78 protein-coding genes and 2 pseudogenes are annotated in these 85,506 nt (G+C 67.6%); 33 read left to right on the plus strand and 47 right to left on the minus strand.

Translation table 11 applies throughout. The features are described 5' to 3' along the window. From ACPEH8_RS11740 to ACPEH8_RS11775, 8 genes and pseudogenes are all read left to right on the plus strand, one after another. Positions 1-396: pseudogene (locus ACPEH8_RS11740) on the plus strand (type VI secretion system tip protein VgrG); the annotation flags it as partial. Then, entirely contained in the window at positions 389-2,026 is a 1,638-nt protein-coding gene (locus tag ACPEH8_RS11745) for a hypothetical protein (RefSeq protein WP_166472466.1), read from the plus strand. The pseudogene ACPEH8_RS11740 and the gene ACPEH8_RS11745, both read left to right, overlap by 8 nt. Positions 2,027-2,031: 5 nt before the next feature. Next, positions 2,032-3,144, plus strand: coding sequence for a hypothetical protein (locus ACPEH8_RS11750; protein ID WP_262071505.1), 1,113 nt, complete (start codon positions 2,032-2,034; stop codon positions 3,142-3,144). Further along, the gene (locus tag ACPEH8_RS11755; protein WP_166472464.1) at positions 3,141-4,274 is read left to right on the plus strand and encodes a hypothetical protein; all 1,134 of its coding nucleotides are present in this window, start codon (positions 3,141-3,143) and stop codon (positions 4,272-4,274) included. The genes ACPEH8_RS11750 and ACPEH8_RS11755 overlap by 4 nt, the downstream gene beginning before the upstream one ends. 381 nt (positions 4,275-4,655) lie before the next feature. After that, positions 4,656-5,489 (plus strand): hypothetical protein, encoded by an 834-nt coding sequence (locus ACPEH8_RS11760; protein ID WP_262071506.1) that lies wholly within the window; start codon positions 4,656-4,658, stop codon positions 5,487-5,489. A 45-nt stretch (positions 5,490-5,534) separates the two neighbouring features. Continuing rightward, a complete protein-coding gene (locus ACPEH8_RS11765; RefSeq protein WP_423666853.1) occupies positions 5,535-5,963 on the plus strand; it encodes a hypothetical protein in 429 nt (142 codons plus the stop codon). A gap of 84 nt (positions 5,964-6,047) precedes the next feature. Next, on the plus strand, positions 6,048-6,905 hold the full coding sequence (locus ACPEH8_RS11770; protein WP_423666856.1) for a hypothetical protein: 858 nt from the start codon (positions 6,048-6,050) through the stop codon (positions 6,903-6,905). 331 nt (positions 6,906-7,236) lie between these two features. Further along, positions 7,237-7,398 (plus strand): hypothetical protein, encoded by a 162-nt coding sequence (locus tag ACPEH8_RS11775; protein ID WP_168355658.1) that lies wholly within the window; start codon positions 7,237-7,239, stop codon positions 7,396-7,398. Between the two features lie 94 nt (positions 7,399-7,492). Here the strand turns inward: ACPEH8_RS11775 and aceA are convergent, their stop codons facing one another. Further along, positions 7,493-8,785, minus strand: coding sequence for an isocitrate lyase (gene aceA, locus ACPEH8_RS11780; protein WP_017357430.1), 1,293 nt, complete (start codon positions 8,783-8,785; stop codon positions 7,493-7,495). Between the two features lie 160 nt (positions 8,786-8,945). Continuing rightward, positions 8,946-10,577, minus strand: coding sequence for a malate synthase A (gene aceB, locus ACPEH8_RS11785; RefSeq protein ID WP_017357431.1), 1,632 nt, complete (start codon positions 10,575-10,577; stop codon positions 8,946-8,948). A gap of 108 nt (positions 10,578-10,685) precedes the next feature. On the opposite strand from aceB, the gene ACPEH8_RS11790 reads away from it, so the two are divergent. Beyond that, the gene (locus tag ACPEH8_RS11790) at positions 10,686-11,654 is read left to right on the plus strand and encodes a LysR family transcriptional regulator (protein ID WP_423666859.1); all 969 of its coding nucleotides are present in this window, start codon (positions 10,686-10,688) and stop codon (positions 11,652-11,654) included. 10 nt (positions 11,655-11,664) lie between these two features. Further along, positions 11,665-12,567 (plus strand): LysR substrate-binding domain-containing protein, encoded by a 903-nt coding sequence (locus ACPEH8_RS11795; protein ID WP_017357433.1) that lies wholly within the window; start codon positions 11,665-11,667, stop codon positions 12,565-12,567. Here the strand turns inward: ACPEH8_RS11795 and ACPEH8_RS11800 are convergent. Together ACPEH8_RS11800 and lepB are read right to left on the minus strand one after the other, a co-directional pair. Further along, positions 12,557-13,798, minus strand: a complete 1,242-nt coding sequence (locus ACPEH8_RS11800) for an MFS transporter (protein ID WP_262071509.1) — start codon at positions 13,796-13,798, stop codon at positions 12,557-12,559. The genes ACPEH8_RS11795 and ACPEH8_RS11800 overlap by 11 nt on opposite strands. A 172-nt stretch (positions 13,799-13,970) precedes the next feature. Then, positions 13,971-14,603 (minus strand): signal peptidase I, encoded by a 633-nt coding sequence (gene lepB, locus ACPEH8_RS11805; protein ID WP_017357435.1) that lies wholly within the window; start codon positions 14,601-14,603, stop codon positions 13,971-13,973. A 177-nt stretch (positions 14,604-14,780) separates the two neighbouring features. Here lepB and ACPEH8_RS11810 point away from each other — a divergent pair, with 177 nt between their 5' ends. After that, positions 14,781-15,197, plus strand: a complete 417-nt coding sequence (locus ACPEH8_RS11810; protein WP_136006694.1) for a hypothetical protein — start codon at positions 14,781-14,783, stop codon at positions 15,195-15,197. A gap of 3 nt (positions 15,198-15,200) precedes the next feature. Further along, the gene (locus ACPEH8_RS11815; protein WP_136006697.1) at positions 15,201-15,650 is read left to right on the plus strand and encodes a 3-dehydroquinate dehydratase; all 450 of its coding nucleotides are present in this window, start codon (positions 15,201-15,203) and stop codon (positions 15,648-15,650) included. A 72-nt stretch (positions 15,651-15,722) separates the two neighbouring features. Here the strand turns inward: ACPEH8_RS11815 and dcp are convergent, their stop codons facing one another. From dcp to arfB, 3 genes are all read right to left on the minus strand, one after another. Then, positions 15,723-17,879 carry a peptidyl-dipeptidase Dcp gene (gene dcp, locus ACPEH8_RS11820; RefSeq protein WP_136006699.1) on the minus strand — a complete coding sequence of 719 codons (2,157 nt, stop codon included), beginning with the start codon at positions 17,877-17,879 and terminating at the stop codon, positions 15,723-15,725. A 142-nt stretch (positions 17,880-18,021) separates the two neighbouring features. Further along, positions 18,022-18,582: a lysophospholipid acyltransferase family protein gene (locus tag ACPEH8_RS11825; RefSeq protein ID WP_229296590.1), complete on the minus strand. Its 561-nt coding sequence runs from the start codon at positions 18,580-18,582 to the stop codon at positions 18,022-18,024. 46 nt (positions 18,583-18,628) lie between these two features. Further along, positions 18,629-19,060 (minus strand): alternative ribosome rescue aminoacyl-tRNA hydrolase ArfB, encoded by a 432-nt coding sequence (arfB, locus tag ACPEH8_RS11830; protein WP_026070967.1) that lies wholly within the window; start codon positions 19,058-19,060, stop codon positions 18,629-18,631. A gap of 138 nt (positions 19,061-19,198) precedes the next feature. Between arfB and ACPEH8_RS11835 the strand changes: the two genes are divergently transcribed. Then, entirely contained in the window at positions 19,199-19,741 is a 543-nt protein-coding gene (locus ACPEH8_RS11835; protein ID WP_026070966.1) for a DUF2059 domain-containing protein, read from the plus strand. Between the two features lie 67 nt (positions 19,742-19,808). Here the strand turns inward: ACPEH8_RS11835 and ACPEH8_RS11840 are convergent, their stop codons facing one another. Genes ACPEH8_RS11840 through ACPEH8_RS11850 form a run of 3 tightly spaced genes read right to left on the minus strand, consistent with a single transcriptional unit; the run spans position 19,809 to position 22,906 of the window. Then, a complete protein-coding gene (locus ACPEH8_RS11840) occupies positions 19,809-20,570 on the minus strand; it encodes a pseudouridine synthase (protein ID WP_051008654.1) in 762 nt (253 codons plus the stop codon). 33 nt (positions 20,571-20,603) lie between these two features. Further along, on the minus strand, positions 20,604-22,262 hold the full coding sequence (gene ubiB, locus ACPEH8_RS11845; protein WP_136006701.1) for a ubiquinone biosynthesis regulatory protein kinase UbiB: 1,659 nt from the start codon (positions 22,260-22,262) through the stop codon (positions 20,604-20,606). Continuing rightward, positions 22,259-22,906 (minus strand): ubiquinone biosynthesis accessory factor UbiJ, encoded by a 648-nt coding sequence (locus ACPEH8_RS11850; protein ID WP_423666862.1) that lies wholly within the window; start codon positions 22,904-22,906, stop codon positions 22,259-22,261. The genes ubiB and ACPEH8_RS11850 overlap by 4 nt, the downstream gene beginning before the upstream one ends. 124 nt (positions 22,907-23,030) lie before the next feature. Between ACPEH8_RS11850 and ddlA the strand changes: the two genes are divergently transcribed. After that, positions 23,031-24,137 carry a D-alanine--D-alanine ligase gene (ddlA, locus tag ACPEH8_RS11855; protein ID WP_423666865.1) on the plus strand — a complete coding sequence of 369 codons (1,107 nt, stop codon included), beginning with the start codon at positions 23,031-23,033 and terminating at the stop codon, positions 24,135-24,137. Between the two features lie 94 nt (positions 24,138-24,231). Here ddlA and ACPEH8_RS11860 read toward each other — a convergent pair whose 3' ends face one another. The 3 genes from ACPEH8_RS11860 to oleC form a co-directional block, all read right to left on the minus strand. After that, positions 24,232-24,387 (minus strand): DUF1328 domain-containing protein, encoded by a 156-nt coding sequence (locus ACPEH8_RS11860; protein WP_136006707.1) that lies wholly within the window; start codon positions 24,385-24,387, stop codon positions 24,232-24,234. A gap of 61 nt (positions 24,388-24,448) precedes the next feature. Beyond that, on the minus strand, positions 24,449-25,459 hold the full coding sequence (gene oleD / locus ACPEH8_RS11865) for a 2-alkyl-3-oxoalkanoate reductase (protein WP_136006709.1): 1,011 nt from the start codon (positions 25,457-25,459) through the stop codon (positions 24,449-24,451). Beyond that, positions 25,456-27,111, minus strand: coding sequence for an olefin beta-lactone synthetase (gene oleC / locus ACPEH8_RS11870; RefSeq protein ID WP_136006711.1), 1,656 nt, complete (start codon positions 27,109-27,111; stop codon positions 25,456-25,458). The genes oleD and oleC overlap by 4 nt, the downstream gene beginning before the upstream one ends. A 102-nt stretch (positions 27,112-27,213) precedes the next feature. On the opposite strand from oleC, the gene ACPEH8_RS11875 reads away from it, so the two are divergent. Beyond that, complete coding sequence (locus ACPEH8_RS11875) at positions 27,214-27,639, plus strand: YkgJ family cysteine cluster protein (protein ID WP_017355517.1); 426 nt, start codon at positions 27,214-27,216, stop codon at positions 27,637-27,639. Between the two features lie 49 nt (positions 27,640-27,688). On the opposite strand, the gene ACPEH8_RS11880 is transcribed toward ACPEH8_RS11875, so the two are convergent. The 4 genes from ACPEH8_RS11880 to ACPEH8_RS11895 all read right to left on the minus strand — a co-directional run bounded on the left by ACPEH8_RS11880 (position 27,689) and on the right by ACPEH8_RS11895 (position 33,073). After that, positions 27,689-28,579: an alpha/beta fold hydrolase gene (locus tag ACPEH8_RS11880; RefSeq protein ID WP_017355518.1), complete on the minus strand. Its 891-nt coding sequence runs from the start codon at positions 28,577-28,579 to the stop codon at positions 27,689-27,691. Positions 28,580-28,640: 61 nt separating this feature from the next. Then, complete coding sequence (locus ACPEH8_RS11885; protein WP_017355519.1) at positions 28,641-29,657, minus strand: 3-oxoacyl-ACP synthase III; 1,017 nt, start codon at positions 29,655-29,657, stop codon at positions 28,641-28,643. Positions 29,658-29,769: 112 nt separating this feature from the next. Continuing rightward, positions 29,770-30,087 carry a DUF4156 domain-containing protein gene (locus tag ACPEH8_RS11890; protein ID WP_136006713.1) on the minus strand — a complete coding sequence of 106 codons (318 nt, stop codon included), beginning with the start codon at positions 30,085-30,087 and terminating at the stop codon, positions 29,770-29,772. 100 nt (positions 30,088-30,187) lie between these two features. Then, positions 30,188-33,073: a M16 family metallopeptidase gene (locus ACPEH8_RS11895; protein WP_017355521.1), complete on the minus strand. Its 2,886-nt coding sequence runs from the start codon at positions 33,071-33,073 to the stop codon at positions 30,188-30,190. A gap of 372 nt (positions 33,074-33,445) precedes the next feature. Here ACPEH8_RS11895 and ACPEH8_RS11900 point away from each other — a divergent pair, with 372 nt between their 5' ends. Next, positions 33,446-33,913 carry a hypothetical protein gene (locus tag ACPEH8_RS11900; protein ID WP_136006716.1) on the plus strand — a complete coding sequence of 156 codons (468 nt, stop codon included), beginning with the start codon at positions 33,446-33,448 and terminating at the stop codon, positions 33,911-33,913. 43 nt (positions 33,914-33,956) lie between these two features. Next, positions 33,957-34,436 carry a tRNA (uridine(34)/cytosine(34)/5-carboxymethylaminomethyluridine(34)-2'-O)-methyltransferase TrmL gene (gene trmL, locus ACPEH8_RS11905; protein ID WP_017355523.1) on the plus strand — a complete coding sequence of 160 codons (480 nt, stop codon included), beginning with the start codon at positions 33,957-33,959 and terminating at the stop codon, positions 34,434-34,436. Positions 34,437-34,469: 33 nt separating this feature from the next. Here trmL and ACPEH8_RS11910 read toward each other — a convergent pair whose 3' ends face one another. Beyond that, on the minus strand, positions 34,470-35,633 hold the full coding sequence (locus ACPEH8_RS11910; protein ID WP_136006718.1) for an acyl-CoA dehydrogenase family protein: 1,164 nt from the start codon (positions 35,631-35,633) through the stop codon (positions 34,470-34,472). A 119-nt stretch (positions 35,634-35,752) separates the two neighbouring features. Between ACPEH8_RS11910 and ACPEH8_RS11915 the strand changes: the two genes are divergently transcribed. From ACPEH8_RS11915 to ACPEH8_RS11925, 3 genes are all read left to right on the plus strand, one after another. Beyond that, positions 35,753-36,253, plus strand: a complete 501-nt coding sequence (locus ACPEH8_RS11915) for a GNAT family N-acetyltransferase (RefSeq protein ID WP_017355525.1) — start codon at positions 35,753-35,755, stop codon at positions 36,251-36,253. A gap of 229 nt (positions 36,254-36,482) precedes the next feature. Then, positions 36,483-38,159 carry an electron transfer flavoprotein-ubiquinone oxidoreductase gene (locus ACPEH8_RS11920; RefSeq protein ID WP_262071513.1) on the plus strand — a complete coding sequence of 559 codons (1,677 nt, stop codon included), beginning with the start codon at positions 36,483-36,485 and terminating at the stop codon, positions 38,157-38,159. A gap of 7 nt (positions 38,160-38,166) precedes the next feature. Next, positions 38,167-38,553, plus strand: coding sequence for a c-type cytochrome (locus ACPEH8_RS11925; RefSeq protein WP_051008582.1), 387 nt, complete (start codon positions 38,167-38,169; stop codon positions 38,551-38,553). A 10-nt stretch (positions 38,554-38,563) separates the two neighbouring features. Here the strand turns inward: ACPEH8_RS11925 and ACPEH8_RS11930 are convergent, their stop codons facing one another. Further along, on the minus strand, positions 38,564-42,163 hold the full coding sequence (locus tag ACPEH8_RS11930) for an ATP-binding protein (protein ID WP_423666868.1): 3,600 nt from the start codon (positions 42,161-42,163) through the stop codon (positions 38,564-38,566). Between the two features lie 78 nt (positions 42,164-42,241). Between ACPEH8_RS11930 and ACPEH8_RS11935 the strand changes: the two genes are divergently transcribed. From ACPEH8_RS11935 to ACPEH8_RS11945, 3 genes are all read left to right on the plus strand, one after another. Next, positions 42,242-42,880: a response regulator transcription factor gene (locus ACPEH8_RS11935; protein ID WP_017355529.1), complete on the plus strand. Its 639-nt coding sequence runs from the start codon at positions 42,242-42,244 to the stop codon at positions 42,878-42,880. Between the two features lie 151 nt (positions 42,881-43,031). Then, positions 43,032-43,700 carry a hypothetical protein gene (locus tag ACPEH8_RS11940; protein ID WP_423666871.1) on the plus strand — a complete coding sequence of 223 codons (669 nt, stop codon included), beginning with the start codon at positions 43,032-43,034 and terminating at the stop codon, positions 43,698-43,700. Positions 43,701-43,949: 249 nt separating this feature from the next. Further along, entirely contained in the window at positions 43,950-44,522 is a 573-nt protein-coding gene (locus ACPEH8_RS11945) for an Ax21 family protein (RefSeq protein ID WP_026070692.1), read from the plus strand. 228 nt (positions 44,523-44,750) lie between these two features. Here the strand turns inward: ACPEH8_RS11945 and ACPEH8_RS11950 are convergent, their stop codons facing one another. The 5 genes from ACPEH8_RS11950 to ACPEH8_RS11970 form a co-directional block, all read right to left on the minus strand. Next, positions 44,751-45,776 carry an NAD(P)H-dependent glycerol-3-phosphate dehydrogenase gene (locus ACPEH8_RS11950; RefSeq protein WP_017355554.1) on the minus strand — a complete coding sequence of 342 codons (1,026 nt, stop codon included), beginning with the start codon at positions 45,774-45,776 and terminating at the stop codon, positions 44,751-44,753. Positions 45,777-45,796: 20 nt separating this feature from the next. Continuing rightward, complete coding sequence (secB, locus tag ACPEH8_RS11955) at positions 45,797-46,312, minus strand: protein-export chaperone SecB (protein WP_017355555.1); 516 nt, start codon at positions 46,310-46,312, stop codon at positions 45,797-45,799. Positions 46,313-46,416: 104 nt separating this feature from the next. Further along, on the minus strand, positions 46,417-46,854 hold the full coding sequence (locus ACPEH8_RS11960; RefSeq protein ID WP_017355556.1) for a rhodanese-like domain-containing protein: 438 nt from the start codon (positions 46,852-46,854) through the stop codon (positions 46,417-46,419). A gap of 79 nt (positions 46,855-46,933) precedes the next feature. Beyond that, entirely contained in the window at positions 46,934-47,365 is a 432-nt protein-coding gene (locus ACPEH8_RS11965; RefSeq protein ID WP_017355557.1) for a hypothetical protein, read from the minus strand. Positions 47,366-47,395: 30 nt separating this feature from the next. Next, complete coding sequence (locus ACPEH8_RS11970) at positions 47,396-47,866, minus strand: YiiD C-terminal domain-containing protein (RefSeq protein WP_017355558.1); 471 nt, start codon at positions 47,864-47,866, stop codon at positions 47,396-47,398. Between the two features lie 40 nt (positions 47,867-47,906). Between ACPEH8_RS11970 and ACPEH8_RS11975 the strand changes: the two genes are divergently transcribed. From ACPEH8_RS11975 to ACPEH8_RS11985, 3 genes are all read left to right on the plus strand, one after another. Further along, complete coding sequence (locus ACPEH8_RS11975; RefSeq protein ID WP_423666873.1) at positions 47,907-48,683, plus strand: uroporphyrinogen-III synthase; 777 nt, start codon at positions 47,907-47,909, stop codon at positions 48,681-48,683. Positions 48,684-48,791: 108 nt separating this feature from the next. Continuing rightward, positions 48,792-49,766, plus strand: a complete 975-nt coding sequence (locus tag ACPEH8_RS11980; protein WP_136006730.1) for a uroporphyrinogen-III C-methyltransferase — start codon at positions 48,792-48,794, stop codon at positions 49,764-49,766. 3 nt (positions 49,767-49,769) lie between these two features. Further along, positions 49,770-51,098: a heme biosynthesis protein HemY gene (locus tag ACPEH8_RS11985; protein WP_153165543.1), complete on the plus strand. Its 1,329-nt coding sequence runs from the start codon at positions 49,770-49,772 to the stop codon at positions 51,096-51,098. 97 nt (positions 51,099-51,195) lie between these two features. Here the strand turns inward: ACPEH8_RS11985 and ACPEH8_RS11990 are convergent, their stop codons facing one another. Then, the gene (locus ACPEH8_RS11990) at positions 51,196-52,491 is read right to left on the minus strand and encodes an acetyl-CoA C-acetyltransferase (RefSeq protein ID WP_026070665.1); all 1,296 of its coding nucleotides are present in this window, start codon (positions 52,489-52,491) and stop codon (positions 51,196-51,198) included. A 92-nt stretch (positions 52,492-52,583) separates the two neighbouring features. Here ACPEH8_RS11990 and ACPEH8_RS11995 point away from each other — a divergent pair, with 92 nt between their 5' ends. Next, on the plus strand, positions 52,584-53,471 hold the full coding sequence (locus tag ACPEH8_RS11995) for a hypothetical protein (protein WP_017355377.1): 888 nt from the start codon (positions 52,584-52,586) through the stop codon (positions 53,469-53,471). Between the two features lie 76 nt (positions 53,472-53,547). Here ACPEH8_RS11995 and ACPEH8_RS12000 read toward each other — a convergent pair whose 3' ends face one another. The 4 genes from ACPEH8_RS12000 to ACPEH8_RS12015 all read right to left on the minus strand — a co-directional run bounded on the left by ACPEH8_RS12000 (position 53,548) and on the right by ACPEH8_RS12015 (position 57,398). Beyond that, entirely contained in the window at positions 53,548-54,186 is a 639-nt protein-coding gene (locus ACPEH8_RS12000) for a superoxide dismutase family protein (protein ID WP_136006734.1), read from the minus strand. Between the two features lie 53 nt (positions 54,187-54,239). After that, positions 54,240-54,806, minus strand: a complete 567-nt coding sequence (locus ACPEH8_RS12005; RefSeq protein WP_017355375.1) for a superoxide dismutase family protein — start codon at positions 54,804-54,806, stop codon at positions 54,240-54,242. A gap of 92 nt (positions 54,807-54,898) precedes the next feature. Beyond that, positions 54,899-56,347, minus strand: a complete 1,449-nt coding sequence (ntrC, locus tag ACPEH8_RS12010) for a nitrogen regulation protein NR(I) (RefSeq protein WP_136006736.1) — start codon at positions 56,345-56,347, stop codon at positions 54,899-54,901. Continuing rightward, positions 56,340-57,398 (minus strand): two-component system sensor histidine kinase NtrB, encoded by a 1,059-nt coding sequence (locus tag ACPEH8_RS12015; RefSeq protein ID WP_017356770.1) that lies wholly within the window; start codon positions 57,396-57,398, stop codon positions 56,340-56,342. Before ACPEH8_RS12015 ends, ntrC begins: the two co-directional genes overlap by 8 nt. A gap of 558 nt (positions 57,399-57,956) precedes the next feature. Between ACPEH8_RS12015 and ACPEH8_RS12020 the strand changes: the two genes are divergently transcribed. Both ACPEH8_RS12020 and ACPEH8_RS12025 read left to right on the plus strand, forming a co-directional pair. After that, entirely contained in the window at positions 57,957-60,068 is a 2,112-nt protein-coding gene (locus ACPEH8_RS12020) for a DUF4357 domain-containing protein (RefSeq protein ID WP_017356769.1), read from the plus strand. A 355-nt stretch (positions 60,069-60,423) separates the two neighbouring features. Then, positions 60,424-60,531, plus strand: a pseudogene (locus tag ACPEH8_RS12025) (tetratricopeptide repeat protein); the annotation flags it as partial. Positions 60,532-60,618: 87 nt separating this feature from the next. Here ACPEH8_RS12025 and ACPEH8_RS12030 read toward each other — a convergent pair. From ACPEH8_RS12030 to glnA, 7 genes are all read right to left on the minus strand, one after another. After that, on the minus strand, positions 60,619-60,969 hold the full coding sequence (locus tag ACPEH8_RS12030) for a VOC family protein (protein ID WP_017356768.1): 351 nt from the start codon (positions 60,967-60,969) through the stop codon (positions 60,619-60,621). Next, positions 60,966-61,514 (minus strand): hypothetical protein, encoded by a 549-nt coding sequence (locus tag ACPEH8_RS12035; RefSeq protein ID WP_166472437.1) that lies wholly within the window; start codon positions 61,512-61,514, stop codon positions 60,966-60,968. The genes ACPEH8_RS12030 and ACPEH8_RS12035 overlap by 4 nt, the downstream gene beginning before the upstream one ends. Positions 61,515-61,579: 65 nt before the next feature. Next, positions 61,580-62,740 carry a murein transglycosylase A gene (locus ACPEH8_RS12040; protein ID WP_166472436.1) on the minus strand — a complete coding sequence of 387 codons (1,161 nt, stop codon included), beginning with the start codon at positions 62,738-62,740 and terminating at the stop codon, positions 61,580-61,582. A gap of 59 nt (positions 62,741-62,799) precedes the next feature. After that, on the minus strand, positions 62,800-63,546 hold the full coding sequence (locus tag ACPEH8_RS12045) for an N-acetylmuramoyl-L-alanine amidase (RefSeq protein WP_423666876.1): 747 nt from the start codon (positions 63,544-63,546) through the stop codon (positions 62,800-62,802). Positions 63,547-63,742: 196 nt separating this feature from the next. Further along, positions 63,743-65,173 carry an ammonium transporter gene (locus ACPEH8_RS12050; RefSeq protein ID WP_136006745.1) on the minus strand — a complete coding sequence of 477 codons (1,431 nt, stop codon included), beginning with the start codon at positions 65,171-65,173 and terminating at the stop codon, positions 63,743-63,745. A gap of 18 nt (positions 65,174-65,191) precedes the next feature. Then, on the minus strand, positions 65,192-65,530 hold the full coding sequence (locus ACPEH8_RS12055) for a P-II family nitrogen regulator (protein WP_026070924.1): 339 nt from the start codon (positions 65,528-65,530) through the stop codon (positions 65,192-65,194). A gap of 308 nt (positions 65,531-65,838) precedes the next feature. Beyond that, positions 65,839-67,248, minus strand: a complete 1,410-nt coding sequence (gene glnA / locus ACPEH8_RS12060; protein ID WP_136006747.1) for a type I glutamate--ammonia ligase — start codon at positions 67,246-67,248, stop codon at positions 65,839-65,841. Positions 67,249-67,469: 221 nt separating this feature from the next. Between glnA and ACPEH8_RS12065 the strand changes: the two genes are divergently transcribed. Beyond that, a complete protein-coding gene (locus tag ACPEH8_RS12065) occupies positions 67,470-68,264 on the plus strand; it encodes an undecaprenyl-diphosphate phosphatase (RefSeq protein WP_017357051.1) in 795 nt (264 codons plus the stop codon). 65 nt (positions 68,265-68,329) lie between these two features. Continuing rightward, entirely contained in the window at positions 68,330-69,175 is an 846-nt protein-coding gene (locus tag ACPEH8_RS12070; protein WP_017357052.1) for an META and DUF4377 domain-containing protein, read from the plus strand. A gap of 48 nt (positions 69,176-69,223) precedes the next feature. Here the strand turns inward: ACPEH8_RS12070 and ACPEH8_RS12075 are convergent, their stop codons facing one another. The 9 genes from ACPEH8_RS12075 to ACPEH8_RS12115 all read right to left on the minus strand — a co-directional run bounded on the left by ACPEH8_RS12075 (position 69,224) and on the right by ACPEH8_RS12115 (position 78,245). Beyond that, the gene (locus tag ACPEH8_RS12075) at positions 69,224-69,835 is read right to left on the minus strand and encodes a YbhB/YbcL family Raf kinase inhibitor-like protein (RefSeq protein WP_136006749.1); all 612 of its coding nucleotides are present in this window, start codon (positions 69,833-69,835) and stop codon (positions 69,224-69,226) included. A gap of 10 nt (positions 69,836-69,845) precedes the next feature. After that, positions 69,846-71,915 carry a tetratricopeptide repeat protein gene (locus ACPEH8_RS12080; protein WP_136006751.1) on the minus strand — a complete coding sequence of 690 codons (2,070 nt, stop codon included), beginning with the start codon at positions 71,913-71,915 and terminating at the stop codon, positions 69,846-69,848. A gap of 85 nt (positions 71,916-72,000) precedes the next feature. Beyond that, entirely contained in the window at positions 72,001-72,993 is a 993-nt protein-coding gene (locus ACPEH8_RS12085) for a YheT family hydrolase (protein ID WP_026070676.1), read from the minus strand. A 57-nt stretch (positions 72,994-73,050) separates the two neighbouring features. Further along, complete coding sequence (locus ACPEH8_RS12090; protein ID WP_017355484.1) at positions 73,051-73,842, minus strand: lysophospholipid acyltransferase family protein; 792 nt, start codon at positions 73,840-73,842, stop codon at positions 73,051-73,053. Positions 73,843-74,023: 181 nt separating this feature from the next. Beyond that, the gene (locus tag ACPEH8_RS12095) at positions 74,024-74,461 is read right to left on the minus strand and encodes a hotdog fold thioesterase (RefSeq protein WP_166472434.1); all 438 of its coding nucleotides are present in this window, start codon (positions 74,459-74,461) and stop codon (positions 74,024-74,026) included. 26 nt (positions 74,462-74,487) lie between these two features. Continuing rightward, positions 74,488-76,527 (minus strand): phospholipase D family protein, encoded by a 2,040-nt coding sequence (locus tag ACPEH8_RS12100; RefSeq protein WP_262071519.1) that lies wholly within the window; start codon positions 76,525-76,527, stop codon positions 74,488-74,490. After that, entirely contained in the window at positions 76,524-77,078 is a 555-nt protein-coding gene (locus ACPEH8_RS12105) for a YceI family protein (protein WP_051008581.1), read from the minus strand. The genes ACPEH8_RS12100 and ACPEH8_RS12105 overlap by 4 nt, the downstream gene beginning before the upstream one ends. 42 nt (positions 77,079-77,120) lie before the next feature. Then, positions 77,121-77,597 carry a SixA phosphatase family protein gene (locus tag ACPEH8_RS12110; protein WP_017355480.1) on the minus strand — a complete coding sequence of 159 codons (477 nt, stop codon included), beginning with the start codon at positions 77,595-77,597 and terminating at the stop codon, positions 77,121-77,123. Positions 77,598-77,612: 15 nt separating this feature from the next. Further along, the gene (locus ACPEH8_RS12115; RefSeq protein WP_166472431.1) at positions 77,613-78,245 is read right to left on the minus strand and encodes a ParA family protein; all 633 of its coding nucleotides are present in this window, start codon (positions 78,243-78,245) and stop codon (positions 77,613-77,615) included. 131 nt (positions 78,246-78,376) lie between these two features. On the opposite strand from ACPEH8_RS12115, the gene ACPEH8_RS12120 reads away from it, so the two are divergent. Then, positions 78,377-79,861 carry an AAA family ATPase gene (locus ACPEH8_RS12120; protein WP_017355478.1) on the plus strand — a complete coding sequence of 495 codons (1,485 nt, stop codon included), beginning with the start codon at positions 78,377-78,379 and terminating at the stop codon, positions 79,859-79,861. An 11-nt stretch (positions 79,862-79,872) separates the two neighbouring features. On the opposite strand, the gene ACPEH8_RS12125 is transcribed toward ACPEH8_RS12120, so the two are convergent. Both ACPEH8_RS12125 and ACPEH8_RS12130 read right to left on the minus strand, forming a co-directional pair. Continuing rightward, positions 79,873-80,787, minus strand: a complete 915-nt coding sequence (locus ACPEH8_RS12125; RefSeq protein WP_017355477.1) for an AEC family transporter — start codon at positions 80,785-80,787, stop codon at positions 79,873-79,875. A gap of 83 nt (positions 80,788-80,870) precedes the next feature. After that, a complete protein-coding gene (locus ACPEH8_RS12130) occupies positions 80,871-81,509 on the minus strand; it encodes a hypothetical protein (protein ID WP_017355476.1) in 639 nt (212 codons plus the stop codon). Between the two features lie 158 nt (positions 81,510-81,667). On the opposite strand from ACPEH8_RS12130, the gene ACPEH8_RS12135 reads away from it, so the two are divergent. Continuing rightward, positions 81,668-85,360, plus strand: coding sequence for an indolepyruvate ferredoxin oxidoreductase family protein (locus tag ACPEH8_RS12135; protein WP_017355475.1), 3,693 nt, complete (start codon positions 81,668-81,670; stop codon positions 85,358-85,360). The last annotated feature ends 146 nt before the right edge of the window (positions 85,361-85,506 follow it).

Consider the following 85,506-nt stretch of genomic DNA (forward strand, 5'->3'; position numbering starts at 1 on the left):
AACAGCGCGATCACGCTGGAAGGCGGCAACATCACTTTCAGCTGCCCGGGCACGTTTACCGTCAAGGCCGGGCAGCATCCGTTCATGGGCGGGGAGAAGAACGAAGCCTTCCTGCCGCCGCTACCGGACGGCACACAGCAACTCACTCATTGGATAGCACTGAACTACATGGACGTAGACACGCAGCAGGCTATGGCCGGTACGCCATACGAAATTCACTTCGACAACGGCGCCACCATTACCGGCAGGCTCGACGCGGATGGCAAGGCGCACCACGGTCCCATCCCTAACAGGAAGGTCGCCAAGGTGATCTATCAGGCGCGCGAACCGAACAAGGACAACGCCTGGCCCGCGCTTGAGCTGATCGCCGCTGCCAAGGAAGGTGGTCATGGCTGACGGCGGGGTTGACCGCCCCAACCAGGCCGCACCGGTCACGCTGCAGCAGCTCCGCGAAGCCCTCGCATTCGTCACCGATCAGTACAGCGCTGTAGCTGACGGAACCAAGAACGTCTTTGTCTGGCTGTGGGAGGCCATCCAGGGCGACTTCAACGAGCAGCGCACCACCGGTCAGATTGCCTTCGACACCGCCGTCTCGATGATTCCCGGCGTGGACCAGGTCTGCGACGTACGCGACATCATCGCAAGCTGCAAACAGATCAACAAAGACAGCAGCGACACCTGGGCCTGGGTCGGGCTGGTGCTGTGCCTGATCGGGTTGATCCCTACCGTCGGCTCCCTGCTGAAGGGCGTGCTGAAGATCTTCTTCCTCTACGTCCGCCGCTTCGGCCTCAATCACGTCGCCCGCGCCGTGGACGAAGCGATGGACTGGGTCATCACCTTCCTCCGCCGTCGCGAGGTGATGAAGTACTGGAAGTCGCTCAAGTGGGATCGTCTGTTCCACGAACTGGCGAATCAGACCCGTATCGTACGTGCCCTGGTCAGCCCCAAGATCCTGCTGGACGCCTTTGATCGCGCCATCAGCCTGATGGACAACCTGCTCGGCTTCGTCAAGAACATCCCCTTCATTGGACCCGCCGCGCAGGACACCATCAAGCTGGTGAAAGACGTCAAGGCCCTGGCGACAAAGAAGATCAGCGCCCATACGGCCCCCGCGCTGAAAATCCTGGACGAGATCATTCGTCGCCTTGAGATCGAGGATCTGGTACAGCGCCGCGGCGTTCTTGACGCGGGGAATGTGCATTTCACGGGAACGCTGCCGGAAGCGCGTGCGGTTACATTGATGCGGCAAGCAAGTCCGCCGCCCCGCTGGCTAAGCACAGGAAACATCTCAAGGAATACGCCCATAGCTCCTAAAGATGTGCGTGCACAAGTCGATCAAGCATCCAATGATCATGACTATCTGAAACTCACCAACTCTCAGATTCGGAGCTTCTCCACTTTAGAAGCAGTAGAACTCAACGGCCCGCTCAAACTGTATCGAGTCGTTTCTCCAAGTAACTTTGCTGCCAGTGCCGACTGGATGTCAGAAGACGTTTTCAAGAAAATCATGCGATCTGACGACCCGAAATCAGACTGGCGCAAGTTTCATGCCGTATGGCCCGACTGGAATCCAAACGGTCAGTTCGTCATCTATGAGCTCAAACGCGGCGAAAAGTTAAAGGTTTGGCGCGGGAAATCTGCGGCTCAAGAGAAGGATGAGCTACCCGGACATCACCTTGAAGGAGGTTACGAACAGATCAAGTTCGATAGCAGTGCTCTGTTCGACGAGGAAGGACGTTCTCTGCGAAGTTCAACTGATACCATAAAAACTGCAAAGGACAGCAGCATTTACTACGAAGCGCATCCGCGGACTGGGGCTCTCACCCCCAGCCCTATGACTTATGACGCGTGGAAGGACCTTCCGGCACATGAACAGGCCAGATACCAAAGCCTGCGCACAGAGATCAATCATCCGAAGATCGTGGGTCCGTTCGACACGAACTGGGGAACCAAGGATTTTGACTCGCAGTCGAATGACGTCAGACTTGGCCTACCCTATCTTCCCGGCCAGATAACCAGGAGTTGAACGAAATGTCCAAGAGCCAGCCTGAGCTCAACCCTTGGCACAAGCGTCAGGCGGCACTCTTGTACCACTTCGCCTCAGCAGGTTACCTGAAGGGACTCCTCCCCAAGATCGATGCGCTCATCAGCTTCGCTGACGAAATCGTTGATCAACGAAGTCCTCTCGATGTCGCGGGAGCCGCGCTTGCAGGCTGGAGTTCCGTCAGTACAGCAACTCACTTCTCCACGTTTGCCTACCCTGCACTTGTTGAGTTTCGTGAGAGTGCCATTCACGCGTTGGCAGCACGCGCCTTCCAACGCTACTTTGCCGTTGGTGATAATCAGTGCGCCCGAATGCTCGATGAGTACGCGTATCAGATGACTTGGGCAACCACCGAGCAGGAGAGCGAATTCAGAGCCCGATCTGAGGCGGCCTTCAGGCATGCGGAGAACATCAGCGACATCATCCGCCGACCATTTTCATACACCGATTTCACCTTCTGGATAACGTGGGAACAGGAGAAGGTGGCATTCCCCTCCATTCCCAGCTTCAGAGTCCACACAGATATCCAGGCCCGATCGGGCCATATGCCGCCCAGGACCGGCGTGTACATGCCGGCAGATGATCCATTTGGAGCCCTTCAGTTCGCTTGGACTGGCGGACACGGAGAGTTGGGAGACGCACGTACGCTCAACTCTTTTGGGAGATACGTATTGGATCGAGTGGGTAGGGGGGGGCTGTGGTCCAACGCTGCGCTGCTCCATCAGATCATCAACGAACGCAAGCACAAGAATCTTGTGAGCGAGATGGAACGGTCCAGCGTGTCGCTCGGGCCCTCGACTGTCGCTCGCCACTCCTTTGAAGCGCGCCCGTGTAGATGGTACTTCGTCGAGATGCTGGACGACGAATACGAAGAGATCGACGGCACCTACGCAGGCACAGCGAACGTCGCGACTTCCACTCTCCCTCACAGAGTCGAAGCGGGCCAAGTCGTCCCACAAAGCGGCTGGTGGTACACCCCGGCAAAAATGGGATCACGCCGCTACTTCAAGAAGGATGACCGCTTCCCCGAGTTGAAGGGCAGCGACTACGGCAATGTGCTTTGGATCTGGTCACCCGATCAGTCCGATCCGAAGCTATGAATGAGACTGTAAGTTCATCAAGATATTTGGAGCTCAATTCCTGGCAAAAGCGTCAAGCCACGCTGCTCTACCACTTCTCGTCACTGGCGTATGTGGAAGGCCTTCTAAACAGAATTGATCTGCTCGTCTCTTTCGCTGAATCACTTTTGGAAGAACGCTCCAATCTAGATCCGGCAGGAAGAATGCTCGCGAACTGGCAGCCGATCGACACTGCTGGACACTTCTCAACGTACGCTTACCCTGCTCTGATGGAATTCAGGGAGGGTGTTATCAAGGACATCGCCGCGCGCGCGCATCAGGTTTTTGACATCGCCGGCGAGCGCCAGTGCTCACGCATGCTGGACGAGTATGCGTACCAGATGCCTTGGGCGACTCAGGACCAGGAGGAGCAGTTCAAACATCGTGCCCAGGCTGTCTTTCACTATGCGAGCAAGATCAGCGAAATGATGAGTAGGCCGAGCTTGTGGGACGATTTCGTATTCTGGTCACTATGGCAGGAGGACGGGAAAGGGTTTTCGCACATCCCGAGATTCCGTGTTCGCTCAGACCTTTGTTGCTTCAGCGGCGACACGCCCCCGCGCACGGGCGCGTATGTCCCAGCAGATGATCCTTATGGCTCCTTGCAGTTCGGCTGGACGGGTGGACATGGTGAACTTGGCAATACCTACACGCTTAACCAATTCGGCAAGCTCGCATTGGAGCGTGTTGGCAGGGAAGGACTTTGGGAAGATGTCGACGGACTTCATCGACTGATCAGTGGCCCGGAGGGCCTCCTCCTTCGAAACATCCAACAGCGCGAAAGGTCGCGCCCCCACCTGGCACCCGCAGCTGCATCCCGGGAAAGCTTTGAGGATCGACCTTGCCGTTGGTTCTTTGTTGAGCTGATCGACGATGAGTATGAGGAGATCGACGGCACCTACGCAGGCACGTCGAGCGTCGCGACCGCCACTCGCCCACACAGAGTCGAAGCGGGCCAACAGGTGCCACAGAACGGCTGGTGGTACACCCCGGCCCAAATGGGATCCCGCCGCTACTTCAAGAAGGATGACCGCTTCCCCGAGTTGAAGGGCAGCGACTACGGCAATGTGCTTTGGATCTGGTCGCCCGATCAGTCCGACCCCAAGCTCTGAGCGCGATCATGGGTTCAGGCGCAAATCTGGTGCTCAATCTGTGACACAGGCGTCAGGCCACGCTGCTCTGTCGCTTCGCCTCCCTCCCTTGCCTCAAGGGTCTGCTGGAGCAGATCAATCAGCTGATCGGGTTCGCCGGCAGCACAGCATCCTTGTAGATCGAGGCGATAGTGGACTTCAGAGGTGATTGTGACGATCTCTCCTTGCAGCCTTGAGGCTACGAGGCGCCGAGGTACTTACCACGAACTACTGCGCTGGTTGTCGGACTTGTTGGATGCAGCAGCGTGACCTCGCCCATCCGATTCCCGCGATCACGGAGGTGTTGGCCACCAATGACACGCACATCCACCACATACATATCAGCATGGGCACCGATCAGCCATGAGCCTGCTTTTTCCTTTCGTCCTCGCTGCCGCAGCACTTTCACACGGCCCCTTCGAGATGCTCCCGGAACCGACCGGCCCGATCAACTGCCCCAAGCCGCCTGCAACGATCCGTACGGTGGAGGGCCGCATCTATGAATGTCATCCACAAGAGGGAGAAGATGCTTACCGGGATGTCACCCCACCTGACGAGCAGACGCACTGGAGGATGAGGTTCGGTTCGACACGACTGCCACCGCAGGGAACAGGCAGCTATCACCCGCCCGAAGATTGGCCGTTCCGGGCAATCGTCTCATCAAGCAATCCCGCAGCAATGGCGGCGGAGTACTTCTATGTTTTTGATCGCCGCGGCGTAGTGATCGACTCCAACGATGCGTCGGCTATTGGAGAGCAGTTGATGGAAGTGCGCATCTCCGGCATCCGCCTCTGGCCGCGTGCGAATGTGTTCTACCTCATGCCGCCACCAGACGACAAGGAAAAGCTCAAGTGGACGAGCCCAACCGATCGGATGCGGGATGTGGGCTTCTACGGATTGGTGGTCGATGGAAAGATGCTGTGTCCCGTGCTGGATGAAAGCCTGGTCAGCAGTTGGCCTGGACCAGACATCCCCAACCACCCAGCAGGCACGTACATCAATGGTCACTGCGGCGAGGCCTACCGGATCGAGTCTACCCTCCCGAACGATCCGGACGACAACTTCCGCTACTACGCCTATCCCGGCTTCCGCGCCGGCGGCGCTGCGCTGCGGTGGAGCTTCCAGCGGCATGACGAGCCGGTGCGACCGCTACTTAATCGTCTCGGTGTGTGTGTGGCCTTCTGTCCGCCGAAATAGGCGGGAACCTTTCTCCCACCCCAACGTCCAGTACACCGATCAGCCATGAGCTTTCTCTATCCCTTCGCCCTAGCCGCCGCGTCGATTTCACCGGGTCTATTCGAGACTCTGCCGGGAGAGCAAATGGGCCCGATCAACTGCCCCAAGCCCCCCTCCACCATCCGTACGGTGGAGGGCCGCATCTATGAATGCCATCCGGAAGAGGGAGAGGATGCGTACCGAGATGTCACCCCACCTGACGAGCAGACACACTGGAGGGTGAACTTCGGTTCGACACGACTGCCGCCCCAGGGAACGGGAAGCTATCACCCGCCCGAGGATTGGCCGTTCCGGGCGATCATTTCTTCCCGCAACCCTGCCGCGATGGCCGCGCAGTACTTCTTCGTTTTCGATCGCCACGGCGTGGTGATCGACTCCAACGATGCGTCGGCTATCGGAGAACAGATGATGGAAGTGCGTATCTCCGGCAGTTGACCAAGAACGAGGTAACACCGAGGCGTTCGCTACGGACAACACGCATATCCACCACATCCATATCAGCATGGGCACCGACCAGCCATGAGCTTGCTTCTACCTTTCCTCTTCGCTGCCGCGGGACTCTCTCAGGCTCCCTTTGAGACTCTTCCGTCTGCAGCAATGGGGCCGATCAACTGCCCCAAGCCCCCGGCCACTATCCGCACGGTGGAAGGCCGGATCTATGAGTGCCATCCGCAAGAGGGGGAGAGTGCCTACCGGGATGTCACCCCACCTGACGAGCAGACGCACTGGAGGGTGAACTTCGGTTCGACAAGACTGCCACCCCAGGGGACAGGCAGCTACCACCCGCCCGAGGATTGGCCGTTCCGGGCGATAGTTTCATCCCGCAACCCTGCCGCGATGGCCGCACAGTACTTCTATATTTTCGATCGCCACGGCATGGTGATCGACTCCAACGATGCGTCGGCTATCGGAGAACAGATGATGGAAGTGCGCATCTCCGGCATCCGCCTCTGGCCGCGTGCGAATGTGTTCTACCGCATGCCGCCGCCGGACGACAAGGAGAAGCTCAAGTGGACGAGCCCAACCGATCGGATGCGGAGTGTAGGCTTCTACGGATTGGTGGTCGATGGAAAGATGCTGTGTCCCGTACTGGACGAAAGCCAGGTCAGCAATTGGCCCGGGCCGGACATTCCCCATCACCCAGCAGGCACGTACATCAACGGTCATTGCGGTGAGGCCTACTTGATGACGTCGTATTTAAAGGATGATCCCGATGGCAACTTTCGCAACTACACCTATCCCGGCTTCAGCGCTGGCGGCCTTGAGCTGAGGTGGAGCTTTCAGCGGCATGACGAGCCGGTGCGGCCACTGCTCAACCGCCGCGGTGTTTGTGTGGCCTTCTGTCCGCCCAACGTCCAGCACACCGATCAGCCATGAGCCTGCTTCCATCTTTCTTGTTCGCTGCAGCAGCACTTTCACACGGCCCCTTCGAGACGCTCCCGGAACCGACCGGCCCGATCAACTGCCCCAAGTCGCCGGCAACGATCCGTACGGTGGAAGGCCGCATCCATGAATGTCATCCGCAAGAGGGAGAGGACCTTCGACACCGCCGTCTCGATGATTCCCAGTGTGGACCACGTCTGCGACGTACGCGACATCATCGCAAGCTGCAAACAGATCAACAACGACAGCAGCGACGCCTTGGCCTGGATGGAGCTGGTGCTGTGCCTGATCGGGTTGCCCTACCGTCGGCTCCCTGCTGAAGGGCGTGCTGAAGATCTTCTTCCTCTACGTCCGCCGCTTCGGCCTCAATCACGTCGCCCGCGCCGTGGACGAAGCGATGGACTGGGTCATCACCTTCCTGCGCCGTCGCGAGGTGATGAAGTACTGGAAGTCGATCAAGTGGGATCGCCTGTTCCACGAACGATAGTCCCAATCACCGGACCGCTCCCCCACACAGACAGCGGCGACGGCCCCTCCGACCGACCGCCGCTCCGGCCTTCCCTGGCCGCCCGTGATGCTCCTCAGGCCGCGCGCCCGGCGCTGAACTGCTCTTCTTCCGTCGAACCGCTCAGGGCGGTCGTCGAGGACTGGCCCTGCTGGATCGCCTGGGTGACGGCATCGAAGTAGCCGGTACCAACCTCGCGCTGGTGCTTGACCGCCGTGAAGCCGCGGTCGGCGGCGGCGAACTCGGCTTCCTGCAGTTCCACGAAGGCGCTCATCTGGCGGCGGGCGTAGCCGTGCGCCAGGTTGAACATGGAGTAGTTCAGGGCGTGGAAGCCGGCCAGGGTGATGAACTGGAACTTGTAGCCGTAGGTCGCGATCTCCTTCTGGAAGCTCGCGATGGTGGCGTCGTCCAGATTCTTCTTCCAGTTGAAGCTGGGCGAGCAGTTGTAGGCCAGCAGCTTGCCGGGGAACTTTGCGTGGATCGCCTCGGCGAAGCGGCGCGCGAATTCCAGGTCCGGTTTGCCGGTTTCGCACCAGATCAGGTCGGCGTACGGGGCGTAGGCGAGGCCGCGGCTGATCGCCTGGTCCAGGCCGTTGCGGGTCTTGTAGAAGCCTTCCACGGTGCGCTCGCCGGTGGCGAACGGCTGGTCGTTGGCGTCGATGTCGCTGGTCAGCAGGTCGGCCGCCTCGGCGTCGGTGCGCGCCACCAGCAGGGTGGGCACGCCGAGCACGTCAGCCGCCAGGCGCGCGGCGTTCAATTTCTCGATCGCCTCGCGGGTCGGCACCAGCACCTTGCCGCCCATGTGGCCGCACTTCTTCACCGAGGCCAGCTGGTCCTCGAAATGCACGCCGGCGGCGCCGGCTTCGATCATCGCCTTCATCAGTTCGAAGGCGTTGAGCACACCGCCGAAGCCGGCCTCGGCGTCGGCCACGATCGGCTGCAGGAAGTCGATCTCGTCCTTGCCTTCGGCGTGGTGCAGCTGGTCGGCGCGCAGCAGGGTGTTGTTGATGCGCTTGACCACTGCCGGCACCGAATCGGCCGGGTACAGCGACTGGTCCGGGTACATCTGGCCGGCCAGGTTGGCGTCGGCGGCCACCTGCCAGCCGGACAGGTAGATCGCGTTGAGCCCGGCCTTGACCTGCTGCATGGCCTGGTTGCCGGTCAGCGCGCCGAGCGCGTTGACGAAGTCCTTTTCATGCAGGTACTTCCACAGCTTCTCAGCGCCCAGCCGGGCCAGCGAGTGCTCCACGTGCACGGTGCCGCGCAGGCGGACCACGTCGGCGGCGCTGTAGTTGCGCTGGATGCCGGCCCAGCGCGGGTCGGTGTTCCATTCGTGCTGGATCTGTTCGGCGGTGGGCAGCTTGCTCATGTCGGTTCTCCAGGGGGCATTGGGGCAGCGGGGCAGAGCCCTGCTCTACGGGTATGTGGCAGCGGGGCAGAGCCCCGCTCTACGGGTATGTGGCGGCGGGGCAGAGCCCCGCTCTACGGGTATGTGGCGGCGGGGCAGAGCCCCGCTCTACGGGGATGGGTCAATCGATGCGGTCGTAGGCGGGCAGGGTCAGGAAGTCGGTGAGTTCGTCGCGGCGGCTGAGGTCGGCCAGCAGGGCGATGGCTTCTTCGATGCGCGATGCGCCGGGCAGCGCGCTGCGGTCGCCAAGGCGCGCGGGCAGCTGGGCCAGTGCGGCGTCGAGCAGCGCCAGGTCGATGGCGGTACCGTCGTCCAAGTGCTGTCCGCCGGTATGCAGCCACTGCCACAACTGGCTGCGGCTGATCTCGGCAGTGGCCGCGTCCTCCATAAGGTGGTGGATCGGCACGCAGCCGTTGCCATCCAGCCAGGCCGCCAGGTAGCGCACACACACGTCCACGTTGCCCTCGAAGCCGGCGCGGGTGATGGTGCCGGTCGGGGTGGCGATCAAAGCGTCGCGATCCACCTGCACATCGCGGCGCAGCACCTGGTGCTGGTTTGGCCCGGGCATGTGCGCATCGAAGATCGCCTGGGCCACCGGAATCAGCGCCGGATGCGCGACCCAGGTGCCGTCGTGGCCAGCGCTCACTTCGCGCAGCTTGTCCGCGCGCACCCGTGCCATCGCCTGCTCGTTGGCGGCCGGATCGTGATTGATCGGAATCTGCGCGGCCATGCCGCCCATCGCGTGTGCGCCACGGCGATGGCAGGTCTGGATCAGCAGTTCCGAGTACGCCTTCAGGAACGGCTGGGTCATGGTCACCTGGCCGCGCTCGGGCAGCACCTTGTCGCGATGGCGGCGGAAGGTCTTGATGTAGGAAAAGATGTAGTCCCAACGCCCGCAGTTCAGGCCGACGATGCGGTCGCGCAGCGCATGCAGGATCTCGTCCATCTCGAACACTGCCGGCAGCGTCTCAATCAGCACGGTCACCTTGATCTGGCCGTGCGGCAGGCCGAGCATGCCCTCGATGTGCGACAGCGCGGTTTCCCACAGCGCGGCCTCTTCCATGCTCTGCAGCTTGGGCAGGTAGAAGTACGGGCCGCGCTGGCGGCACATAAGGGTGCGGGCGTTGTGGTACGCGAACACGGCCGCATCGAACAGGCCACCGGCCAGCGGCTGGCCGTCGATGCGCACGTGCTTTTCGTCCAGGTGCCAGCCGCGCGGGCGCACGATCAGCACGGCCTGCTCGTTCAACGGGCGCAGCGCGTACTGCTTGCCGTTGGGCGCGGTATGGGTGAGGTCGCCCCGCACGGCGCCGATCAGCGCCTGCTGGCCCGCCAGCAGGTTGCGCCAGGCCGGGGCGGTGGAATCCTCGAAGTCGGCCATGAACACCTTGGCGCCGGAGTTCAGCGCGTTGATGACCATCTTCGGGTCGGTCGGGCCGGTGATCTCGACGCGACGGTCCTGCAGGGCATCCGGAATGGGCGCCACGGTCCAGTCGTCGGCGCGGATGGCGGCGGTATCCGTCCGGAAGTCGGGCAACCCACCGCCGTCGAAGAAGGCCTGGCGCGCCTGGCGTGCCTGCAGCCTGCGCTGGCGCTCGGGCTCGACCGCACGGTGCAGCGACACCAGCAGCGCCAGTACCCCCGCCGGCAGCAGCGCGGACTGGCCGGCAAGCTGGGTGGTGAGGGCGATGCCCGGCGTGGCCGGGGCGTCGGCAGGGGTGGGCTGGGCGGTGGCGTAAGCGACGGCGGACATGGACGACTCCTGCGGTGCGGTAGGGCTACACCGTGCGCCGACGTATCGATATTTGACAAAACAGTTATTGCAATGCTTTACATAAGTTGTGCTTATACTCGTTACGCCATGCCCACACAGCGCCCCCCAAGTCCCCGGTTTTCCTACAAATCCGATCGGCTGAAACCGCTTCGGGCGTTCTGCCAGACGGTCCGTCTCGGCTCGGTCTCACGGGCAGCCGAGGCGCTGTTTGTGAGCCAGCCGGCCATCAGCCAGCAGTTGCAGGCGCTGGAACGGGAACTGGGGGTGGGTCTGTTCGAGCGCAGCGGGCGCCGGCTGGTGCCCAGCCGTGAAGGCCAGCTGCTGTATGAAATGGCCCAGCCGCTGGTGGAGAACCTGGATGGGCTGGAGGCCAGCTTCCGCGACAAGGTGAAGGGGCTGGACGCCGGCGAGCTCAACATCGCCGCCAACAGTTCGACCATCCTGTACCTGCTGCCGCGCATCGTGGAGCGCTTCCGCCAGCGCCATCCGGATGTGCGGCTGACCCTGCACAACGCGATCAGCGCCGACGGCACCGACCTGCTGCGTAGCGACGCGGCCGACCTGGCGGTGGGCTCGATGACCGACGTGCCGGCCGACCTGAGCTACGCCCCGGCCTACCGCTTCGAGCAGGTGCTGATCACCCCACCCGCGCATCCGCTGGCCACCCTGCCCGAGCTGACCCTGGCCGCGATCTCGGCCTACCCGCTGGTGCTGCCGCCGAAGCGCCAGATCACCTACCGCCTGGTGGACCAGGTGTTCCAGCGGCAGCGCGTTCCCTATACGGTGGCGCTGGAAGTGGGCGGCTGGGAGGTGATCAAGCAGTACGTGGCGATGGGCATGGGCATCTCGATCGTACCGGCGCTGTGCCTCAACGATGCCGACCGCGACCGCCTGGCCACCCGCTCAATGAGCGCCTGGTTCCCCGAGCGCAGCTACGGGGTGATCGTGCGCCGCGGGCGGTTCCTGTCGCCGCAGGCGCGCGCCTTCATCGAGCTGATCCAGCCGGACCTGTTCAGTCCGCGCAGCTATGATGAAAGCGGTCACTCCGAACGCTGACGCGCCTGCCATGTCGATCGAACTGCGCCACCTGCGCTATTTTCTGGCGGTGGCCGATACCCTTCACTTCGGCCGCGCCGCCGAGCGGCTGGGGATGTCGCAACCACCGCTCAGCCAGCAGATCCGTCAGTTGGAAACGCTGCTGGGCGCGCGCCTGTTCCTGCGCACCAACCGCCGCGTGGAACTCACCGATGCCGGGCGCGTGCTGCAGGAGCAGGCCGGCGCGGTGCTGGCGCGGATGGACAAGGCAGTCGACCTCACCCAGCGCGCGCAGCGCGGCGAAACCGGCGAACTGCGCATCGGGCTGACCCGCGCCACGCCGCTGTCCACGCAGATTCCACGGGCGATCTTCGCTTACCGCCAGCAGTTTCCGCAGGTGCAGTTGAAGCTGCGCGAGATGAATACCCTCCAGCAGATCGATGCGCTGATGGCCGGCGAGCTGGATGTCGGGCTGATCCGCAAACGTGCGCTGCCGGCGCCGTTGATGTCGCGCCGGTTGTTCAGCGATCCACTGGCGCTGGTGGTGCACGACCAGCACCCGCTGGTGCGCGGTCTGCCCGCCGATGCGGCAGTGGCGTTGCGGCTGTTCGCGCATGAGCCGTTCGTGGGCTTCCTGCGCGAGGTCGGTGCCGGCATCCATGATCATGTCATCGCGCTGTGCCGCAGCGCCGGGTTCACGCCGCGCATCGTGCAGGAGGCCGGCGAGGCCTCGACGCTGATCAGCCTGGCCGCGTCGGGACTGGGCGTTACGGTGTTGCCGGCCTCGTGCAGTCACATTCAGGTGGACGGTGCGCGCTTCGTCGCGCTCAGCGATCGCGCGGCGAGTTCGGAAGTCCACGTGGCCTGCCGGCGCGGTACGGCATCACCGTTGATCGCGCACTTCACCCGGCTGCTGCAGGACGTCAGCGGCTGAGCGCGAGCACGCCGGTGGCCGGTTGCGTACGGCGTCCCAGGCGCCAGGCGACGGCAGCGCCGGCCACGGTCAGCAGGCCGACGAAGCCGCACACGCCGAGCCAGTCCCAGTGCGTGTAGAACACCCCGCCGAGTACGCCGGCCACGCTGGAGCCGAGGTAGTAGGCGAACAGGTACAGCGCCGATGCGTCGGCGCGCATCGCACCGGCGCGGCTGCCGACCCAGCTGCTGGCCACCGAGTGCCCGCCGAAGAAACCGAAGGTCACCAGCGCGATGCCGGCGGCCATGCAGCCCAGCCACGGCAGCGCCAGCAGCGCGATGCCCAGCGCGATCAGGCCATAGCAGATGCCCAGGACGCGGCTGCGCCCGTAGCGGTTGGCCTGCTGCCCCATCCATGCCGAGCTGAAGGTGCCCACCAGGTAGACGCTGAAGATCAGGCCGACCACGGTCTGGCTGAGGCCATACGGGGGCGCCATCAGGTGGTAGCCGAGGTAGTTGTAGAGGGTGACGAACACACCCATCAGCACGAAGGCGGTGGCGAACAGCAACGGCAGGCCGGGGTCGGCAAACAGGCTGCGCCAGCGCGCCGGCAGTTCACGCAGGCCGCTGCGGCGGCTCTGGAAATGGCGCGACGGCGGCAGTTGGACCCACAGCAGCAGCGTGCTCGCCACCGCGATCAACGAGACCACGCCGATGCCCCAGCGCCAGCCCCAGTGGTCGGCGACGATGCCGGCGATGAGGCGCCCGCTCATGCCGCCGATGGCGTTGCCGCCGATGTACAGGCCCATCGCCAGGCCGAGCGCGCGGCTGTCCATTTCTTCGGCGAGGTAGGTCATGCCCACCGCCGGTACGCCGCTCAGCGCGATGCCGAGCAGCGTGCGCAGCACCAGGAGGGTGGACCAGTCATCCACCATCGCCGTGGCAACGGACAACACGCTGGACGCCAGCAGCGCGGCAACCATCACACTGCGCCGGCCGATGCGGTCGGAGATCAACCCGGCAATCAGCATCGACACCGCCAGCAGGCCGGTGCTGAGCGACAGCGCCAGCGCGCTGCTGGCCGCCGACACGCCGAAGTGGCGGCTGAACTCGGGCAGCAGCGGCTGCACGGTGTAGAGCAGACCGAAGGTGGAGAAGCCCGCCAGGAACAGGGCGGCAGCCGTGCGCCGGAACGCCGGCGTGCCCTGCACGATGTGGGAGGTGGGCGTCAGGGCTGCGGTGTCGCCGTTCATTGCGTCAGGGCCCAGGGGCGGGCCGGTGCGTAAGGGTCAGCGGTCAGGATAGGCAGCCGTTACAGGACGATCCATAACCTGGAATGTCTGGATTGAGACGTTTCGGATATCAATACAGATACCGGTCGGGTCACCACCGGCGAGGGTGACCCGCGCCGGTGCAATGCGCCGCTTACAGCGCCTGCCAGGTGAACCCGTCGCCGCGCCGCCAGTACACGTGCGAGGCCTTGCCGTACAGCGCCGAGGCCTCGACCAGGCCGAAGAAGCGGCCATCCAGGCTGTTGCCGCGGTGGTCGCCCAGCATCAGCACCTTGCCGGCCGGCACGGTCAGCCCGGCGATGTCGGGGCCGCCGCCCTGGCCAAGATCGAGCTGGGCCAGATGGGTACCGAAGTCCTCGACCTCGCCCTGGCTGGCGTCGGCCAGCGGGCGGCCGTTGATGGTCAGATGGCCATCGCGCAGGTCGACCCGGTCGCCGCCCACGGCAGCGATGCGCTTGATCAGACGGACGCCATCGCGCGGCGAATCGAACACGGCCACATCGCCGCGCTGCGGGGTGCCGGTGGCCATCAGCTCCAGTCCGGTGAAGGGCAGGCGCAGGCCATAGGCGCGCATGTCCACCACCACGCGATCGCCGGGCATCAGCGTGTGCTGCATCGAACCGCTGGGCACCTGATAGTGGTTGGCCAGGGTGTCGCGCGCAGCGGCGAGCAGGCCCAGCATCACCAGCAGCGGCAGCGCTTCCTTCTTCAGCCAATGCAGTACGCGGTTGTGTCCTGCGGCGGGGCGGGCAGCGTGGGTATCCATGTCAGCGCTCGGTGAGGGGTGGCGGTGTGACCGTGGTGGCGGCCGGCAAGTTCCCGGGCGCCCGACGGAAAGCTACGCGGTATTTACGCCGCCGCTGCGGCCGTGGCATGGCGGTTTTACGGCCTGCGGCCGCATCGTGACCCCACCGCGCCGCAGGGCGCTCCAACGAGGTGTTCCATGACCATCCTGCTGATCCGGCACACGCCGCCGAGCGCGGCGCCGGATGCCGCGCCGCTGCCTGCCCGGGTCGCCGGGCACCGCCTGGCCTGCCATGACTGCGACTCGCTGCCGGCGCTGGTGCGCTGCCTGCAGGCCGCACGACGCAGCCGCCCGGCCTGGGTGCTGATCGCAACCACCGCCGTGGCGGCTCCGCAGTGGGCCCGGTACGGCGCAGCGGTGCGCGCGGCGCTGGACGCGCTGCCGGCGCCGTACATCGAGATGGCCAGCAACGACGATGACGCGCTTGATGACCGCCTGCATCCGCAGCATGCGCCGGCTGCACGGGTGGTGTGTGGCCGCAGCCGCGAGGAAGCCTGCCGGCTGTCACTGGCGATCGCCGCACGACGCCTGCAGCCCGCCGTGGGGAGTGCCTGAGCCATGTCGATTTTCATCATCCGTGGCCCGGAAGCCAGTGGCGCGCTGATCCGCACGGCGGTGCCGCTGCCGGCGCCGGTGCTCAAATCGCTGGTGCACCGCGCGATCGACGCCGGTACCACCGTGGCGATCCGCGCCTGCGGGTCGGAACAGGAACTGCTGGACGCCCTGCGCGTGGCCGACCACAGCCGGGGCGAGGTCACGCTGCTCGATCCGGGTGCGTGCGTGGGCAGCGTGCGCCTGCAGCGGCTGCTGCCGCACCTGCGCAACCCGTACGTGGAAGTCCATGACGATGACGCCCGCACGCCGGAAGCCTGCCTGCCGGCCGATGCCGGCCAGCGTATCGGCGTGGCGCACGGCTACTGCGCGCAGAGCTACGTGCACGCACTGGAGATCGCGCTGGATCACCTGGGCTGCAGCGAGCTGCGCGAAGGCGTGCACGTGGGAACGTGATTGCGCGATGGTGATGCCGGATGTACGAACGGCAGGGTTTCCCCTGCCGTTCGACGTGCGCTGCCTACCGGATCACTTCAGGCCGCGGTTGACCAGCAGCGGTTCCACCGACGGGTCCTTGCCGCGGAACTCGCGGTAGAGGTCGGCCAGTTCGACGCTGTTGCCGCGCGAGAGGATCTTGTCGCGGAACACCTGGCCGTTTTCCGGGGTCAGGCCGCCATGTTCCTTGAACCACTCGAAGGTGTCATGGTCGAGCACTTCGGCCCAGAAGTAGGCGTAGTAGCCGGCCGAATAGCCGCCGCCCCAGATGTGGTCGAAGTAGGTGGTGCGGTAGCGCGGCGGCACCTGCGCCAGGTCGACCTTGTACTTCTTCAGCGCGGCCGCTTCAAACGGCGCCACGTCCTGCAGCGGCGCGTCGGCCGGCTGGGTGTGCCAGGCCAGGTCGAGCAGCGCGGCCGAGAGGTACTCGGTGGTCGCGTAGCCCTGGTTGAAGGTGCGTGCCTTGAGGATCTTGTCGACCAGGGCCTGCGGCATCGGTTCGCCGGTCTTGTAGTTCTTGGCGTAGTTGGCGAACACCTTGGGGTCCAGCGCCCAGTGCTCGTTGAACTGCGAGGGGAACTCGACGAAGTCGCGCGAGGTGCTGGTGCCGGCAATGGACGGGTACTTCACCTTCGAGAACATGCCGTGCAGCGCATGGCCGAACTCGTGGAACATCGTGGTCACGTCATCGAAGCTGAGCAGCGCGGGCTGACCGGCGGCGGGCTTGGTGAAGTTGCACACGTTGTAGACCACCGGCTTGGCGCCGGTCAGACCGTCCTGCTCGACGAACACGTCCATCCAGGCGCCACCGGACTTGCTGTCGCGCTTGAAGTAATCGGTGTAGAACAGCGCCAGCGAGGTGCCGTCCTTGTCGAACACCTCATAGACCTTCATGTCCGGGTGGTAGGTCGGGATGTCGGTGCGCGGCTTGAAGGTGATGCCGTAGAGCTGGGTGGCGGCGTAGAAGACGCCGTTCTGCAGCACGTTGTCCATTTCGAAGTACGGCTTGATCTGCGACTCGTCCAGATCGTACTGGGCCTTGCGTACCTGTTCGGCGTAGAAGTCCCAGTCCGAGGCGGCGAGTTTGAACCCGCCCTTCTGTGCGTCGATGACCTTCTGCATTTCGGCGATTTCGCCGCGTGCCTTGGCGGTGGCGGCCGGCACGGTGTCAGTCAGCAGCTTGAGCGCGGCGGCCGGGGTCTTGGCCATCTGGTCGGCCAGGCTGTAGGCGGCGTAGTTGTCAAAGCCAAGCAGCTTGGCCTTCTGCGCACGCAGCTGGGCCAGGCGCTGCACGGTCTGCCGGGTGTCGTTGGCATCGCCCTTCTCGGCGCGGGTTTCCGACGCCTTGAGCACGGCGGCGCGCTGGTCGCGGTCGCTCAGCGAGGCCAGCACCGGCTGCTGGGTGGTGTTCTGCAGCGGCAGCACGTACTTGCCGTCCAGCTTGCGGTCCTTGGCGTCGGCGGCGGCGGTGTTGATCGCATCCTCGTCCAGGCCGGCCAGCTTGGCCTTGTCATCGACGACCACGGCACCGGCGGCGGTCGCGGCGACCAGTCGGGTGTGGAACTGCGTGGCCAGCGTGGTTTCTTCCACGTTGAGCTTGCGCAGGGAGGCCTTGTCGGCATCGTTGAGCTGCGCGCCGGCGCGGACGAATTCCTGGTAATCACGCTCGACCAGGCGCTTCTGCACCGGGTCCAGGCCAAGGGCGTCGCGCTGGTCGTACACAGTCTTGATGCGGGCAAACAGCTTCGGGTCGAGGTTGATCTCGTCCTGGTGCTCGGCCAGCCTGGGCGCCACTTCTTCCTGGATCTTCTGGCGCGCGTCGTTGGTATCGGCCTGGACCAGGCCGAAGAAGATGCGCGACACGCGGTTCAGGGTTTCGCCGCTGCGCTCCAGCGCTTCGATGGTGTTGTCGAAGGTGGCCGGCTCGGGGTTGTCGGCGATCCTGCGGACCTCGGCCAGGTGCTGCTTCATGCCTTCATTGAAGGCCGGCAGGTAGTCGCTGTCCTTGATCCTGTCGAATGGCGGCGCCTGGAACGGCAGCGTGCTGGCGCTCAACAGGGGATTGGTGGAGGCCTCGGCCGGCGGCTGCGCGGCGGGGCTCTGGGTATCGGTCACGGGGGTGGACTCCTTGCCGGAACAAGCCGCCAGCGCCAGGCTGATGGCAGCGGCCAAAACTACGGTACGCGACATGAAACGGGCTCCTTGGAAGGGGGTGCGGCGGCGGACAACCACAGCCGATCACCCTACTCCGATTGCCCGTGGGCAGCATGTGCCGGACGTGGCGTCTGGCTGTGCACGCCCCGGCACCCGCGCGGGCGGGGCCGGGCGGCGCTCAGACGGTGCCGCGGTTCTTGCCCTGCCAGGGGCGGTAGTACTCACGGATGGCCGCCATGTCGGCGGCATCGTCGCCGCTGGAGTAGAACAGCGGGCCGATCCCGATGGTCTTCTCGGGGTAGTGGAAGTACGCGGCCAGCACCGGCACGTCGGCCATCCGCGCGATCTTCAGGAAGCCGGCCTTCCAGTGGGTCACCGCCTTGCGGGTGCCTTCGGGGGTGATGGCGTACCACATGCGCTCGGAGCCCTTGATCAGGCTGACGGCCTGCTCGACAGTACCCTGCGGCGAACTGCGGTCCAGCGGAATCACGCCAAGGGCACGCAGCAGCGGTGACAGCGGCCACCAGAACAGCGAGGCCTTGCCGAGCACTTTGACCTGCATGCCCAGCGCGATCTTGGCGGCCATGCCCCAGAACCCGTCCCAGTTGGAGGAATGCGGGGCCACGATGAAGACCAGCTTGGGCAGGTCCGGGAAGGTGCCGACCACTTTCCAGCCGCCCAGGCGCAGCGTGCAGCGGGCCAGCCAGCGCAGGAAGCGGTTGGGTTTGACCTGCGGCATGTTGGGCGGAACGGCCGGCAACAGCGGACTTCGGTTGTTCAAGCGATCACTCCCAATTGCGTGTGGTGCGCCCGCGCTTGATCTGCGCGCGGCCCTTTTTTTCATCCAGGCGACGCAGCTTCGCGCCATACGAGGGCTTGGTGGCCACCCGTGGCTTGGGCACGCTGAGGCTGGCCTGGATGAAAGCGGCCAGGCGCTCGCGCGCGTCCTCGCGGTTGCGGTCCTGGGTGCGGAAACGCTGGGCGTCGATGACCAGCACGCCCTCGCCGGTCATGCGCCGGTCACGCCGGGCCAGCAGGCGCGTGCGCAGCGGTTCGGGCAGGGACGGCGAGTTGGCCACGTCGAAGCGCAGTTCCACCGCGGTGGAGACCTTGTTGACGTTCTGCCCACCGGCCCCGCTGGCGCGCACGAAACGCTCGACGATCTCCGTATCCGGAATCGACAAGTGCGCGCTGACGGTGATCGGCCCGGTTCCCATGCGCCGCATTGTAAGGGGGGCACCGCCTGCGGGGCGACTGCAACATCTCCGATGAGGCCGATAACGTCCTCAAACTACCGCCTGATGACGGCCTGGGAGGTATGCTCCGGGTTCCATGCACTGCAGGATGCCCCGCACATGCTTTCGATCCATCCGCCGGCCCGTCGTGGCCTGACCCGTTTCGCCCTGGCCGTGGTGCTGGGGCTGGCTGCGATTGGCCCGGCCATCGCCGCGCCCCCGTCGGACGCCGACATCAACCGCCTGCTGGCCGCCTCGCGCGCGCAGAGCATGCTCGACACCATGTTGCCGCAGATCGAGGCGATGCAGCGCCAGCAGTTCGTCCAGGTGGCCTCGCAGCGCCAGCTCGACGAAGCGCAGCAGGCGCAGCTGCGGCGGATCGAACAGCGCACCAACCAGACCATCCGCCAGGCGCTGTCGTGGCAGCAGCTGCGGCCGATGTACGTGGACCTGTACAAGAAGACCTTCAGCAAGGAAGACGTGCTGGCGATGGCCGAGTTCTACGAGAGCTCGGCTGGGCAGAGCCTGCTCGACAAGACGCCGGCGCTGATGCAGAACGTGATGGTCGCCGTCCAGGACAAGATGCAGCCGCTGTTCGTGGACCTGCAGAAGGACCTGGAAGCGATCGTCAACGAAGAGACGGCCGCACCGAAGTCGCGGTAACGCGGTGGTGGGGCAGCCGGGCAGAGCCCGGCTTTACGGGCGAGACGCAGCCGGGCAGAGCCCGGCTCTACGGGGCGGTGTGCCAGCCGAACAGGTCCATTGCCTTGCGGAATTCGCCATCGACCGGGGCGCTGACGTCCATTGCGGTGCCATCCAGATGCGGAAAGCGCAGGCGCTCGGCGTGCAGCAGCATCCGGTGGATGCCCTGCATGCGGAAGCTGCGGTTGTGGCGACCATCCCCGTGGCTGGTGTCGCCGATCAGGTGATGCGACAGGTGCTTGAGATGCCGGCGGATCTGGCGGAAGCGCCCGGTCTGCGGCTGGCAGCGCAGCAGCGCATAGCGTGAGGTCTCGAACTCGCCGACCGGCACCGCGATCTCGCCCACGGCCACACGCTGGAAATGGGTGATGGCCTGCTTTTTGACCGGTTTGCCCGGGCCGCCGTCCAGGTCGTGGTCGACCGTGAAGGCGTCCTCGGCCGGCCAGCCGCGGCAGATCGCCAGGTAGTCCTTGTCCACGTCGCCGCCCATCAGCGACTTGCCGAGCGCACTGGCGCTCTCGCGGTCGAAGGCGAGCAGCAGGCAGCCGCTGGTGGCACGGTCGAGGCGGTGCACGAGGAAGATCGGCTTGCCGAGCTGCTCACGCAGGCGGTCGGCGAGAAAATCGTCTTCGCCGCGGGCCAGCTTGCTGTCATGGACCATGAGCCCGGCAGGCTTGTTGACCACCGCAAGGCGGTCGTCCAGATGCAGCAGCTGCAGGGGGGCGGTATCGAGGGCGGTATCGGTGTCGTTCACCGACCGATTATCCCCGTCGCGCGCCTGAATCGCCATCAACGGCGATTCAGGCGGTGCGCTGCGCGCCGGTCAGCGCCGCCACCAGGCACTGGCCAGCGAGAACAGGCCCGCCGCGCCGCTCACCCAGCTCCATACCGGTGCATCGCCGAAATACCAGCCACCAGGCTGCATGCCATACAGCACGGCAGCGACGATCAGCAGGCCGACGCCGGCAATCGCAGCCACCGCACGCTTCTGCAGCTTCTGCAGGTTGCTGTTCAAGGCCACCAGGTCCTGCGAACGCATCGACAGTTCGTGCCCGCCTTCGACCTGCTGCTTCAGCCAGGCATGCACCAGACGCGGCATGTCCGGGGTGTGGGTCATGATTTCCGGCAGGCGCTTGCGCAGTTCCTTCATCACCCGGCGCGGGCTGTAGCGCTCGCGCAGGATGCGTTCGAGCACGGGTCGCGCCACTGCCCAGATGTCCAGCTGCGGGTCGAGCTGGCGGCCCACGCCTTCGATGTTGAGCAGGGTTTTCTGCAGCAGGATCAGCTGCGGCTGCAGGGTGAGCTGGTAGCGCTGGGCGACGCGGAACAGCTTCATCAGCACTTCGGCCAGCGAGATCTGCGACAGCGGGCGGGTGAAGTACGGCTCGCATACCGAGCGCGCGGCCGCTTCCAGCTCGTCGATGCGCACGTTGTTGGGCATCCAGCCGGCTTCGACGTGAAGCTCGGCCATGCGCCGGTAGTCCTTGTTGAAGATGGCCATGAAGTTCTCGGCCAGGTAGTACTGATCTTCCTGCGAGAGCTGTCCCATGATGCCGAAGTCCAGCGCGATGAAGCGCGGGTTGTCGCGGCGTGCCGGATCCAGGTCGACCCAGATGTTGCCGGCATGCGCATCGGCGTGGAAGAAGTTGTCGCGGAACACCTGGGTGTAGAACACCCGCACGCCCTTGGCGGCCAGCGCCCTGCGGTCGATGCCGGCCTTGTCCAGCGCAGCGATGTCGTCGGACGGAATGCCCCAGACGCGCTCCAGGGTCAGCGCGCGCTCGGCGGTGTGGCTCCAGATGACCTCGGGCACGTACAGGTCGTCCGAGTCGATCCAGTTGCGGCGCAGGACGCTGGCGTTGGCGCCTTCGCGCTGCAGGTCCAGCTCGGCGGCCAGGGTGTTCTCCACCTCGGCCACCACTTCGCGCGGGCGGATCCTGTCGGCGCGCGGGTGGGTGCGCTCGACCAGCGCGGCGGCCGATTTCAGCAGCGCGATGTCGGCGTCGATCTGCTTTTCGATGTCCGGGCGCAGCACCTTGACCACCACCTGGCGGCCATCGGCCAGCGTGGCTGCGTGCACCTGCGCGATCGAGGCCGAGGCCAGCGGCTGCAGATCGAAGCTGGCGAACGCCTCGCTGACCGGACGGCCAAGCGCCGCCTCCACGATGCGCTGGGCGGTATCGCCGTCGAAGGGTTTGACCCGGTCCTGCAGCAGGGTCAGTTCGTTGGCCACGTCGGCCGGGATCAGGTCGCGGCGGGTGGACAGGATCTGCCCGAACTTGACGAAGATCGGCCCCAGGTCCTGCAGCGCCAGGCGCAGCCGCGCACCGCGCGACTGTGCGGCGATGTCGGCCGAGGCGCGCGGCACGAACGGCTTGGCCAGGCGCAGCCAGCGCTCGGCCGGGGTGCCGTCGAGCAGGTCGTCGAGGCGGTAGCGCAGCAGCACCCGGCCGATCCGGCTGGCGCGGAACATCGCCTTCATGCGCGCACCTGGCGCTGGCGTATGCGCTGCACGCGCACGGTCAAACGTTCCACATCGTCGCGCAGCACATCCACGTCGTCGTGGAAGGCCTCCAGCTCAGCACGCGCTACCACGTCGCGGGACTCCTCGGTGACAAATTCAGCGGCGCTGTGCGCCAGGTCGGACGCGCCACGGCGCGCATGCTGCAGGGCCGAGCGCAGCGCCAGGGCGATCTGCACGCCGAGTACCTCGCCAAACACCCGCACGAACGGCAGCTGCCAGTCCGGGTCGTAGCGGCTGGCAAGCTGCTGCAGGCGGCGCGCCAGTTCGGCATCGCCGGCCACCTTGACCCGCCCTGCCGGGGCATCGCCGCCGCGCCGCGCGTTGGCCAGGAACGGCAACTGCGCCAGCACCCCGCCCAGCGAACTGCGTACCGCCAGATCCGGTTCCTGGGTCGGATCCACCGGCCCCACCGTCAGGCGCTGCCCGGCCACGCCGATGCGCATCGCCAGCGCAGGCGCCTCCAGGGTCAGGGCGATGTGGCGGCCGTCGAGCGCGCCCAGCGCGCTGCCGGTGTCCGGGTCCAGCGCCACGGCGCGGTTGAGTGCCACTTCCAGCGCGTGGCCGGCCAGGGGCTTGAGGGAAGAGAGCAGGGAACGGGCCATCGCCGCATTCTACCGCGCCCCCTTGAACGGCGGGCGTCCGCACGGCGGGTGCACCTGCCTTTTTGCCAAGCACCGTGCGCGGGTCCATGCTTGCTTTTTTCAGCACGCCAGGAGCGGTACTACGATGGGCAAGACCCGGGTCGGGATCATTTTCGGCGGGCGCTCGGCCGAGCACGAAGTCTCGCTGCAGTCGGCGAAGAACATCGTCGATGCGCTGGACAAGGAACGCTTCGACGTGACCCTGATCGGCATCGACAAGCAGGGCCGGTGGCACGTCAGCGACCCGCAGCAGTTCCTGCTGAACGCCGATGACCCGTCGCGCATCGCGCTGCACGCCTCCGGCCACGCCGTGGCGGTGCTGCCCGGCCAGTCGCAGCGGCAACTGGTGCCGACCACGCCGACGGCCGTGCTGGAGCAGATCGACGTGGTATTCCCGATCGTGCACGGCACGCTGGGCGAGGACGGGTCGCTGCAGGGCCTGCTGCGCATGGCCAACCTGCCCTTCGTCGGCTCCGGCGTGCTGGGCTCGGCCGTGGCGATGGACAAGGACATGGCCAAGCGCCTGCTCCGCGATGCCGGCCTGGCAGTGGCACCGTTCGCCTGCATCACCCGCGCCGGCGCGGCCGCCGCCGACTACGCCGCGCTGGTGGCGACACTGGGCCTGCCGTTGTTCGTGAAGCCGGCCAATCAGGGCTCGTCGGTGGGGGTGAGCAAGGTGCGCAGCGAGAGCGAATTCCATGCCGCGCTGGCACTGGCGTTGTCGTTCGACCACAAGGTGCTGGTGGAATCGGCCGTGAGCGGCCGGGAGATCGAGTGCGCGGTGCTGGGCAACGAAGTACCCGAGGCAAGCGTGTGCGGAGAGGTGGTGGTGCACGATGATTTCTACTCGTACGACACCAAGTACATCAGCGAGACCGGCGCGGACATCGTGGTGCCCGCCGACATCGACGCGGATACGCAGGCGCGCATCCAGGACATCGCCGTGCGCGCCTACCAGGCGCTGGACTGCGCCGGTCTGGCGCGGGTGGATGTGTTCCTCACTGCCGGGGGCGAGGTGGTGATCAACGAAATCAACACCCTGCCCGGCTTCACCCGCATCAGCATGTATCCCAAGCTGTGGGCGGCCAGTGGGCTGGGCTACACCGCGTTGATTACCCGCCTGCTGGAGCTGGCAATGGCCCGGCATGCCGCCGAGCGCGGGCTGCAGCACGCCGTTGCGACGACGGCCTGAATCCTTCGCAGGATCCAGGCCGTCGCGGTCACGCGCGGCAACGCGCGTTGCCCGGGTACCGCGCCGGAGAGAAGGCGCGGGCCGGGGGGGCGCACTATCCGCGCTTGCGGAACATCGACACCACGGCCAGGATCAGGAACACGACGAACAGGACCCAGGCGATGCTGCTGGCGGTGCCGGCGATGCCGGAGAAGCCCAGCACTGCAGCGATGATGGCGATGACGAAAAAGATTACGGCGTAGTGCAGCATGTCTATCCTCGCGTGATGCGTGCCGGATTGGCGTGCTGCCATCGTTACCGACCGGCGGTGTTCAGCAAGTGACGGGAAGTTCGCCGCGCGATGAAGCCTTCAGCCTCGTGAGCCCTTCGTCAATGCTCACGACAGGCACGTAACCGAAGTCGCGCCGCGCCGGTTCCATGCTGTACCAGTGCGGCGTGCACAGCTGTTCGGCGAGGAAGCGCGTCATCGGCGGCTCGCCGCGCAGCCGCAGCAGCGGCCACAGCCGCTCGGCCACCGCACCGATGCGGTAGGCGGTCTTGAAGCTGATCGACTTCTCCACGGCCGGTGCACCGACTGCCGCCAGCAGCTTGTTGAGCAGCTCACGCATCGGCAGCGGCTCGCCGTTGGAAATGAAGTACGCCTTGCCGGCACACGCCGCGCCGGGCGCCAACGCGTCGAAGGCGAGGAAGTGGGCGAGCGCGGCGTTGTCGATGTAGGTGGTATCGACCTTGTTGAGGCCATCGCCGACGAAACGCAGGCGGCCGGCGCGCGCGCGTTCGGCCAGGCGCGGTACCAGCTGCTGGTCGCCCGGCCCCCAGATCAGGCGCGGTCGCAGCGCCACGGTGGCCAGGGAGGCATCGTTGGCGGCGAGCACGCGCTGTTCGGCGATGGTTTTGGTGGCCGCGTACGGCGCCTGGAAGTCTTCGCCGTACGGCACCTCGTCCGCGCCGAGCCCTTCCACCGGATGCGTGGCGCGGTGGGTCACGCTGGGCGTGGACGTGTAGACCAGGCGGCCGACGCTGTGCGCACGGCACGCCGCGATCACGTTGTCGGTGCCCACCACGTTGGCCTGGAAATAGCTGTCGTAGCTGCCCCACGCACCGGCTTTGGCGCCGTTGTGGAACACCGCATCGACGCCGGCCACGGCGTGCCGCACGGCATCAGGGTCGGCGAGGTCGCCGCGGATCTGGCCGACCCCCAGCGCCTGCAGCGCCGGGTAGTGGCTGCGGTTGAAGGCGAGTACCTGGTGGCCGCGCTCGACCAGGCCGCGGCACAAGGCCTGGCCGAGGAAACCACCGCCGCCGGTGACGAGGATCTTCATGCGTGCTGTTCCATTCGGGTGGCGGCCCAGATCGCCAGCTTTTCGCGGCCGATCTTGGCGTTGTGGCGGATATCGACCGGGAAGGCCGGATGCGGCAGGAACACCTCGATGCGTGCGGTGTGCGCGTGCGCGGCCGCTTCGACCCGCAGCTGCTCGCGCAGCGCAGGCGAATCGGCGACGCCGGGCTGCAGTTCATAGCACAGCACCGGGCGTTGCCGTCCGGCCGCACCGACACCCACCAGCGCGGTTCGCGCGATACCCGGCAGCGCATTGAACACCGGCTCCACCTGCTCGGTGTAGAGCGGCCCCTGCACGGTCTCCACGCGCTGGGTCTTGCGCCCGCAGAACCACAACCGGCCCTGCGCATCGAAGTAGCCGACATCGCCCATGCGGTGCACCACGCGCGTGCCACCCCCGGGCAGGGGTTCGACGATCTTGGCCGCGGCGGTGGCCTGCGGCCGGTTGAAGTAGCTGTCGGTCGCGGTGGGGCCGGCCACCGTGATCTCGCCGACGCTGCCCGCGGGCAGCACGCGCGCCTGCGACCACTCGGCCAGCGGGGCGTCGTCAATGGCGATGATGCGCACCTCGTTGGGCGCCACCACTGCACCCACGCAGGTACCTGCGCCGGTCTCGGTGGCCGCGCGCGTGCTTTCCAGCTCGCGGCCCTCGATCACCGCCACGGGCAGGCACTCGGTGGCGCCGTAGGGCGTCCAGAACTGCGCCTCGGGCGGCAGCAGGCGCCGGATCCGCGCCACCACGTCCGGCGGCACCGGCGCGCCGGCCGAGGTCACCCGGCGCACGGTGGGCAGCGGCTGGCCGTGGTCGGCCAGTACCCGCATCAGCGCCGGCGAGCCGAACAACTGGGTGACGCCGAACCGGGCGATCGCGTCATGCAGCTTGCGCGGATCAGCCTTGGCCGGACGCGTGGGGTCCATATCCGGAATCACCGAGGTCAACCCCAGCGCCGGATCGAACAGCGCGAACGGCGGGAAGGTGGGCAGGTCCACGCCGCCAGGCTCCATGCCGAACGCGGCGCGCAGCAGGTCGACCTGGCCGACGAAATGGCGGTGGCGGTAGACCACGCCCTTGGGAACGCCGGTGGAGCCGGAGGTGAACAGGATCGCGGCCACGTCCTCGCCGTCGGTGTCGGCCATCGGCTGCGGCGCGCGCGCGCCGGCCGCCTCCAGGCGTGCCAGGGTGGTGCCGCCCCAGCCCCAGCGCCGGCCAACAGTGACCTGGATCGTCGCCGAGGGGCACCAGCGCAGCACCTTGCGCGCCACGTGGGCCAGGCCGATGCCGATGAAGGCCTGCGGCTGCGCTTCGTCCAGGCACTGGCGCAGCGCGCGCCTGTCGATGCCCGGGTCGACCAGCACCGGCACCGCGCCGTTCCTGAACAGCGCGAACATCAGCAGGAAGAACTCGGGCGACGGCCGCACCATGACCACCGCGCGCACGCCGCGGCCAATGCCGTAGGCGGCCAGCCCGGCAGCCATCGCATGGCTGCGGGCATCCAGGGTGCGGTAATCCAGGGTCACGTCGTAACGGGCCATGCCGCCGGGGCCGGGCTTTCCCGGGCAGCGGATGGCGATCTGGTCGGGGCGCTCGCGGGCCAGCTCGGGCAGGCGGGCGGCGATGTTGGTGGCGCTGTTCATCCGTTCATTGTCGCCGCTGCAGAAAATTCTTGCGCGCCGGGCGGCAGCGTGGAAAATTCGCGCCCTTCCCTCCTGCTTCCTGCCGCCCAAGGCCGGCGCCCCATGCCCCATCCCTGCCTGACCTGCGGCGCCTGCTGCACCCAGTACCGCGTGGCCTTCCACTGGATGGAGTCCGACGAGGTCACCCCCGGCGGCGTTCCCCACGCGCTGACCCAGGTCCTGGACCCGCACCGGCTGTGCATGCGCGGCACCCTGTCCAAGCCGGTCTACTGCGTGGCGCTGGACGCGGAGATCGGGGTGTACTCGCGCTGCAGCATCCATCCCAACCGGCCCAGCGTGTGCCGCGAGGTGGATGCGTCATGGGAATACGGCAAGGCCAGCCCACAGTGCGACAAGGCGCGCATCGCGCACGGCATGCCGGCACTGACGCTGGCGGACTGGCGGTGGCGCGATGACGCGGGCAACGACGACGACCACCCGGACGACAACGGCAATTCGCCGGCACCCCAGGCACCGATCGCGGCGTGAAGCGGGGCGCTGGGGGCGCCGGCCCGCGGCCGGCACTGCCTGGCGTGCCTTACAGCGGGTTGGCGTCCAGGAACGCGCGGATCTCCGGCACCAGCACCTCGTGCTTGTCTTCCAGCACGTAGTGCCCGGCATCCTCGAAGGCATGCACCTGCGCCTGCGGCAGCGCGGCCTGGAACCCGGCCAGGAAATGGTGGTCGAACACGAAATCGCGCAGGCCCCAGCCGATGAACGCCGGGCGGTCGGCGAACGACGGCAGCGCCTTGCCGGCACGCTCGAGCAGCGACCAGGCCTTGTCGGCCGGGCCCAGCGGAATGTCCTGCATGAAGCGGATGGTGCTGATCCGGTTGGCGTAGCTGTTGTACGGCGACACGTACGCACGACGCACATCGGCCGGCATCTTCCGCTCCACGCCGAACCACGACGCGCCGGCGGAGAACGCGTTGAAGGTGCGGATGATCCACTCGCCGATCGACCAGTGCCGGCCCAGCGCGATCTGCCAAGGCATCTGCTTGGCGGCGGGCATCGGGAAGGCGGCGGTGTTGAGCACCACCAGGCGCTTGACCTGGTCGTGGTGCGACAGCGCCCAGCCGAAGCCGATCATGCCGCCCCAGTCGTGCACGGCCAGGGTCACCGGGCCGGTGATGCCCAGGTGGCGGAGCAGCGCGTCCAGATCGTCCACCCGCGATTGCAGCGTGTAGTCGTAGTGCGCGTCATCGGGCTTGTCCGACAGGCCCATGCCGATGTGGTCCGGCACGATGCAGCGGTACCGGTCCGACAGCCCGGCCACCAGCGTGCGCCAGTAGTAGCTCCACGACGGATTGCCGTGGACCATCACCACCACCTCGCCGTCGCGCGGGCCTTCGTCGAGATAGTTCATCGACAGGCCGGGGCGCACCTCGACGCGATGCGGATGGGCGGGGTAACCGGGAAGCTTGGACATCGGGTCGCACCTGTAAAAAGGGCCGGAAGTACCGGCCCTTGGAGTCAACGCAGGGGTCTGTTTACCAGACCACTTCGGCCATCGAGCAGTTCAGGCCCGAGCCGATGCCGAGCAGGGCGATGCGGTCGCCCTTCTTCAGCTTGCCGAGCTGCTTGAGCTTGCTCAGCACGATCGGGACCGAGGCCGGGCCGATGTTGCCGTGCTCGCCGAAGATGGTCATGACCTTCTTCGGGTCGATGCCGAAGTTCTTGATGAACGCGGCGGTGTGCGGCTGGCTGACCTGGTGGATGACGAACTGGTCCAGCTCGTCCACCGCCCAGCCCAGCGCTTCGCGCGCGGCGCCAAAGGTCTTCTGCGCCAGCTTGATGCCTTCGATCAGCAGCATGCGGGTGTCGGTGACCATGCGGTCCAGGTTGCCGCGGCACAGCTGGTTCCACTCGGTGGCCGAACGCGTCACGCCACCGCGGTAACGCGGCGCATCGGGCACCAGTTCGGTGCGTGCCATCACCATCGCGGCGGCACCGCAGCCCAGGGTCAGGGCGGCCATCTCGTTGCGGAAGTCATCGGCGGTGACGCCCGGCAGGGCCATGCGCTCGAGGGTCTTCTCGTACACCAGGTTGGCGGTTTCGCCATCGACGATCAGCGCGTAGTCGATCTCGCCGCGCTCGAGCATGCGCGCCGCGATGTCCATGCCGTTGATGAAGGCCAGGCAGGCGTTGGCGACGTCGAAGGTCATGCACTCATCGCCGACGCCCAGGTTGCCCGAGACGATGCTGGCGGTGGACGGCTCCAGGTAGTCGCGGCTGACCGAGGTGTTGACCAGCAGGCCGATCTTGTCGGCACCGATCCCGGCATCTTCCAGCGCCTTGCGCGCCGCCAGGGTGGCCGCGTCGGAGGCCAGCATGTCCGCGTCCCACAGGCGACGGGCATGGATGCCGGCGATGTCGCCGAGCACGTCGGTACGGATACCCAGACGATCCAGCGTCGGCTGCAGACGTTCGTTGATTTCCTTGGACGTCAGCGTGTGCGGCGCGTCGATGTGCGCCAGGCCGGCGATAGAGACATTCTTGAAGAGCATCAGTTAGCGCCAAGGCTCAGGCAAAGGGGGCGCTATTGTAAGCCGGCGCCGCCTTCACCGCACCTTTACGAATTCACGCCCGGGCGTATGGTCCGCCCCGGGTGTGAAGGGTTCAGCGTGGCGGGCACTGGAAGGCCAGGAAACGCTGGCTGCCATCGGCCGGCAGGCCGGCCGCCTGAACGGCATTGGCCCCGGCACTGGGGGCCTCGTTGCGGGCCAGGGTTTCCAGCTCGTCCTGCACGCGCAGGGGGTTGCGGTTGTAGAAGCCGACCTTGCTCTTGACCGTCACCACCACCTCGCCCTTGCTCTGGCAGCCACTGGGCACTGCCCCGGCCGGGAGGACGCGGACGGTCTTGCCGACCGGTTCGATCGGCACCCAGGTGCAGGCGGTGACGCTGAGGATCAGGGTGGACAGGAGCAGATGGCGCATGCGGGAAGCCTTGCAGGACGACGAAGGGGATTGTGCGGGAAACGGCTGAATCGGCTGTGATCACCGCCCTGTCGCCAGGGCGGTGATCCTCCAGGCCGGCTTAGCGGGCCTTGGGCGTGGCCACCGGAGCGGCCGGCGCGGAGGCCTTCACGGGCTTGCCGTCGGCGTCGATCACGGTGACCTCGCCCAGGTTCAGCGCGCGGACCGGTGCCTCGGTCTGCTTCAGGTCACCGACCACGATCCAGGTCAGGGTCTTGGGATCGAGCGTGGCCGCGGCCTGCTGCACCTGCGCCGGGGTCATCGCCTCGATCTCGGCCTTGCGCTTGAACACGTAGTCGTCCGGGCGCTTGTAGCTGACGATGCCGCTGATGGTGCCCAGCACCGCGCTGGCGGTTTCATAGGCGCCCGGCAGGCTCAGGGTCTGGATGTTGCGGATGCGCTCGACCTCGGCCGCAGTGGCCGGCTTGGCCGCACTGGCGAACTCGGCGATTTCCTTCTGCATCTCGGCGATCGACGGGGCGGTCTTGTCGATCTGGACCGGGGCACGCGCCGTCCACGGGCGCTGGCCCAGGGTGTTGCTGGCGTTGCTGCCGGCACCATAGGACCAGTGCTTCTGCTCGCGCAGGTTCATGTTCAGGCGCGAGGTGAAGTCGCCGCCGAGCACGCCGTTGGCGATGTCGAAGCGGGTGGTGCCGGCGTCCATCGAGGACGGCACCACCTGGGCGGCGAACAGGTTGGCCTGCACGGCGCCCGGCTGGTCGATGAGGAACACGCGGGTTTGTGCCGGACGTGCCACATCCACCGGGGCCTTGATCTGCGGCGCGGCGCCGTCGGCCTTCCAGTCGCCGAACTGGCGTTCCAGCAGCGGCACGATTTCCTTCAGCGTGGTGTCACCCACAACAATCAGGGTGCCCTGTTCCGGACGCAGCCACTGGGCGTGGAAGTCCACCAGCTCGGCGCGGGTCAGGGCCTGGATGTCGGCCTCGTTGCCGCTGCCGGTGAAGGGAATGGCATACGGATGGCCGGCGCCGTACAGCAGCGTCGGCAGCACGCGCATCGCCGAGGCGCTCGGGTTGACCTTCTCCTGGCGGATGCCGGCGATCCAGCTGGCCTTGATGCGGTCGATCTCGGTCTGGTCGAAACGCGGCTGGCGCAGCATGTCGGCATAGAGCGCCAGCGACGGCGCCAGGTTTTCCTTCAGGGCCGACAGGTACACGCTGGTGTTGTCCAGCGAGGCCGACGCGTCCAGCTTGGCGCCCAGCGCATCGGCGGCATCGGCGAACGGCAGTGCGCCGCGCTCGCCGGCACCTTCGGTCAGCATGCCCATCGTGAAGTTGGCGGTGCCGGACTTGCGGCCCTGGTCGGCGGTGAAGCCACCGGGGAACTCATAGCTGAACTGCACCACCGGGATGTCGTGGCGCTCGGCCAGGATCACCTTGGTGCCGTTCTTCAGCGTGGCGCGGTGCAGCTGCGGGAACTTCAGTTCCGGGAAGGTCTTGGTCTGCGGCACGCCGGTGCTGCGGTCGACGCCCTTGGGCAGGGTGGTGTACCTGGCGTCCACGGCCGGCACGGTGAACGGCTGCGGCGTTGCCGACGGCAGTTCCGGCAGGGCCACGCGCGCGCCCGGCTCGACCACGATGGTGTGGTCGCCGGTGCCCAGCCACTTGGCGCCCACGGCGCGCACGTCGGCGGCGGTGGCCGCGTCGATGTTGGCCAGCGACTTGCGGAAGCAGCCCGGGTCGCCTTCGAACACGGTGCATTCGGCCAGCGCGTCGGCCTTGCCGCCGAAGCCACCGATGCGCTCGATGCCGCGGATGAAGCCGGCGCGGAAGGCCGTCTTGCCCCGGCTCAGTTCTTCGGCCGTCGGACCGTCCTTGAGCAGGCGCTTGATTTCCTCATCGATGATGGCCTCGACCTTGGCCGGGTCCACGCCCTGCTTGACGCTGGCGACGATCATGAAATTGGAGCCCAGCTGCGAGCTGTAGGCGCCGGCGCTGATGTTGTCCACCAGCTGGTCCTGGTGCACCAGGCGCTGGTCCAGACGCGAGGACTTGGCGCCGCCGAGCACCTGCGCCAGCAGCTGCAGCTGGTCGATGTCGGTGGTGCCGACCTGGGCCACGTTCCAGGCGCGGTAGATGCGCGCCTGCGGCACCTTGTCGGTCATCACTTCGCGGGTGGAAGCCGGGCGCTTGGCCACGTCCACCTTCGGCTGGGCCATGCTCGGACCCGCCGGGATGTCGCCGAAGTAACGGGCAACCTTTTCCTTGGCCGTGGCCACGTCGATGTCGCCGGCCAGCACCAGCACCGCGTTGTTCGGGCCGTACCAGGTACGGAACCAGGTCTTGACGTCATCCAGCGAGGCGGCGTTGAGATCGTTCATCGAGCCGATCACGCTGTGGTGATACGGGTGCCCTTCCGGATACAGCGCGCGGTTGAGCTTTTCCCACACCTGGCCATAGGGCTGGTTCTCGCCCTGGCGCTTCTCGTTCTGCACCACGCCGCGCTGTTCGTCGAGCGCGGCTTGGTCGATCGCGCCAAGCAGATGGCCCATGCGATCGGACTCCATCCACAGCGCCATGTCCAGCGCGGTGGTGGGCACGTTCTCGAAGTAGTTGGTGCGATCGGTGTTGGTGGTGCCGTTCTGGCCGGTCACGCCGACCTGCTTGAAGGGCTCGAAGTACTCGCCGGCGTGGTTCTCGCTGCCCTGGAACATCAGGTGTTCAAACAGGTGCGCGAAGCCGGTGCGGCCGGCCGGTTCGTCCTTGCTGCCGACGTGGTACCAGATGTTGACCGCGACGATCGGCGCCTTGCGGTCGGTGTGCACCACCACCCGCAGCCCGTTGGGCAGGGTGAACTCTTCGAACGGAATGTCGACCTTGGCCACCGCAGCCGGCTTGGCCAGCACCGGTGCCGGGGCAAGCGCGCCCAGCGCGGTGGAAAGGGCTACGGCCAGCAGCGCAGCGCGCGGGCGGAGTTGGACGGTCATTCCTGTTCCTTGGTCATGAAAGTGAAGGCCGATGCTAGCGCGAGCGCCCGTCTAAAGGCATCCGCCAACAGTCATTGCCGGTGTCTAGGGCTGCGATGCGGTGTCCGCGCCGGATGACGCGGACAGAACGGCGCGGCAACGGACAGGTGTCCGGACAGCGGACACTCACCTCGACCCAAAAATCCCTTTCAAATCAATACGTAAAAGTTGGCACGAAGCCTGCTTTGTCCTAAGTGCCCCTTGGGGAACCCAGCCTAAAGCTGACTGATGGCTGAACAAACAAAGAAAAATGCAGATTGTTCTTGCAAGCCCAGATTCGGTGTACTACCTTACTACCACACCACTGCTCACCAACACTAAACAGGACCCGCCATGAACACCAAGACCCTCGCCATTGCCATCGCCATCGCCGCCAGCACCGCCTTTGCCGGCAACCTGCAGGCCGCCTCGGCCATCACCACCCTGGACACCGTGCAGGTGCGTCCCTCCGCCGACCAGATCGCCCAGGCCAACGTCGAGCGCAACAGCACCATCCCCACCCTGGCCGTGGTCGAAGTCCGCCCGACCGCCGGCATGATCGCCGAGTACCGCGCCGAGCTGACCGCCAACCGCCGCGTCACCACCTTGGCCACCGTCGACGTCCGTCCGACCGCCGAGCAGTACCAGGCCCTGGCTGCCGAAGAAGCCGGCAACCGCGACTACGTGGCCGCCCTGACCGCTGCCGCCACTGCCGTTGCCCGCGACGTGATCGTCAACCTGCCGACCCTGCACGTGCGCCCGAGCCCGTCGGACCTGCAGGCCCTGGCCCTGGAAACCGCCGCCTCGGTGCTGGTCCGCTGATTTCCGGCTGCGAACCTTCGCAGCCGCGGCGTACACTGCGCCGATGACTGCCTCGCCTACGTTCCACGTCGTCCTGTTCCAACCCGAAATTCCGCCGAACACCGGCAATGTGATCCGCCTCTGCGCCAACACCGGCGCGCGGCTGCACCTGATCGAGCCGCTCGGTTTCGACCTGAGCGACAAGCAGCTCAAGCGCGCCGGCCTGGACTATCACGAATACGCTCGACTGCAGGTACATCCCGACCTGGATGCCGCCCTGCAGGCCATTGCCCCCAAGCGCCTGTTCGCCCTGAGCACCCGCGGCAGCGTGCGTTATGACACCCAGCCGTTTGAAGACGGCGATGCCTTCCTGTTCGGCCCGGAAACCCGCGGCCTGCCCCAGGACCTGCTCGATTCGCTGCCGCACGGCCGCCGGCTGCGCCTGCCGATGCAGCCGGGCAACCGCAGCCTCAATCTGTCCAACACCGTCGCGGTGGTGATGTACGAAGCCTGGCGCCAGAGCGGATTCGCCGGCGGCCAGTAGGCCTGTGCCAACCAACCGTCGGCCCGGTGGCCTTCAGAACGCGTTGATGCCGGTCAGCTCGCGCCCGATCACCAGCTGGTGCACGGTCTCGGTGCCCTCGTAGGTGATCACCGATTCCAGGTTCAGCGCATGCCGGATCGCCACGTGCTCGGTGGTGATGCCGGCGCCGCCGAGCAGGTCGCGGCATTCACGCGCGATGTCGATCGCCATCCGGCAGTTGTTCCACTTGGCCAGGCTGACCTGCTGCGGCTGCAGCTGCCCGGCATCCTTCAGGCGTCCCAGCTGCAGCGACAACAGCTGCGCGGTGGTGATCCGCCGCGCCATGTCGGCCAGCTTGATCTGTGCGCTCTGCGTGGCGGCCACCGGGCGGCCAAACAGCACGCGCTGCTTGGTGTAGTTCAGCGCTTCGTCCAGGCACGCCACCGCCGCACCGATCGGCCCCCAGCTGATGCCGTAACGCGCCTGGTTGAGGCAGCCCAGCGGACCCTTCAAGCCCTGCACATTGGGCAGGCGGTTGCGCTCGGGGACACGCACATTGTCGAAGAACAGCGCGCCGGTGAGCGACGCACGCAGGCTCATCTTGTGCTTGATTTCCTGGGTGCTGAAACCGGGCATGCCCTTTTCCAGCACGAACCCCTGGATGCCGTCCTCGGTGTGCGCCCAGACGATGGCGATATCGGCCACCGGCCCACTGGTGATCCACATCTTGCTGCCGTTCACCACCCAGTCGCCGCCATCGCGCACGGCCCGGGTCTTCATTGCCGCCGGGTCCGACCCGCCGTGCGCCTCGGTCAGCCCGAAGCAGCCGATCACCTTGCCGGCGGCCATGTCGGGCAGCCAGCGCAGGCGCTGTTCCTCGCTGCCGTAGGCGAAGATCGGGTACATGCACAGCGAGCTCTGCACCGACACGAAACTGCGCAGCCCGGAGTCGCCACGTTCCAGTTCCTGGCAGATCAGCCCGTAGCTGACCGCATTGAGGCCACCACCGCCGTACTGTTCGGGCAGGCTGGAGCCGAGCAGGCCCAACGCCGCGATCTCGGGGATCAGTTCGTCGGGGAAGCGCCCCTGGTCGAACGCGTCGCCGATGATCGGCAGGACCCGTTCATCGGTGAAGCGCGCCACCGTGGCCTGTACGGCACGTTCCTCCTCGGTGAGCAGGGAGCGGACATCAAACAGGTCGTACGGATTCAGTGACATGGCTACCCGGGGCATCGTGGCGGTGGAACACGGCGCCCATTGTGGTCCCTGCGCAGGGGCAGGCCAAGGCATGCCGCAGCACGGCCTACAATGCCCATGTCACAGCAGAGGAGCCGGACATGCAGATCCGCGCGGAACGCCCCGACGACATCGACGCCATCCATGCCCTCACCCGCGAGGCCTTCCAGGACGCGCCCCACAGCAGCCACACCGAGTCGTTCATCGTCGATGCGCTGCGCCGGTCCGGTGCGCTGTCGGTTTCGCTGGTTGCCGAAGAGGGCGCGGCGCTGCTGGGCCACGTCGCGCTGTCGCCGGTCGAACTGAGCGACGGCAGCACCGACTGGTATGGGCTCGGCCCGATCTCGGTGCTGCCCGCGCAGCAGGGCCGTGGCATCGGCAGCGCCCTGATGCAGGCCGCCATCGATGCGCTGCAGGCCCGCGGCGCTGCGGGCTGCGTGCTGCTCGGCGATCCGGCGTATTACGCGCGCTTCGGCTTCGAGGCCGATCCGCGCCTGCGGCTGCCCGGCATTCCCGCCGCGTACTTCCAGTCGCGGCGGCTGCGCGGTGACAGTCCCGATGCCGACGTGCGCTACCACGCCGGTTTCGATGCGACCGGCTGAGCCGCGCAGCGCCATACGCTGCCACCACCCGTTGAATTGATGCGGCGCACCATCCGACGTTGCGAGCTGCGGGGCCCACCGCGCCACCGGTGGCGACCTAGGCGGAATCGTCGCGTGCCGGTACCCTGACAGCTTGATCCAGCAGTTGCGCGGTGCAGCCTCGCGCGATTCCCAGGCAACCGCCGCCGGCCTTGGCCGGGTCGGCACTACCCAAGAGTTACGCACCCCGATGAGCGAAGAAACCACCGCCCTGCCCCCGCGTGAAGCCATGGAATTCGACGTGGTGATCGTCGGCGCCGGTCCCGCTGGCCTGGCCACCGCGATCCGGCTGCGCCAGCGTGCCATCGAGGCCGGGCGCGAGCTGTCCGTATGCGTGCTGGAGAAGGGCTCCGAACCCGGCGCGCACATTCTGTCCGGTGCGATCATGGATACCCGCGCGCTGACCGAACTGTTCCCCGACTGGGCCGAGCGCGGCGCACCGCTGAAGCAGAAGGTCACCCGCGACGAATTCCTGTTCCTCAGCCCGGACGGCGCGCGCAGCACGCCCAACGCGCTGCTGCCGGAGTGCTTCCACAACGAAGGCAACTACATCATCAGCCTGGGTGAAGTGACCCGTTGGCTGGCCCAGCAGGCCGAGGCGCTGGACGTGGCGATCTTCCCCGGCTTCGCCGCCGCCGAGGTGCTGTACGACGAGACCGGTGCGGTGATGGGCGTGGCCACCGGCGACATGGGCATCCGCAAGGATGGCACGCACGGTCCCAACTTCGAGCGTGGCATGGAACTGCATGCCCGCTACACGATCTTCGCCGAAGGCTCGCGCGGCCACCTTGGCCGCCAGCTGATCGCGCGCTACCAGCTCGATGCCGGCAAGGATCCGCAGGCCTACGGCATCGGCATCAAGGAACTGTGGCAGATCGACCCGGCCAAGCACGAACCGGGCCTGGTCGTGCACACCGCCGGCTGGCCGCTGGACAGCGACACCTACGGTGGCTCGTTCCTGTACCACGCCGACGGCGGCAAGGTCGCGGTCGGTTTTGTGGTCGGTCTGGACTACCGCAATCCGTGGATGAGCCCGTTCGAGGAGTTCCAGCGCTTCAAGACCCATCCGGCGATCCGCAAACACCTGGAGGGTGGCAAGCGCATCGCCTACGGCGCGCGTGCGATCACCGCCGGCGGCCTGCTGTCGCTGCCCAAGTCGGTCTTCCCCGGCGGCGCGCTGGTCGGCTGCGAAGCGGGTTACCTCAACGCGAGCCGCATCAAGGGCAGCCATGCGGCGATCAAGACCGGCATGCTGGCCGCTGATGCCGCGTTCGATGCGCTGACCGACGGCCGCCAGCGCGACGAACTCAGCGCCTACCCCGCCGCGTTCGAGAGCAGCTGGCTGCATGACGAACTCAAGCAGTCCAAGAACTTCAAGCAGTGGTTCAAGAAGGGCCGCACCGTGGCCACGCTGATGACCGGCATCGAGCAATGGCTGCTGCCCAAGCTGGGCATCCGCAACCCGCCGTGGACGCTGCGCCACAGCAAGGCCGACCACGAGTGCCTGGAACCGGCGTCGCAGCACACCCGGATCGTGTATCCCAAGCCGGACAACGTGCTCACCTTCGACCGCCTCAGTTCGGTGTTCCTGAGCAGCACCAATCACGAGGAAGACCAGCCCAGCCACCTGACGCTGAAAGACGCCAGCGTGCCGGTGCGGGTCAACCTCGCCGAGTACGCCGGGCCGGAAGCGCGCTACTGCCCGGCCGGCGTGTACGAGTTCGTCGGCGCCGAGGGCCAGGAGCAGCTGCAGATCAACGCGCAGAACTGCGTGCACTGCAAAACCTGCGACATCAAGGACCCCACCCAGAACATCGTGTGGGTGACCCCGCAAGGTGGCGGCGGCCCCAACTACCCGGCGATGTGATCCGGACGTGTACCGGAAGCGTCTTTCCTGCGTGATCGTGGCCAGCCTGTGGCTGGCCGCCTGCGCGCGCGCGCCGCAGACGCCCGAACAGGTGCACCAGCAGGCACTGCAGCGCGCGTTCGCGATCTGCGCCGGTTGCCACACTGTCAACGCCGGAGGCGTGCATCGCTTCGGGCCGAACCTGCACGGCGTGATCGGCCGCCGCGCCGGCAGTGTCGCCGGCTACCCGTATTCGCCGGCGATGCAGCAGGCCGGGCTGACCTGGAACGAGCAGACCCTGGATACGTTCCTGCGCTCGCCCACGCACGTGGTGCCCGGTACACGCATGGTCAACGCCACCGCCGATCCACAGCGGCGCCGCCAGGTGATCGAGTACCTGCAGCAGCAACGCTGAGACCCGCGCCTCACTGTGCCTGCAGCGCCTGCAGGTAGTCACGCAGCTGGCGTTCGAAGGCCGCCAGCGATGCCTCCACGGCCGGCGTTCCGACCTCTTTCACCTGCGCCATCAGGGCCTGCGCCTGCACTGCCAGGGCATCGGCGCCGAGCGTCCCCAGCCCACCGGCAATGCGATGCAGCACGTCGGTCAGCACCGCCGCATCCTGCGCCTGTACCGCCGAACGGCCGCGCAGCAGATCGGCCTCGGTCGCCTCGCGCATACTGTCGATCAATACCTGCGCCACGTGGCCGGAACCGAACCGGGCCTCGATGGCGGCGCGACCGGGCAGAGCACCCGGCAGCGCGGCCGGCACCGGTGCCGTCGCATCCACGCTGCCGTCGCTGCCGTCGCTGCCGCCTGGCAACCAGCGCAGCAGAATCTGCCGCAGCGTGGCCAGCGCCACCGGTTTGGCCAGCACATCGTCCATGCCGGCCTCACGGCAGCGTTGCACATCCGCGTCCAGGGTACTGGCCGTCAAGGCGATCACGGGCACCCGGGTGGCGCCGCTGTCGCGTTCGCGTTCGCGCAGGCGGCGGGTCATCTGGTACCCGTCCATCACCGGCATGCGGCAGTCAGTGATCACCAGGTGGTATCCGGTGGACGCCAGCTTCGCCAGCGCCTGTTCACCGTCCTCGGCCAGCTCGTGGGCCATGCCGAGCTGCTGCAGCCGCCACTGCATCAGCACCTGGTTGGTGGGGTGATCCTCCACCACCAGGATGCGGCGCTCCGCCAGCGCCGCCGGCAGCGGTTCGACCTCCGGTACCGGCATCCGCCCGATGTCGGCGTGGCCCTCGCCGGGCAGGCGCGGCAGCGTCAGCTCCACCGTCACCCGCGTACCCTCGCCGGGCACGCTGTGCATCTCCAGCTGGCCATGCATGAGCGCCACCAGCCGCTGGCAGATGCTCAGCCCGAGACCGGTGCCGCCGTACTTGCGGCTGGTGCCCACCTCAGCCTGTGCGAACGGTTTGAACAGCCGCTCGCGCTGTTCGGCGGAGATGCCGATACCGGTGTCGGTCACGACCAGGCGCAACCGCTGTGCGTCGTCCAGGTTCTCCACACAGTCCAGCGTGATGGCGACCTGTCCCTGCTCGGTGAACTTGATGGCATTGCTGAGCAGGTTGAACGCGATCTGGCGCAGGCGCACGCCGTCGGCCAGGTGCAGCGCGGCCACCGCGTCGTCCACCCGGAGCGACAACTGCAGCCCCTTGGCCGAGGCCTGTGGCGCCAGCAGCTGCTGCACATTGTCCAGCAGCGATGGCAGCGCCACCGGACGCGGCTCCAGCGGCAGCGCGCCTGCCTCGATGCGCGAGTACACCAGAATGTCATCGAGGATCTGCCGCAGCATCTGCGCCGAGTCCTCGATCACCTCGATCACCTTGCGCTGCTCGGCATCCAGCTGCGTGTGCGAGAGCATCTCCAGCATGCCCAGCACGCCGCTCATCGGCGTGCGTATCTCGTGGCTCATCGTTGCCAGGAAGTCCGCCTTGGCCGCCGTGGCGCGTTCGGCAGCGGCCTTGGCGTCGGCCAAAGCGTCGGCCTGCGCACGGGCTTCGGTGACATCCACCCAGTACCCGCTCCACAGCACCGCGCCATCCTCGGCGGCATACGGCAGCGCGCGGGCGCGGATCCAGTGCAGCACGCCGCGCGGGTAGGTGCGGAACTCCATATCCAGCCCGGTGAAGTCGAGCGCGGCGCGCTCCAGCACCTGCAGTACGCGCGGGCGGTCCTGCGCGTCGAGCTGGGCCATCACCCGGCTCTCGTCGGCCATCGCCTCGGCCGCGCTCAGGCCGAACATCGCTTCCATGTCACCCACGATGTAGGGCAGCGACAGGCGCCCGTCGGCACCGCGGCGGGCCTGGTAGACAATGGCGGGCAGGTTGTCGGTCACCTCGGCGAGCCGCTGCTCCACACGCCGGCGCGTGGCCACTTCGCGGCGCAGGCGCAGGTAGCCCCAGCCATGCACCAGCAGCGCGGTGAGCAGGATCAGCGCGATCGGCACCGCCCAGCGCACCGCGTCGCGCCAGTCGATGCCGCTGCGGTACTCGGCCGACAGCCAGTCGTTGCGGATGGCCTCGTGTTCGCGCGGGGTCATGTTCACCAGCACGCGGTCGAACGTGGTGGCCAGCGGGGCGTACTGGCGTTTGACCGCGAGCGAGAACTGATCGTTGAAGCCGGCGGGCGCGGCCACATGCAGCTGGGCGGGGTAGCGCTCGCGCACGATGCGGTCGACCAGCGCCAGGTTGCCGACGTAGGCATCGGCATCGCCATTGGCCAGCCGCGCCAGGGCCTGCTCGGCGCTGCGCGCCGGCACAATGCGGGCGTTGGGCGCGTGCTGCAGGATATAGCCGCGCAGCCGGTCCGGATCGGACAGCAGAATGCTGAGCCGGTCCAGGTCGGCCACGTCCAGCACCGACGCGCTGCCGGTGGCGGTCACGATCACGTTGGGCACCGTGATGAAGGGCTGGCTGAACACCCAGTCCGGCCCCAGGTAGGCCGAGTCGTTGGGCATCCCGAGCACCACATCGACATCGCCGCGGCGCGCCTGCTCACGGACCTCGAACCAGTCGTGCGCGGGCACCCGGATCAGGTGGGCGCCGACCATGCGCAGCTGCTTGAGGTAGTCGCCGGCCACGCCGCTGGCATGCCCGTTGGCATCGATGAATCCCAGCGGTGTCGCATTCGGCGCGAACCCCATCCGAAGCGGTGTCGCCAGCACGCGCCGTTCGGCGTTGCCCAGGATCAGCCGCGACTGGGTGGACCATTGCGGGGTACGCAGCCAGCGCCGCGCGATCGTGTCGCGTTCGGCCTGGCCGAGGCTGGCCAGTGCGGTGTCCAGCGCCTCGGCCAACGGCTGCTTGGCATGCGGCACGCCGAAGTGAAGGCGCTCCGGCGGCAGATCGCTGGGGCGCAGCACGCTGATGTCGGTCAGGTGTTCCTGCTCGATCACCGCCGCAGCGACATAGGCGTTTCCTATGTACACATCCGCCTCGCCCCGGGTCACCATCGTCAGCGCCCCGGCGGTGTTGGCCGCGCTCACCTGGCGGGCGGCCGGGAAGCGGGCACGCACCTGATCGCTGGTCACGAAGGCCTCTTCGGTCACCACGCGCAGGCCGCGCAGGTCCGGGTCGGTGGAGGTGCGGGTGTCATCCGGGCGCGCCACCAGCGCCAGCGGTGCATCCAGGTAGGCCCGGGTGTAGACCATGCAGCGGGTGCGGTCGGCCGTCAGCGCGACGTTCATCACCACGTCGACCTCGCCCCGGCATGCCGCATCCAGCACCTCGGTCCAATTGCGATACAGGCGGACCTGCACCGTCACGCCCAGGCGCTCGGCCACCGCCTGCAGGTAGTCGTAGCCCAGGCCGACCGGCTTGCCCTCCTCGATGGCCTCAAAGGGCGGCCAGCCGCTGTCGTACAGGCCAAGGATGATGGTAGGGTGCCGCTCAAGCCACTCGCTCTGGCGCGGCGGTACCGTCGGCGCCAGGGCCGGGTTGCCTGCAGCGGAGAGCGGCGCCGGCACGCCCAGCACGACGGCCAGCATCAGCACCCAGCGGGCGATCCGGGTACGCATGCGGCCTGATCTCCCTAGAATGAAGTTTCCACCCCAGCACGACCCCACGGGCGGCTGCCTTTGAGGCAATACTAGTCCATGACCCTGCGCATAATCATCGCCGACGACCACCCCGTCGTCCGGATCGGCACCAAGGCCGTGATCGAGACCAGCGGCGTCGGTCGCGTCGTTGCCGAGGCCAGTACCGTCGAAGAGCTGATGCGGGCATTGTCGTCTTTCCCCTGCGATGTGCTGGTCACCGACTACTCGATGCCCGGCGGGCAGCAGGCCGACGGCTTCGCCATGATCGGGATGATCCGCCGCCGCTTTCCGGACCTGCCGGTGCTGATGCTCAGCGTATCCAACAACCTGGCGATCCTGCGGATGGTGAAGTCCACCGGCGTGCTCGGCCTGGTCGACAAGGCGTCCTCGATGGAAGAGCTGCCGCTGGCGATCCAGACCGTGCAGCGCGGCACACCGTACGTCAGCCGCACGCTGAAGGAGCGCATTGACGCGATCGGCACGCAGAGCGTCGATGACGAGGGCCACAAAGAGCTTTCACCCCGCGAAGTGGAGGTACTGCGCCTGCTCGGCACCGGCCTCACCGTCAAGGAGATCGCTCTGCAGCTGCACAAGAGCGTGAGCACCATCAGCCGCCAGAAGGGCGATGCGATGCTGAAGCTTGGCCTGAAGGGCGACGCCGAACTGTTCGACTACCTGCGCGACGGCCACCTCTGAGCGACAGCGCCCCTGATCCGCGCTGCGCGCTTCTGCAATGCCGGACACCGTGCCGGCGTCGCCTGCCACCCCTGGTTACAATCAGCCTCCCCGCCGTGCGCTGCAGGGGCGATCACGGCAGGACATCCACCAGGACGCAACAGGACAGGGAATGAAGATGCGCTTCATGTCGGTATCACTGATCGTCGCCGTGCTGGCGGCCTGCGGGCAGACGCCGGAAACAGCCGATGCAACCGCACCTGCATCGGCACCTGCGGCAGAAGCGACGCCAGCGGCGTCCACGCTGGCCGAGGACGACAACGACATCGAGAAGGGCGTTGATCCGTCGGTATGGGACAACGAAGGCGAGCCGGCAGACGTCACCCCCGGCGACGACATCACGTGCGCCGACGCGCCGTTGGCGACCTACTTCTTCACTCTGGTCGGCGGCAACACGGTGGACGACTGCGGCCGCACAGACCCCAGGGTGCTGGCTGCATTCGATGCGCTGATGAAGGACGCCGCGCCCGCCGAATCCACCGATCCGGCGGTGCCGCCGCTGCGCGAGCGTCTGCTCAGTGGGCCCAGCGCACCGGGCAGGCCACTGCAGGTGCAGGACCAGACCTGGTGGTACTACTCGGCCTGCCAGGCGCATCAGTGCAGCACCACCGCGCTGGACATGCTGTACGCGCCGACGCAGGCGAAGCTGGTGGGCCGCCTGGTAACCGACTGCAAGGTGCGGTGGCTGGGCGATCCAAGCGGGGCGCAGCGTGCGCTGATCGAGACGACCCACCCGCTGGACGAGGCCTCGCTGCAGGGCGAAGACGGGTCCTGCAGCTGATACGGCTGCGCCCCGCAACGGTGTACGGAAAGGCCGCGCGGATGCGCGGCCTTTTCTGCTTTCTGCGGGCGCTAAAAAGCGGATCACTCAAGTTCCCTGAATGGCTCGTACATTTATGTACTGGTCAGTTTAATATTCAGGGGCGATTGGGGTGGCTAACGGATAATTCACACCTGTCGCCAGCAGCGCAGCTTCTCCCCTCCCCCGCGCTGCTGGCGATCAAACCAAAATAAAAAAGGTGTCCCGATGATGAAGTCTTCTCTGCTTGCCCTGGGTCTGCTCGCTGCACTGCCGTTCGCTGCTTCGGCAACCGACGGCCTGTCGTACAACTACGTTGAAGGCGGCTACGTGAACACCGATGCCAAGGGCGGCGACGCCGATGGCTGGGCTGCCAAGGGCTCGGTCGCGATCGCGCCGAACTTCCATGTCTTCGGCGATTACAACTCGCAGGAAACCAAGCGCGGCAGCGCCGACGTCGACCAGTGGCGCGTGGGTGTCGGCTACAACTACGGCATCGCGCCGACCACCGACCTGGTGGCCCGCGTCGCGTACCAGAAGTTCGATCCGAAGCACGGCCTGGACTTCAACGGCTACGCCACCGAAGTGGGCGTGCGCACCGCGTTCACCCCGATGATCGAAGGCTACGCGCTGGCCGGCTACGAAGACTTCAGCAAGAAGCACGGCATCAACCCGGACGGCGAGTTCTACGGTCGCGTTGGCGCCCAGGCCAAGTTCAACCAGAACTGGGGCCTGAGCGGCGAAGTGAAGCTGGCCAAGGGCGGCGACAAGGAATGGTTCGTCGGCCCGCGTTTCACCTGGTAATCGGCGTCACGCAGCACCCTGTTGGATGGCGCGGTCTCTCTCCCCTGCGCCACGAAGCCCGGCTCCACGCCGGGCTTCACTTTTTCTGGCCACGCCCTCGTCGGTATGCCACGCCAAACCCAGCGCACGCTGGGTTTCTGCGTTCTGGCCGTTGCGGTCCAGCACGTGATCCATCTCCGGCCGCGCGTGGTCCAAAAAAAACCCCGGCAATGCCGGGGTTTTTCGCAATCACTTGAACAGCGTGTCCGGGTATTCCGGTTTCTGTTCGCGTGCCAGCAGCGCACGCAACCCTTCTTCGGGCGTCTGTTCGCCATGCAGCACGGCGCGCACACGTTCGGAGATCGGCAGGTCGATGCCGTGGCGGCGTGCCTGGCGCATGACTTCGTCGGCGGTCTGCACCGACTCCACCACCTGACCGATCTCGCGGATCGCGTCGGGCAGGGATTGCCCACGTCCCAGGGCCAGGCCCAGGCGACGGTTGCGCGAGAGATCGCCGGTGCAGGTCAGCACCAGGTCGCCCAGTCCGGCCAGCCCCATCAGGGTCTCCGGCTTGGCGCCGATGGCCGCAGCCAGCCGCAGCATTTCGTTGAGCCCACGGGTAATCAGGCCGGCACGCGCGTTCAGGCCCAGCTGCATGCCATCGGCAACGCCGGTGGCCACGGCCAGCACGTTCTTCATCGCGCCCCCCAGCTCGGCGCCGACCATGTCATCGCCGGTGTAAGCGCGGAAGGCCGGGCCGTGCATCGCTTCGGCCACCTGCTGGGCAAAGTCCACGTCGTCACCGTGCACGGTGATGGCGGTGGGCAGGCCCTGGGTGACTTCCTTGGCGAACGACGGACCGGTCACCACGGCCAGCGGCACGTCCGGCCCGAGGACCTCGCGCGCCACTTCGTGCAGGAAGCGTCCCGAACCGGGCTCGAAGCCCTTGGTGGCCCACGCCACGCCTGCTGCGGCGGGCCGCAGCGGTGCCAGCGCGCGCACGGTCTCACCGAACGCGTGCGAGGGCACCACGACCAGGATCCAAGCGGCTCCCGCGACGGCGGCGGCCAGATCGGTGGTCGCGCGCAGGGACGCGGGCAGCGGAATGCCCGGCAGGTAACGGGTGTTCTCGTGGCGCTGGTCGATGGCCTCGACCATGCCGGCGTCGCGGCCCCAGAGCACGGTCGGATGACCGTGCCGGGCCAGCAGGCTCGCCAGCGCGGTGCCCCAGGAACCGGCACCGAGAACGGCGATCTTGTCTGCGTGGCTGCTCATCGGAACGAACGCAGCGCCGATCAGGCGTTGCCGGCCGGCTCGGAATCGGCCAGCGAGGTTTCGCCCTGTTCCTGACGCTGACGCAGGGTTTCGGCGTACAGGCCTTCGAAGTTGATCGGCTGCAGGAAGAACGGCGGGAAGCCGCCGGCCTGGATCAGCTCGCTGACCAGCGAACGCACGTACGGGAACAGGATGTTCGGGCACTGGGTGCCGAGCAGCACGTCGATCGCCTGCGGCTCCAGGCCGATCAGGCCGAACACGCCGGCCTGCTGCACTTCGGCCACGTAGGCGGTCTTGTCGCCGGCCTTGCAGGTCAGGGTGACGGCCAGCACGACTTCAAACGCGTTCTCGCCCAGGCGCTGCACGCGCTGGTTCAGGTTGAGCTGCAGTTCCGGCTGCACGGCTTCGTTGAAGACGGCGGGGGCATTCGGCGATTCGAACGAAACGTCCTTGACGTAGATCTTCTCGACGGTGAACGCGGGGCCGGTGGCGGCGTCGGCCGGCGCGATCGCGCCGTTGGTGTTCTGATCGGACATTTCCTGTAGCTCCAGAATGAATGCTGTAAAAATGGATTGTTGCATCCCCAGCGATGGGGGCGTGTGGCGTCGCGCACAAGGCGCGCAACGCCATCAACGTGAAATCAGTTGCGGCCCTTGACCAGCGGCAGGTCGGCCTGCTGCCACGACGGGATGCCGCCTTCAAGCACGTTGACCTGCTCGAAGCCGGCCTTCTTCAGCGCCTTGGCGGCGGTTTCCGAGGCATTGCCGGTGCGGCACACCAGCACCACCGGGCGCTGTTTGGCATTGGCCACCAGCTTGTGCTCGGGACCGAACTGGCTCGGCTGCGCATTGCGGCTGCCGGCGATGTGGCCCTTTTCGAAGTCGCTGCTGGACGACAGGTCCACCACCAGCGCGTTCCCGGCATTCATCAGCTGGGTCAGTTCGGCCGGCTTGAGCGACGTGTAGCCGCGGAACAGGCGCCGTACTTCGGTCACGATGATGGCCACGGTCAGGCCGACCAGGGCCATCGACAACATCGGGTTTCGGCCGGCAAAGGCCAGCAACTCTTCGTAATTCACTCAGATCACGGGTCGATAAGCGGGCGCCGATTGTCGCACATGCGGGCGAAGCGGCGTCCAGCGGCCACGGGGGCCGGGATTATTGGCCTTGCCAGAGGTCCGGCAGGCCGCCGGCCTGCCACCAGCGCTTGGCCTGCGGGTCCCAGCGCCAGACTTCCTTGACCACCACGGTGCGCTCGGCCTGGGTGTTGACGTTGATGACCCCGATTTCGACCCGGCGCTCCACGGTCCCATCGGGAAGCGCGGCGGTGCTGCGTTCGCGATAGGAGGAAACACGGATCTGCTCGTAGCGGCGCAGCTGCAGGTCGGTCAGCGGGTGGGCCTTGCGGTAGTCCGGGTCCAGGTAGCCCAGCGCATCCTCGGCGTTGCCCCAGCGGATGGTGGAGCCGTACTGGTTCTGGACCTCCTCCAGCGCGGTACGTTGCTTGCGGCTGAGATCGGCCGCAGACAGCGTCCCCACGCCGGTCAGCAGAAACGATGTCAGGAGCAGGATCTGGACCAGGCGGCGCATGCGAATTCCCCAATAGGCAAGGCGCCCATCCTACCCTCTCGCGAAGGCCACGAAGCGGCCGGTGAGTTCGGCGGCCGGCTTGCCGGCGCTGCCCGGCTGGCGCGCGGTGAGGCCGATCCGTGCCTTGCCGCGCTGCGCGAACGTGGCCAGGAAGCCGTCCCAGTCCGATTCCGCGTCCGCCTGGGCGTCGGCCTGCAGGTCGCCGTACACCGGCGCGAGGTAGCGCACGTGGCTGTCGGCCACGTACACATCGGCATCGAAACCGGCCAGGCGCAGCCGCAGCGTGACCAGCGCCCAGCCGGACAGGGTCAGGGCCGAGGCCAGACTGCCGCCGAAGGCATTGCCCTTGTCGTTGACGTTGGCCGCCAGCGGCGCCTGCAGGCGCAACACGCCGTCACGGTAGTCGTGGACACGGATCTGCATCGCCGCTACCGGCGGCATGCGGTCCAGCACGTGTTGCAGCGCAGCCAGCTGCGCGGGCAGGGAATCGGAAACGGACATCGGAGGGCAACGGCATCGAAGGGCTCGCATAATGCCCGCAATGGACACCGAAGCAAATCCGACGCACTGGACCCTGTTGTCGCTGCGCCCGCGCGGCCAGCACGCCCCGATGCGCCGCGCCGCCCACGCGCTGGGCGCCACGACCATCGCGCTCTCACCGTGGGCGCTGCGCGCGCGCGGCGACGCGGCCACGCGTGCCGCGCTGGATGCGGCGCTGGGCGCCGACCGGGTGATCTTCAGCAGCCCCTCCGCCGTGGTGGCCGCATCGCGCCTGGCCCGGCTCGATGCGCCGCACCCGGGCCAATGGCTGGCGGTCGGCAGCGGCACCGCAGCGGCCCTGCAGCGTGCCGGCGCGCGCGATATCCAGGCCCCGGCGCGGATGGACAGCGAGGGACTGCTGACACTGCCGGCCCTGGCCACCCTGGACGGCCTGCGCGCCGGCCTGGTGACCGCGCCGGGCGGGCGCGGCATCATCGCCGCCACGCTGCAGGCACGGGGCGCGCAGCTGCTGCGCGCCGACGTCTATCTGCGGCAGCCGCTGCCGCTGTCACCACGCACGCTGCAGCGCCTGCGCCATGCGGCGACGCCCTGGGCGCTGGCGGTGAGCAGCGCCGACGCACTGGCCCGGTTGCTGGCGCAGCTGCCCGGGGATCTGCAGGCTCCACTGCGGCAGGCCTGGGTGGTGGCGGCCAGCGAGCGCCTGGCCACGCAGGCCGAGGCCGCCGGCTTTGTCCACGTGGTGCAGGCCGACGGCCCGCTTCCCGCGCAGCTGGTACAGGCGGCGCACAGGGCGATCACACGACGCGCAACTTGCTGAACCCGCGTTTTCACCGGTCTTGCAGGCAGCGCGGGCGGCGGGTGATGCTGTGCACCACGTCGCTCGCCAGCCAGCGGACTGCCCGGCGCGCGCGACAAGGATGCCTGTATGAATGAAGCCGATTCGCCCCCTTCCACCCGTCGTCCCCTGCGCTGGATCGTTCCGGTGCTGGGCCTGCTTGTGGCCGGCGGCGGTGCCGCGTGGGGGTGGACGCAGTGGCAGGCGCAGCAGGCCCAGGCCCGGCAGCGCGACGAAAACGCGAGCCTGCAGCTGCAGGGGCTGCTCGACAGCGTCGAGGCCCTGCGCCGCGACCAGCGCTCCACCTCGCAGCGGGTGCAGGACGCGGCGGCCACCAACCGCGTGCTGCGCGACGAGATGCTCGGCCTGAGCCAGCGCAACGCCCTGCTCGAAGACAATATGGCCAAGCTCGCCGACAGCACCCGGCATGGCGCGCAGGCGCTGCAACTGGAAGAGGCCGAACTGCTGCTGAGCCAGGCCGGCCAGCGGCTGGCCTTCGCCGACGACGTGGAGGGCGCCAAGCGCCTGTATGCGCTGGCCGCCGCTGCGCTGGGCGACATCCAGGGCGGCGACTACCTCAACCTGCGCCAGGCGCTGATGCAGGAGCGCAACGCGCTGGATGCACAGGGTCCCGGCGCACGGGCCCAGGCCAGCGCCGCGCTGGCCGCGTTCGCCCAGGCACTGACCGCCCTGCCGGACGCGGTGGCCGACGACGCACGGACCGCCGCCACACCGTGGTGGCACCAGGTGCTGGCCCCGTTCGTGACCATTACCCCGACCCGCACCCAGGGCCCGCTGACCGATGCCGAGCGCGTCGCGGCGTGGGATTCCCTGCAGCTGGAACTGACCCTGGCCCGCGCGGCGATCGAACGCGGCGACCAGGCCGGTTATGAACAGGCACTGGACCGCGTGGCACTGTGGCTGCCGCGTCTGTGGCCGGATTCACCCGCCCTGCGCGAGCGGCGTGGTGAACTGCAGCATCTGCGCACCCGCACGCTGCGCCCCACCCTGCCCGAACTGGGCAGCACCCTGCAGCAACTGCGCGCCATGCGCGATGGGAGATGATCGATGAAGCCATTCCAGTCCCTTGTGGTTCTTCTGTTGGCCGTTGCGCTCGGCGTGATTGCCGCGCAATGGCTCGGCGCCGACTCGCTGCGCCAGTTCGGCGAAGTGATCTACCGCTACGCCGGCAATGACTACCGCTCTACGGTGCCCCAGGTTGCGCTCGCGGCGCTGGTGGCACTGCTGTTGCTGTGGCTGCTGTGGAGCCTGGTGGCCGCGCCGTTCCGGGCGTGGGGCCGCTACCGCCGCAAGCAGGGCCGTGCGCGCCTGACCGAAGGCCTGCAGGCGCATGAGTACGGCCACTGGCAGCGCGCAGAGAAGCTGCTCGGCGCTGCGGCCGAGGACAAAGAGGTGAGCGCGGTGGCGCTGGCCACGGCCGTGCGCAGTGCGCAGGCACGCGGCGACGAGGCTGCCGCCAACCAGTACCTGCAGCGTCTGGCCGGCGAAGACGCCACCAGCCACGCGCTGCTGCTGGCCGAACGTCTGCTTGGCCAGGAACGCCCGGTGGATGCGATCAATGCGCTCGACGTGGCGGCGATCCAGCCGCTGCCGCCGCGCGGTCTGTGGCTGCGCACCGAGGCGCTGGCGCGTGCCGAACGCGCGCACGAGGCGTATGGCCAGCTTGGCGCGCTGCGCAAGCAGAAGGTGCTGCCCGATGATGCCGTGGCTGAACTGGAAGCCCGCCTGGCCGCGCAGTCGCTGCTGGAAGCCGGCGACGTCAATGCGCTGGCCGCGCAGTGGGAAGCCACGCCGAAGGCGCTGCGCAGCGATCCGGAGGTGGTGGCCGGCTACGCCCTGCGCGCGGTGGCGCTGGACTGGGACGAACCGGCCCTGCTGACCCTGGAACAGGCCCTGGACACGCGCTGGGACGAATCGCTGGTGACGCTCTACGGGCAGATGCCGGTGGACAAGCTGGCCACGCGCCAGGCCAACCTGCAGCGTTGGCTGACCAGCCACCCGGCCAGCCCGGCGCTGCTGCTGGCGCTGGGCCGCATCGCCGTGCGTCAGCGTCAGCACGCGGCGGCGGAGGATTACCTGCACCGCGCGATCGCCGCCGGTGCCGGCCCGGCGGCCTGGGAGGCGTTGGGCGAGGTGTTCCACGAGCGGGGTGATGCCCCGCTGGCCGCGCAGTGCTTCGCCAACGCGCTGCGCCAGCAGCGCGGCGAGGACAGCGTCGCGCTCGCCCGCGCCACCGAAGCGGCCGCCGCAGTGACCGAGCGTGCCACGGTGGAGGAGCAGTCGTTGATGGCGCAGCCGTTGCCGGCCGATCCCATCGACCCGGTCGGGGGGCTGCGCGACGAGCGCGACGACTACGGCAATCCCCGCCTGCCGTAGTACCGGGCGCTGCCCGGCAACCGTGCCCCTGCGTGTTGGGGGCACCAACGAAAAAGGCCGCCCTTGGGCGGCCTTTCTCATTCGCACATCGGCCGCGTCAGCGTTCGACGATCGCCACCACGCCCATGCCGCCGGCGGTGCAGATCGACACCAGCGCGCGGCCACCGCCGCGTTCGGCCAGCTGCTTGGCGGCCGTGGCGATCACGCGCGCGCCGGTGGCGGCGAACGGGTGGCCGGTGGCCAGCGACGAGCCCAGCGGGTTGATCCTGGCCGGATCGATCCTGCCCAGCGGTGCGTCCAGGCCCAGACGGTTGCGGCAGTAGTCTTCGCTTTCCCACGCACGCAGCGTGCACAGCACCTGCGCGGCGAACGCTTCGTGGATTTCGTAGATGTCGAAATCCTGCAGAGTCAGGCCGTTGCGCTTGAGCATCTCCGGGACGGCGATGGTGGGCGCCATCAGCAGGCCCTCGCCGTGCACGAAGTCGACCGCCGCCACCTGCGAATCACGCAGGTAAGCCAGCGGTTCGTGGCCGTGCGCGCGCGCCCATTCCTCGCTGGCCAGCAGCACCGCCGAGGCACCGTCGGTGAGCGGGGTGGAATTGGCCGCAGTCAGCGTGCCGCGACCGGATACCTTGTCGAAGGCCGGCTTGAGCGTGGCCAGCTTCTCCAGCGAGGTGTCCGCACGCAGGATGTTGTCGCGCTCGACACCGCGGAACGGGGCGATCAGGTCGTTGAAGAAGCCGCGCTCATACGCCGCAGCCAGCTTCTTGTGCGAGGACACCGCCCATTCGTCCTGCGAGTCGCGGGAGATGTTCCACTCCTTGGCCATGTCCTCGCAGTGGTCGCCCATGCTCTTGCCGGTGCGCGGTTCGGCCACGCCGGGAAACTCGGGCTTGAGCTCGCTGAGCTTGAAGCCACGGGTGAGGGCCTTGAACTTGTCGCCAGTGGTCTTGGCGCGATTGGCCGCCAGCAGGCGCGCGCGCAGCTTCTTGCCGTACACGATCGGCACGTCGGAGGTGGTGTCCGACCCACCGCCGATGCCCGATTCGATCTGGCCCAGCGCGATCTTGTTGGCCACCGCGATGATGGTGTCCAGCGAGGTGCCGCAGGCGCGCTGCATGGTGATGCCCGGCGTCAGCGGCGACAGCCCCGAGGACAGCGTGGCTTCGCGGCCCAGGTTCCAGTCGCTGGAGTGCTTGATCACCGCGCCCATCGCCACTTCGCCGAGCTGCTGTCCGTGCAGGCCGAAGCGCTCCACCAGCGCCCCGAGCGTGCGCACCGACATGCCGAGGTTCCCGACGTCCGAGTAGGCCGTGTTCTGGCGGCAGAACGGGATGCGGACGCCACCGAGAATGGCGACGGGACGGGCGTTGGGCATGGAGATACCTGGCATGGGAGGGGTGTCTGCAACATGGCCTGCACGAAGGAGCAGGCATAATGGGGGCAAGTGTAGCTGCCGCCCTGTGATGGGCCAACCGTGAAACCATGAGCAAACCCGACCACGGCATGAATGCCCTTGGCGTACTGGCATTGGAACTGGCCGGCGGCGACGCGCCGCGCCATGCCGCGCTGTCGTCCGAACAGGCCGGTGAACTGGCCGACCGCATCGGCCGCGACCTGGCCAAACTGGTGCCCGGCGTGAGTACGCTGGACTTCGTCTTCGCCGGCGCCCATTTCGACCCGGCCGAGGTGCTGCGTCCGGGCTGGCCGATCCACCGCCGTCTGGAAGAGCTGCAGATGCGCGCACCGGGCCGCAGCCAGGGCCCGCGCCTGCTGGCCTTCGGTGCCGGCGCCGACGGCGATGTACCGTTGCCGTTCCAGGCCGATGCCAGCCTCACCGGCGGTGGACTGCGGGTAGTGCCGTTCCTGCTCACGGGGACCGACGTGGCGCAGACCGCCGCTGTGGCCGAGGCGCTGGAGGACGTGCTGCTGGCCCAGGGCATGGCCCAGCCGGATACCGCCCTGCTGGCGCAGAACGCATTTGGCGCGCAGATCGAGCACGCCCGCTTCTTCACCGTGAACGACCTCGCGGCGATGATGTCGATGCAGTACGACAATCAGGGCCTGGCGGTGCTGTGGCCGTTGATCGAGACCGCGTTGATGGCGCCGCAGGCCGAGGAATGGGTGGACGCCGCGCCCGAGCCGCTGCTTCGATACGCCGATGGCGAAGTGCGTATGGCGCTGTTCGATCCCGCCGGCTGGTGCGCGCATTACAACCACGGCAGCGGCGACTGCGATCGCCTGCAGGGCATCTACGACCAGTACCTGATCCGTCAGCGGCAGATGGCTGCGGTGCTGGAAGCCCACGGGCTGCCGGTGCTGTTCGTGCACTGCGAAGCCGGGCAGGACGCCCGCCGGTTGATGGCGGGCTGACAGCGCCGGCCTCCGCTGATGCCCACCCAGAAAAACGCCGGCATTCGCCGGCGTTTTTCGTTCTGCGTCGTGTCGGTTACGGCGCGGCCTTGATCACCGCGCAGGCCAGGCGGGCGCCGGCGTTGCCGGTCGGCTGGGTCTTGTAGTCGTCGGCGTCGGCATGGACGATCAGGCCACGCCCGATGATGTCGAAACCATCGCCCTTGCCGATGTTGACGTTGGTCGACACATCGGCGTCGACCACCGCATTGCCTTGGGCGTCGGCCTTGATGTTGGGCATGTCGCCACCGTGGTGCGGGGTGGCAGCCACGCTGCCGTGATCTTCCTTGCCCGGATTGAAGTGGCCGCCGGCGCTGGCGCCGTCCGGCGCGCTGCAGTCGCCCGTCTCATGGATGTGGAAACCGTGTTCGCTGTTGGGCTTGAGGCCGCTGACCTCGCCCTTCACGTGGACCTTGCCGTCGATGACGCTGAAGGTGACGTTGCCCTTGACGGCATTGCCCTGGGTCGGCGCCAGATCGGCGACGGCACTGTGGTTGGCATGGGCATCGCTGCTCATCATCGCCGGCGGCGCGTCCGGGGTGGCGTCGGCGGTCGGCTGGGCGGCGGCGGATTCCGCGGCGGGCGTGGCATCGGGCGTGGTGTCGGCCGGCTTGTTGCAGGCGCTCAGGCCGAGCGTGGCAATGGCGGCGAACAACGCGGTATGGATCGGACGCATGTGGATCTCCTTGCAGGTGGCAGTGAATGAACGGTCGTCAGCAGGTCGTGCGCTCAGCGCGTGACGCGGATGACGCCGCAGGCGATTCGGGCGCCGGCGTTGCCGGCGGGCTGGGTGCGGTAATCGTCGGCATTGGCATGCACGACCAGGGCACGTCCGGCGATATCGGTGGCTGCGCCGCCGCCAAGGGTGACGGCTGGCAGACGCACGTCCACGTTGACCCGGCCCTGCGCGTCGGCACGCAGGTTGTCCATGTCGCCGGCATGATGCGCGCCGGCGCCGTTGCGCCCGTGTGCCTGACCGGTGGGATTGAAATGGGGGCCGGCACTGCTGGCATCCACCGCGCTGCAGTCGCCGCGCTCATGCACGTGGAAGGCAGCGGTCTGCAGCGGCTGCAGACCACCGATGACGCCGGTGATGTGTACCCCGCGGGCGTCGGGGACCAGTGCCAGCCGGCCGCTGACCAGACTGGCCGAGGCCGGTGCCAGGTTGGCTTCGGCCTGCTGGGCCGTGCTGACCAACGGCGCGGCCGGCGCGGCAGGGCGCGGTGGCGGGGTAGTGCCGCACGCGCTGAGCACCAGCGCGGTGGACGCGAGCAGAACAAGACGGGAACTGCGCATGGGAAAACTCCTTGGAGCCAAGCTAGCCGTGGCGTCGTCCACGGGCCATGAAAGAGGGGACACGCGCCGCACACATCGCCGCGACGCGTGGTTCATGCGCCACGGCGGCGGCCGGCGCCGAGCTTGCGGGTAAGGGTATTGCGGCCCATGCCCAACCGCGCGGCGGCTTCGGCACGGCGGCCGTGGGTGATCTGCAGGGCGGCCTCCAGCAGCGCCTGGTCGACCCGCTCGCGCACCTGCGCGTGCAGCCCTTCGGCGCCCTCGGCCAGCCGTTGCCGTGCCCAGGCCGACAGCAGCGTTTCCCATTGCCCGGGATCGCCGGAGGGCCGCGTGCGCGGGTTGCCACCGCGATGCAGCGCGCTGTCGACATCGGCCACGCCGATGGTGTCCGACGCCGCCAGCGCTGCCATGCGCCAGCACACGTTCTCCAGCTCGCGCACGTTGCCGGGCCACTCGTGTTCGCGCAGCGCCTGCACCGCGGCGGCGGTGAGCCGTTTGGGCGGAGTATCGAGCTTGCGCGCGGCGGCGGCGAGGAAGGTGTCGGCAAGCTGGGCGATGTCGTCGCGGCGTTCGCGCAGCGCCGGCAGGCGCAGGCGCACCACGTCCAGACGATGCAGCAGGTCGGCGCGGAAGCGGCCCTGCGCGACCAGCGATTCGAGGTCCTGGTGGGTGGCGGCGATCACGCGCACATCGACCCGGATCAGCTCACGTCCGCCAACGCGGAAGAACTCACCCTCGGCCAGCACGCGCAGCAGGCGGGTCTGCAGCGGCAGCGGCATGTCGCCGATTTCATCCAGGAACAGCGTGCCGCCGTGGGCCTGCTCGAAGCGCCCCACGTGGCGGCGCTGGGCGCCGGTGAACGCGCCGGCCTCATGGCCGAACAGTTCGCTCTCCAGCAGTTCGGCGGGAATCGCGGCGGTGTTGAGCGCCACGAACGGGCCGGCCGCGCGCGGCGATTCGTGGTGCAGCGCGTGCGCCACCAGCTCCTTGCCGGTGCCGGTTTCGCCATTGATCAGCACCGACAGCGGCGCCTGCGCCAGCCGCCCGATCGCACGGAACAGCGCGCGCATCGCCGGGGTATCGCCCACCAGTTGTGGGCGCTGGTCCGGTGCGGGGGGCGCGGCGGGCTCGCTGGGCGCGGCGAGCGCCGCATCGGGCGCCGGCAGCACGCGCTGCGCCAGTGCTACCGCGTCGTCCAGGTCGAACGGCTTGGACAGGAACTCCTGCGCCCCGCCACGGAACGCCCCGGCGGTGCTGGCGACATCGGTGTAGGCCGACATCACGATGACCGGCAACTGCGGATGGGCGGCCTTGAGCTTGTCGAGCAATACCAGGCCGTCATCACCGGGCATGCGCACGTCGGTGAACAGCAGGTCCGGAACGGTCTGCGCGTCCAGTGCCGACAGCGCCGCCGCCGCCCCGTCGAAACCATCGACCTGGTAGCCGGCATCGCGCAGTGCGGTACACAGCACGAAGCGCACCGCGCGGTCATCGTCGACCACCCAGACGCGCTGGCCGGTGGACGGTACTGGATCAGCCATGCGTGGCCGCCTCTTCGTCAGGCGTGCCGCCGCCGATCGGCAGCAGCACGGTGAATACGGTGTGCCCTGGACGCGAGCGGTAGGTCAGGCTGCCGCGGTGTTCGCGCGCGACCTGCTGGGCGAGCGCCAGACCCAGGCCGGTACCCTCGGCGCGGCCGCTGACCAAGGGCAGGAACAGGTGCTCGGCCAGTTCTTCGGGAACGCCGCGGCCGTCATCGGCAATCTCCAGCCGCAGCGCCAGCGGGTGCAGGTGGTCGGTGATGCGCACGCCATGTTCCACGCGCGTGCGCAGGGTGACGGTACCGGCGCCGGCCTGGATCGCATTGCGCACCAGGTTCCACACCGCTTGGGTCAGGCGATCGGCGTCGCCATCGAATTCGGGAATGCTCGGGTCGTAATCGCGTTGCACGCGCACCGCCCAGCCGCCCTCGCTCTCGGCCAGGCGCAGCACGCGCTCCAGCGAGGCGTGGATGTTCAACGGCGCGTGCGGTGCGGCCGGTGCGGGAGAGAGCAGTTGTTCGAGCAGGCCGTTGAGGCGCTCGATTTCCGAGCTGATCAGGTCGATCAGCTCGCGCTCGTCGGGGTCGCGCTGTGCGTTGCGCCGTGCCAGCAACTGGGCCGCGCCCTTCAGGCCGGCCAGCGGATTGCGCAGCTCGTGCGCCAGGCCCTTGAGGGCGGCGCTGAGCGCGCTGGGCAGCGCCTGGGTCGGGTCCAGCCCGGGAAACTCGTCGACCGGATGGGCCTCCAGCAGCCACCCGCCTGCATCCCATCGGCTGAGCCAGCCCTCGGCAAAACGCGGCGCGTCGCCGGGCAACGCCAGCGCCAGACGGTGCAGGCGCAGGACATCGCGCTCGTCGCGCGCCAGGAAGTGCGCCAGGGCTTCGCCCTGCACTTCCAGCGAGGCCAGCGGTTGGCCCACCAGGCGGCGCCCACTGACGCCCAGCCAGCGCGAGAACGCGGGATTGCAGCCGGCCACGCGGCCGTCAGCGTCGGCCCAGGCGACCGGCGTGCCGAGGGCGTCGAGGGCGGGGGGAACGAGTGCGGCGGTCATTGCACCAATGTAGTGCAAAACGGGGGTGTTGCGCCTGATCGGCACCGCGCCGGCGCTGGACGAATTGGCAACGTCTGTGCTGTCTGCACCCTCTGTGGTGGATTCGCTGAACGCACGCTATGCCCCACCTGCCGTACATCTGCACCGCTTGTCGGGTGAATCCCCGAATGCAGAACGTCGGCCGGCCAGACCGGGGGAACCTGCCGGCCGGGGAGGCGGCGGTGGCTTGTGGGGAGGACACCGATCGTTGCCGCGGCAATCCGGTTCGGCCGGTGCGTCCGCTGAGTCTCGCCCTTCAAGGAACCAATTGCGCTCCCCCCTGGTGCCTACGGCATACTCTGCCCACCTGAAGGATCTGCTGCGCACAGGGAAGCGCGCGCATCAGATACAGCATTGATTGGCCAAGCCGTTTATCGGGACTTTCGCCCCAGCTCAGTCGCGGCTCTGAACGACGCCTCTCCCCCAGCTTGCCCTTCAGGTGCTCGGATGCATCTTCAAGGGCGGCGCGCGTCCAGTCCAGGGCACTTCATCCTCGCCAGATCTCGACTCCACGGACCTATGTCGCACACACTGACCGCCAAAGAACAGTCGCTCTCCCGCATCTTCAGCGCTGACTACGTTTTCCATATTCCCGGGTATCAGCGGCCCTATTCATGGGGCACCGAACAAGCCAGAGAGCTCATTGATGACCTGATTGCGGCCCTGTCACTTGCCCCCGAGAGCCTTGGCGATTCAACGCCATACTTCCTGGGAAGCATCGTTCTCATCAAGCCGGAGTCATCGACGGAAGCGACTGTAGTGGACGGGCAGCAGCGCCTGACCACGCTGACTCTGCTGCTCTCCGCCATCCGGGCGACGGTGGCTGACGACGTTGTTCAGAATGAGATCACCAGCTGCATCTATGAAAAAGGCAGCGTTGTGAAAGCAACCCAACCTTCCTATCGCCTGTCACTGCGAGATAGGGACCGGGAGTTCTTCCGTACGTACGTTCAGCATGAGGACGGCCTGATCCGGCTTGTATCTCTGAATGACCAGCTCCCGGACGCGCAGGACCGACTGCGGTCCAACGCCAAGGTATTCATGACGGAGCTATCGAAACTGTCGCAGAGCGATCTCGTACGACTCGTCCAATTCATCATCACTCGCTGCTATCTCGTCACCGTGGCGACGCCGGACCTGGACTCTGCATATCGGATCTTCGGCGTTCTCAACAGCCGCGGACTCGACCTGAGTGCGACCGACATCCTGAAGGCCGACATCATCGGCCAGATCGAAGAATCCCTACGTGACGATTACACGCGGAAATGGGAGAGCAAGGAGGAGGATCTCGGCCGCAGTGAGTTCGGGGATCTGTTCAGCCACATTCGAATGGTTTACCGAAAATCCAAACCTCACGGAACACTCCTCAAGGAGTTCAAGGAGCACGTGCTTACTGCGCACTCTCCCCGCCCACTTGTGGACGAGGTCATCATTCCCATGGCTGAAGCGTTCTCGGAATTACGGGATGCGGTGTACACGAGCACCCAGCATGCCGAAAAGGTCAACGAGCACCTCACGTGGCTGAATCGACTTGAATTCAACGACTGGGTTCCGCCGGCCCTGCGGTTCTTCGTACTTCACCGAAACGACCCGGGGCTGGTGCTCGATTTCTTCCGTGACCTTGAGCGTCTCAGCTACTCGATGCTGATCCGGAAGATTGGGCCGAACGGCCGAATCGAACGATTCTCCGCGCTGACCACAGCCATTGAATCGCAGATGGATCTCTTCGATGTGTCCTCCCCGCTGCAGCTTTCTGCCGAGGAGCAGCATCTTACCTACACAGCGCTCGACGGCGCGATGTACGACACACATTCCTCCCGTGCTCTTGCTTTGCTGCTCCTGCGACTCGACAGACTCATGTCGGATGCCACCGCGACGTATCTGCACAACGTTGTTTCCGTCGAACATGTCATGCCTCAGCAACCCGCACCCAACAGCACATGGGCGGTATGGATGCCTGACAAAGCAGACCACCAGCGCTGGGTCCATCGACTCGGCAACCTCGCACTGCTCAGCAGGAAGAAGAACAGCTCTGCGAGCAACCGAGATTTCGGATGGAAGAAGTCAAGCTACTTCACGAAGGGGGGGACCTCAGCATTCGCCCTTACGACCGAAGTACTTCAGCATGCGGACTGGACGCTCGAAGTGTTGGAAAAGCGTCAGGCCAGAATGGTTGGTCTGCTTGAATCCCATTGGCGTCTGCAGGGCCGAAGGAGCAAGGAAGAGTTGGGCAAGGAACTTCTCCGACTGCTTGAGGGCGACGGAAGCTCCATCGTGTTTGAGATTTCCGGCTCACGCAGCGGTATCACCGCACAGGCAAAGCAGCGCCCGGACAGCTTCACGGTATTGAAGGGTTCGCAGGCAAGACTGAACTGGACCGGCAAGAGCCACGCCTACGAGCAGCTGCGTCTTGAGCTTCAGACCGGCGGCGCGCTGTCACCGTCCGCCGATGGTACCCACCTGGTATTCATGACGGATGTCGATTTCTCCAGCCCAAGTGCGGCGTCCGCAGTGGTGGTGGGAAGGGCAGACAATGGACGGACGACCTGGCGGATAAAGGGGAGCACCATCACGTATGGCGCATGGAAGGATAACCAGCCCGCCAACCAAGCTGCCGAAGAGGTCAGCTGACAGAGTTGCTCTGTTCGGGAGAGCGCTTGAGCGCTTCGCGTCTGAACGAACTGTGGCGGTTGGGCACGCGCCTTGTCTGGTGATGCGCCCAGCGCCACGGTGCCAACCCACATCGCTGCGCGGCATGGGCAGCACGTGTCGATGGCGTTCATCCAGATCCGCTGCCTGCGTCCGGCGCCGCACCAGATCAGCGTGACCATGCTGAGCAATTACTGGCAGCGCGCGTTGGTCGTGGCGCTGGGCAGGAAGCTGAGGGAGGTGCTCAACGGCAAGCCGATACAGCCGGCAGCCTCGCCTACCGCGAGGTGTCCTCGAATGGGGCACGGCGCAGTACCCGGACTCGGCCAATGCGCACGACAGCCTGGGCGAAGCGTGCCTGGCGTCGGGGCGCATGGACGAGGCACGCCGCAGCTACGAAGCCGCGTTGAAGATCGAGCCAACCAGCACCAGCGCACTGGCCGCACTGGCCAGGATCAACAGCGGTACCCCACCCCGTCCCGCTGACTGCCCCGGGCGTCGCGCGCGCAGCGCGATGGCCGGTGATGCGTGCTCACACGTGCTGAAGGAGGTTGACCAGCCGCCCCAGCGGATCGCGGACGTGGAACCGCCGCACGCCCCAGGGTTCATTGGCCGGGCCGTATGCCAGCGGGATGCCGGCCTGGAGCACCCTGCGCAGCGCTTCGTCCAGGTCATCCACTTCGATGGAGAGATCGGGCACTGCAGTGCCCGAGCCCCCTTCCGAGGCGATGCTGAGCTGTACGGCCATCGTGTCGTCGCCGGCGTAGGTGCGGATCCAGCCGTGGTCCATCGCCACGTGCAGCCCGAGGATGTCGCGGTAGAACCGGTCGGCGAGCGCAGGATTGGACGCGTGCAGGTTGGCCACGATGCGGGTCACTTTCATGGTGTGCTCCGGGCCTGCATCCGGCGGGCCATGAGCACCTCCACCGAATCCACCTCGGCCAGCTGCGCGCGCACCGCGTCGGCCACTGCAGTGAACCGGCGCCGCTGGATCAGGTAGCTCACCACGAACACCGGCAGCATCAGCAGCATCGGTGCCGCGCGCGGGATCATGGCGCTGGCCAGCAGAATCGCCAGGGTGATCAACAACGCATTCCAGTTGTCCAGGCCGACGACCCGCACCTCGTTGCGCCGGGTGTCCACCGCCACCAGACCACGCATCACCGGGTAGTAGCGGCGCGCAAAGGAAATAAAGAAGCTCTCGCGGAAGGCGATGCGGCCATCCGGCAAGGGACGGAAGACCAGCGGCAGCCATGTTTTGTTGGTGACGTCGCGTTCTAGGGCGTTCAGCGCAAGGCGGGAGCGCAGCGCCGCCGGCGCGGGAACGCGCGCAGTGAAGGCGACGATGCCGACGCCAAAGTACCAGGGCACCCACGCAAGCTGAAGGACGACTTCGATCAGGAGCAGTGCGATCAGGGCAAGGGCCATCGATCATCCGCGACAGTGGGCGTTGTCTGGCCAGCATACCCCGGCGCGCCGGAGGGGCGCGGCGATCAACCGCCGCCGGGGCTGGGAAGCGCCACGCCCTTGGGCCACAGCAGCCACAGGCGGCCGCTCTGCTTCATGTGCCCGGCCAGCGCGCCGGCGGCATCACCGGTGCCCCAGAACAGGTCCGCGCGCACCTCACCGGTGATGGCACCGCCGGTGTCCTGCGCGGCCACCGGCCGCACCAGCGCCGCCCCATCCGGACGCGTGGTGGACAGCCACAGGAGGCTGCCCAGCGGCACCACGCTGCGGTCCACCGCGACGCTGTAGCCGGCCGTGAGCGGCACGTTCAATGAGCCGCGCGGGCCCTCGTCGCCGTCGGCACCCTTGGCGAAGAACACGTAGCTGGGGTTGCTGGCCAGCAGCTCGGGCACCCGCGTCGGATGCGCGCTGGCCCACGCTCGGATGGCGTCCATGCTGACCGCGTCCTTGGCCAGTTCGCCCTGCTCCACCAGCCAGCGGCCGATCGGGCGGTAGGGATGGCCGTTCTGGTCGGCGTAGGCCAGGCGCAGATGCCGGCCATCGTCGAGCTGGACGCGTCCCGAGCCCTGTATCTGCAGGAACTGCAGGTCCATCGGGTCGGTGAGCCAGGCCAGGATCGGTGCGTTGACGCCATGCGCCGCAATGCGTGCGGCGTCATCGTAGGGTTTGAGCACGCGGCCCTCGACGCGGCCGCGCAGGCGCTTGCCCTTGAGTTCGGGGTAGACGCTGTCCAGCTGCACGCTGACCATGTCCGCCGGCACGCCGTACACCGGTACGGTGGCGCGCGCGGTGCGGGTCAGGCTGCCCGCATAGATTGGTTCGTAGTAGCCGGTGATCAGGCCCTCGGTGCGGTTGCCGGCGGCACGCAGGGCGTAGACATCCAGGCTGTTCTGCAGGAACGCGCGGATGGCGGCCGGCGTGGCATCCACGTGACCCGCCGCCACACAGAGGGGCGCCCACGCGGCATCGCCCTTCAAGCGCGGGCAGGCGCTGCGCCACGCCGCGAAACCCGCCTTCAGGTCGGTGTCGGACACCGCAGGCAACGCGTTCCAGTCGGCTTTGGCGTAGGTGCTGGCAGGTGCGGCGCCGGGGCGGGCGTTCTGGACGGCGCAGCCGGTCAGCAGAACCGACGCCAGCAGGATCGTGGCGCTACACAGGCGTGCGGCGATGCGGCGCGGGGCCTTCATGGGCGGTATTCGTGTGGCGACTGCAGGGAGGCAATTGTAGGGGCGACGGGGAGTCGGCTCTACCGCGCCTGCTGCAGCAGTGAATGCAGGATGCGGGCGTCGTCGGCATCGAGCGTGGGCGGCAGGTCGTCGCGGCCGCGGAACCGGCGATGGAAAGCGCCTGCGGCCGCATCGCGATCGTCGAGCGGGTAACCGAAGGCCTGCAGCGCCAGCCACGGATCGAACCCGGCCGGTGCGGGGCCGTCGGCGTCGCGCGGCCAGAGGCCGAAACCGGCCGCAGCCAGTTGCTGCCACGGGAAGAAGCGGCTCGGGTCCTGCTTGCGCGCGGGCGCGAGATCGGCGTGCGCGATGATCTGGCTGCGCGGGATATCCAGGCGGGTGCACAGGTCGTCGAGCAGACGGATCAGGGCCGCGATCTGGTCGGGCGCGAACGGGCTGCTGCCGTCGTTGTCGATCTCGATGCCGATCGAGGTGGAGTTGAGGTCGGTGAGGCCGCCCCAGCGTCCACTGCCGGCATGCCAGGCGCGGCGGTTGTCGGCGACGAGCTGGTAGATGTGGCCATCGGCACCCACCAGATAGTGCGAACTGACCCTGCCGCCGCTGTTGGCGGTCCGCAGGGTGTGCAGGCTCTGCTGCACGTTGTCCTGGTCGGTGTGATGCAGAACGATGATGACCGGGCCGCGCGCGTTGTGGTTCGGCGATGGCACCCAGGTGGCGAGCGGGCTGCGCAGGTCGGTGGGTGTGGTAGCGCAGCCGGCGAGCAGCAGGAATGCGAGCAGCAGGAGGGGCGCGCGGAGATTGGGCATGGGGGGATTGTGGCAAAAAAATGGCCGGGGGTCCTTGCGGGACCGCCCGGCCAATACAGCTTCTCTCTCTCGTTTCTTGTTTCTTCCTGTGCCGGGCAGAGCCCGGCACTACGGGATGGTTCGTTGCCGGGCAGAGCCCGGCACTACGTCATGCGTCGGCGCGGGGTCACGTGGACTGCGCGCGCGTGCGAGGCCGTCAGGCTTCGTACGCAGATTCGCCGTGCGAGGTGACGTCCAGACCGGTGCGTTCTGCTTCCTCGCTCACGCGCAGGCCGAACACCATGCGCACCACCAGCAGGATCGCCACGGTCACTACGGCGCACCAGACGATGGTGAAGCCGACGCTGACCAGCTGCACCCAGACCTGGTGGCCGATGTCGAGGTCGGCCTTGGTGCCGCCCAGCGACTGCGCGCTGAACACACCGGTGAGGATGGCGCCGACGATGCCGCCGATGCCGTGCACGCCGAACACGTCGGCAGTGTCGTCCACGCGCAGTAGACGCTTGAGGCCGGTGACGCCCCACACGCAGACCACGCCGGCGACCAGGCCGATCACGATCGCGCCGAGCGGGCCCACGGTGCCGCAGGCCGGGGTGATGCCGACCAGGCCGGCCACTGCGCCGGAGGCCGCGCCCAGGGCCGACGGCTTGCCCTTGCTCACCGCTTCCACCAGCGTCCAGCCAAGCACCGCTGCGGCCGTGGCGAGGATGGTGTTGATGAAGGCGAGCGAGGCGACGGTATCGGCAGCGGCGGCCGAGCCGGCGTTGAAGCCGAACCAGCCCACCCACAGCAGCATCGCGCCGATGTAGGTGAACGGTACGTTGTGCGGCTTCAACGCGGTCTGGCCGTAGCCGATGCGCTTGCCGACGAAGTACGCGCCGACCAGGCCCGCCACGCCGGCATTGATGTGCACCACGGTGCCGCCGGCGAAGTCGATCGCGCCCATCTCACCCAGATAGCCGCCACCCCAGACGATGTGCGCCATCGGGATGTAGCTCAGGGTGAACCACAATGCCGAGAACAGCAGCACCGCTTTGAACTTGATGCGTTCGGCGAAGGCGCCGACGATCAGGGCGGTGGTGATGCCGGCGAAGGTGGACTGGAAAGCGACGAACAGATAGTCCGGCAGGCCCTTGATCGGCGTGTTGCCCACCGAATCCGGCGCGAAGCCTTTGAGGAACGCGAACTCGGTGAACGAGCCGAAGAAGGCGTTGCCCTGGCTGAACACCGCGCTGTAGCCGTAGGCCACCCACAGCATCAGCACCAGCGAGAACACCACCAGAATCTGGCTGAGGATCGACAGGACGTTCTTGGACCGCACCAGGCCGCCGTAGAACAGGGCCAGGCCGGGCACCACCATCAGCAGCACCAGCAGCGTGGAGGTCAGCATCCAGGCCACATCGCCGTGATCGAAGGCGGGCGCGGCCGCGGCGGCCACCTCGGCGACCGGCACCGCCTGCGCGGTCGCGAGCGGCTCGACGGCGACGGTTTCCGACGGCGCCGGGGTGACCTGCGCCTGCGCATGCGCCTTGCCGGAGAACGCGCCAACGGCCAGGGCGCTGACCAGCATCATCAGGCACACGGCATGGAACCGGGCTTGCCACCCGGTGAACAGAGAAGTCTTCATTGGGGGCTCCGAAGGGGGTTAGAGCGCGTCGGCGCCGATTTCGCCGGTGCGGATGCGGACGACCTGCTCGACCGCGGTGACGAAGATCTTGCCGTCGCCGATCTTGCCGGTGCCGGCCGCGTTCTGGATCGCTTCGACCACCGCGTCCAGCCGGTCGTCGGTGACCACGGTTTCAATCTTGATCTTCGGCAGGAAATCCACGACGTACTCCGCGCCGCGATACAACTCGGTGTGGCCCTTCTGGCGACCGAAACCCTTGACCTCGGTCACGGTGATGCCCGACACGCCCGCATCGGAGAGGGCCTCGCGGACCTCGTCGAGCTTGAACGGCCGGATGATGGCGGAGATCAGTTTCATGCGCATATCCCGATGGTGGATGGAACCGGCCCGCGCGTGCAGGCCGATGTCAGGTCGACCGGCGGCCACTTGCACATGGCCGCTGGTCGTTGCGCCGAACGTTGCATGGGCCACGCCAGTGCCGACACCCACGAAGGGCGGCGCCAGCGGTGACGCGGGAGGGAGGAAGGGCCCATGCGCGTCCGGTCTCTCTTGCCCCTGGTGAAACGTGTTGCGTGCGATGTGGCTCCCCAGCCACGCCGCATTTTTGCAAAGCGGCGACGACGACGAAGGTGGGAGGGAAGTCCTTCGTCATCGTCGCCAGGTGCTCAGTTGGCGTAGTACATCTGGTATTCGAGCGGATGGGTCGCCGCGCGGAAGCGGGTCACTTCCTGCATCTTCAGCGCGATGTAGCCGTCGATGAAGTCGTCGCTCATCACGCCGCCGGCCTTGAGGAACTCGCGATCCTTGTCCAGCGCTTCCAGGGCCTGGTCCAGCGAGGAGCAGACCTGCGGGATCAGCTTCTCTTCTTCCGGCGGCAGGTCGTACAGGTCCTTGTCGCTCGGTGCGCCCGGGTCGATCTGGTTCCGGATGCCGTCCAGGCCGGCCATCATCAGCACGGTGAAGGTCAGGTAGCCGGACTGGATCGGATCGGGGAAGCGCATTTCAATGCGGCGCGCCTTCGGGTTGGACACCCACGGAATGCGGCACGAGGCCGAACGGTTGCGGGCCGAATAGGCCAGCATCACCGGCGCTTCGAAGCCCGGGACCAGGCGCTTGTAGCTGTTGGTGCCGGCGTTGGTGAAGGCGTTGATGGCCTTGGCGTGCTTGAAGATGCCGCCGATGTACCACAGCGCCATCTGCGACAGGCCGCCGTAGCCGTCGCCGGAGAACAGGTTGACGCCGCCCTTGGACAGCGACTGGTGCACGTGCATGCCACTGCCGTTGTCGCCGACGATCGGCTTGGGCATGAAGGTGGCGGTCTTGCCGTTGCGGTGGGCGACGTTCTTGATCACGTGCTTCATGCGCAGCAGCTCATCGGCCTTCTGCACCAGGGTGCTGAACTTGGTGCCGATTTCGCACTGGCCGGCGGTGGCCACTTCGTGATGCTGCACTTCCACTTCGATGCCGACCTGTTCCAGCGTCTTGCACATTTCAGCGCGCAGGTCGTGCAGCGAGTCGGTCGGCGGGACGGGGAAGTAGCCGCCCTTCACCGCCGGACGGTAGCCGCTGTTGGCGCCGTCGTACTTGTCGCCGGTGCTCCAGGCCGCTTCTTCGGAATCGATCTTGAAGAAGGTGTGGCCCATGTCGTTGGCGAAGCGCACCGAATCGAAGATGAAGAACTCCGGCTCCGGACCGAAGAAGGCCTGCTCGGCGATGCCGGAGGACTTCAGGTAGGCCTCGGCGCGCTTGGCGATGCCGCGCGGGCAGCGGCCGTACGGCTGCATGGTGGCCGGGTCGAGGATGTCGCAGCTGATCACCAGGGTCGGGTCGGCATAGAACGGGTCGATGTAGGCGCTGGCCGGATCCGGCAGCAGGACCATGTCCGACTCATTGATGCCCTTCCAGCCGGCGATCGAGCTGCCGTCGAACATCTTGCCTTCTTCAAACAGGGCCGGCTCCACGATGCCGACCGGGAAGGTGACGTGCTGCTCGATACCGCGCATATCGACGAAACGCAGGTCGACGAACTCGATCTGGTTGTCCTTGATCAGCTTCTCAACATTTTCCACGGACATCGGTGAAACCTCGGATGGATGATTGCGTACTTGGATAGAGCAATCGGCGTGCCAACTTTTTTCGCGAGCTAACCCCATGATTTCATTGAACGCCCGCCCTGCTGGCGGCTGAACCGTGCGCACCATAACGGTGCAATGGCCGCACCACGCACACATTTGGTGCGCGGTTTGATGTTCTATGCTCTACCGCGATTTCACCCTTTCCGAGCCCCAGCCCGCCGATGTCCGACCTGCTCTCCGCCCTCCTGTTGGGCATTCTCGAAGGCCTCACCGAATTCCTGCCGATCTCCAGCACCGGCCACCTGCTGATCGCCCAGCACTGGCTCGGCGCGCGCTCGGACTTCTTCAACATCGTCATCCAGGCCGGTGCGATCCTGGCCATCACGCTGGTGTTCCGCCAGCGCCTGTGGTCGCTGGCCACCGGGCTGCACCAGCGTGACAACCGCGACTACGTGCTCAAGCTCGGCACCGCGTTCCTGGTCACCGCCGTGGTCGGCCTGCCGGTCCGCCTGGCCGGCTGGGAACTGCCCGAGACGGTCACGCCGGTGGCCTGGGCGCTGATCATCGGCGGGATCTGGATGATCCTGGTGGAAGCGCGCGCCGCGCGATTGCCCGATCGCGATACGGTCACCTGGAAAGTGGCGGTGCTGGTGGGCCTGGCCCAGGTGGTGGCCGGCGTGTTCCCGGGCACCTCGCGTTCGGCTGCGGCGATCTTCATCGCCATGCTGTTCGGGCTCAGCCGCCGCGCGGCCGCCACCGAGTTCGTGTTCCTGGTGGGCATCCCGACCATGTTCGCCGCCAGCGCCTACGCATTCCTGGAACTGGCCAAGGACGGCAAGCTCGCCACCGAGAACTGGACCGATGTGGGCGTGGCCTTCGTTGCCGCGGTCATCACCGGCTTCGTCGTAGTGAAGTGGCTGCTGGGCTACATCAAGGGCCACCGTTTCACCGCGTTCGCGCTGTACCGGATCGTGCTGGGCGCCGCGCTGTTGCTGTGGTTGCCGGCTGGCAACTGAACAGACCCGCCGCGCGACAACCCCGTTTTCCACGCCCCGGCGTTTTTCCCCTGGTTCCCAAGGAGATGTGCATGAACCGCAACCGCAACCTGATGCTGATCCTGCCGCTGGCCCTGCTGGCCGCCTGCAGCAACCCGTCCGCCACCGCACCTGCCGGTACCGGCGGCGATGACCTGGCTCCGGCCCCGACCGCCGCAGCCGATCAGAAGGCCGTTGCGGCACTGGACGCGCAGCGCCTGCAGGGCAACCACTGGCGCCTGGACAGCGCCACCGATGCCAGCGGCAAGCGCGTGGATGCGCTGTTCGCCCGCGAGGACAAGCCGGTCACGCTGGACTTCCAGGATGGCCGCATCGCAGTGAGCAACACCTGCAACCGCATGGGCGGCAGCTACACGTTGGCCGACGGCACGCTGACCGTGTCGCCGATGGCCTCGACCATGATGGCCTGCACCGACAAGGCGCTGATGGCGCTCGACCAGGCCATCGGCAGCCGCCTGGAAGGTGCGCTGAAGACCGAACTGGCTGGCGAAGGCCAGCTGACCCTGCGTACCGCCAGCGGCGACGTGCTGGTGTTCACCCCCGAGCCGACCGCCGAAACCCGCTACGGCGGCCCGGGCGAGACGGTGTTCCTGGAAGTGGCCGCGCAGACCAAGCCATGCTCGCACCCGCTGATCCCGAACATGCAGTGCCTGCAGACCCGCGAAGTGGCCTTCGACGACAAGGGCCTCAAGCAGGGCACGCCGGGTGAGTTCGAGAACTTCTACGGCACCATCGAGGGCTACACCCACGAAGATGGCGTGCGCAACGTGGTGCGCGTGAAGCGCTACAAGATCGCCAACCCGCCGGCCGACGGTTCCTCCGTCGCGTATGTGCTGGACATGGTGGTCGAGTCGGCGAACGAGAAGAAGTAAGGCCGCCGCAGGGGAGGTGCCGGCCTGGGGCCGGCACCTGTCCGTGCTTCAGGCCAGCGCGGGATTGAGCGTGTAGGTCCCGTGCAGCGCCGCTTCGGCCAGGATGTGGCCCTGCATCGCACGGTGCACATCGGCAGCGGTGAACGGGGTGGGCAGCGCGAGCTGCGCCACGTCCAGGGCGAACACGCGGAAGAAATACCGGTGCACGCGCTCGTCGTTGAACGGCGGGTACGGGCCGTCATAGCCCAGGTACTGCCCGGCCATGTCCGGGTTGCCGGCAAACCAGCCGGTGAAGTCGTTCAGACCCTGGCGTGCGCCCGGCGGACCGGCCGGGGCCACCTTGCCCTTCACGGTGAACCCGTCGCTGCAGCTGCCTTCGGCGAGCTCACGCACGTCGGCGGGGATGTCGGCCATTGCCCAGTGGGTGAAATCGCCGCGCGGCTGGTCGCGCGGCACGGTGCAGTCGGATCGGCCGACCGTTTCGGGCACGGTCGGCACGTCCGGATCGATGCACAGCAGCGCGAACGCGCGCGTGCCGGCCGGGACATCGTCCCAGGCCAGGTGCGGGTTGCGGTTGCCGGCGAAACCGTGGGCGTCGCCGGCCGCGAAGGTCGCGGCGATCGGCTGGCCGTTGATCAGGCTGTTGCTGGTCAGATGCATGGGATCGTCCTCACTCTTCCGGGTAACCCAGACGCACCGCCACCGGGGTGAGCAGGGCGAACGCGCTGGCCATGATGTCGCGGTACTGGCGCCAGTGGCCGGGCGGCAGGCGTGCCGGGCCGAGGGTGTCGGCCGGCGGGAAGCGCACGCCGAACAGCGTTTCCAGGCGGTGTGCCATCGCGCCGGCATCGTTGCCGATGTCGTCGATGCGCAGCAGCACATGCGGGTACAGGCTCTGCTCGTGCAGCGTGGCCACCTGGGCCAGTGCGCGGGCCAGCCATTCGGCGGCTTCGTTGAGCGAGTTCACCGCGAACGGTGCCGGGGCGCCGAAGGCCATCCAGTCCAGCAGCATGTCGCGCGGATCGCGCAGTGCCACCAGCAGGCGGCCTTCCGGCAGCTGCGGACGCAGTGCCCACAGCAGGGCGTTGTCCCACCACAGCAGCCAGTCGATCACGGTGCCGTCGGCCAGGCCGCGCGCGGGCAGGGTTTCACGCCACTGCTCGACCAGACGCTCCGGGGTCAGCTTGCCGGTCGAGAGCTCCTGCAGCGTGTGGTAGCTCTGGAAGGCATCGTCGGGCGGGGTCGGGCCGAACCGGTCGCCGCGCAGCACCGGGCTGGCCGCGGCGATGCCGGCGATCACCCGCTCCACGCCGGAGCCCGGGGCGCCCCACACGAACATCGGGCGGGCGCTGACGTCGTCTCCCACTGGCGCCAGATCCGGCCAGCTCAGCGGCGCCTTGGCCTGCGGCGGCAGCGGCAGACGCTGCGGCGACTGCGCCGCGTGCACGCCCAGCCAGGTGTCGAGCGCGTCACGGTGCTGGCCGGCACGGTCCTGCACCGCGCCCAGCCACGACCGCAGGCCATCGCGGGCCTCGGCCGGGGCCTGTTCGATGAACTGCTGGACATGCACCACGGCGGCGGCCGGATCGCGCTTCAGCAGCGCTTCGACGATGCGGGTCTCGCCGCTGGCACGGCCGGGTTCGAGCGCGACGATGCGGCGGGCCACCGCCTCGGCGCCGTCCACGTCCTTGGCCATGTCGTGCAGGCGCATGCGCGTTTCCAGCGCCGGCAGATGCACCGGCATCGCCTGCAGCCAGCGTTCGGTGACCGCCACGGCCTCATCGCTGCCCACCGACTCCACCGACAGGCGCGCCAGCCACAGGTCGTGCACCTCCGGGTGCGATTCCAGCGCGGCGTCCAGATGCTCGCGGGCCTGCTGTTCGCGGCCAAGTCGCTGCCAGCACATGAGCAGCAGCTGCAGCACCTGGCGGTCCGAGGGAGCCTGCTCCAGTGCGGGCAGCAGATGCTCCAGCGCCTGCAGCGGTTGCCCGGACTGCAGCGCCAGTTCGCCGGCCAGGCGGCGCATGGCCACGCTGTCACCGCCCGGGGCGGCCAGCATCGGGCCCATCATGGCCGCCGCGCTGTCCACGTGGCCCTGGCGCAGCGCCAGCTGCACGACCAGGCCCTGCAGCGTGGTCAGCGTGGGATTGAGTTCAAGCACGCGGCGGAACGCCTGTTCGGCGAAGGCCAGCATGTCCTTGCCCAGGTAGGCAAAACCGAGCGCGTACAACACGCGCGAGTCGCCCGGCATGGCTTCGCTGGCGGCCGACAGCAGGGCCAGGGCACGGTCGCCCTCGCCACGGCGCAGCGCCACCATGCCGTTGATGGCGGCCACTTCAGGGTGGTCTTCCTCGATGCGGCTGGCCAGGCGCGCCAGGCGCTCGGCTTCGTCCACGTCGTTGCGGCCCAGCGCCAGGTGGGCCTGCATCAGGTAGGCCGACAGTTCGTTGGGGTTGAGCGCGGCAGTGCGGTCCAGCGCCGAGCCGGCGGCCTCGAACTGACGCAGCGCCATCAACAGGCCGGCCTGCATCAGGTGCAGGTCGGCATCGTCCGGGGCCAGCGCCAGCGCCTGCTGCAGGCTCTCCAGGGCCGGTTCGAGCTGATCCTGCTGCTGCAGCGCCAGGGCCAGCAGGCGATGGGCCTGCGGCTGGGTCGGTTCGGCCGCGGTCCACTCGCGGGCCAGCTGCACGGCATCGTCCACCGCGTTGCGGCGCAGGGCTTGAATGATCTTGTCTTGCATGACGGTCCAGCTTGGGGTCAAACCCCGATTGTAGGGTCGCGCCGGGGTCGCTGCCGACATTCCGGGCGATCGGCCGGCTCCGGGCTCAGCGCGGCAGCGCTTCCAGGCGCAGGCGCTGGGCGACCCAGCGCTCGGAGAAGCCATCGCCGCGCCAGTTCTCCAGGAAGCCGCAATGGCCGCCCCACGGGGCGATTTCCAGGTGGGCGTGGGCCGGCAGTCGCCAGCCGTTGAAGGTGGCGAACGGGATCACCGGGTCGTCCTGCGCCATCAGGATGTCGGCCGGCACTTCCAGCCCGGCCAAGCGGTCGCCGGCGATGGAGTAGCCGTCGAAGTACGCCTGCAGCGAGCCGAAATCGGTGTGGTGTTCGACCAGCCATGCGGTCAGCGCGCGGATGTCCAGCTTGAGCACGCGGTCATCCCAGTCGCTCAGCTCCGGGAAGAGATCGCGCTTGCGGCGCAGCGAACCGGCCCATTTGCGCCGGAAATACCAGTCGTACATCGCCGGACCGTTCTCGATGCTTTCCATCGTGATCGCCGGATCCAGCACCGGGCACACCGAGGCCACCCGCCGCAGCGGCACGCCCGCCGAGGGCGCACGCAGCGCCAGACGCAGCACGAAGTTGCCGCCCAGCGAATAGCCCGCCGCCACCAGCGGCAGGGAGGGCCAGCGCCGCGCGATGTCGCCGGCGGCCTGCACCACTTCATCGATGCGGTTGGAGTGGAAGATGCCGGGATTGAGGTGATGGGTGTTGCCGTGGTCGCGGAAGTTCAACCGGACCACGTCGTACCCTTCCTCGAGCATGCGCGCGGCGGTCATGCGCATGTAGCTCGACTCCGCGCTGCCTTCCCACCCGTGCAGCAGCAGCGCCATGCCGACCGGCTCGCGGTCGTCGATGCGGCTGTGCCAGCCCTGCAGTCGCACGCCTTCGCCGCCATCCAGGATCAGCTCTTCAGTCACCGCCCCGGTCGCGGCCAGCAGCATCAGGCCGCGCTGCATGCGCATGCGGCTGGAACTGAGCATCGACTGCAGGTGCGGATTGCGCAGCCAACGCGGCGGACGGTAGTCGGCAGCGGTCAACATGGGCGCGAGCCTGCTCCGGCCTCCGACGCTGGCGCGTGAAGAAGCGCCATCGCCCTACTCGGCAGTCATGGCCGCCAGAATGCGCGCACGCGAGGTTTCGGCGATGCGGCGACGGCCGTCCAGATCATGGGTGTCGATGGGCGCGAGGAAATGCACCTCGGCCCGGCGTGCGGGTTCGCCCAGCAGGCGCAGGAAATTGGCGAAGAAACTCTCGCCGGGGCCGAAGGCGACAATCGTCTGCGCATCGCCGTGATGGCCGTAGCGCAGCGCCACCGGCTGCACCGGCACCTGGGTTTCGACCGCGGCCTGGAAGATGCGCGCATGGAACGGCCCGACATCGTGGCCGCCGCGGGTGCGGCCTTCGGGGAACACGCCGACGGCATGGCCCTCGCGCAGCCGGACCACCATCGCCTGCATCACCCCGCCCAGCGACTCGGTACTGCCGCGCTGGTGGAAGATGGTCTGGCCGCGTGCGGCGAGCCAGCCGACCACCGGCCAGCCGGCGATTTCGCGCTTGGCCACAAAGCCCATCATGCGCTGGCTGTGCAGCATGGAAATGTCGACCCAGCTGACGTGGTTGGCCACGAACAGCACCGCGCCCGGCAACGGCTCGCCGATGCGGCGCGTGCGGAAGCCGAAGATCCACATCAGGCCGCCGGACCAGGCGTTGACCACCGCATGTTCCAAGGGACGGCCACCCACGCGGAGGCGCCCCCACGGCGGCAGCATGCCGATCAGGGTCAGCGGCAGGAACAGCAACAGGTGGACCAGCAGCAGCGGTACGCGGTACAGGTAGCGGCACACACGCGCCACGCCGCCACGTGGGGCCGGGGTGGGGGAAGTCATCCGCGAACGATACCCGAGCGCCGCAGGCTCTGCCAGCGTATAGCGGTCAGATCGATGACATGCCGGGGCCAGCCGCCGGCCCCGGTCAAGCCACTGCCCATCCACGGCACAACGCCCCCGCCGTCAGTGCGCCGGCGCACTGAGCCGACCGGCGCAACACAGCATCCGTGCGGTGCGTCGATCAGCCCGGCCGTACCGCCGGCACCACCGCCAGGGTCAGCCGCGACGTGCACACCAGGCGACCCGCGTCATCTTCGATGCGGATGTCCCACACATGCGTGCTGCGCCCGACATGCACCGCGCGCGCGGTACCGGTGACGAGGCCGCCGCGCATCGCACGGATGTGGTTGGCGTTGATCTCCAGGCCGACGCAGACCTGCTGGGTGGTGTCCACGCACAGGTTGCCGGCACTGCTGCCGAGGGTTTCGGCCAGCACCACCGAAGCGCCACCGTGCAGGATGCCGTACGGCTGGCGGGTGCGTTCGTCCACCGGCATGGTGGCGCTGACCCAGTCCTCGCCGGCCGCGGTGAACACGATGCCCAGGTGCTCGATCAGGGTGTTGCGGCTCAGCGCGTTGAGTGCCTCTATGGACACTGTCTCGCGGAATACCTGGGTCATGCCGTGTCTCCGTCAGACGTAAGCGTTCAAAGAATCGGTACCAGCCCCGCGCCGAACGCGGTCAGCATGCGCACCAGCAGCCACTTCGGGCCGACGTTGACTTCGGGGAAGTCGCCCACGGCGGTGTAGCACGCGTGGAAGTTGGCGTCCTGGCGGGGCAGCGGCCGGGGGCAGTCCGGACCGGGCTGGAATTCGTAATCGGTGGCGTAGCGCCACGGCCAGAAATCCAGCACGGGCAGCGCCTCGGAGGCCTTGCCGACGCTGTAGTTCAGGCCGGACAACACCGGCGGCTTGGCGCGCGGTGCCACCGTCCAGGAGTTCTTCGGGTCGATGTCGCGCAGGATGCTCTGGGCAAGCTGCTCGGCGAACACCGGGTCGTCGATGATCACCGCGCCTTCGGTGTTGTAGTTCTCGCTGCGCGGATCGAAGTTGTGCGTGCCGATCACGCCGATGCGGCGGTCCACCACCATCGACTTGGCGTGCAGCCCCATGCGCGCGCCGGTGCGGGTGACCGGCAGCGGCTTGTTGACCGCCTTGGTGCCCAGGAACGAAGGACGCGTTTCGGCGCGCAGCACGCGGCGCTCGACCTCGCTGCCGTCGGTACCACGACGGCGGCCGCTCGGGCTGCTGTCGCGGGTGCCGTTACGACGCGCGGTGATGCTGCGTTCACTGCTGCTGCCGCTGCTGCCACCGTGTGCGTTGCTGCCGGCCGCGCTGCCACCGATCAGGCTGCTGCGCCGGCCTTCACCGGGCGTGGCTTCGCCCAGCGGTGCCGGCAACAGGTTGCGGTAGTCCACCGGCGCATCCAGCGGGAACGGCTTGTATTCGTAGATGTTGAAACCCAGCTCGCGCAGGTTGCGGCGTTTGTACTTGTAGGACAGCGCGTACACGATGGGGTTGTCGGTGGCGGCCAGGCTGTTGGTGGACACCACGATGCGCGGTGCCTGCGGCCGCTTGCGCAGCTCGCGGAACAGCGTCCGGGCCGGCTTGGACAGCACCAGGTAGGGTGTCTGCAGCAGCACTTCGGACCGGGCGCCGGCAATCAGCGCATCCAACTGCGGCTCGGTCACGTGCTGGCCGTTGGCCGGTTGGCTGGCGCGCTCGCGGCGGTGCTTGCGTGGCAGGTCGGCCACGTACTGGACCGCCGCCACCGGCAGGGCGGTATCGACGAATGTGCGCGTGATGAAGGCCGGGTCGTCGGCTTCGGCACTCACCCGCGCGACCCGCTCCGGACGCCGGAAACCGGTCGGCGGCATCGCCGGCACGCCCTGTCGCAGCAGGGTGCGGCCGACGTCGTTCAGGCGCTCGGCCGGCACACTGCGTGGCGCGCGCCAGAACGCGTCGAAGTTGGCCGCCATCTCGCGCACTTCGGGGCCGGCGACCACCACGTCGCGATCGCGGAAGTTGTACTCGGCGTCCCAGTCGTAATAGTCGTCCTGGTAGTTGCGCCCGCCGACCATGCCGAGCGCGTCGTCGACCACCAGCAGCTTGTTGTGCATGCGCTGGTTGAAGCGCCGGAAGCAGCACAGCACGCTGCCGGCGTAGTCGAAGTAGTTCAGCCGCGCCTTGCCGAAGGTCGGGTTGTAGACGCGCAGTTCGAAATTCTGATGGCTGCCGGCAAGCGCGCCGAGGATCTCCAGGTCGGAGATCGCCGACAGCTGGTCGATCAGCACCCGCACCTTGACCCCGCGCCGGGCCGCGCCCAGCAGTTCGTCCAGGATCAGCCGGGCGCTGTCGTCCTTGTCGAAGATGTAGGTCTGCAGGTCGATGCTGCGCGAGGCGCTGCGGATCAGGTTCAGGCGCGCCACCAGCGAGGCCTCGCCCTCGTCGACGATGGTGGCGTAGTGGCGCGGTGCATCGGGCAGGGACTCGGCGAACGCCCGCCCGCCCAGCGCGCGCAGCGGCGAATCCAGCGCGCAGCGGTCGGGGCGGTCGCAGTCCACCGCCGTGGAGCGCGCCTGCACGGCAATGCCGGCCGCGCGGTCGCGCTCCGCGTTGGACAGCGACGCACAGCCGCCGGCCAGCAACAGGGTTGCCAGCAAACCAAGCCGCAGCAGTAGATTCACGGTTTCGGCGCCTCGCTCAGACGCGCACGCAATACAAAGGTCACTCGATCACTCAGGGCTAGCTGCCAACTGTCCATGCCATAGCGGCCACGTTGGACGTTGCCACGGCTGACCACGTCGCAATCATACCCGGCCCGGGGGCATTCGGCTTTTTCCACGCGCAGGGTCTCCGGGTGGCTGACCCCCCGCAGGATCAGCCGGCCTTCGATGGCCCCGCCCTTGTCGACCACCTCGGGCCAGTACGGCACCGAGTCGAACTCCACCACCGGGTAGCGGTCGGCGTCGAAGAACTCGTCGCCGCGCATCCAGCCGGTGTAGCGCGGCTTGCCGGGGATCTCCACGTAGCGGGTGAACATCCGCAGGTGGACCTGGTGACGACCGTCGGACAGTACCTCGATGCGCCCCTCAAACCGCGGGAACACCCCCTCGATGCGCTGCCCCAGCCGGGTCCGGATCTCGAACCCGAACCGCGACTGGGCCGTATCCAGTGCCAGCGAACGGGCCACGGGCACCGGTGCCGGCGGTTCGGCACAGGCCACCCCGGCCGCCAGCAGGGCCAGCCAGCCCAGTACGGCGCGAACTGCTGCCACCGGTTACGGCCACCAGAAGGCGGTCAAGCGGGCCACGCCCGGTTCGATGGAGGCCTCGCGGTCGAAGGCAAGCACCGCGATGCCGGCCGGCGGCATGCCGCGGTAGTCGCTGGTGCTGCCCTCGCTCATCAAGGCCACCAGGCGCTCCAGGCCGGGGTTGTGGCCGACCACGAGCAGCCGGTCGACCTCGCGGCGGTCATCGATCAACCCGGCCAAGGTGCCCGGGGTGGCGTCGTATACGGCATCTTCCAGCCGCTTTTCCACGAAGCCGGTCACGCCCAGCACCGCTTCAAGGGTCTCGCGGGTGCGGCGGGCCGGCGAGCACAGCACGCAGTCCGGCAGCAGATTGTTGTCCTTGAGCCAGCGGCCGGCGGCCTCGGCTTCGGCCAGCCCGACCGGAGACAGCGGGCGGTCCAGGTCGGCCTGGCCGGTGCTGGCGGCTTCGGCATGGGCATGGCGCAGCAGAATCAGTTCTCGCATGGGATCTCTTCCGTATCAGGCGTTCTTCAGCCACTTCAACAGCGGCTCCCAGTCACTCTGGTGCTCGCGCACCTGGGCCGAGCGGTAGTCGAACAGACTCCGCCCCAACCCGACCATCACCACATAGCTCTGGCTGTCGCGCAACTGCGCAATCACCTCGTAAGGCCATTCGGACAACATCTGGATCGCCTGCTGGGAGGTCTGCGTCCACGGCTTGGTGCGGTTGAGCACCAGCCCCACCGGCAGGCTCCGGTTGTGCACGCGGGGGACCCGCGACAGGCTGTTGAGGAAACCGACGATGGCTTCGATGTCCAGCGCGGAAGGCAGCACCGGCACCACCACCGCATCGGCCACGTCGAGGAAATGGGGCAGATCATCGGCCAGGGCACCGGCCGGGGCATCGATGATGACCTGCTCGGTACCCTCCGGGAGCAGGCGCTCCCACTGCTTCCTGCGATACACGTCGATCGGCAGCACGGCACTTTCGAGCACCGAGCGGCGCTGCGCCCAGCGGGTGCTGGAGCCCTGCGGGTCGGCATCGGCCAGGACGGTCCGTTTACCCTCCAGCGCCGAATGCGCCGCCAGGTGGGTGGCGACGGTGGTCTTGCCCACCCCGCCCTTGGAACCGGCCACCAGAATCGTCTTCATGCAAGCCTCGCTTCCGGGAAACGTCGCCGCAGCGTACACCGCCCTCCGTGACGGTGATAGTCGCGCGGCTGAACCCCGTGCAGGTCACGGCGCTTTGCTATCGTTGCCGATCCAATGGACTGCACCCCGGCATGAGCGAGTTACAGGACCTCAGCGCGCTGATCCGCGCCAACACCCCGTTGATCATCATCGAGACCCAGGACGAGGGTCGCATCGTGGAGCTGTTCCGGCAGACCCTGATGCACGTCTGGCGTGCGCTGCACCGCTGGTCGATCACCGAGGGCCTGCGCCGCATCGACATGGACCGCGAGGACGACCCGGTCGGACCGCCCGATGCCAGCGCGGCGCTGCAGATGATCCGCCAGGCCGAACAACGCGGCATCTACCTGCTGCTCGATTTCCATCCCTACCTGGGCTATGCCAGCCACCAGCGCGCGTTGCGCGACCTGATCCAGCGGCGCAACTGCCAGGCCCATGTGCTGGTGCTGATCGGGGCCAAGGTGGAGCTGCCGGCCGAGCTGGAAGCGCTGGCGACCCGCTTCAATCCGCGCCTGCCCGACCTCAACGCCCTGCTGAAGATGCTGCGCGAGGAAGCCGAGGCGTATGCCCGCGAGAACGGCGGTCGCCGCGTCGAGGTGGACAACGAGGCGGTCAAGAAGATCCTGCACAACCTGCGCGGGCTGAGCATGGTCGATGCCCGGCGCATCGCCCGGCAGCTGATCTTCGCCGATGGCGCGCTCAGCCAGGACGACCTGCCGCAACTGGCGCGGTTGAAGTTCGATCTGCTCAACCGCGCCGGCCACCTGCACTACGAGTACGACACCACCCGCTTTGCCGATGTGGCCGGGGCCAACCGGCTCAAGCGCTGGGTCAACCAGCGCCGCCCGGTGTTCCTCGGCGGCACCGGCCCGGCCGGGCTGGACCCGCCCAAGGGCATGCTGCTGCTCGGCGTGCAGGGCTGCGGCAAATCGATGCTGGCCAAGGCCACGGCGGCCGGCTTCGGCGTGCCGCTGCTGCGCCTGGACGTTGGCAGCCTGTACGACAAGTACCACGGCGAAACCGAGAAGAACCTGCGCGACGCGCTGGCCTCGGCCGAGCAGCTGGCGCCCTGCGTGCTGTGGATCGACGAGATCGAGAAGGGCCTGGCCAGCGGTGGCGAGGACGGCGGCGTGTCGCGACGGGTGCTGGGCCATCTGCTGACCTGGCTGGCCGAGCGCACGGCCACGGTGTTCATCGTGGCCACCGCCAACCAGGTGCATGAACTGCCGGCCGAGCTGCTGCGCAAGGGCCGCTTCGACGAGATTTTCTTCGTCGACCTGCCAGATGCCAACACGCGGGTGGAGCTGCTGCGCCTGCACCTGGGGCGACGCCAGCTCAACGCCGACGATTTCGCGCTGCCGGCGTTGGCCGCCGCCGCCGAGGGGTTCTCCGGCGCGGAGATCGAGCAGGCGATCGTCGCCGGCCTGTATGCCGCGCACGCCGAAGAGCGCCGCCTGGACACCGACCTGCTGATGGGCGAGATCCGCGGCAGCCGCCCATTGTCGGTGCTGATGGCCGAGCAGGTCAGCGCCCTGCGCGACTGGGCCAGGGGCCGCACCGTCAACGCCGACGGGTAGTACGGCAGGGGCTAGTGCAGCGCCCGCAGCACCCCTAGCCACGCCGGCAGGGTCGCCAGCGACAGCACAATGCCATAACCCACCATCGCCGCCGCCAGGCGGGGCGCCAGCCGATGCGCGATCGCCAGTGCGGCGGCGGTGATCATGGTCGGCATCGCCGATTCGAGCACGCTGACCTGCAGCATCGCGCCCTGCAGGCCGAACGCCCAGGCGATCGGCAACGCCAGCGCAGGCATGACCACCAGCTTGAGCAGCAGGCCGATCCCCAGCGGCGCGAGTTCGGCCTGCGACAGCCGCAGCTGGATCGAGAACCCCACCGCCAGCATCACCAGCGGCAGCATCGCATCGGCCAGTTGCTTGAGGCCGGTGCCGATCCACGCCGGCGGCTGCGCCGGCATCAGCACCAGGGCGAACACCAGGGCCCACAACGGCGGGAAGCGGACGATCCGCAGCAGCACCTGCGCTGCCGTGGGCGGCCGGTCGCCGCTGTAGCGCGCGATCACGTACAGGCCGAAAGTGGAGAGCAGCACGAACGTGCCGAACTGGTCATAGACCACCGCATACGGCAGCGCGGCGTCGCCCAGCAGGGCACGCACCATCGGATAGCCGATGAAACTGGAGTTGGCCAGCGCCACGCAGATCAGCAGCACCGCGTGCACGTCGCGGGCAAAGCCGAACACCCGTGTGGCCAACGACACCAGCGCCCAGGTGGCCAGCATCAGCAGCCACGGCGTGGCCATCAGCCCCACCAGGCTGGCGTCGAGCCGCAGGCGCGGCACGTAGATCAGCACCGCTGCGGGCAGGCACACGTACAGCACGATGCGGTTGAGCACATCGGCCGTGTTGTCCGGCAACGCGCGCAGGCGCGAGAACGCCATGCCCAGGCCGAGCATGGTCAGGATCAGGGCGAATGCATCGAAAGCCATCGGCGCAGCCTAGCCGATGTACCCGCGTATTCAGCCCCGACAATGGTCGTAGGACCGGTGCGCCACGGCGCACCGGCCTCGGCTTACGGCCAGGCCGGCGGTTTGGCCGCCCACGCCTGCTGGATCTCCACCAGCACCGCACGCTCGCTGTCGCGCCAGTCAGGCAGCAGCTCGGCAAAGCGCGCGTTGCTGCTCCACAGCTGCGGCTCGGTGCGCACCGCGGCGGCGTACCACTGCACCGCCTCGTCCTTGCGACCCAGTGTCCACAGCGCCAGCGCATAGGTCGGCGGCGCCCACGACGGGTTGCCGCGCAGCCCGGCATGGGCTGCCGACCACTGTGCCAGCGCCGGTTCGACCTCACCGAGCCGGAACAGATCCCAACCGTAGTTCCAGCGGACCGAACGCCCCGGCACCGAACTGGCGGCCGCGTTGCCCAGCGCCTCCTGGTACAGGGTGCGACCGAGATCGGTGCGGCCCTGGCCCATTGCCACGCCGGCCAGCTGCACCGTCGCCTCCAGGGCTTTGCGCCCGCGTTCGCGCTGCCGCATCAGCTGGTCGACCAGGGTGCTGCCCTGCCCTTCCACCACCACCATCGGTGCGGCCGCGCTGTCGCTGTCGAAGTAGAACTCCTGCAGTGCCGGCAACGGCTGCGCCGCTGCGTTGAATACCGAAGCCCCCACGGCCAGGCACAGCCCGGCCAGCATCTGTCTTGCAACTGCCATTCAAACTCCCCCAGGTTGTCACAACAACCTCCCATCCCGATCCTAACCTCAGCGAGCGCTCCGGCGCGAGTCCCGGGCCTGGACAGGCCCACTGTTACAATCCGCGCCTTTCCGGCCGCGCGTGCGCGGCCGTGCCAGCCGACTTCCCCGGGCCAGCCATGACCAGTACCGCCGAACTCACCTCGCCGTCCTCCGCCAACCAGCCCGGCCTGGACACTGGCTACACGCTGGACCACAAGTACACCCGTACCGATGGCCGCATCTACCTGAGCGGGGTGCAGGCGCTGGTGCGCCTGCCGTTGATGCAGCGGCTGCGCGACGAGGCGGCCGGGCTGGATACCGCCGGCTTCATCAGCGGCTACCGCGGCAGCCCGCTGGGCGGCTTCGACCTGGAACTGTGGCGCGCACGGCAGCACCTGGAGGCGGCGCGGGTGAAGTTCACCCCCGGCCTCAACGAGGACCTGGGCGCGACGATGGTCTGGGGTACCCAGCAGACCAACCTGTTCCCCGGCGCCAACGTCCAGGGCGTGTACGGCATGTGGTACGGCAAGGGCCCCGGCGTGGACCGCTGCGGCGACGTGTTCAAGCACGCCAATGCCGCCGGCACCTCGCCGTTGGGTGGCGTGCTGGCGCTGGCCGCCGATGACCATGCCTGCCGCAGCTCGACCCTGCCGCACGGCAGCGAGGACGAGTTCGTCAGCGCGATGATGCCGGTGCTGAACCCGGCCGGCGTGCAGGACATCCTCGACATGGGCCTGCTCGGCTGGGCGATGAGCCGTTACACCGGGCGCTGGATCGGCTTCAAGACCATCGCCGAAACGGTGGAATCCTCGGCCTCGGTGCAGGTTGATCCGTTCGCGCGCCGCATCGTGCTGCCGGAGGACTTCGACATGCCCGCCGGCGGCCTCAACATCCGCTGGCCCGACCCGCCGCTGGACCAGGAAATGCGCCTGCACCGGTACGCGGTGAAGGCGGCCCAGGCATTTGCACGCGCCAACGGCATCGACCGCATCGTGATGGACTCGCCGCGCGCGCGGCTGGGCATCGTCACCACCGGCAAGAGCTACCTGGACGTGCTGCAGGCGCTGGAATACCTGGGACTGGACGAACAGGCCTGCGCCGACATCGGCATCCGCGTGTACAAGGTGGGCATGACCTGGCCGCTGGAACCGGTGGGCATCGCACGCTTCGCCGAAGGGCTGGAAGACATCGTGGTGGTGGAGGAAAAGCGTGCCTTCATCGAGCGGCAGATGAAGGAACAGTTCTACAACTGGCCGGCCAGCGCGGGCCCGCGCCCGTCCATCGTCGGCAAGTACGACGAGCAGGGCGCGTGGATCCTGCCGTCCACCAACGAGCTCACGCCAGCCACCATCGCCGGAGTGATCGGCCGCCGCATCCAGCGTTTCTTCACCAATGAATCCATTGAACAGCGCCTGCGCTGGATGGATGACAAGGAAGCCGAGCTCGCGCTGCCGCGTGCGAGCTTCCCGCGCGTGCCGCACTACTGCTCCGGCTGCCCGCACAACACCTCCACCCGTGTACCGGAAGGGTCGCGTGCGCTGGGCGGGATCGGGTGCCATTACATGGTGACGTGGATGGACCGCAGCACCGACACCTTCACCCACATGGGCGGCGAAGGCGTGACGTGGGCCGGGCAGGCGGCGTTCACCGACACCGAGCATGTGTTCCAGAACCTCGGTGACGGCACCTACTTCCACAGCGGCTCGCTGGCGATCCGCCAGGCCATCGCCGCCGGCGTCAACATCACCTACAAGATCCTCTACAACGATGCGGTGGCGATGACCGGCGGCCAGCCGGTGGACGGCACCCTGAGCGTGCCGCAGATCGCCCATCAGATGCGGGCCGAAGGCGTGCAGACGATCGTGCTGGTCAGCGACGAGATCGGCAAATGGAACAAGCGCGAGCTGTTCCCCGAGGGCGTGGAGTTCCACGACCGCGCCGAGCTGGACGCGGTGCAGAAGCAGCTGCGGCAGGTGAAGGGCACCAGCATCCTGATCTACGAACAGACCTGCGCCACCGAGAAGCGCCGCCGCCGCAAGCGTGGCAAGCTGGTCGATCCGCCCAAGCGCGTGGTGGTCAATTCGCTGGTGTGCGAAGGCTGCGGCGACTGCGGCAAGAAGAGCTTCTGCGTGTCGGTGCTGCCCAAGGAAACCGAGTTCGGGCGCAAGCGCGACATCGACCAGTCCAACTGCAACAAGGACTACAGCTGCACCACCGGTTTCTGTCCGAGCTTTGTCACCGTGCACGGTGGCAGGCCGCGCAAGGGCGCGCGCAGCCAGCGCAGCGACCTGCTCGCCAACCTGCCCGCACCGACCTTCCGTACCACGCTGGAACAGCCCTGGAACATCCTGATCACCGGCGTCGGTGGCACCGGCGTGGTCACCATCGGCGCGCTGCTGGGCATGGCCGGCCACCTGGAAGGCAAGGGCGCCAGTGTGCTCGACCAGACCGGCCTGGCCCAGAAGGGCGGCGCGGTCACCACCCACATCCGTATTGCCCGCACCCCCGAGGACATCCATGCCGTGCGCATCGCCGCCGGTGAAGCCGACCTGGTGGTGGGCTGCGACATGGTGGTGGTCAACGACTACTGGGCGCTGTCCAAGGTGCGTGCCGAACGCTCGCAGGTGGTCCTCAACACCTATGAAGCGATGCCGGGCACCTTCACCACGCGGCCGGACATGCAGTTCCCCGCCGCCGACATCATCGCCGGCATCCGCGTGGCGCTCGGAGGGCGCGAGCCGCTGCTGCTCGATGCCACCCAGCTGGCCACGGCGCTGCTCGGCGATGCCATCGCCGCCAACCTGTTCATCCTTGGCTTTGCCTGGCAGCAGGGGCTGGTGCCGATCTCGTTCGAGGCGCTGATGCGCGCGGTGGAACTCAACGGCGCCGCCATCGAGATGAACACCCAGGCCTTCGCCTGGGGCCGTCTGGCGGCGGTGGACCCGCAGGCGGTGCAACAGGCCGCCGGGCTGGTGCGCAACGGCCACACCGATGCCGAGCGCACACCGGGACCGCTGCACGACCTGCCGCCGGGCGAATGGGAAGGCAACGAGTGGGGCGCCAACGCCGCGCCGCGCAACACCGGCGACGAGCGCGAGCTGCGCGGCCTGCCCGGCCACGGCGGCAGCGCCGATGTGGCGTTCCTGCCACTGGACGACGAGCGCCTGTCGCGCTCGCTGGATGAGCTGATCGAGCGTCGCGTGCGGTTCCTGACCGACTACCAGGACAGCGCCTACGCCGCACGCTACCGCGCGCTGGTGGAGAAGGTGCGCGCGGTGGAGTGGGACAAGGCCGGCAGCACCGCCCTGACCGAGACCGTGGCGCGCTACTACTTCAAGCTGATGGCCTACAAGGACGAGTACGAAGTGGCGCGCCTGTACACCAGCGGCGAGTTCCAGCGCCGGTTGCAACAGCAGTTCGAGGGCGAGTTTGAAGTGCGCTTCCATCTGGCGCCGCCGCTGTTTGCAAAGAAGGACGACCAGGGCCGGCTGATCAAGCAGGAATACGGGCCGTGGATGCTCAAGGCGTTCGGGCTGCTGGCCAAGCTGAAGTTCCTGCGCGGGGGCACCTTCGATGTCTTCGGCCGTACCGCGGAACGCCGTGGCGAGCGTCAGCTGATCGCCGACTACGAGCAGACCGTGGCGCTGCTGCTGGATGGCCTGAGCGACGACCGTGTGGCGCTGGCGGTGGAGATCGCCAGCATCCCCGAGCACATCCGCGGCTACGGGCACGTCAAGGAAGCGCACCTGCACGCGGCCAAGGCCCGCGAAGCCACGTTGCTGGCGCAGTGGCGCAACCCGCGGGCACTGCACATCGTGCAGGTGGCCTGACGGCAGATGGAGCCGACCGTTGGTCGGCTATCGCGCGCAGCGCGGGGGGTTTCGATGCCGGAACGGAAGGCAGCCGGGCAGAGCCCGGCTCTACGGGCGCAGCGCGCGGTGGGTGGCCGCCGACGTAGAGCCGACTTCTAGTCGGC

Source organism: Stenotrophomonas sp. NPDC077461 (assembly GCF_049545475.1).
Lineage (GTDB): Bacteria > Pseudomonadota > Gammaproteobacteria > Xanthomonadales > Xanthomonadaceae > Stenotrophomonas > Stenotrophomonas nematodicola.

Coding starts and splice junctions, on each gene's coding strand:
- dcp (WP_136006699.1), bottom strand. CDS start 17,879: ATGTCGCGTACCGTAGTTTTGGCCGCTGCCATCAGCCTGGCGCTGGCG.
- ACPEH8_RS11890 (WP_136006713.1), bottom strand. CDS start 30,087: ATGCGCCATCTGCTCCTGTCCACCCTGATCCTCAGCGTCACCGCCTGC.
- ACPEH8_RS12080 (WP_136006751.1), bottom strand. CDS start 71,915: ATGCAAGACAAGATCATTCAAGCCCTGCGCCGCAACGCGGTGGACGAT.
- lepB (WP_017357435.1), bottom strand. CDS start 14,603: ATGGATACCCACGCTGCCCGCCCCGCCGCAGGACACAACCGCGTACTG.
- ACPEH8_RS12130 (WP_017355476.1), bottom strand. CDS start 81,509: ATGGCAGTTGCAAGACAGATGCTGGCCGGGCTGTGCCTGGCCGTGGGG.
- glnA (WP_136006747.1), bottom strand. CDS start 67,248: ATGTCCGTGGAAAATGTTGAGAAGCTGATCAAGGACAACCAGATCGAG.
- ACPEH8_RS12035 (WP_166472437.1), bottom strand. CDS start 61,514: ATGGCCCTTGCCCTGATCGCACTGCTCCTGATCGAAGTCGTCCTTCAG.
- ACPEH8_RS11765 (WP_423666853.1), top strand. CDS start 5,535: ATGAGCTTTCTCTATCCCTTCGCCCTAGCCGCCGCGTCGATTTCACCG.
- ACPEH8_RS11860 (WP_136006707.1), bottom strand. CDS start 24,387: ATGCTGCACTACGCCGTAATCTTTTTCGTCATCGCCATCATCGCTGCA.
- ACPEH8_RS11995 (WP_017355377.1), top strand. CDS start 52,584: ATGAGCAAACCCGACCACGGCATGAATGCCCTTGGCGTACTGGCATTG.
- ACPEH8_RS12045 (WP_423666876.1), bottom strand. CDS start 63,546: ATGCCCAATCTCCGCGCGCCCCTCCTGCTGCTCGCATTCCTGCTGCTC.
- ACPEH8_RS11970 (WP_017355558.1), bottom strand. CDS start 47,866: ATGTCCGTTTCCGATTCCCTGCCCGCGCAGCTGGCTGCGCTGCAACAC.
- ACPEH8_RS11975 (WP_423666873.1), top strand. CDS start 47,907: ATGGACACCGAAGCAAATCCGACGCACTGGACCCTGTTGTCGCTGCGC.
- trmL (WP_017355523.1), top strand. CDS start 33,957: ATGACTGCCTCGCCTACGTTCCACGTCGTCCTGTTCCAACCCGAAATT.
- ACPEH8_RS12005 (WP_017355375.1), bottom strand. CDS start 54,806: ATGCGCAGTTCCCGTCTTGTTCTGCTCGCGTCCACCGCGCTGGTGCTC.
- ACPEH8_RS12055 (WP_026070924.1), bottom strand. CDS start 65,530: ATGAAACTGATCTCCGCCATCATCCGGCCGTTCAAGCTCGACGAGGTC.
- ACPEH8_RS11930 (WP_423666868.1), bottom strand. CDS start 42,163: ATGCGTACCCGGATCGCCCGCTGGGTGCTGATGCTGGCCGTCGTGCTG.
- ACPEH8_RS12075 (WP_136006749.1), bottom strand. CDS start 69,835: ATGCATCTGACCAGCAACAGCCTGATCAACGGCCAGCCGATCGCCGCG.
- ntrC (WP_136006736.1), bottom strand. CDS start 56,347: ATGGCTGATCCAGTACCGTCCACCGGCCAGCGCGTCTGGGTGGTCGAC.
- ACPEH8_RS11945 (WP_026070692.1), top strand. CDS start 43,950: ATGAAGTCTTCTCTGCTTGCCCTGGGTCTGCTCGCTGCACTGCCGTTC.
- ACPEH8_RS11910 (WP_136006718.1), bottom strand. CDS start 35,633: ATGTCACTGAATCCGTACGACCTGTTTGATGTCCGCTCCCTGCTCACC.
- ACPEH8_RS12110 (WP_017355480.1), bottom strand. CDS start 77,597: ATGCGAGAACTGATTCTGCTGCGCCATGCCCATGCCGAAGCCGCCAGC.
- ACPEH8_RS12000 (WP_136006734.1), bottom strand. CDS start 54,186: ATGCGTCCGATCCATACCGCGTTGTTCGCCGCCATTGCCACGCTCGGC.
- ACPEH8_RS12125 (WP_017355477.1), bottom strand. CDS start 80,787: ATGGCTTTCGATGCATTCGCCCTGATCCTGACCATGCTCGGCCTGGGC.
- ACPEH8_RS11810 (WP_136006694.1), top strand. CDS start 14,781: ATGACCATCCTGCTGATCCGGCACACGCCGCCGAGCGCGGCGCCGGAT.
- ACPEH8_RS11800 (WP_262071509.1), bottom strand. CDS start 13,798: ATGAACGGCGACACCGCAGCCCTGACGCCCACCTCCCACATCGTGCAG.
- aceB (WP_017357431.1), bottom strand. CDS start 10,577: ATGTCCGCCGTCGCTTACGCCACCGCCCAGCCCACCCCTGCCGACGCC.
- ACPEH8_RS12030 (WP_017356768.1), bottom strand. CDS start 60,969: ATGAAAGTGACCCGCATCGTGGCCAACCTGCACGCGTCCAATCCTGCG.
- ACPEH8_RS12070 (WP_017357052.1), top strand. CDS start 68,330: ATGTGCATGAACCGCAACCGCAACCTGATGCTGATCCTGCCGCTGGCC.
- ACPEH8_RS12120 (WP_017355478.1), top strand. CDS start 78,377: ATGAGCGAGTTACAGGACCTCAGCGCGCTGATCCGCGCCAACACCCCG.
- ACPEH8_RS11745 (WP_166472466.1), top strand. CDS start 389: ATGGCTGACGGCGGGGTTGACCGCCCCAACCAGGCCGCACCGGTCACG.
- ACPEH8_RS11850 (WP_423666862.1), bottom strand. CDS start 22,906: ATGGCCCGTTCCCTGCTCTCTTCCCTCAAGCCCCTGGCCGGCCACGCG.
- ACPEH8_RS11965 (WP_017355557.1), bottom strand. CDS start 47,365: ATGCGCCGCCTGGTCCAGATCCTGCTCCTGACATCGTTTCTGCTGACC.
- ACPEH8_RS11880 (WP_017355518.1), bottom strand. CDS start 28,579: ATGTCCAAGCTTCCCGGTTACCCCGCCCATCCGCATCGCGTCGAGGTG.
- arfB (WP_026070967.1), bottom strand. CDS start 19,060: ATGGGAACCGGGCCGATCACCGTCAGCGCGCACTTGTCGATTCCGGAT.
- ACPEH8_RS12115 (WP_166472431.1), bottom strand. CDS start 78,245: ATGAAGACGATTCTGGTGGCCGGTTCCAAGGGCGGGGTGGGCAAGACC.
- ddlA (WP_423666865.1), top strand. CDS start 23,031: ATGGGCAAGACCCGGGTCGGGATCATTTTCGGCGGGCGCTCGGCCGAG.
- ACPEH8_RS11915 (WP_017355525.1), top strand. CDS start 35,753: ATGCAGATCCGCGCGGAACGCCCCGACGACATCGACGCCATCCATGCC.
- ACPEH8_RS12040 (WP_166472436.1), bottom strand. CDS start 62,740: ATGAAGGCCCCGCGCCGCATCGCCGCACGCCTGTGTAGCGCCACGATC.
- ACPEH8_RS11935 (WP_017355529.1), top strand. CDS start 42,242: ATGACCCTGCGCATAATCATCGCCGACGACCACCCCGTCGTCCGGATC.
- ACPEH8_RS11840 (WP_051008654.1), bottom strand. CDS start 20,570: ATGGCGATTCAGGCGCGCGACGGGGATAATCGGTCGGTGAACGACACC.
- ACPEH8_RS11980 (WP_136006730.1), top strand. CDS start 48,792: ATGAATGAAGCCGATTCGCCCCCTTCCACCCGTCGTCCCCTGCGCTGG.
- ACPEH8_RS11895 (WP_017355521.1), bottom strand. CDS start 33,073: ATGACCGTCCAACTCCGCCCGCGCGCTGCGCTGCTGGCCGTAGCCCTT.
- ACPEH8_RS11790 (WP_423666859.1), top strand. CDS start 10,686: ATGCCCACACAGCGCCCCCCAAGTCCCCGGTTTTCCTACAAATCCGAT.
- ACPEH8_RS11900 (WP_136006716.1), top strand. CDS start 33,446: ATGAACACCAAGACCCTCGCCATTGCCATCGCCATCGCCGCCAGCACC.
- ACPEH8_RS11795 (WP_017357433.1), top strand. CDS start 11,665: ATGTCGATCGAACTGCGCCACCTGCGCTATTTTCTGGCGGTGGCCGAT.
- ACPEH8_RS11815 (WP_136006697.1), top strand. CDS start 15,201: ATGTCGATTTTCATCATCCGTGGCCCGGAAGCCAGTGGCGCGCTGATC.
- ACPEH8_RS11990 (WP_026070665.1), bottom strand. CDS start 52,491: ATGCCAGGTATCTCCATGCCCAACGCCCGTCCCGTCGCCATTCTCGGT.
- ACPEH8_RS12065 (WP_017357051.1), top strand. CDS start 67,470: ATGTCCGACCTGCTCTCCGCCCTCCTGTTGGGCATTCTCGAAGGCCTC.
- aceA (WP_017357430.1), bottom strand. CDS start 8,785: ATGAGCAAGCTGCCCACCGCCGAACAGATCCAGCACGAATGGAACACC.
- ACPEH8_RS12095 (WP_166472434.1), bottom strand. CDS start 74,461: ATGACCCAGGTATTCCGCGAGACAGTGTCCATAGAGGCACTCAACGCG.
- ACPEH8_RS11985 (WP_153165543.1), top strand. CDS start 49,770: ATGAAGCCATTCCAGTCCCTTGTGGTTCTTCTGTTGGCCGTTGCGCTC.
- ACPEH8_RS11755 (WP_166472464.1), top strand. CDS start 3,141: ATGAATGAGACTGTAAGTTCATCAAGATATTTGGAGCTCAATTCCTGG.
- ACPEH8_RS11875 (WP_017355517.1), top strand. CDS start 27,214: ATGCCCCATCCCTGCCTGACCTGCGGCGCCTGCTGCACCCAGTACCGC.
- ACPEH8_RS11750 (WP_262071505.1), top strand. CDS start 2,032: ATGTCCAAGAGCCAGCCTGAGCTCAACCCTTGGCACAAGCGTCAGGCG.
- ACPEH8_RS11940 (WP_423666871.1), top strand. CDS start 43,032: ATGAAGATGCGCTTCATGTCGGTATCACTGATCGTCGCCGTGCTGGCG.
- ACPEH8_RS12135 (WP_017355475.1), top strand. CDS start 81,668: ATGACCAGTACCGCCGAACTCACCTCGCCGTCCTCCGCCAACCAGCCC.
- ACPEH8_RS11950 (WP_017355554.1), bottom strand. CDS start 45,776: ATGAGCAGCCACGCAGACAAGATCGCCGTTCTCGGTGCCGGTTCCTGG.
- secB (WP_017355555.1), bottom strand. CDS start 46,312: ATGTCCGATCAGAACACCAACGGCGCGATCGCGCCGGCCGACGCCGCC.
- ACPEH8_RS11760 (WP_262071506.1), top strand. CDS start 4,656: ATGAGCCTGCTTTTTCCTTTCGTCCTCGCTGCCGCAGCACTTTCACAC.
- ACPEH8_RS12020 (WP_017356769.1), top strand. CDS start 57,957: ATGTCGCACACACTGACCGCCAAAGAACAGTCGCTCTCCCGCATCTTC.
- ACPEH8_RS11920 (WP_262071513.1), top strand. CDS start 36,483: ATGAGCGAAGAAACCACCGCCCTGCCCCCGCGTGAAGCCATGGAATTC.
- ACPEH8_RS12015 (WP_017356770.1), bottom strand. CDS start 57,398: ATGACCGCCGCACTCGTTCCCCCCGCCCTCGACGCCCTCGGCACGCCG.
- ACPEH8_RS11835 (WP_026070966.1), top strand. CDS start 19,199: ATGCTTTCGATCCATCCGCCGGCCCGTCGTGGCCTGACCCGTTTCGCC.
- ACPEH8_RS12050 (WP_136006745.1), bottom strand. CDS start 65,173: ATGAAGACTTCTCTGTTCACCGGGTGGCAAGCCCGGTTCCATGCCGTG.
- ubiB (WP_136006701.1), bottom strand. CDS start 22,262: ATGAAGGCGATGTTCCGCGCCAGCCGGATCGGCCGGGTGCTGCTGCGC.
- oleD (WP_136006709.1), bottom strand. CDS start 25,459: ATGAAGATCCTCGTCACCGGCGGCGGTGGTTTCCTCGGCCAGGCCTTG.
- ACPEH8_RS12090 (WP_017355484.1), bottom strand. CDS start 73,842: ATGACTTCCCCCACCCCGGCCCCACGTGGCGGCGTGGCGCGTGTGTGC.
- ACPEH8_RS11885 (WP_017355519.1), bottom strand. CDS start 29,657: ATGCTCTTCAAGAATGTCTCTATCGCCGGCCTGGCGCACATCGACGCG.
- ACPEH8_RS11825 (WP_229296590.1), bottom strand. CDS start 18,582: ATGCCGCAGGTCAAACCCAACCGCTTCCTGCGCTGGCTGGCCCGCTGC.
- oleC (WP_136006711.1), bottom strand. CDS start 27,111: ATGAACAGCGCCACCAACATCGCCGCCCGCCTGCCCGAGCTGGCCCGC.
- ACPEH8_RS11770 (WP_423666856.1), top strand. CDS start 6,048: ATGAGCTTGCTTCTACCTTTCCTCTTCGCTGCCGCGGGACTCTCTCAG.